The following is a 111,998-nucleotide window of genomic DNA, read 5'->3' as shown; positions in this document are numbered from 1 at the left end:
GCTCGTCGAGGCCGGCGTGGACAACTGGATCGCCGGCCCCACGCTGAACATCTTCAACCCCACGACGCTGCAGCTCATGATCGACTCGGGCGCGACGCGCTGGGCGGTCGCCCCCGAGATGTCGGGCGCGGCGCTCGCCGAGGTGCGCGCCGCGCTCGCCAGGCCGATCGAGACCGAAGTCTTCGCCTACGGTCGCCTGCCACTGGCGCACTCGGCGCGCTGCTTCACCGCCCGTCACTTCAACCTGCAAAAGGACACCTGCGAGTTCCGCTGCCTGTCGATCATGGACGGGATCACGCTGCGCACCCGCGAGGGCGCGCCCTTCCTGACGCTCAACGGCGTGCAGACCCAGTCTGCACGGGTGCACAACCTGCTCGGCGACCTGCCCGCCGTGCGCGCCAGCGCCGAGGTGCTGCGCATCAGCCCGCAGGGCGCGCACACTCGCCAGATCGTCGAACTCTTCCGCGCCGCGCTCGACGAGCAGCGCGGTCCGGCGGACGCGCTCGCCGCCAGCCGCGAGTGGATGGTCGAGGAGCCCTGCAACGGCTTCTGGCACGGCCGCGCCGGCGTCGAACAGTACGTCGCCGCCTGACCCCTTTCCGACCTGCTGCAAACCCGGAGTCCGCACATGCCCGCACTGCCTGCCCTGCCCCGCCCGCCGCTGCCTTCGCACTTGCTGCCCGGCAGCCTGCGCCAGCGCATCGGCGAACGCCTCGCCACCCTGCGCATCCCCGACTTCACCGTGCCCGCCCCGGTGGCGAAGCTGGTGTCGCGCCTGCCCCAGCAGCCGCCGACCCACGTGCTCACGCTCGCGCTCAACCTCGCGCTCGACCGCATCCTGCCGCGCGACACCCTCGAACCGCTGAGCGGCCGCCACCTGCAGATGCGTGTGCTCGACGCCGGGCTGACGCTCGACTTCACCCTCGGCGAGCGCGGCTTCCGCCGTGCCACCCCGGCCGCGGGCGCCAGACCGGACCTGATCCTCTCCGCCACCACGCGCGACTTCATGGCGCTGGCACTGCGCGAGGAAGACCCCGACACCCTTTTCTTCAGCCGCCGCCTGCGCATGGAAGGCGACACCGATCTCGGCCTGCTGGTCAAGAACACGCTCGACGCGGTGGACTGGGACGCCCTCAAGGCGAAGCTGCTCGGCCGCCACGGCTGACCCCCTGCAGGAGCGGCGCAAGCCGCGAACCGGCCCCTCCGGCCACCGCCGCGCATCGACCGCAGCGCGTCCGTCCGCATCCGCGGTAAGCTCGCGGTCCGCTGCCCGACGTTTGCCGCCATGCCCTCCGAATTCGACCTGATCCGGCGCCACTTCACCCGCCCCGCGCGCCACACCGAGCTCGCCGTGGGCGACGACGCCGCCCTGCTAGCGCCGCGCCCCGGCATGCGGCTGGCGGTGTCCACCGACATGCTGGTGGCCGGCACCCACTTCTTCGCCGACACCAACCCGGAAGGGCTAGGCTGGAAGACGCTCGCGGTAAACGTCTCCGACCTCGCCGCCATGGGCGCCGAGCCGCGCTGGGCCTTCCTCGCGCTCGCGCTGCCGCAGGCGGACGAGGCCTGGATCGCTGCGTTCGCGCGCGGCTTCTTCGCCTGCGCCGACGCCTTCGCGATCGACCTCGCCGGCGGCGACACCACGCGCGGACCGCTGACGCTTTCAGTGACCATCGTCGGCGAGGTCCCGGCCGGCGCCGCGATCACCCGTGGCGGAGCGCGCGCGGGCGACGACTTGTGGATCTCGGGCCAGCCCGGCCGCGCCGCGCTCGGGCTCGCGGCGCTGCGCGGCGAAACCGGCCTGGACGCCATCCACCACGCCGAATTCGTCAACGCCCTGCAACGGCCGCAGCCGCGCGTAGCGCTCGGGCTCGCGCTGCGCAGCCTGGCGAGCGCGATGCTGGACGTCTCCGACGGCCTGCTCGGCGATCTGCGACACCTCCTCGAATGCTCGGGCACGGGTGCCATCGTCGAGGTCGGGGCGCTGCCGCTCGCCGCGCTCGCCGCCAGCGGCGCCGATCCCGCGCTGTGCCGGCGCTGCCTGCTCGCGGGCGGAGACGACTACGAGCTGCTGTTCGCGGCCGCGCCCCGACACCGTGCCGAGATCGATGCCTTGTCGGCCCGACTCGACCTCCCCCTGCATCGCATCGGCGAATTCACCCCCGCACGCGAGCGCCTGCTGCTGCGCGAGGCCGACGGCGGCCTGGCGACCCCGGCCGCATGCGGCTACGATCACTTCGCCTGAGGCCCGATCCGGCCCACCTCTCGAAACGACCATGCGCCCCACCGCCCGCCTGCTGATGAGCCACCCCGCCCACTTCATCTCGCTGGGCTTCGGCGCCGGGCTGTCGCCGTGGGCGCCGGGCACGGTCGGCACCCTGCTCGGGTGGGCGATCTACCCACTGATCCGCACCCCGGTGTCGGAGTTCGTCTTCCTCGCACTGCTCGCCAGCTTCTTCCTCGCCGGCGTGCTCGCCGCCGAGCGCACCGGGCAAGCGCTGGGGGTGCCAGACCACGGCGGCATCGTCTGGGACGAGATGGTGGCGATCTGGCTGGTGCTGCTGTTCACCCCCGCCGGGCTGCTGTGGCAGGCGATCGCGGTCGCACTGTTCCGCTTCTTCGACATCGTCAAACCGCCTCCGGTGCGCTGGGCCGACCGCAGCTTCAAGGGCGGCTTCGGGGTCATGTTCGACGACCTCGTCGCCGCCGGCTACACCCTGCTGGCGCTCGCGGTGCTGGTCCACCTGCTGGGGAGCTGAGACCATGACCGATCACGAACTCGACGCCCTCGCGCGCAGGGTGGGCGAAGCCCTCGCCAACCGCAGGCTGTGGCTGGCCACCGCGGAGTCCTGCACCGGCGGCTGGATCGCCGAGGCCGTCACCGCGATCGCCGGCAGCTCGGGCTGGTTCGACCGCGGCTTCGTGACCTACTCGAACGACGCCAAGGCTGACATGCTCGGCGTGCGCGCCGCGACGCTGGAGACGCACGGCGCGGTCAGCGAAGCCACCGTGAGCGAAATGGCCGCGGGCGCGCTCGACCGCAGCCGCGCCGACCTCGCGGTGGCCGTGTCCGGGGTCGCGGGACCGGGTGGAGGCAGCCCCGCCAAGCCGGTCGGCACGGTCTGCCTCGCTTGGGCACGGCGCGACGGCCCCACCGGGGTCGTCACCGTCCATCTCGACGGCGACCGCGCCGCGGTGCGCCGGCAGACGGTGATCCTCGCCCTGCAAGGCGTACTCGAACGCTGCGTCTGAGGGGCGCAGGGCGCACGGGGCCGGGAAATCCGAACCGCCACCCTCGCCACTTCGCCGGACGCAGCCCCGCGCCGGAAATCCGCATGACATGTTTGCTGTAATTGCATACAGGCTCTACACTTACGGCATCAGGCCTGCACCCCGCATGTCTGCAATCTTTGTGCCATAATCAGGCAATCAAACAGGACGCACTTCCATGGACGAAAACAAGGCCAAAGCCCTCTCCGCGGCGCTGTCGCAGATCGAAAAGCAGTTCGGCAAGGGTTCGATCATGCGCATGGGCGACGGCAGCATCGAGCGCGACATCCAGACCGTCTCCACCGGCTCGCTCGGACTCGACATCGCGCTCGGGCTCGGCGGTCTGCCGCGCGGTCGGGTGGTCGAGATCTACGGCCCCGAATCCTCCGGCAAGACCACGCTCACCCTGCAGGTCATCGCCGAGATGCAGAAGCTCGGCGGCACCGCGGCCTTCATCGACGCCGAGCACGCGCTCGACGTCGGCTACGCGGAAAAACTCGGCGTCGACATCGAGGATCTGCTGATCTCGCAGCCCGACACCGGCGAACAGGCGCTCGAGATCGCCGACATGCTGGTGCGCTCGGGCGGCGTGGACATCGTGGTCATCGACTCGGTCGCCGCGCTCACCCCCAAGGCCGAGATCGAGGGCGAGATGGGCGACCAGCTCCCCGGCCTGCAGGCCCGCCTGATGTCGCAGGCACTGCGCAAGCTCACCGCCAACATCAAGCGCACCAATACCCTGGTGATCTTCATCAACCAGATCCGCATGAAGATCGGCGTGATGTTCGGCAGCCCGGAGACCACCACCGGCGGCAACGCGCTCAAGTTCTACGCCTCGGTGCGCATGGACATCCGCCGCACCGGCACGATCAAGAAGGGTGACGAGGTGGTCGGCTCCGAGACCCGCGTCAAGGTGGTCAAGAACAAGGTCTCGCCACCGTTCAAGGAAGCCCACTTCGACATCCTTTACGGCGAGGGCATCTCGCGCGAAGGCGAGATCATCGACCTCGGCGTCGAGCACAAGATCGTCGACAAGTCGGGCGCCTGGTACGCCTACAAGGGCGACAAGATCGGCCAGGGCAAGGACAACTCGCGCGAGTTCCTGCGCGCCAACCCGGTGCTGGCCCGCGAGATCGAGAACAAGGTGCGGGTCGCGGTCGGCCTGCCCGAGCTGCCGCCCGCCGCCGCGTCCGCCCCGGCGCCGGCCGAGGCCTGACCCCGTCGGCACCGACATGGGCGAGCCGAGCCTGCGCGAACGTGCGCTCCGCCATCTCGCCCGGCGCGACCACTCGCGCGCCGAACTTGCGCGCAAGCTCGCACCCCATGGCGAGCCGGCCGAGATCGAAGCGGTGCTCGAGCGCATGCGCGAGCTCGGCCTGCAGTCCGACGAGCGCTACGCCGAGGCCTTCGTGCGCGGCAAGGCGGCGCGCTTCGGCACCGCACGATTGCGCAACGAGCTCGTGCGGCGAGGCATCGACCGTGACCGGATCGACGAGGCGCTCGCCGACGAGTGCGTAGAATCCGAGATCGAGCGGGCGCGCGCGGTGCTGCACGGCCGCTTCGCCACCCCACCCGCCGACGCACGCGAATGGGCGCGCCAGGCGCGCTTCCTGCAAACCCGGGGCTTCGCCCCCGAGCTGATCCGCAAGCTGCTGAAAGAGCCCTACGATGAGTCTGCTTAAGGTCGCCGGCCTGCAAAAGCGCTACAAGGCGCGCACCGTGGTGCATGACGTCGGCTTCGAGGTCGGCTCGGGCGAGGTCGTCGGCCTGCTCGGTCCCAACGGCGCCGGCAAGACCACCTGCTTCTACATGATTGTGGGTCTAGTGCGCGCCGACGGCGGCCAGATCGCCCTCGACGGCACCGACCTCACCCACCTGCCGATCCACGCCCGCGCGCGCTTGGGCCTGTCCTACCTGCCGCAGGAGATGAGCGTGTTCCGCAAGCTCAGCGTGGCCGAGAATATCCGCGCCGTGCTCGAACTCCAGGGGCTTGAACGCCGCCAGATCGAGGAGCGGCTCGAGGAACTGCTGATGGAACTGGGCATCCATCACCTGCGCGACAACACCGCGATCTCGCTCTCGGGCGGGGAGCGCCGGCGCTGCGAGATCGCCCGCGCGCTCGCCACCGACCCGCGCCTGATCCTGCTCGACGAGCCCTTCGCCGGGGTCGATCCGATCGCGGTCATCGACATCCAGAAGATCATCCGCTTCCTCAAGGAGCGCGGCATCGGCGTGCTGATCACCGACCACAACGTGCGCGAGACCTTGGGCATCTGCGACCGCGCCTACATCATCAGCGAAGGTCGCGTGCTGGCGAGCGGAGAACCTACCGAGATCATCGAGAACGAGCGCGTGCGCCAGGTCTACCTCGGCGAGCACTTCCGCCTGTGAGCCCGCCCTCCTGCCGACCGCGATGAAACCCAGCCTCCAGCTCAAGCTCTCCCAGCACCTCACGCTGACGCCCCAGCTGCAGCAGTCGATCAAGCTGCTGCAGCTGTCTACGATCGAGCTGAACCAGGAGATCGAGCGCGTGCTGCTCGAGAATCCCATGCTCGAGCGCGAGGATGGCGACGGCGGCGTCGACTACGCCCCCGCGCCGCCGCCGGGCAACGCGCCCGAGCGCGAAGCCGCGCCGGAACCCGCCGCCGAACCGGCGGGCGAGTCGATCACGCACGAGGGCGGCGAAGGCAGCAGCGAGGACGAGGGCATCGACTGGTCCAACGTGGGTCAGGGCGCGTCCAGCCGCAGCGAGGACGACGAGGACGGCGACTACCAGGACATCCAGGCCGCCGGCGTGTCGCTGCGCGAACACCTCGACCAGCAGGTCGCCCTCTCGCCCCTGTCCGACCGCGACCGCGCGCTGGTGCGCTTCCTGATCGAGGCACTCGACGACGACGGCTACCTGCACCAGCCGCTGGAAGATCTCCTCGAGCTGTTGCCGCAGGACGCCGAGGTCGATCTCGACGAGCTCGCCATCGCCCTGCGCCACGTGCAGAGCCTCGAGCCGGCCGGGATCGGCGCGCGCAGCCCGCAGGAATGTCTGGCCCTGCAGCTCCAGGCCTTGCCCGAGTGCCCGATACGCCCTCTCGCTCTCGAGATCGTGACCAGCCACCTCGAACTGCTCGCGGAGCGCAACTTCGCCCGTATCCGCAAGCTCACCGGCTGTGACGACGAGGGTCTGCGCGAAGCGCAGGCCCTGATCTGCAGCCTCGACCCCCACCCCGGCTCGCGCTACTCCACCGCCGAGACGCGCTACGTGCTGCCCGACGTCGTCGTGCGCAAGCTGCGCGGCCAATGGACCGTGAGCCTGAACCAGGAAGCGATGCCCCGCCTGCGCATCAACCGCCTGTACGCCAGTCTGCTCCAGCAGAACCGCGCACAGGGCGGCGGCCTCGGCGGGCAGCTGCAGGAGGCGCGCTGGCTGATCAAGAACGTCCAGCAGCGCTTCGACACCATCCTGCGCGTGTCCCAGGCCATCGTTGACCAGCAACGGCAGTTCTTCGATCATGGGGACGTGGCGATGCGGCCACTCACCCTAAGGGAGATCGCAGACCAGCTCGAGCTGCACGAATCCACCGTCTCGCGCGTCACCACGCAGAAGTACATGGCGACGCCGCGCGGAGTCTTCGAGCTCAAGTATTTTTTCGGCAGTCATGTCGCGACCGACACCGGCGGTGCGGCTTCCTCCACGGCGATTCGTGCGCTGATTCGCCAGCTGGTGGACGCGGAGGACAGCAAGAAGCCGCTGTCCGACGCCAAGATCGCCGAAATTCTCGGCCAACAGGGAATCGTCGTGGCGAGGCGCACGATCGCCAAGTACCGCGAGTCCCTCAACATCCCGCCGGTCAGCCTGCGCAAATCCCTCTGACAACAACAGGAGTCATCCATGAATCTGAACATCACCGGGCGCCACGTCGAAGTCACCCCCGCCATCCGCGAATACGTGACCTCCAAGCTCGATCGCGTCATCCGCCATTTCGACAACGTCACCAGCGTCACCGTCATCCTGTCGGTCGAAAAGCTCAAGCAGAAAGCCGAGGTGACGCTGCACGTGCGCGGCAAGGACCTCTTCGTCGAAGCGGACGACGCCGACCTCTACGCGGCGATCGACGCGATGACCGACAAGCTCGACCGTCAGGTTCAGAAGTACAAGCAGAAGCAGTCCGACCATAACCACGAGTCGCTCAAGCACCAGGTCCCCGAGGCCTGAGGACCGGCTTGAAGCTCCCCGTCCGGGGTGTGGTTATAATGCGCGCGTTTTCACGAAGCGCGGCCGCACACGCCCCGGACCGGATTCCCGCCCCCCTGGCGGCAGCTGACGGAAGAGTGCGCGAGCCCACCTGCGAATGAGCCTGATATCCCAACTCCTGCCGCTTTCCAACGTGGTGATCGATCTCGACGCGAGCAGCAAGAAGCGCGTCTTCGAACAGGCCGGCCTGCTGTTCGAGAACAACCAGGGCATCGCCCGCAGCACCGTGTTCGACAGCCTGTTCACCCGCGAACGCCTCGGCTCGACCGGACTGGGCCAGGGCATCGCCATCCCGCACGGCCGCATCAAGGGGCTCAAGGACGCCGCCGGCGCTTTTCTGCGCCTGGCCACCCCGGTGCAGTTCGATGCTCCCGACGGCCGTCCGGTGGACATGCTGTTCGTGCTGCTCGTGCCCGAACAGGCCAACGAAACCCATCTGCAGCTGCTGTCCGAGCTCGCGCAGATGTTCAGCGACCGCGAGTTCCGCGAGACCCTGCACGGCGCGACGGATGCCGCACAGATCCACCGCCTGTTCGTGAATTGGGGTGCCGATGCGGCAAACCAGCCTGACCCGGCTGTATGAGGCGCACCGCGAAAGCCTGAGCCTCGTCCACGTCAGCGGACCGATCGGTGCCCGTCTGTCGGTCGCCGAAGAGCGCATCTGGCCGGCCGACCTCGTCGGCCACCTCAACCTGATCCACCCCACCCGGCTACAGGTGCTCGGCGCCGCAGAGCTCGCGTGGGCGCAACGCCAGGCGAACGAGAAGGTCGCCCACCACCTCAACGAGATCCTCTCGGCGCACCCCCCCGCGATCATCGTCGCCGACGGCTGCGAGATCCCCAACATCCTCCACGGCATCTGCGAGGCGCACGACGTCGCGCTGTTCACCGCGCGCCACCCCTCGGCGAGCGTGATCGACCAGCTCCGCCTCTACCTGTCGCGCGAGCTCGCCGAGAAGGTCTCGCTGCACGGCGTGTTCATGGACGTGCTCGGGCTCGGCGTGATGATCACCGGCGATTCCGGCGCGGGCAAATCCGAGCTCGGCCTCGAGCTGATCTCGCGCGGCCACGGCCTCGTCGCCGACGACGTGGTCGAGCTGTCGCGCATCGCGCCCACGGTGCTCGAGGGCCGCTGCCCCGAGATGCTGCAGGATTTCATCGAAGTGCGCGGCCTCGGCCTGATCAACATCCGCACCATCTTCGGCGAGACCGCGTGCCGGCGGAAGATGCGCCTGCGCCTGATCTGCCACCTCGACCGCCGCCAACCCGGTCCCGACGACCCCTGCCGGCTGCCGCTGCAGCAGGAGACGCAGGACATCCTCGGCGTGAAGGTCGCCCGCGTCGTGCTGCCGGTGGCCGCGGGACGCAACCTCGCGGTGCTGCTCGAGGCCGCAGTGCGCTCGACCATCCTCAAGCTGCGCGGCATCGACTCCACCCAGGAATTCATCGACCGCCAGGCGCGCGCGCTGCACGCCGAAGAGGCCTACCGCGCCGACTGAGCCACCCGCACTTGCGGCACGGCGCCGCCGGCTGTTACGCTCGATCGCTTTGCAGCAGCCTACTGGCCGGCCATGAGCTCCACTCCCGATTACCTGGAACGCATCCTCAACGCGCAGGTGTACGACGTCGCCGTCGAGACACCGCTCGACCTCGCCACCAACCTGTCGGCGCGCACGCACAACCGCATCTACTTCAAGCGCGAGGACATGCAGCCGGTGTTCAGCTTCAAGATCCGCGGCGCCTACAACAAGATGGCGAACCTGTCGCCGCAGGCCTTGAAGCGCGGCGTGATCTGCGCCTCGGCGGGCAACCACGCCCAGGGCGTGGCGCTGTCGGCGGCCAGACTGGGCGTGCGCGCGGTGATCGTGATGCCGAGCACCACGCCGCAGATCAAGATCGACGCGGTCAAGGCGCGCGGCGGCGAGGTCGTGCTCGCAGGCGAATCCTATTCCGACGCCTACACGCACGCGCTCGAGCTCGAGAAGAGCGAGAAACTCACCTTCGTCCACCCCTTCGACGACCCCGACGTGATCGCAGGCCAGGGCACGGTGGGCCTGGAGATCCTGCGCGCGCACCCGAAGCCGATCCACGCGGTGTTCTGCTGTGTCGGCGGCGGCGGGCTGATCGCCGGCGTGGCGGCCTACATCAAGCGCCTGCGCCCGGAGACGAAGATCATCGGCGTCGAGGCGGTGGACGCCGACGCGATGACGCGCTCGCTCGCCGCGGGCAAGCGCATCGCGCTCGAGCAGGTCGGCATCTTCGCCGACGGCGCCGCCGTCAAGGAGGTCGGTGCCGAGACCTTCCGCCTGTGCCAGCAGTATGTGGACGAGATGATCGTGGTCGACAACGACGCCATCTGCGCCGCGATCAAGGACGTCTTCGAGGACACCCGCTCCATCCTCGAGCCCGCCGGCGCGCTCGCCGTCGCCGGCGCCAAGGAGTACGCCCGCCGCAACAAGCTGCGCGACAAGAGCCTGGTGGCGGTGGCCTCGGGGGCCAACATGAACTTCGACCGCCTGCGCTTCGTCGCCGAGCGCGCCGAGCTCGGCGAGCAGCGCGAGGCCGTGCTCGCGGTGACCATCCCCGAGAAGCCGGGCTCCTTCCGCAAGTTCATCAGCGTGCTCGGCAACCGCAACATCACCGAGTTCAACTACCGCTACGCCGACGCCGAGCGCGCCCACATCTTCGTCGGCGTCACCGTGCACAACCGCAGCGAGGTCGGACGCCTGGTGGAGATGCTCGAGCGCCACGAGCTGCCTGCGCTCGACCTCACCGACGACGAGATGGCCAAGTCGCACGTGCGCTACATGGTGGGCGGACGCGCGCCACAGGTGGAAAACGAGGTGGTCTACCGCTTCGTCTTCCCCGAGCGCCCGGGCGCGCTGATGAATTTCCTCTCCAACCTGCGCTCGGACTGGAACATCTCGCTGTTCCACTACCGCAACCACGGCTCCGACTTCGGCCGCGTGCTGGTCGGCATGCAGGTGCCGCCGGCCGACAAGGACGCCTTCGACGCCTTCCTGCAGCGGCTCGGCTACGACTACGTGGCCGAGACCGACAACCCCGCCTACCGCATGTTCCTGTCCGGGAGCTGAGCCCCGCAGGCAGGCCGTGCAGGGTTGCAGCCGCCGCTCAGGCGCGCGGCTTCGCCACCCCCGCCTCGGTCACCAGCCAGTCCATCGGGCGATCGAACTCCTGCGGCAGCGTGTCGGGCACGCGCCCGACCTCGAAGCCCACGCCCACCGCCACGGTGCGCAGCACCGCCAGCGTGCGGTCGAAGTAGCCCCCTCCGTAGCCGAGGCGGTAGCCGCGTTCGTCGAAGGCATTGAGGGGGATCAGCACCAGCTCGGGCTCGACCGCCTCGCCGTCCGCCGGGTGGGGGATGCCATGGCGGTCGAGCGGCATCGGCACGCCCGGCGTCCACGCGCGGAACATCATCGGCGCATGGCGCTCGAGCACCACCGGCAAGGCCGCCACCCGCCCGGGCGCGGCCGCACGCCAGGCCTGCACCCACGGGCGCAGGTCGGGCTCGGCGCGGTAGGGCCAGCAGAAGGCGAGCCGGCGTGGCTGCAAGCGTCCGACCAGGTCGTCGAGATGCTCGCCGATTGCCGCGGCGAGGCGCTCGCGACGCTCGGCAGGCAGGCGCTCGCGCAACGCCAGCGCATGTTCGCGCATGCGCTGGCGACGCGCGCCGGGATCATGGGACAAGGGGGCGAAACTCATCTTCGATATGGTATGGTTGGCGGTCAAACGGAGGCATCACCTGGCATGAAGAAGGCACTGGTTGCGGCGCTCACGGCCGCGACGTTCCTCGCCCCCGCCGGCGCGTTCGCGCAGATTGGCGGCGAATCCGGGGACGGGCGTATCGTCGCCGCTCGCGAGGCCCTGCGCAAGGGCGACCGCAGCACGCTCGAACGCCTCGCAGCCGTGCGCGAGGCCCACCCCCTCGACGCCTATCCGCGCTACTGGCTGCTGATCAACCGCCTCGCGCGTGCCGAAGAGCCCGTGCCCATCGCAGCCCTGCAAGCCTTCCTCGCCGAGGAAGCCGGCTCCAACCTCGCCGAACGCCTGCGCGCCGACTGGCTGCGCCGCCTCGCCAGGGACGGCGACTGGAGCGGCTTCCTCGCGGTGTACGCGGACCTGCGCAGCCCCGACGCCGAATTGCGCTGCAACGCCTGGAGCGCGCGCGTGCTGACCGGCGAGCGCAGCGTCTTCGCCGAGCTCGCACGCGAATGGGACACCCTCGCCGACGCCGATCCGACCTGCGACACGCCGCTGCGCGCGGCGGTCGACTCCGGCGCGGTGGACGAAGAACGCGTGTGGTGGCGCATCCGCCGACAGATCGACACCCGCAAGCCCGAGGCTGCGCTCGCCAGCCTGTCGCTGCTGCCCGCCGGCAACGCCCCGGCCCACGCCGACCTGGCGCAGGCGATCCGCTCGCCCGCACCCTGGCTGGATCGGCTGCAGCCCAACTTCGCCGTGAGCCGCGCCGGCCGCGAGCTCGCGCTCGCCGCACTGGTGCGCCTGGCGCGCGAGGACGTCTCCGCCGCGCGCCTGCGCCTGCTGCGCATCCAGGACCGCCTCGGCGCGGCCGAACGCAACTACGCCCATCTGGCGCTCGGCATGCACGCCGCGCTCGACCGCCTGCCCGAGGCGAGCGCGCTCTACGCCGCCGCCGGCGACATCGAGACCACCGCCCAGCAACGTGCGTGGCGGGTGCGTGCGGCGCTGCGCATCGGCGACTGGCACGCGGTGCGCGAGGCGATCGAAGCCATGCCTGCCGACGAACGCGAAGCTGCCGACTGGATCTACTGGCTGGGCCGCGCACACGCCGCGGCCGGGCGCCGCGACGCCGCCGAGTCGCTCTACGTGCGTATCGCCGGCGAGCCGCACTTCTACGGCATGCTCGCGCGCGAGGAGCTCGGCGAGGCCTTCCCGCCGCCCCCCGCCACCGCGCCGCTACCGCGCGCCAAGCTCGAGGAGGCCGAGCGCGACCCCGGCCTGCAGCGCGCACTCGCGCTCTACCGGCTGGAGCTGCGCACCGAGGCGCTGCGCGAATGGGTCTGGGGCGTGCGCGAACGCGACGAGCAGTTCCGCCTCGCCGCCGCCCACCTTGCGCTGCGCAACGAGCTCTACGACCGCGCGATCAATACCGCCGAGCTGGCCAACCCGCGCAGCAACTTCGAGCTGCGCTTCCTGACCCCCTATCGCGACCTCATCGAGCCGCAGGTGCGCGCGCAGGGGCTCGACCTCGGCTGGGTGTACGGCCTCATGCGCCAGGAGAGCCGCTTCGTGGTTCCGGCACGCTCCAGCGTCGGCGCCCAGGGCCTCATGCAGGTGATGCCCGCCACCGGCAAGTGGGTGGCGGATCGGATCGGCCTCGCCGGCTACAACCAGCGCCTGCTCACCGACCCCGAGACCAACGTGCTTCTGGGCACCAGCTACATGCGTCTCATCCTGGAGGGGCTCGACGCCCACCCCGTGCTCGCCAGCGCCGGCTACAACGCCGGCCCCGGCCGGGCGCGGCGCTGGCGCGACGCGGCGGCGCTCGAGGGCGCGATCTATACCGAGACGATCCCGTTCGACGAGACCCGCGACTACGTCAAGAAGGTGCTCGCCAACGCGGTGATCTACGCGGCGATGCTCGAAAAACGGCCGCAATCGCTCAAGGCGCGACTCGGCACGATCGCGCCCGGGGCTGCCAGCGAGTAAGCTTCCGCGTGCGCCATCCCATTCCATCCACAGCAACAGCACGGTCCAGTCGAAACATGAACCCGAAACGCGTCGTCATCGTCGGCGGCTCCGGCTTTATCGGCAGCGCCATCGCCAATCGTCTCTGCAAGGAAGGCGTCAAGGTCCTCATTCCCACCCGCCGCCGCAGCCGCGCCGGCCATGTTCTGCTGCTACCCAACGTCGAGGTGGTGGAGGGCAACGTGCATGACGTCGCCCTGCTTGCGCGCCTGTTCGAGGGCGCCGACGCCGTGGTGAACACCGTCGGCGTCCTGCATTCGCGCCCGGGCAGGCCCTTCGGCCCCGACTTCGCGCGCGCCCACGTCGAGCTGCCGCAGAAGATCGTCGCCGCCTGTCGCACGGCGGGCGTGCCCCGCCTCGTGCACATCAGCGCCCTCGGCGCCTATTCCGACGGCCCGTCGGAATACCAGCGCTCGAAGGCGGCCGGCGAGACCGCGATCCGCACCGGCTCGCCCGAGATCGCGTGGACCATCCTGCAGCCTTCGGTGGTGTTCGGCCGCGGCGACAGCTTCCTCAACCTCTTCGCCGACCTCGCGCGCATGTTCCCGGTGCTGCCGCTCGCCGGCGCCACCGCGCGCTTCCAGCCGGTCTATGTCGAGGACGTCGCCGAGGCGGTGTGGCAGAGCCTGACGCGCGACGATGCAGGCGGGCAGACCTTCCAGCTCGCCGGACCAACCGTCTACACGCTGCGCCAGCTCGTCGAGTACGTCTCCGCGCTCGTGGGCAAGCCGCGCCCGATCTATCCGCTGTCCGAGAAGCTCGCGATGTGGCAGGCGCGCCTCATGGAGCTCGCCCCCCAGCCCCTGATGAGCCGCGACAACGTGCGCTCGATGAAGGTCGACAACGTCGCCAGCGGCACCCCGCAACCCTTCGGCATGGTGCCTACCGCGCTCGAGACCGTGGCCCCGGCCTGGCTCGGCCAGGCGGCGCCGCGAGCCCGTTACTACCCCTTCCGCCGCCACGCGCGGCGCTGAAGAGCAACTCTCTACGGAGTCCGCGATGAAGCTGATCATCGGCAACAAGAACTATTCCTCCTGGTCCCTGCGCGCCTGGCTGGCTGCGCGCGAGGGCGGCTTCACCTTCGAGGAGATTCACATCTCCCTGTTCATCCCCGGCAGCCGCGAGCGCATCCTGTCGCACTCGCCCTCGGGCAAGGTACCCTGCCTGAACGACCACGGCGTGGTGGTGTGGGACTCGCTCGCGATCGGCGAATACCTCGCCGAGAAGCGCCCCGGTCTGCTGCCCGCCGACCCGGTCGCACGCGCGCTGGCGCGCTCGGTCGCCGCCGAGATGCACTCCGGCTTCCAGAACCTGCGCAGCGGCATGCCGATGAACGTGCGCAAGGACTACACCGGTTTCGGCCACAGCCCCGAGGTCGATGCCGACATCGCGCGCATCGTGGCGATCTGGAACGACTGCCGCGCGCGCTTCGGCGCCGTGGGCCCCTACCTCTTCGGCCGCTTCAGCCTCGCCGACGCGGCCTTCGCGCCGGTGGCCTTCCGCTTCCAGACCTACGCGGTGAAGCCCGCGGGCGCGGCCGGCGAGTACCTCGCCACCCTGCTCGCCAACCCGCACATGCAGGAGTGGGCGACGGCGGCACGCGCCGAGACCGAGTCGATCCCGGAAGAGGACCTCTACGGCTGATGCAGGCCTATGTCGTGGGCGGAGCGGTGCGCGACGCCCTGCTCGGCCTGCCGGTGAAGGATCGCGACTGGGTGGTGGTCGGCAGCACGCCCGAGGAGATGCTCGCGCGCGGCTTCCGCCCGGTCGGCCGCGATTTTCCGGTCTTCCTGCATCCGCACACCAACGAGGAATATGCGCTCGCGCGCACCGAGCGCAAGTCGGGCCACGGCTACACCGGCTTCGTCTGCCACGCCTCGCCCGAGGTCACGCTCGAAGAGGACCTGCTGCGCCGCGACCTCACCATCAACGCGATCGCGCGCGCCGAGGACGGCCGCCTGATCGACCCCTGCGGTGGCCGGCGCGACCTCGCCGCGCGCGTCTTCCGCCATGTGTCGCCCGCCTTCGCCGAGGATCCGCTGCGCATCCTGCGCGTGGCGCGCTTCTCCGCGCGCTTCACCGACTTCGAGCTGGCACCCGAGACCCTGGAACTGATGCGCGCGATGGTCGTGGCCGGCGAGGTCGACCATCTGGTCGCCGAGCGCGTCTGGCAGGAACTCGCGCGCGGGCTCATGGAGGCGCGCCCCTCGCGCATGATCCGCGTGCTGCGTGCCTGCGGCGCACTCGCACGCCTGCTGCCCGAGCTCGACCGCCTGTTCGGGATCCCGCAGCCGGAGAAGTACCACCCCGAGATCGACACCGGCGAGCACGTGCTGATGGTGCTCGACCACGCCGCCGCCGCGGACGAGCCGCTCGCGGTGCGCTGGGCCTGCCTGCTGCACGACCTCGGCAAGGGCGACACGCCCGCCCACCTGCTGCCGCACCATTACGGCCACGAGGCCGCGAGCGCGCGCCGCGCGCGCGAGGTGTCGGAACGCCTGAAGGCCCCCGCCGACTGCCGCGACCTCGCCGAGATGGTGGCGCGCGAGCACGGCATCCTGGCGCGCGCGCACGAGCTGCGCGCCGAAACCATCGTCAAGCTGATCGAACGCTGCGACGGCCTGCGCCGTCCGCAGCGCTTCCTCCTGATGCTGCAGGCGGCCGCCTGCGACCACGCCGGCCGCGGCGGCGGCGCGGAAAACGCGTCGGAATGGAGACCCTTGTCACGCTGGCAGGCCGCGCTGCAGGCCGTGCGCGCCGTCGATGCCGGTAGAATCGCAACCGAGTGCAGCGACAAATCGCTGATTCCTCAGGCCTTGCACACCGCCCGCGTGGCGGCCGTGAAGGCCCTGGACAAGGACCCCGCATGAACGCAACCCGCTTCGGCGAACTCGAGGTGCTGTGTCACGCACCCGAGCGCGCCACCCATGAACACCCCCTGCTCTTCATCCACGGCGCCTACGTTTCGGCATGGTGCTGGGACGAGCACTTCCTGCCCTGGTTCGCCCGCCGCGGCTGGCAGGCCTATGCCGTCTCGCTCTCCGGCCATGGCCGCAGCCGCCAGCGCGAGCACCTCGACTCCTACTCGATCGACGACTACGTGCGCGACGTCGCCGAAGTCGCCGCCCGCCTGCCTGCGCCGCCGGTGCTGGTCGGCCACTCGATGGGCGGGATGGTGGTGCAGAAGTATCTCGAGCAACACGACGCGCCCGCCGCGGTGCTGATGTCCGCCGTCCCGCCGCAAGGCCTGATGGGCTCGGCCTTCGGCCTGATCTTCAAGCGCCCGCACCTGCTCTCCGACCTCAACCGCATCATGTCGGGCAACGACGTGGACATCGACAGCCTGCGCGAGGCGCTCTTCCATCAGCCGGTGGCGGCCGACGACCTGCAACGCTACTACCGCCTGAGCCAGCCCGAGTCGCACCGCGCGATCTGGGACATGTCGCTGTTCAACCTGCCGCAGCCGGCGCGCATGCACCGCGTGCCGATGCAGATCCTCGGCGCCGAGCACGACGCCCTGATCCCGCCCGACCAGGTGCACATGACCGCCATGACCTACGGTCGCCAGGCCGAGATCCTCCCCGGCATGGGCCACGGCATGATGCTCGAGCACGACTGGGAGATCGCCGCGATGCGGATCGCCGACTGGCTGGCCGAGCGCGCGCTGTAGCCGACGCCGGGCCGCCTCAGAGCGCGTGCGTGCGATCGCCGCGCGCGAAGCCGAGCAGCGGTCCGTCGATCGCGCGCGACAGCGCGATCACCTTGAAGAGCTCCCCCATCTCCTGCGGCGCGGTCAGGCGCTGCACCGCGCGCGCGGCGCGGATGTAGTCCGCGCTCTCGCGGGCGCCGCGCCGCTCCAGGCATTCCAGCACGCCGCAGTTGAAGAGGAACTGCGCCTGCGTGGTGTAGCCCTGCACGTCCAGCCCGGCCTCGAAGCCGGCCTCGGCCACCGCGGTGAAGTCCACGAAGGCGGTGATGTCGTTGAGCCCCGGCCACAGGAAAGGGTCGCCGTGGGCATGGTGGCGGTAGTAGCACAGCAGGGTGCCGCCCGAACGCGAGGGCAGGTAGTACTCGGCGCGCGGATAGCCGTAGTCGATCAGCAGCAGGGCGCCCGCGTGCAGGCGCTCGGCCCAGGCCGCCACCCAGGCCTTGCCGGCGAGGTTCAGCTCGGTGACGTATTCCCCGCTCTGCGGCACCGGCAGGGCGAGCGCCCGCGCTCCTTCCGCCACCGCGCCCGCCGCCGGCACGTCCGCCCAGCACAGCCGGCGTATCCCCGCGGCATCGGTGGCGATGGCGACGCCGCGCTCGAAGAGCCCCTCGGCGCGCGACACCAGCAGATGCACCGGCATCACGTCGAGCACCTCGTTGGCCACCACTGCACCGGAGAAGCGCTCCGGCAGCGCGTCCAGCCACTGCACGCGCGCCGCCAGGTGAGGAACCTTGGCGGCCAGGGTGTCGAACTGGCGTTCGCGCAATTCGCCCGAGAGCTCGAGGATGCCGTAGCGCTCGGGCAGGCAGCCGCGGCGTTCGAGCTCGAGCAGCAGGTCGGCGGCGAGCAGGCCGGTACCGGCGCCGACCTCGATCAGCGCGGGCGCGCTCGCGCGCATCACCTGCTCGACCTGGGCGGCGAGCGCCTGGCCGAAAAGCGGGGTAAGCTCGGGCGCGGTGATGAAATCGCCGCCGGGGCCGAACTTTCGCGCGCCACCGCTGTAATACCCCAGCCCCGGCGCGTAGAGCGCGAGCTCCATGTAGCGCGCGAACGGGATCCAGCCAGCGGCCGCGGCCAGCTCGGCCTCGATGTGTTCGAGCAGGCGGGCGCTCTGGGCGAGCGCATCGGCGGAAGGCTGGGGCAATGAAGACATGATCGTTCTGCAGGACAGGAGGGCGAGGCCGCGATTGTAGCGGCACGCCCGCCCAGCCGCCCGGCCAGCTCCGGGCCTCACGGTGAATCCGATGCGCACGTCTCCTCCCGAACCCGAATCCACCGCGGCACCGCTGATCCTGGTCACCGGCGCCGCGCGCCGCGTCGGCGCGGCGATCGCACGCCGGCTGCACGCCGGAGGCGCCCGCCTCGCCCTGCACTACCGCCACAGCGCGGGCGAGGCCGAAGCGCTCGCTGCCGAACTGTGCGCCCTGCGCGCCGATTCCGCCTTTACCGTGGGCGGCGACCTCGCGCGCTTCGGCGCCGCCGCGGAGATCGCCGCAGCGGTGCTGGCGCGCGGCAATCGCCTCGACGGCCTGGTGAACAACGCCTCCAGCTTCTTCCCCACTCCGCTCGGCAGCGTGGACCGCGCGGCCTGGGACGAGCTCATGGGCTCCAACCTGATGGGCCCGCTCTTCCTCACCCAGGCGCTCGCGCCCGCCCTGCGCGAGGCGCGCGGCGCGATCGTCAATATTGTCGACATCCACGCCCAGCGCCCGCTCGCCGGCTACCCGGTGTATTGCGCGGCGAAGGCGGGACTGGCGGCGCTGACGCGTTCGTTCGCGATCGAGCTCGCCCCCGCGGTGCGGGTCAACGGCGTCTCGCCCGGCCCGATCGAATGGCCGGAGGACGACCAGTTCCCGCCCGCCGAGCGCGAGCGCATCGTCGCCCACACCTTGCTCGGCCGCGTCGGCAGTCCGGACGACATCGCGCGCACGGTCGCCTTCCTGATGTTCGACGCACCCTACATCACCGGCCAGATCCTCGCAGTCGATGGCGGGCGCAGCGCGCATCTGTAGCCAAGGGTCGTTTCCGCGCCGGTTTCTGGGATAATTCGCACCTGATTTTCCCGACGAGCATCGACCGTGACCGCAGCCTCCGCCCCCGCCGCCGCCCTCCCCACCACCGAGGCCGGCGGAGACGCCCGCTTCTCCAACACCTTCCTGCGCCTGAAGAAGAAGCTCGAGCGTGGCGTCGGCGAGGCCATCGGCGACTACAACATGATCGGCGACGGCGACACCGTGATGGTGTGCGTCTCCGGCGGCAAGGACTCCTACACCCTGCTGTCCTGCCTGCTCGCGCTGCGCGAACGCGCCCCGGTCGACTTCCGCATCGTGGCGATGAACCTCGATCAGAAGCAGCCCGGCTTCCCCGACCACGTGCTGCCGGCCTACTTCGAGTCGATCGGTGTCGAGTATCGCATCGTCACCGAGGACACCTACTCGATCGTCAAGGACAAGATTCCCGAGGGCAAGACCACCTGCTCGCTGTGTTCGCGTCTGCGCCGCGGCATCATCTACCGCACCGCCACGGAGATCGGCGCCACCCGCATCGCGCTCGGCCACCACCGCGACGACATGCTCGAGACCCTGTTCCTCAACATGTTCTTCGGCGGCAAGATCAAGGCCATGCCGCCCAAGCTGGTCAGCGACGACGGCAAGCACGTGGTGATCCGCCCGCTCGCCTACTGCACCGAGGCCGACATCGCACGCTTCGCGCGCACGATGGACTTCCCCATCATCCCGTGCAATCTGTGCGGCTCGCAGGAAAACGCCCAGCGCAAGCTGATCAAGAACATGCTGCAGGGCTGGGCGCGCGACTACCCGGGCCGCATCGAATCGCTCGCCACTTCGCTGAAGAACGTGGTGCCCTCGCACCTGTCCGACGCGCGCCTGTTCGACTTCGTCGGCCTCACGCAGCACACCGTGGTCGAAGAAGGCGACACCGCCTTCGATCCGCCCGAGCTGCCCGACCGTACGCTCGGCGCCAGCGTGAAGCTGTTCCGCGCGGGCGACCAGGAAGAACGCGAATGCGCCTGAGGGAGGCGCGACCGCGCCTGATTCGGATGCCGACGCCGGCGCCTTGCGGATCCGGTGCGACATCCCCATGATCCTGTTCCGGGCCGGCCACGCCAGCCGCCAGATCTGACACGGAAAACCCTGCGATGCCCGAGCGAAAGAACCTCTGCGTGCTGGTCGCGCTCCATCCGGTGGATGCGGTGCTCGCCGAACGCCTCGGTGCGGACGAGGCGCGCCATGCCGCCGAGCGTCACGCGCGGCGGATCGAGCGTGCGATCGTGATGCAGGGCGGCCAGGTCCTGCTCGGCGGCGCGGAGCAGACCATCGCCGGATTCGAACGCAGCGACGCGGCGGTGCACGCGGCGAGCGAGGCACTCGACCGCATACACGGCCTTCCACCCCTGCTCGGCAGCAAGCAGACGGTACGCATCGGCGTGCACTATGGGGTCCTGGACAACGATGGCGAGGAGCCCGCCGGAGAGGGTCCAGCGGTGGCCCGCCAGCTCGCCCATCTGGCCGAGAGCGGGCAGGCGCTGATCTCCGGCACCGCGGTGATGGTGCTCGGCGGTGCCGCACGGCAACAGGTCGGCTCGCAGCCGCTGAGCGGTCCGGTGTGGACGCGGGTCGGCATCCCGGTGCATGCGATCGGACAGCGCAGCGGTCTGGTCACCTCGGTTCCCGGCGCAGCGCGGCTGTCGAGCCGGCTGCGCCTGCGCCACCAGCAGGAAGTCCTGTTCGTGGAGGAGTTGCGCCCGGTGCTGCTGCTCGGCCGCGAGCTGGCCAACGACGTCACGATCATGGATCCGCGCGCCTCGCGTCAGCATGCGCGCATCGAGCGCCGCCCCGAGGGCTTCGTGCTGTTCGATCAGAGCACCAACGGCAGCTTCGTCGCCATCGAGGGCAAGCCGGAGTGCTTCGTGAGACAGGAGCAGATGCTGCTCGACGGTCCCGGCCGGCTCGGCTGCGGCTTCTCGACGACCGAGCTCGAGCGCGACCTGGTGTTCTTCGACATCGTCTGAGCCCCGCGCGCGGGAGAAGGGCGTGCGCGGGGGACACAGGCGCCCGCCCGCGCGGCACGCCCGCATGGAAACGACCGGATCAGCCGCTCATGCATTCGCCGATGAAGGCCTTGCGCTTGGCCCCGCGCAGCGACTGCTCGGTAGCCGCACGATTGCAGGCCTTCTGCCTTGCCATGTCCTCGCTCGAGACCTTCTGTGCGGAGCCCGCTGTCGGCGCGACCGCAAGCGCAGGTGCGGCTGCACCGGCCGCGCTCGCGGCCGTCGCCGCGGCCGCCGGTGCGACGGCCGGGGCCGCTGCCGGCACCATAGCCGGTGCCGCAACGGGCGCTGCAGCCGGGACGCCGGCCACGCTGCCGGAGGCGAGAGCAGGCGCGGCACCCGGAGCACTCGCAGCGGCAGCCTCGTGCTTGCCGCTCAGGCAGGTGCTCATGAAGGCCTTGCGCGCATCGCCCCCGAGCGCCTGCGTCTTCGCTTCGGCATTGCAACGCTTCATGCGTTCGTGCTGGGGATTGGCCCATGCCTGCGCGGGGGTCAGCGCCGCGAGCACGAGAACGACGCCGGTGGCGCCGAGAATTCGCTTCATGATCTTGTCTCCTCGTCCGGTTCTACGCAAAATGCGTAACACGATTTTGCATATGACATACATCGGCGTCAATGCGCATCGCATTGCCACCGAGACGCATGCGGCTCCCCGCCGGCGCCCGCACCGATGCTGAACGAGGACTCCACGCTCCTCGCGGGCCTCGCCGCGTCCGCCTTTCTGGCCGCGACCCTGCTGCCGGGCGGCTCCGAAGCGGTATTCGCCGCGCTGCTGGCGCTGCGCCCGGAACTGACGCCGGCAGCGCTGCTCGTCGCCACCGCGGCCAACACCGCGGGCGGCATGAGCACCTACGCGCTCGGCCGCCTGCTGCCCCGCAAGGAATCCGGCGCGCATGCACGCACGCTGCTGCGCTGGGGCAGCCTCGCCCTGCTGCTGTCCTGGGTGCCGCTGATCGGCGACGCGCTGTGCGCTGCCGCGGGTGCGCTGCGCCTGAACGCCTTCGCCTGCCTGGCGTGGATGGCGCTCGGAAAGGGCCTGCGCTACGCGGCGATCGCCTGGGCATTGCCGTCCGCCGGCGCCTGAGCCCGCCGCGCACGCCGACCCGCGCCGCGCCGCCGCCCTCGCCTATACTCGCCCCCTGCCCTCGCAACGGAGCCCCCCCATGTCCGCCATCGAACGCCACGGCGTCACCGCCCGCTATGCCGACGCCGTCATCCACGCCGGCGTCCTGCACCTGGTCGAGGTCCCCGCGAGCAGCGCCGGATCGATCGAAGCCCAGACACGCGAGGTGCTGGAGTCCGTCGGCCGCCAGCTCGCCAAGCTCGGCAGCGACCCCGCGCGCATCGTGATGGCCACCATCTACCTCGTCGACATGGCCGACTACGCCGGCATGAACGCGGTGTGGGATGCCTGGGTTCCGCCCGGCAGCGCCCCGGCACGCGCCTGCGTCCAGGTCGCCGGGCTCGCCGACCCGGGCTGGCGGATCGAGATCGCGCTCACCGCCGCGCGCTGAAGCTCGCCGCACCAGGCGACGGAGGCCGAATCCCTGCTGGCCTTAAGGTCTTGATTTTTGCTGCATGGTGCACTGCGGTTCGCTAGAATGGACCGCTTCCCTGCAGCCGCTTCCGGGTAGTCCAATGAGCCAACGCCTGCGCGAGATTCCGTACAACTACACCTCGTTTTCCGACCGCGAGATCGTCATCCGGCTGCTCGGGGCCGAGGCCTGGGCGGTGCTCGACCAGCTCCGCACCGAACGCGTCACCGGCCGCTCGGCGCGGATGCTCTACGAGGTCCTCGGCGACATCTGGGTGGTGCGCCGCAACCCCTACCTCGAGGACGACCTCCTCACCTCGCGCGAGCGCCGCGACGCGCTGATCGGCGCGCTCGACCACCGCCTCAACGAGATCGACAAACGCCGCCAGGGCAACGACCACGTCACCCTGCTGGTGGCGCGTGCGCGCGAGGCGGTGTCCAACTTCGAGCGCTGGTTCGACGACACCGCGCGCCGCCGCAAGGCGGTGCTCAAGGCGCTGGCCAGGCACACCCGGCGCGACAACATCTGCTTCGACGGTCACGCCCGCGTCTCCCACGTCACCGACGCCACCGACTGGCGGGTCGAGTATCCCTTCGTGGTGCTCTACCCCGACACGGAGGAGGAGATGGCGCCGCTGGTGCGCGAGTGCATCGCGCTCGGCCTGACCATCATCCCGCGCGGCGGCGGCACGGGCTACACCGGTGGCGCGGTGCCGCTCGATGCCAGCTCGGTCGTCATCAACACCGAGAAGCTGCTCGCCATGAGCGCGGTCGAGCCCACCGTGCTGCCGGGCATCGACGGCGCGATGGCCGAGCCCTACCCCACCATCCGCACCGGCGCCGGCGTGGTCACCGAGCGCGTCTCCGAGGCGGCGGCGCTCGCCGGCCGCGTGTTCGCGGTCGACCCGACCTCGGCGAGCGCCTCCTGCATCGGCGGCAACATCGCCATGAACGCCGGCGGCAAGAAGGCCGTGCTGTGGGGCACCGCGCTCGACAACCTGGCGTGGTGGAAGATGGTCACGCCCGACGGCAACTGGCTCGAGGTCGAGCGCCTCGACCACAACTTCGGCAAGATCCACGAGCAGGAGACCGTCCGCTTCCGCCTGCGCCGCTTCGACGGGCTGACCAACGCCGCGCTTGGCGAGGAGATCCTCGCCATGCCGGGCGCCGCCTGCCGCAAGGTCGGCCTCGGCAAGGACGTCACCGACAAGTTCCTCGGCGGCGTGCCGGGCGTGCAGAAGGAAGGCACCGACGGCCTCATCGTGGCCGCACGCTGGGTGCTGCACAAGATGCCGCCGGTCACCCGCACGGTGTGCCTGGAGTTCTTCGGCCAGGTGCGCGAGGCGGTGCCGGCGATCGTCGAGATCACCGATTTCTTCAAGCCGGGCGGCGCCGGCCACGCCGCGGGCGTGCAGCTCGCCGGCCTCGAGCACCTCGACGAGCGCTACGTCAAGGCGGTCGGCTACGCCACCAAGGCGCGTCGCCACGGCCGCCCCAAGATGGTGCTGATCGGCGACATCGTCGGCCACGACGAGGACGCGGTGATGAAGGCCGCCTCCGAGGTCGTGCGCATGACCAACGCGCGCGGTTCGGAGGGCTTCATCGCGGTCAGCCCCGAGCAGCGCAAGCGCTTCTGGCTGGAGCGCAGTCGCACCGCGGCGATCTCGCGCCACACCAACGCCTTCAAGATCAACGAGGACGTGGTCATCCCGCTGCCGCGCATGGGCGAGTACTGCGACGGCATCGAGCGCATCAACATCGAGCTCTCGCTGCAGAACAAGATCGCGCTCTGCGACCGCCTCGCCGAGTTCCTGCAGGGCGAGCTGCCGCTCGAGATCAAGGACGAGGGCCTCGACCGCGAGGCGCTGGTCTCCGACCACCGCGCCCAGGCCCTCGAGCAGGTCGCCGGCGTGCGCCGGCGCTGGCAGTGGCTGCTGGACAAGCTCGACCTCGCGCTCGCCGAGGCCGAGCCGCAGTTCGCCGCCTATGGCGTCCAGGCCGGCGAGCTCTCCAACCGCGCCGCCAGCCCGACCCTGTTCCATCGCCTGCAGGACTACTCGATCCGCGTGTCGTGGAAGGAGGAGCTGCGCCCGCTGCTCGAGCAGACCTTCGACGGGGCCCTGTTCGCCCCCATCCTCGCCCGCATCGCCGAGATCCACCGCGAGGTGCTGCGCGGCCGCGTCTTCGTCGCCCTGCACATGCACGCCGGCGACGGCAACGTGCACACCAACCTGCCGGTCAACTCCGACCACTACGAGATGCTGCAGACCGCCAACCGCGCGGTCGACCGCATCATGGCGCTGGCACGCAGCCTGGACGGGGTCATCTCCGGCGAGCACGGCATCGGTATCACCAAGCTCGACTATCTCACCGACGACGAGATGGCGAACTTCTGGAGCTACAAGGAAAAGGTCGACCCCGAAGGCCGCTTCAACCGCGGCAAGCTGATGCGCAAGGGGCCGATCCGCGGCAACCTCGACAACGCCTACACCCCCAGCTTCAACCTGATGGGCCACGAGTCGCTGATCATGGAGCAGACCGATGTCGGCGAGATCGCCCACGACATCAAGGACTGCCTGCGCTGCGGCAAGTGCAAGCCGGTGTGTTCCACGCACGTGCCGCGCGCCAACCTGCTGTATTCCCCGCGCAACAAGATCCTCTCCACCTCGCTGCTGATCGAGGCCTTCCTGTACGAGGAACAGACCCGGCGCGGCGTGTCGCTGGCGCACTGGGCCGAGTTCGAGGACGTGGCCGACCACTGCACGATCTGCCACAAGTGCGAGAAGCCCTGTCCGGTGGACATCGACTTCGGCGACGTGTCGATCAAGATGCGCAACCTGCTGCGCAAGCAGGGCAAGAAGTCGTTCAATCCGGGCAAGGCGGCGGCGATGGCCTTCCTGACCATCAAGGACCCGACCACGATCAAGGCCTTCCGCACCGGCATGATCGACTGGGGCTACAAGGCGCAGCGCTTCGCCCACGAGCTGGGCAAGAAGTTCGGCCTCGTCCAGCCGCAGGTGAAGGCGCCCCCGGCCACGCTCGGCAAGGCCCCGATCAAGGCCCAGGTGATCCACTTCATCAACAAGCCGATGCCCGGCAACCTGCCCAAGCGCACCAGCCGCGCGCTGCTCGACATCGAGGACGACAAGGTCATCCCGGTGATCCGCGACCCGCACAAGGCCAACGGCGAGTCCGAGGCGGTGTTCTACTTCCCGGGCTGCGGCTCCGAGCGCCTGTTCAGCCAGGTCGGGCTGGCCACCCAGGCCATGCTCTACCACGTCGGCGCGCACACCGTGCTGCCGCCGGGCTACCTGTGCTGCGGCTACCCGCAGACCGCCGCCGGCGAGGAGGAGAAGGGCCAGAAGATCACCACCGACAACCGCGTGCTCTTCCACCGCGTGGCCAACACGCTCAACTACCTCGACATCAAGACCGTCATCGTGTCCTGCGGCACCTGCATGGACCAGCTGCAGAAGTACGAATTCGAGAAGATCTTCCCCGGCTGCCGCCTGCTCGACATCCACGAGTATCTGATGGAGAAGGGCGTGAAACTCGAGGGCGTGGGCGGCGTGAAGTACATGTACCACGAGCCCTGCCACACGCCGATGAAGCAGTACCAGGGCATCAAGGTGGCCAACGAGCTGATGGGCACGCGCGTCGACCTGTCCGACCGCTGCTGCGGCGAATCCGGCACGCTCGCGGTGGCCCGCCCCGACATCTCCACCCAGGTGCGCTTCCGCAAGCAGGAGGAGATCGAGAAGGGCGCGGCCAAGCTGCGCGAGGGCGACCCGAACGCGAAGATCAAGATGCTGACCTCGTGTCCGAGCTGCCTGCAGGGCATGCACCGCTACGCCGACGACGCCGGCGGCATCGAGCCCGACTACATCGTGGTCGAGCTGGCCAGGCACCTGCTCGGCGAGAACTGGCTGCCGGACTACGTGGCGAAGGCGAACAGCGGAGGGATCGAGCGGGTGTTGCTGTAAGCGGGGAGATCCTCCACGCGGCGCCCCGAACGGAAGCGCGGCGTTGGAGGAGCGTCAGGTCGCGGCTTGCGCCGCGCCTACGCCCCACCCCGGGCGCCGCGATTCTTGTAGGAACGACGCGAGTCGCGATCCTTTCCGAGGCCCGCTCCACCCTCGGTCGGGCCTGCCCCTGGCGGAAACGGCCCCGTTTCCTTCACCAGCCCCTGTCTTCCGCCGGATCCGCCGGATGCATCCGCCACCACAGCTCGGGCAGGGCCTCGGCGGCGCACATGCGCAGGCGGTGGTCGACGAACTGGCTGACCTGGGTGTCGCCGGGGTTGATCTCCACCGTGGGTGTGCCCTCGCGCGCCGCCCACAGCACCGGGCCGGCGATGTAGGGGAAGACGCTGGTGGTGCCGATCGACACCACCGCGTCCATGCCCTGCGACAGCACGCTCTCCAGGCGCTCGATCGCGAGCTCGGGCAGCGCCTCGCCGAACAGCACCACGTCCGGGCGCAGGATGCCGCCGCAACGCGGGCATTCGGGCGGGATGGAGAGGCCGGCGTAGTCCTCCACCCGGCGCCCCTGCCCGCAGGACATGCAGTGCAGGCGATGCACGGTGCCGTGGATCTCGATGACGTTGCGCGAACCGGCGGCGCGGTGCAGGCCGTCGACGTTCTGGGTGAGCACGCACACCAGCGCCTTCTCCTGCTCGAGTGCGGCGATCAGGCGGTGGGCGGCGTTGGGCTTCGCACCGCGGCAGCTGGCCTCGATCTGGGCGATGTAGCGCCAGGCGATCTCGGGCCGGGTCGCCATCATCTCGCCCGACAAGGCCTCCTCGATGGTGAGGCCCTCCTCGGTGAGGCGGTCGTGGTAGAGGCCGCCGATGCCGCGGTAGGTGGGAAGGCCCGAATCGACCGAGATGCCGGCACCGGTGACGAAGAGGATGCGCTGCGCGCGCGCGAGGATGTCCGCCACCGCGTCGAGGGTCGTACTCGGGCTCATGCGGGCTCCACCTCCACCAGGCAGTCGTAGAAGGTCGGCCCGCCGCCCATGTCGGTGGGGCGCGCGGCGATGACCGCGTTGGCGTTGTGGCCGCCTTCGCACAGTTTGGGCCACCACACCGAGGGGCTGCACACCACGCCGGGGCGCACGTCGGTGGTGACCACCGCACGCGCGATGAAGTCACCGCGGTCGTTGTGGATGCGCAGGCGCATGCCCTCCACGACGCCGCGCGCGACGGCGTCCTCGGGGTGGATCTCGAGCTTCGGCCCGCCCTCGTCGGCGAGAAAGCGCGCCTGGTTGGCGAAGGTGGAATTGAGGAAGTTGCGCGCCGGCGGGGTGATCAGCGCGAGCGGATAGCGCGCACCCAGCGCCGGGTTGCTGGGCACCGACTCGGCGGGCGGATGCCAGGCCGGCAAAGGGTCGAGGCCCTCGTGCGCGAGCGCGGCCGAGAAGAACTCGCACTTGCCCGAAGGCGTGCGGAAGCCACCGTCGGCGAAGGGCGCGTGGCCCGCGGGCAGCGCGAGCCGCGCCCAGCCCCGCGCCTGCAGGCCCTCGGCGAGGCCCGCCACCCGCGGGTCGTCGGCGCGGAAGGCCGCCGCCGCGATGGCGTCGTCGCTTTCGTAGAGCGCGGCAGCCGCAAAGCCGAGGCGGCGGGCGAGCGCACGGAAGACCGCGGTGTTGGAGCGCGCCTCGCCGAGCGGCGCGATCGCCGGCCGGTTGTCCACAACGTAGAGATGGCCGTAGGCCTTGTGCAGGTCACGGTGCTCGAGCTGGCTGGTGGCGGGCAGCAGGATGTCGGCGTAGTCGGCGGTGTCGGTCTGAAACTGCTCGTGCACCACACAGAAGAGGTCCTCGCGCGCAAAGCCGGCGCGCACCCGACGGCTGTCGGGCGCGACTGCGACCGGGTTGGCGTTATAGACGTGGATCGCGCGCACCGGCGGGTCGCGGCTGTCGAGCAGCACGTCGCCGATGAAGGACATGTTGAGCGCCCGCGGCGGGAAGCGCCTCGCGTCGGGATAGAGGTCGGGGCGGGCGAGCGCGTGCATATCCACCGGGAAGTTGCCCGAGGTCGACAGCAGCGCGCCGCAGCCGGGATGGCGCCAGGCACCGGTGAGCGCGGGCAGGCAGGCCAGGTTGCGCACCGCCATGCCGCCACCGGCACAGCGGTTGAGGCCGTAGTTGAGCCGGATCAGGCTGCGCGCGCTGCGCCCGTACTCGATCGCCAGGCTGCGGATGGCCTCGGCCGCGAGGCCGGTGAGCGGCGCCGCCCACTCCGGCGTGCAGGCGCGCACGCGTACGGCGAGCGCGTCGAAGCCCAGGGTGTGGCGGGCGATGTACTCGCGGTCGAGCAGGCCCTCGGCGATCAGCACCTGCATCATCGCGAGCGCGAGCGCGCCGTCGGTACCGGGCAGCGGGGCGAGGTGCAGGTCGCACTTCTTCGCGGTATCGGTACGCCGCGGATCGATGCACACCAGGCGGGCGCCGCGCCGCTTCGCCTCCTGCAGGTGGCGCCAGCCGTGCAGGTTGGACACCACCGGGTTGGCGCCCCAGATCAGGATCAGGCCGGCCTCGCTGGCGGCTTCGGGATCGGCGCCGAGCATCGCGCCCACGGTCGCCTTCCAGCCGTGCGCGCCCGCGGTGGCGCAGATCGTGCGCTCGAGCAGGGAGGCGCCGAGGCGATGGAAGAAGCGCCGGTCCAGGCTCTCGCCCTGCACCAGGCCCATGGTGCCGCAGTAGCTGTAGGGCAGGATCGCGCGCGGGTCCTCGGCGGCGATCTCGCGGTATTTCGCCGCGATGGTGTCGAGGGCTTCGTCCCAGGAGATGCGCTCGAAGCGCCCCTCGCCCTTGCGCCCCACCCGCTTCATCGGATGCAGCAGGCGGCGCTCGGAATACACCCGCTCGAGGTAGTGCGCGACCTTGGTGCACAGCGCGCCGTTGGTGAAGGGCATGTCGGCGGCGCCGCGGATCCTCACCGCGCGGCCATCGGCGACCGTGACCTCCATCGCGCAGGTGTCGGGGCAGTCGTGCGGGCAGGCCGCGCGCACGCGGACTTCGGAGGGGGTCGAGGGGGGCATCGCTGCCTCGCGTTGCGGCCGCCCGGCCGGGCGGCACGGCAGAAGACTCAACGACGCGGCATCGGCGGGATGCGCGCGGACTCGGGCGCCGAGGTGAGCTCGACGTATCGGCGACGGTGTTCCTCGAAGCGCTCGACCACCGCATTGCGCTCGCGCAGCTTGGCCGCGACCACCGAGGACTGGGCGGCGATCTCGCTGTCGAGCAGGCGGATGTCGGCCTCGAGGCTAGCGGCGACGTCGCTCTTGTCCGTATGCGTGGCCTCGTCGATCATGACGCGCTGGCGCTCGATCAACTCCGACTCGCGTGCGCGCAGCTCGCGGATGCTGCGGTCGAGTTCGCGCAGCTCGCGATCGCGCCGGCTGTCGAGGTCCTGGACGCTGCGATAGGTCTCGAGCAGCGCCTGGTCGAGGCGCAGCTGGCGCATGCGCTCGGCCTCCTCGGCGCGACGCTTGTGCTCGGCGGCCGCGCGCTGGGCGATCTCGTCGGGCGTCAGCGGCGCCGCGACCGTGCGGCGCACGGTGCCCGAGGGGCTCATCTCGCGGTAGGCGCGGCCGTAGCAGGCGGCGGGCAGGATGTCGCCGCACACCGGCTGACCGCCGACATCGCAGCAGTAGATCGATGCGCCGCCAGACTGCTGCGCCGCCAGCGTGCCGGACGAGGCCACCAGCGCGACGGTGCAGGCGAAGCCGGCGAGGACGCGTTCAGCGCGAGGAAATCCCATACTGTTCCCGATATGCCTGGACTGCGTCGAGGTTGGCCGCAAGCTCGGGACTGTCCGCCAGATAGGCGACGAGGTCTTCGAGCGTGGCCACCGCGACGACCGGAATACCGAAATTCTCCTTGACCTCCTCGACCGCGGACAAGGCACTTTTACCGCGTTCCATGCGATCGAGCGCGATCACCACACCGGCGGGCTCGGCGCCCGCGGCGCGGATCAGCTCGACCGACTCGCGCACCGAGGTGCCGGCCGAGATCACGTCGTCGAGGATCAGCACCTTGCCGCGCAGCGGCGCGCCGATCAGCGTGCCGCCCTCGCCGTGGTCCTTGGCCTCCTTGCGGTTGAACGCGAAGGGCAGGTCCACGCCGTCCTCGGCGAGCCGGATCGCGGTGCCGGCGACGAGCGGGATGCCCTTGTAGGCCGGCCCGAACAGCATGTCGCAGGCGATACCCGCGGCGCGGATGGTGCGCGCGTAGTAGCCGCACAGCTCGCGGAACGAGGCGCCGTCGTCGAACAGACCGGCATTGAAGAAATACGGCGAGTTGCGTCCCGCCTTGGTGACGAATGCGCCGAAGCGCAGCACGCCCTTGCGGCACGCGAGGGTGATGAAATCCCGGCTAAAATCCACGGCTCTTTGGCTGCCTGGCAGCGAAACTGGAAACCGCCGATGTTACGCATCATCACCCTGAACCTCAACGGCATCCGCTCGGCCTGCACCAAGGGCCTGCTCGACTGGCTGCCCGCGCAGCAGGCCGACTTCCTGTGCGTGCAGGAACTCAAGGCGCAGGACGCCGACCTGCGCCCCGAGATGCGCGCGCCCGCGGGCATGCAGGGCTGGTTCCACGCCGCCGAGAAGAAGGGCTACAGCGGCGTCGGCATCTACAGCCGGCACGCGCCGGACCGCGTCGTCGAGGGCCTCGGCATCCCCGCGATCGACGCCGAGGGCCGCTTCCTGCAGCTCGACTTCGGCAAGCTCTCGGTGGTTTCGCTCTACCTGCCCTCGGGCTCGAGCTCGGCGGAGCGCCAGCAGGTCAAGTTCGACTTCATGGACCGCTTCCTGCCGCACATGGACCAGCTCTTCCAGAGCGGACAGGAGGTCGTGGTGTGCGGCGACTGGAACATCGCCCACCGCGAGGCCGACCTGAAGAACTGGAAGTCGAACCAGAAGAACTCCGGCTTCCTGCCCGAAGAGCGCGCGTGGTTGAGCCGCCTGTTCGACGAACAGGGCTGGATCGACGTCTATCGCCGCCTGCACCCGGAGGCCACCGCGGACTGCTACACGTGGTGGTCGAACCGCGGCCAGGCGTGGGCGAAGAACGTGGGATGGCGGCTGGACTACCAGGTCGCCACCCCGGGACTGGCTGCCAGCGCCCAGGCGGCGGAGGTCTACAAGGCGCAGCGCTTCTCGGACCACGCGCCGCTGACGGTGGATTACGACTGGACGCTGTAGCCCCGTGGGGTGCGACACGCGGTCGCACCCCTGCCCTCCTCCGGGGCCATGCGGCCCGGGGGCCACGCGCCGGCGCTATCATCCGGGCATTCGAACCCGGCGTCCGCCTCCAAGGGAGATCCTCGAGCGGTCGGAGATGAGCCCCATGTACAACCCTGACAGACGTCGCTTCATCGCCCGCCTCGGCACCGGCGGCCTGCTGCTGACGCCGCTGGCGGCCTGCTCGGGAGAGGTGTGGCCCGAGGGCATGAAGCCCATCGCCTGGGATCGCGATGCCTGCGTGCGCTGCAACATGCGCATCGCCGACCACCGCTTCGCCGCGCAACTGCGCGGGGGGCCGAGGGACAATACCTTCACGTTCGACGATGTCGGCTGCCTGGTCTTCTGGCTCGAAGAGCAGCGCACGCGCTTTCCGTGGATGGACGACGTGTCCACCCGGATGTGGGTGGCGGCCTGGGAGAGTCCGAGCGTCAAGGCGGTCACCTGGCTGGATCCGCGCCAGGCCCGCTACATCGTCAAGCGCTCGCCGATGCGCTACGACCTCGCTGCCAGCGCAGCGCCCGCAGCCGATGCGCACAGCCTGAGCTACGAGGAAATGCGCCGGAAGACCCTGGCGCGCGGCAAGTAGCGGGGACCTTGGCATGCCCTTGGAGCGCCCCTCCGACCGCGTCCTCGCCGCCACGCTGCTCGCCGGCGTGCTGTTTGCGGCAACCTTCGCCGACGCCGCCAGGCAGCGCAGCGCACGCGAGGCGGCACTGCAGCGCACAACGGAACTCGTCACCGGCTTGCGCCTGTCCGACGTGGTGCTGTTCACCGAGGCACGCTACACCCGCCACCTGAGCCAGGCCGACCTGCACTCCGCCTTCCAGGACCACCCGATGGCGCTGGAGCACTTCCCCTCGGGCTCGCTGCTGCCGCCACCACGCCTGCTGCTGGACCACCATGAAACCCTGGATCGAAAGGCAGCGTCACCTGATTGACTTCACCGCGCAGTCGCTCGCGCGGCGCAAGGGCAAGAGCCTCGGGCTGCTGTTCGTCTATACGCTGCTCGTGTTCGTGCTCGCCTCGGTGGCGCTGTACACCCACGCGCTGCGCAACGAGGCCACGCGGGTGCTGGCCGGCGCGCCGGAGATCGTGCTGCAGCGCCTCATCGCCGGCCGCCACGACCTGGTGCCGCCGGGCTACATCGAGCGGATCGGCCGCATCCGCGGCGTGCAGAAGATCGAGGGCCGGCTGTGGGGCTACTACTACGACAGCGTGCTGAAGGCCAACTACACCTTCATGGTTCCGGCCGATCGCGAGATCGTCCCGGGCGAGATCGTCGTCGGCCCGGCGCTGGAGCGCACGCGCGGGCTGTCGGCGGGCAACGGCATCTCCTTCCGCGCATATTCCGGCGAGTTGCACACCTTCATCGTCGCCGCAGTGCTGGCGCACGAGTCCGAACTGGTCAGCGCCGACCTGGTGCTGATGAACGAGGCCGACTTCCGCCGCTTCTTCGCCTATCCGGACGGCCACTACACCGACATCGCGCTGTGGGTGGCCAACCCGCTCGAGGTGCGCAACGTCGGTGTCAAGCTGCTCGGCACCCTGCCCGACTCGCGCCCGATCCTGCGCGAGGAGGTGCTGCGCACCTATGCGTCGATCTTCGACTGGCGCGAGGGCATGATGCTGGCGCTGCTGTCGGCCGCCATCCTCGCCTTCGGCATCTTCGCCTGGGAGAAGGCTGCCGGCCTGTCGGCGGAAGAAAAACGCGAGATCGGCATCCTCAAGGCGATCGGCTGGGAGACCGGCGACGTGATCGCGATGAAGTTCTGGGAAGGCTTCCTGGTCTCGCTGTTCGCCTTCCTGGTCGGCTACGTCGCCGCCTACGTGCATGTGTTCCACTTCGAGTTCACCCTGTTCGCACCGGTGCTCGAAGGCTGGGCGGTGCTGTACCCGAGCTTCGCGCTCACGCCGCAGATCGACGGCCTGCAGGTGGCCACGCTGTTCGTGTTCACCGTGCTGCCCTACACCGCGGCCACCCTGGTGCCGATCTGGCGCGCGGCGACCACCGACCCCGACACCGTGATGCGGAGCTGACGCGATGCTCGAACTCGCCAACATCCGCAAGGTGTTCAACCAGGGCCAGCACAACGAATACTGGGCGCTCAAGGGCATCGACCTGGAGATCCCGCCGGCGCGGGTGAGCGTGCTCAAGGGCCCCTCGGGCTCGGGCAAGACCACGCTGCTGACCATCCTCGGCTGCCTCGCCCGCCCCACCGAGGGCCGCGTGCGCCTGAACGGCGAGGACATCTCCGGCCTGCCCGAGCGCTTCCTGACCGAGATCCGCCGCCGCACCTTCGGCTTCATCTTCCAGCAGTTCAACCTGATCCGCGGCCTGTCGGCGGTCGAGAACATCATCCTGCCCGGCTACCCCGGCGGCACGCCGCGCGCGCAGTTGCTGGCGCGCGCCGAGGCCCTGCTCGCCGACCTGCAGCTCGCGCACCGCCGCGACGCCAAGGTGGAGTGGCTCTCCGGGGGCGAGCAGCAGCGCGTGGCGATCTGCCGTGCGCTCATCAACGACCCCGAGGTCCTGGTCGCCGACGAACCCACCGCCAACCTCGACAGCACGCTCTCGGCCGAATTCCTCGCCATCCTGCGCCGCCTCGCCGAGGCCGGGCGCACGGTGATCCTCACCAGCCACGACCCGCTGGTGGTCGAGTCCGAGGTCGTCGACCGGGTGTATTCGCTGCGCGACGGCCGGCTCATCGAGGTCGTCGACACGCGCAAGGCCTGGCCATGATCTTCCAGCCCGCCATCATCGCCCTGCTGCTCGCCGCCGGCCTTAGCCTGGCCATGCTGGCGACCGCCTCGCCCTTCGCGGTGCAGCTGATTCGCCACTGGGACCTCGGCAGCGGCAGCGAGCGCCAGTTGCGGCTCGAGCGCCTGACCTACCTGTTCTCGATGATGGTGGCGCTGGTGTGCGGGCTGCAGGTGCTGTCGACGCTGCTGTTCGTGTTCAACGCCGACAGGATGTCGGTGATGTTCGTCGGCGCGATGTGCGCCGTCGGCACGCTCAACGCCAACGCGTACGGCTTTCCGGCGCTATACGCACAGCTCGTGGCGTTCTTCTTCGCGGCGACGTGGCTGGCGATCAACCGCCTCGACAACCAGGCGCGCGACTATCCGCTCACCCGCATCAAGTACCGCCTGCTGCTCGCCTACGCGCCGCTCGCCGCGGCGGTGCTGTACCTGCAGTTCAACTACTTCATCCGCCTCGAGGCGGACGTCATCACCTCGTGCTGCGGCAGCCTGTTCTCGGAAGAGGCCGACACGGTCGCGAGCGAGGTCAGCGCGCTGGCGCCGGCACGGGCGATGAGCGTCTTCTACGCCACGCTGGGCGGCGCGATCCTGCTCGCTGCCTGGCACTGGAAGAGCGGCGGGCACAGGTTGTGGAGCGGGCTCGCGGTCGGCACGGCCTCGGTCGCCGCCTTCTTCGCCGCGCTCGCCGGGGTGGTCGCCTTCGTGTCGCTGTACATCTACGAGCATCCCCATCACCACTGCCCGTTCTGCATCCTGAAACCCGAATACGGCTACCAGGGCTACCTGCTCTACATCCCGCTGTTCGCCGCCGCCGCGGCCGGGCTGGCGGCCGGGGTGCTGAGGATGTTCGGCGGCCGCCCCAGCCTCGCCACCCTCGCCCCGCAGGCCAGCGCACGCCTGGCCGGCATCGCCGCGGCGGGCTTTGTGCTCTTCATGCTGGTGGCGAGCGTGATGGTGCTGCGCTCCAACCTGATCCTGCTCGACTGAGGCCACTGCCGATGAAGAACCTGCTGCTCGTCCTTGCCTGCACCCTGCTCGCCGCCTGCGGCCGGGGCGGATCCGACGCCGGCCCGGCGCGCGGCATCGCTGCCCCCGCCTTCGAGGCAATGGGCCTGGACGGCGGCGTACGCCGGTTCCCGGAAGACTTTGCCGACAAGCCGGTGATCATCGATTTCTGGGCCGACTGGTGCCGCTACTGCGCCAACAGCATGACGCGGATCGACCGTGCCTGGCGCGAACACGCGGCGAGCGGACTGAGCGTGCTGGCGGTCAACGTCGCCCAGGACCGCGCCACCGCCGCCGCCTTCATCGAGCGCCTCGGCGTCGGTTACTCGGCCGTGCTCGACCCCGGCGCGCGCATCACCCGCGATTACGGCGTGAAAGGCCTGCCGATGACCATCTTCGTCGATCGCAACGGGCTGATCAGCGGCAAGGTCATCGGCGAACTCGACGACAGGCTGCTGGCCATCCAGCTCGATCGCATCCTGCCGGAGACGCGATGACCCGGCCCCGGGCCGCAGCGCCTGCCGCAGGCGCAGCCCGATTCGAATCGAACCCTGCCGGCACGCGCCGGCACCACCCCGAAGGAGCAGACCATGGATCGCAGAGAAGCCCTCAAGATGTCCGTCCTCGCCAGCATCGGAATGGCCACCGCCGGCAAGGCCGCCGCGCAGTCCGGCTGCACCGGCGACGGCACCCCGGCGCAGTTCATCCCCAAGACCGCAGCCGATCCGCAGCCGCAGGTCGATGACCTCGCCAAGCATCCCAAATGCCCGTATTGCGGCATGGATCGCAAACAGTTCCACCACTCGCGCATGGTCGTGCACTACGCCGACGACCTCGCTGACGGCACCTGTTCGCTACATTGCGCGGCGATCAGCCTGGCGCTGAACATCGATCGCGACCCCAAGGCGCTGTGGGTGGGCGACAACGCAGCCGAAGGCGATACCAGGCCGCTGGTCGAAGTCGAGAAGGCCAGCTTCCTGGTCGGCAGCAAGTTGGCCGGCGTGATGACCGCGCGCAGCAAGGTCGCCTACGGCAGCGCCGAGGCCGCCAAGGTCTCGCAGGCGGCGAACGGCGGCGAGCTCACCGACTTCGACGGCGCGCTGCTGGCCGCCTACACCGACATGTCGGCCGACGTCACCCGCATCCGCAAGAACCGCGCCGAGCGTCGACAAAAGATGATGGAGCAGCACAACAAAGGATGAAGACCCTGCTCGCTTTCGTTTTCGCAGCCTGGACGGGGTTCGCGCTCGCGCAGGCGCCGGCCGCCGAGCTGCCGAAGCCGGGCACGAAGGATCTGTGCCCGGTGTGCGGCATGCTGGTGTCGAAGTATCCGAACTGGGTGGCGACCATCGTCTACAAGGACGGTCACGCCCACTTCTTCGACGGCGCCAAGGACCTGTTCAAGTTCTGGCACGACCCGGCGAAGTACGCTGCCGGCCACAGCCGCGACCAGATCGAGCGCATTTCGGTGACCGAGTACTACGGGCTGACCGCCATCGACGCGAGGAATGCGTGGTACGTCGTGGGCTCGGACGTACTGGGGCCGATGGGGCACGAGTTCGTGCCCCTGGCCAGTCGAGAGGACGCGGCCGACTTTCTGAAGGAGCACAAGGGCGCGCGCGTCCTGCGTTTCGACGAGGTCGGCGCGGGCCTTCCGTCGATGCTCGACGCCGGGCGCTTCGAGTAGCCCACGGCCCGGGCGCCGATGGCGCCCGGCGCCGCCCGTGTCTGAGAACTGCGGCAACCTGGCCGCGGCAGTGCGGGCATTCACCCGCACGCGCTCACTTCAGCAGCACCTTCGTCGCCGCGGCGAGATCGTCCGCGCGCACGATCCCCAGCTTGCTGCCCACCGCCTTGCCGTCGCGGCCGATATAGACCGTGTAGGGCACGCCGCCCGCCGCGTTGCCGAGCGCCTTCATCAGCGGGATGCCCTGCTTCGCCGCCAGCACCACCGGATAGCGCATGTCGTTGGCGGTGGCGAACACGCGCACGCCCTCGACCTGGCTCTCGAGCGCAACCCCGATCACCTCGATCCCGTCCGCGCCCTGCGCATCGCGCAGGCGGATGAGCTCGGGGATCTCTTCGCGACAGGGCGCGCACCAGCGCGCCCAGAAATTGACGATGAGCGGCCGCCCGCGGAAGCGCTCCATGGCCACCGGCTGAGCGTCGAGCCCGGTCAGCGAGGCCGAGAACAAGGCCGCGGTGTCGATGTCTTCGGCAGCGTGGACGGTCGTCGCCAAAAGGCCGAGGCAAAGGATCGGGGCGAATTTACGGATCATGGTGCAACCTTGTCGGTGAGAAGCTTGTCCTTGGAGCGTCTTCATCCGCAGCCGTTCCGGTCGGCGCCAGGCACGTTCGCGAAAGATGCCCCGATTCTGCCAAGCAACGGCACCCGGCGCACCGCCGAAAACACGCTGCAACAGGACATCGCGCTTCGATTCGGCATACCCCTGCAGCGGCTTCAGCACTCGCTTACGCATCGTTCATTGCGGCCGGACGCCCCGCGGGGTAGGCTTGCTTCAGGCATGGCACGAAGCTCTTCAGGCCACTTTTCCCGGACCACTCACAGGAGAACCACCATGGCAACGACCCTTCAGCCCTCCAAGGACAAGATCGTCGACGACCTCAAGTCCCTGATTTCGGACGCGGAGGAACTCCTCAAGCTCACCGCCGACCAGCAGGGCGGCAAGCTCGATGATCTGCGCGCGCGCATCAACGGTCGCGTCGCGGTCGCCAAGGACCGCCTGGCCGATGCCGAGGCCGCGATCGTCGACTCCGGCAAGAAGGCCGTGCGCGCAACCGACGACTACGTGCACGAAAACCCCTGGCAGTCGGTCGGCGTCGCCGCCGGCGTCGCCTTCCTGCTCGGCCTGCTGGTCAGCCGTCGCTGATTCGATGAGCACCGAGCCCAGGCCGCCCAGACCGCGTCTCGCCGAAAGCCTGCACGGCATCGTCGATGCCGGACTGCAGACGGCGCAGACGCGGCTGGAACTGCTTGCGGTCGAGCTTCAGGAAGAAAAGCTCCGCCTCACCGGGCTTGCGCTCAACACGGTGCTGGCGGGGCTGCTGCTCGGCTTCGGGCTGGTGTTTCTGATGGTGTTCCTGACCGTGCTGTTCTGGGACGAACATCGCCTGCTCGCGCTCGGCATCTCCACCGCGATCTGCCTCGGCGGCGGGCTGCTCGCGGCGAGTAACGCGGCGCGCGCCTTCCGTAGCGGCACGAAGCTGTTCTCGGCCAGCCTGGCCGAGCTCGCCCGCGACCGCGCGGCCTTGAAGAAACCCGACTGAAGGCGTGCCGCGCATGGATCCCCGCCAAGTCGAACTCGCGCTGCGCAAGCAAAAGCTGCAACTGCGCGCCGAGGCCCAGCGCGCCGACATCACGCAGCGCCTCGCCGGCATCGACGGCGCGCTCGACCGCGTGGACTCGCTGCGCGATCAGCTCGCGTGGGCGAAGGACAAGGTCCCGCTGCTGTCGGTCGCGCTGATCGTCGTGCTCGCCGCGAAGCCAAGGCTCACGCTGCGCCTCGCCAAGCGCGCCTGGGTGGGCTGGCTGCTCGTACGCCAGGCGCGCGGCGGGCGACTGTCGGCGCTGCTGCCCACCGCCGTCCCGCTCCTGCGCGGCCTGCTCGCGCTGCTCAGGCGCCGGCTCGAGCGTTCGGCAGGATCAGGTTCAGCACCACCGCAACGACGGCGCACAAGCTGACGCCCTGCAGGGTCAGGCCGTCGAAGTTCAGCGCCAGACCGCCGATGCCCATCACCAGCACCGAAGACACGATCACCAGGTTGCGCGGCTCCTCCAGGTCGACACGCGCCTTGATCAGGGTGTTCAGCCCGACGGCCGCCACCGAGCCGAACATCAGCATCATGATGCCGCCCATCACCGGCACCGGGATCGACGCCAGCAGCGCGTTGAACTTGCCGAAGAAGGCGAGGATCACCGCGAACACCGCGGCCCAGGTCATGATCGCCGGGTTGTAGTTCTTGGTCAGGGTCAGCGCGCCGGTGACCTCGGAATAGGTGGTGATCGGGGGGCCGCCGACCAGGCCGGCGAACAGCACGCCGGCGCCGTCGCCGGCCAGGGTGCGGTGCAGGCCGGGCTTCTCGGTATAGTCTTTGCCGGTCACCCCACCGATCGCGAGCACGTCGCCGACGTGCTCGATCGCCGGCGCCAGGGCCACCGGCAACATGAACAGGATGGCCGCGAGCTCGAAGCTCGGCGTGACGAACTGCGGCAGCACGAACCAGGGCGCCGCACCCACCGCGGCGAAATCCACCAGGCCGAACAGGATCGCCGCGACGTAGCCCGCCGCCACGCCGCACAGGATGGGCACCAGCTTGAGGAAGCCGCGCGCGAACACGGCCACCAGCACGGTGGTGCCGAACGAGATCCCCGCCACCATGAGCGCGGTGGCGTAGGGCACGAGCTCGAGCTTGCCGTCGCCGCTGCGCCCCATCGCCATGTTGACGCCCACCGCGGCAAGCGACAGGCCGATGATCATGATGATCGGCCCCACCACCACCGGCGGCATGTAGCGGTGCACGATCTCGGCGCCGTGCTTCCACACCAGCCCGGCGAAGACGAAGTACATCAGCGACACGCAGGCGAGCGCGCCCATGGTGGCCGGGATGCCCCAGGTCTGGATGCTGAAGATGATCGGCGCGATGAAGGCGAAGCTCGAGCCGAGGAAGATCGGCACCTGGCGCCCGGTGAGGAGCTGGAACAGCAGGGTGCCGACGCCGGCGCCGAGCAGCGCCAGGGAAGGGTTCAGTCCGGTGAGCAGCGGCACCAGCACCAGCGCGCCGAAGGCGACGAAGAGGATCTGGGCGCCGGAGATCGCCTGCCGCCATAGCGGCTCGGCAGACTGGATGGGAATTTCACGCATGAGGGTTCTCCGCCGGGCGCACGCGGTCGGCGTGGCGCGCAGCCGGCATGGTTGTCGTTATCGATGAAGCCGTGATGACGCGGCGACCGCAGCGGACGATCGCACGCCGTCACCGCGGACTCAGTTGTGCCGGGTGCCGAAGATCTTGTCGCCGGCATCTCCCAGCCCGGGGATGATGTAGCCGTGCTCGTTGAGGTGGCTGTCGATGCTCGCGGTGTAGATGTCCACGTCGGGATGCTTCTCGTCCATCAGCGCGATGCCCTCGGGCGCCGCCACCAGCACCAGCGCGCGCACGTGGGTGCAGCCCTTGCGCTTCAGCATGTCCACGGTGGCGACCATGGAGCCGCCGGTGGCGAGCATCGGGTCGATGATCAACGCCATGCGCTCGTCGAGCTGGCCGACGAACTTCTCGAAGTAGGGCACCGGCTGCAGGGTCTCCTCGTCACGCGCGATGCCGACCACGCTGACCTTGGCGCTCGGCACCATGTCGAGCACGCCGTCGAGCATGCCCAGCCCGGCGCGCAGGATGGGCACCACGGTGACCTTCTTGCCCTTGATCTGCTCGATCTCGACCGGACCGGCCCAGCCCCGGATCTCGACCGTCTCGAGCGGGAAGTCCTGGCACGCCTCGTAAGCAAGCAGGCGGGCGATCTCGGCAGTGAGCTCGCGGAACTTCTTGGTGCTGATGTCGCCTTCGCGCATCAGGCCGATCTTGTGGCGCACGAGCGGATGGCGGATTTCATGGATGGGCATGGCGGTTTCCGGGGCGGCAGGACGAAGACCCGCCTCTTTTACCGCGCCGCTGGTCCGCGCACAAGCGCACAAACCACAGCCCGCGGCATCGCGGCAAGCCGCTCATCCGCGCACGCCCTCGAAGGCGGCGCCTTGCGGGGATCGGCGCTAGAATGATGCGTCCGCAAACGCACCGGGCGAGCGCCCGCAGTTCATCGACATGTCCCTGAATCTGGAAGAAATCAAGCGCGCCCGCGAAGAGGCCGACTGCCTCGCCGATGCCGCCACCGTGGAGGCCGCGCTCGACCGCATGGCGGCCGAGATCAGCGCACGCCTCGCCGACGCCAACCCGCTGGTCTATGCGGTGATGAACGGCGGGCTGATCCTCGCCGGCCGCATCCTGCCGCGCCTGCCCTTCCCGCTCGAAGTCGCCTACCTGCACGCCACGCGCTACGGCCATGCCATCCAGGGCACCCTGCTCGACTGGCGCGTGCGTCCGACCCAGGACCTGCGCGGACGCACGGTGCTGGTGCTCGACGACATCCTCGACGAAGGCCACACGCTCGAGGCCATCATCGCGCACCTGAAGGAAGAAGGCGCCGCCGAGGTGCTGTCCGCGGTGCTGGTGCACAAGCTGCACGAGCGCAAGGCGAGGCCCGGCATGCGCGCCGACTTCACAGGGCTCGACATCCCCGACCGCTTCCTGTTCGGCTGCGGGATGGACTACAAGGGCTACTGGCGCAACGCGCCCGGCATCTACGCCGTCAAGGGCCTGTAAGAGAGGAGCGACACCCCATGCTGATCACCTTCAAGTCCCACGCGAGCGCCGACGTGATCATGTTCGGCGATGCCGCGAAGAAGCTCATCGGCATCCTCGGCAAGGACCCCGCCGACGCCAAGGGCATCGTCACCGTGCAACAACTCCCCGAGGCCATTGCCCGCCTCGAGGCCGCGATCGAGGAAGAGCGCGTTCGTCAGGCCGAACTCGAACGCCAGCGCGGCCACGCCGACGAGGAGGCGGAGAAGGAAGCCGGCAACACCGGCATGGCCGCCCCGGTCGGCCTCGCCCAGCGCGCGTGGCCGCTGCTGGCCATGCTGAAAGAGTCGCTGCGCGAGGAGACGCCGGTGGTCTGGGGGGTCTGAGGCACACGCCGCCCCACGAGGCCTTCAGCCGCGACCGACGTAGCGCGCGTCCACCTCGTCCATCCGCGCACAGCCGATCAGCCCGAGCGTGCGCTCCATCTCGCCGCGCAGGATCTCCAACGCGCGCGCCGCGCCCGCGGCACCCGCGGCGGCGAGGCCGTACAGCGTCGCCCGCCCCGACATCGCCGCATCGGCACCGAGCGCGCGCGCCTTGACGAAGTCGCTGCCGCGGCGAAAGCCGCTATCCACGATCACCGTCATCTCCGCCCCCACCGCCTGGCGCACCGCGGCCAGGGTCTCGATCGGCGCCGGCGCGCAGTCGAGCTGACGCCCGCCGTGGTTGCTCACCACCACGCCGTCGGCACCCGCCTCCTGCGCACGCAGCGCATCCTCGGGCAGCAGCACGCCCTTCACCAGCAGCCGGCGCGGCCACAGGTCGCGCAGGCGGCGCAGGTCCTCCCAGGTCAGCGAGGTGTCCATCTGCGCGGCGAGGAAGGCGGCGGCGTTCTTCGCGCTGTCCATGCCCGGCGGCAGGAAGTCGCCGAGATTGCGGAAGCGCGGCATGCCGTGCGGCACCAGCACGTCGAGGACCCAACGCGGATGCAGGCCGACATCGAGCAGCTTGCGCCAGGCCAGCTTCATCGGCGCGCGGTAGTTGCGGCGGTCCCATTCACGGTTGCCGAACACCGAGGCGTCGGTGGTGAGCACGATCGCCTCGCAGCCGGCGTGCTCGGCCCGCTTCACCACCGCGGCGAGGTTGTCGCGGTCCTTGAAGGGATAGATCTGCATCCAGTGGCGCACCCCGGTGGCGGCGATGTCCTCCAGCGCCACGGTCGACACCATGCTCTGGCAGAACGGGATGCCCGCCGCGTGCGCCGCCTCGGCAAGCACGCGGTCGCCCGCGTGGGTGAGCAGGCCGTTGAAGCCGGTGGGCGCGATCACCGCCGGCAGCGCGATGTCGGTGCCGAAGAGCGGCACCGCAAGCTCGCGCTGCGACACGTCCACCAGGGTGCGCGGCAGCAGCAGGATCTCGTCGAGCGCGCGCCGGTTGCGTGCGAGCGCGAGCTCGTCGTCGGCGCCGCCATCGAGGTATTCGAGGCAGAAGTCGGGGAGCCGGCGCGCCGCCATCGCGCGCAGCTCGGCGATGCTGTGGGCGCGCGCCGGGTTGCGGCCGCGGTAATGCTGTCGTCGCGGAGGCACGTCGTGATCGCTCCGTGGGGAGGCGGTGCAGGACCCGGCGAGGTCGTCCGCTGCCCGCTCGGTGATCTGCGGACCGTGGCTGTGACGACCGACTCCCGTGGTCGGCAACGGCTCGTGCTTCAGCGCGCCGGCTGGCGAATCGGTTCGCCCAGATTCAGGTTGCCCACCCCATCCTGCCCCTTGATCAGGAACCTGCCTTCCGGCAGGCCACCGCGACAAGGCGCCAGCCGCCGCCCATCGATCTCCATCCTGGTCACCTCGGCAGCGCCGGCTTGCGACGCGATCGTCATGGTGACCTCCCCCTGGAAGTTGTACTTGAAGTCACCGGCAAACCTCGCCTCGACCGCCGCGTTGCCGCCCTTGGCCTCGCAGCTCGCCTGATAGTAGGTGTAGTGCTCGTCCTTGCTCCAGCGCTCTTCGCGGCAGTTCTGCACGGCGCTGCCGGGGTGGGCGAGCACGTCGTCGCGCGCAGGCGCGCCGATGCAGATGTGGAAGCTGGAGGTCTGCGCCGCGGCCCCGACGGGGGTCGTGTTCATCAGCCACAGACCGGCCATGCGGATCGGCGCCTCGGCAGGCACGGGGCTGGCATGTGCGGTGGCAGCGAGGACGGGCGTCAGCAGCAGGAGCAAGCGGCGCATGATGGGATCCTTGTGGGGGTCTGGGGGAGGTTCGATCGGGAACGAAGGTTAGAGCGGAAGGGCGTCCTTGAACAGAGGGGAACCGGCGCGACCCGCCTGCCGGTCAGGCCCCCGCCGGCGGGCGCGCGAGCTTGCGTTGCAGCGTGCGCCGGTGCATCTGCAGCGCACGCGCGGTTGCCGAGATGTTGCCGTGGTGCTCCGCGAGCACGCGCTGGATGTGTTCCCACTCGAGGCGGTCGACCGAAAGCGGAGCCCCGGGCGCGTGATCCTCGGGTCTCACGCCCTCGGCGCGCAAGGCGCGGATGATGCTGTCGATGTCGGCCGGCTTGGCCAGGTACTGGACGGCCCCCAGCTTCACCGCATCGACCGCCGTGGCGATGCTGGCGTAACCGGTGAGCATGAGGATACGCGCCCCGGGGCTCGCCTCGAGCAGGGGGCGGATGAGCTTCAGGCCCGACTCGCCGCCGATGTTGAGGTCGAGCACGATGAACTCGGGCTCGTGGTCGCGGGCGAGCTCGAGCGCGCCCTCGCTGTCGGTCGCCCCGTAGGTATCGAAGCCACGCTGGCCGAGGGCGCGCACGAGGACGCGATTGAAGGCCGGATCGTCATCGACGACGAGGAGGCAGGGCGTGTTGTCGGGGGTCATCGTACGGACTGTCGCGGAATCAGCATGCGCGCAATCGTGCCACCACCCGGTCTGGAACGGAATTCAAGATGCCCGCCATGATGCTCGACGGCGGCGTGCGCCAGCATCAAGCCGACGCCCATGCCTTGCGCACGCTCCCCGAGCCGCGCCAGACGCGCCGCCTCCACGCGCTCCGGCGGCAACCCGGGCCCGCGATCCAGCACCTCGACAACCACCCGCGCGCCCTCGCGGCGGATCCCGAGCTCCACCGCGCAAGCGCGCGCTCCCGCGCGCTCGTTGGCATTGGCGGCGTTGTCGATGAGGTTGTGCAGGGCATCGCCGAGCGATGCGTCGGCGACGATGACCGCCTGCCCGTCCGCCGCCTCCGCATCGATGTACAAGCCTGCCCCGGGGCGCAGACGCTGCCAGCGCCCGCCCACCTCCGTCACCCAGGCCCGCACCTCGACCGCCCCGCCGCTCTCCGCCCGCTGCTGGCCGGCCTCGCGCGTGAGCCCGTTGAGAATGTCGCGGCAGTAGTCGACCTGCTCGCGCATCAGCTGCACGTCTTCACGCAGCCCGGAGGCGAGCTCGGGTCGGCTCGCCAGATCGTCGGCGAGAATGCGCAGCGTGCCGAGCGGTGTGCCGAGGCGGTGGGCGGCACCGGCGGCGAGCTTGCCCAGTCCGACCGCGTAGGTGTCGCGCGCACGCGCCGCGTTGACCGCCGCGAGTTCGTTGTCGCGCCGCGCCAGCTCCACGTTGAGCCGCACGATGAACCAGACCACGGTGGCGGCGGAGACCGCGAAGCTGATCCACATGCCGGCCAGGTGCCAGTACATCGCCTGATCGGCGTCGGCCAGGCGAACCGGCTGGTGAAACTGCCACAGCACGGAATACAGCGCGACCGCGAGGGCCGCCAGCGCCCAGGCCTGTGCCGCGGGCAGGATCGAAGCGCCCACCGCCACCACCGGCAGCAGCAGCGAGATCGCCGGGTTGGTCACGCCACCGGTGAAATAGAGGAATGCCGCCCATGCCAGCAGATCCACGGCGAGTTGCAGGAAGGCGCCCCAGCGCCCCACCAGCCAACGTGCAGCCCCACCGAGCAGGGCGAGGTTGACCGCGAGCAGGCACAAGGTGACCCCGGCGAGCGGCCCGACCGGCTGCGCGGGCGCGAGCCAGGGGAAGACGACCAAGCTCATCAGTACCATCGCGAGCAGGGAAACCCAGCGCAACTGCAGCAGGCGCCCGCGATCGGTGCGCACGGCGTTGAGCACCCGCGCAGGCATCAGTACCGGATTGGGGTTGTCGAGATCCTCGGCGGGCTCGGTTTCCTGCTCGATCGGCTGCATTCTTCCCTTCGCAAACAAGAACTGAAGGACTCATCTTTGCCTTATATCAAGGTTTACTGATTTCCACCTTCATAGAATTGGGGTGCGACAAAACGTCACAGGACAATTTGTCACAGGCCCCCGACACGCATGAAGAACCGACGCAAGGGGCGCAAGGTCGCGATGCCGGGTCTGTGAGATCGACTACACCTGCCTACGGGAGCAAAGAACCATGAACGACGCAAAGATGAACCCGGTCGAAGCCATGCCCGATCCGAGCCGCCGCAAGTTCCTCAACACCGCAGCGCTCGCCGGCCTCGCCGGTGCCGGCATGTCGGTGGGCCTGTCCGCGTGCAACAAGGAAACCGCTCCCGCTCCGGCCGCTGCACCCGCCGCGGCACCGGCCGCCGCGCCCGCCGCGGCGCATGCTGCCTCCGGCCTCAAGCTGCACATGGCACCGGGTGAGCTCGACACCTACTACGGCATCTGGTCCGGCGGCCACTCCGGCGAATGCCGCGTCCTCGGCCTGCCTTCGGGGCGTGAAATCAAGCGCGTGCCGACCTTCAACATCGACTGCATGAGCGGCTGGGGCATCACCAACGAGTCCAAGAAGGTGATCGGCACGCGTGCGGACGGCCAGTTGAAGTACAAGACCGGCGACACCCACCACATCCACGGCTCCTACACCGACGGCACCTACGACGGCAAGTACTTCTGGGTCAACGACAAGATCCACGGCCGCCTGGGCCGTATCCGTGGCGACGTCTTCGAATGCGACGCGATCACCGAGATCCCGAACATCCAGGGCTTCCACGGCATCTTCTCGGACAAGCGCGACCCGGTCGACAAGGCCATCAACCACACCACCCGCGTGTTCTGCGGCAACGAGTTCCATATCCCGCAGCCGAACGACGGCCGCGACCTCGACGATCCGACCAAGTATTTCTGCCTGTTCACCTGCGTCGACGCCGAGACGATGGAAGTGCGCTGGCAGTGCAAGGTCGACGGCAACATGGACCTGGTCGCGACCTCCTATGACGGCCGCTTCGCCGCCGCCAACCAGTACAACACCGAGGGCGGCGCGCGCTACGAAGACATGATGTCGGCCGAGATGGACGCCTGCGTGTTCTTCGACGTCGCCCGCATCGAAAAGGCGATCAAGGACGGCAAGTCCTTCACCGTCGGCACCTCCAAGGTCCCGGTCGTCGACGGCACCAAGGCCGCCAACCCCGATCCGAAGACCGCGCTGACCGCCTATGTACCGGTCCCCAAGAACCCGCACGGCGTCAACGCCAGCCCGGACGGCAAGTACATGATCTGCTCGGGCAAGCTGTCGCCCACCTGCACGGTCATCGAAGTCGCCAAGGTCGCCGACTTCCTCGACGGCAAGCTCGACGACATCCGCAAGTCGGTGGTCGCTGAAGTCGAAGTCGGCCTCGGCCCCCTGCACACCACCTACGACGGCCGCGGCAACGCCTTCACGACCCTCTTCCTGGACAGCCAGATCGTCAAGTGGAACATCGACGCCGCGATCAAGTTCCATAACGGCGACAAGGCCGCGCAGTACGTGGTCGACCGTATCGATGTGCATTACCAGCCCGGCCACATCAGCGCCGACATGGGCGAAACCAAGGAAGCCAGCGGCCAGTTCTTGGCGGTGGGCTGCAAGTTCTCCAAGGACCGCTTCCTGCCGGTGGGTCCGATGCACCCGGAAAACGAGCAGCTGATCGACATCCGTGGCGAGAAGATGGTGCTGCTGGCCGACCACCCGGTGCATCCGGAGCCGCACGACTTCATCATCGTCAAGCGCGAACTCATCAAGACCCGTCAGGTCGGCGTGCTGGACGCACACCCGCTGGCGATCAAGGATGCGAAGGAATCGGGCGTGTTCCGCGACGGCAACAAGGTCACGGTGAGGATCGCCTCGCAGGCACCGGCCTATAGCCTGCGCGAGTTCGAACTCAAGGTGGGCGACGAGGTCACCCTCATCCTCACCAACCTCGACAAGGTGGAAGACCTGTCGCACGGCTTCGCGATTCCGAAGTACGACATCAACTTCGTGGTGAACCCGCTGGAGACGAAGTCCGTCACCTTCAAGGCCGACAAGCCGGGCGTGTTCTGGTGCTACTGCACGCACTTCTGCCACGCGCTGCACCTGGAGATGCGTACGCGCATGCTCGTGCGTCCGTAATCCCGGAGCGCGCCGCGCCGCTTGACTGCGGTGCCGTCTGAAGATCGAGGGGCGCAAGCCCCTCGATTGTTTTCTGCAGTCCGCTCGCGTTTCGAGGCGTGCCCACCGGCAATTTGACGCTGGACAAATACATGCCGGACCCCACCCCCTAAACTCCATCGTGATTTACTTATGGAGCGCATCATGAAGCCCCTCTCCGCCCTGCGGGGCATTGCGATGGCGGCCCTGCTCGCTGCCACAACCCTCTTGCCTGCGCAGGTCTCGGCGCAGAGCGCCTACGAGGCGAACCTGCCTCCCGAGATCAACACCTCACCCGCTCTGTGCGACTACGTGCCCTGCAAGGAGGTCCTGCCCGGCGCGACCAGCTTCTCGGAGCGCAAGGGTCAGCCGCCCTACGTCGAGGGCTACGCCGAGGAAAACGGCCAACGCAAGCTGGTGGGTTACGTGGTGCTATCGACCGACGTCACCGACACCCCGGCCTACTCCGGCAAGCCCGTGATCACGCTGATCGGGCTTACCCCGCAAGGCAACTTCGCCGGCATCAAGATCCTCAAGCACTCCGAACCGATCCTGCTGCTCGGCATCCCCGAATCCGCGCTGGTCAAGTTCAACAACCAATACCTGGGCAAGTTCGTTGGCGCCAACATCGAGATCGGCCGCTCGCGCCCCGAGGAAGAGATCATCGGCCTCGATGCCATCTCCGGCGCCACCGTCACGGTCATCGCGCAGAACCAGGTGATGATGATGTCGGGCGCTGCAGTCGGGCGCCAGGTCGGGATCCTTGAAAAGACCGTCCGCCCTCAGGCCAGGTTCGTCGACAGCGGCCGCAAGCTCGACTGGGCGACACTGGTCAAGGAAGGCGTGGTGCAACGCCTGACCGTGATGCCCGAGCAGGTCGGCCTCGAGCGTGGCAAGGACCCGTTCATCGACCTCTGGTACGGCTATCTGAACCATCCCGAGGTCGGCCGCGCGATCATGGGAGAAACCGGCTGGCGCGACCTGATGGCACGCATCAAGGAGGGCGAACACGCGCTTTTCGTCATCCGCACCGCAGGCAGGGAGTCGTTCAAGGGCTCGGGCTTCGTGCGCGGGGGCATCTACGACCGTGTCCAGCTTCGCCAGGGGCAGGACGTGTTTACCTTCCGCGACCTCGACTACTACAACCTCTATGGGATTTCCGCACCAGGCGCGCCGTCCTTCACCGAGTCGGCGATCTTCATCGTGCGCTCATCCTCGTTCTCCGGCGCCTTCCCATGGAAGTTCATCTTCCTCGGCAACCGCATCGACCGCGAGACCGGTGCGCGCACCTTCATCAACTTCGACAGGGAATACTGGCTGCCCGACGCCTATATCGAGGGTGGCCGGCCCGAGGTCAAGAAGCCCGATGCGCCCTGGGTCCGCGTGTGGAAGACGCGCGCGCTCGAGATCGTCCTGTTCTCGGCCTTGCTCGTCGCCGTGGCGGTGGTCTATGCCAAGCGCGATGAACTGACCCGCCGCTCGACGCGCAAGAACAAGTGGCCAGTCAACGCCTTCAAGTACAGCGCGTGGATCATCAGCATCGGTTTTGTCGGCTTCGGCCTGCTCGCCCAGCCCTCGATCACGCAGGTGCTGACCTGGTTCCACTCGCTGCTGTTCAAGTGGGAATGGGAGCTGTTCCTCACCGATCCGTTCATCTTCCTGTTCTGGATCTTCATCATCGTCACCGTGTTCGTTTGGGGCCGCGGCCTGTTCTGCGGCTGGCTGTGCCCGTTCGGCTCGCTGTCGGAACTGCTGTACAAGGTGGGCGGCGCGATCGGCCTCAAGCGCTTCCAGTTCGCGCTGCCGATGAAGTGGCACAACCGCCTGAAGTGGGTGAAGTACGCGGTGTTCTTCGGCCTGCTCGCGGTATCGATGTTCTCGATGGGCTTGGCCGAGAAGCTCGCGGAGGTCGAACCCTTCAAGACCACCTTCCTGGTCGGCCTGTTCAACCGCAGCTGGCCCTACACGCTGTTCGCCGCCGGCCTGCTCGGCCTGTCGATCTTCATGGAGCGGCCGTTCTGCAAATACCTGTGCCCGCTCGGCGCCTCGCTGGCCATGCCCTCGACCTTCCGCTGGTTCGGCCTGCGCCGCAAGCAGGAATGCGACAGCTGCAAGGCCTGCGCGGTCGGCTGCGGCTCGCTGGCGATCGACGAGAAAGGTCGCATCGACCATCGCGAATGCATGCTCTGCCTGGACTGCATGGTCCTCTACACCGACGACCACGCCTGCCCGCCGCTGGCACAGGAACGCAAGCGTCGCACCAAGGACGGCCTGCCGCTGACCCCGATCGGCAAGGACGGTTACTACATCCCGATCAAGCCGGTGGCGCCCGCAGCGCCGCGGGCCTGATCAAGACACTGCATTCGAGGAGGATTCGATCATGGTCGATCCGCGCATTCTGACCGAGCAGGTGGAGCCGCCCTATGCCAGCCGCGGCTCCGCCAGCCGCCTGCCTGCCGAGATCTGGGATCACCTGTGGCCGTGGAGCCGCAACGGCTTCCAGCGCCAGCGCGTCGTCCAGGCCGCCGGCCTGGCGCTCGCCGCGGCCGCGAGCGTGGCCTGGATCCTGGCAGCGATGGGCAACATGACGCCCGGTGCCATCATCGGCTGGTGGTTCGGCTGGAGCGTGTTCGAGGTGGCGGTGCGCCTGGGTTCCAAGCCCTACGTGAAGGACGGTCCGTGGTGGGGCAGCCGCTACCGCCGCGCCAGCATCATGGACATGATCTGCTACGTGGGCTTCAAGAACCTGCTGATCGGCGCCGCCCTGTTCATCGTGCTGAAGAGCATGGGCCTGGTGCAGGTCTGACATCCAGGGCCCGCCCGGGTTACATTGCGCGCCGCCCCCGGGGCGGCGCGCCGTTTTCCGCGGGCCCGCCGCCGCCGGGCACTTCACCTAGATCAAGTCTCGCTGCGACATTGCGTCGCATACTCTGCCCCACTGTCAAACGCCCCCCTGCAATGCGCTCCCTCCACCGTCTTCCTCGCCTCCTGGCTGCCGCAGCCCTGCTCGCCGCACTGGCCACGCCGGCTGCAGCCACGCCGTGGCGGGTAACGCCGGGCGAGTCCATCCAGGCAGCGATCGACCGCGCAGCGCCGGGCGACGTGATCGAAATCGAGCGCGGACGCTACGCCGGCCAGTTGCTGGTCGACAAGCCGCTGACCCTGCGCGGCATCGAGCGCCCCACGATCGACGGCGAGCTGAAGGAAAACACCATCAGCATAAAGGCGGAGGGCGTCACCATCGAGGGGCTCATCGTCGCCAACTCGGGCGGCGACACCCTCTACCAGCACGCCGGCGTCTATATCTACCCCGGCTCGCACAAGGCGGTCGTGCGCAATTGCGACTTCTCCTACACCCTGTTCGGGCTGTGGATCGAGAAGGCCAACGACGTCCTGATTGAGAACAACCTCATCACCGGCAAGCGCGATTTCGACTCGCCCAAGCGCGGCAACGGCATCCAGCTCTACAACACCCAGCGCGCGCGCATCATCGGCAACAACATCAGCTTCGTGCGCGACGCGATCTACGTCGACGTCTCCCACGACGCGCTCTTCCGCGGCAACAAGCTGCATCACAGCCGCTACGGCACGCACTACATGACCTCCTACCGCAACGTCTGGGAGGACAACGAGACCTGGTACAACCGCGGCGGTCTCGCGCTGATGGAAGTGCGCGACCAGGTGGTGCGCAACAACCGCGCCTGGGGCAACTCGGACCACGGCATCATGCTGCGCTCGATCCAGGACGCCGTGATCGAGAACAACGTGGTCGCCGGAAACCAGCGCGGCTTCTTCATCTACGATGCCGAGTACAACGAGCTGCGCGGCAACCAGATCATCGACAACGTGGTCGGGATCCACCTGTGGGCGGGGTCCAAGAACAACAAGGTGGAGCGCAACGACTTCATCGGCAACCGCGAGCAGATCCGCTACGTGGCCGCGCACGACATGATCTGGGGCGAGAAGGAAGGCAACCACTGGAGCAACTACCTCGGCTGGGACCGCAACGGCGACGGCCTGGGCGACGTGCGGTACGAGGCCAACGACCTGGTCGACCGCCTGACCTGGCGTCACCCGATGATGAAGCTGCTGCTCGGCAGCCCAGCCATCCAGACCTTGCGCATGGTGGCCCAGCAGTTTCCCCTGCTGCGTGCGCCCAGCATCGTGGACCCCAGGCCGCGCATGGAACCGAACAAACCTGACTGGAGCCAATGGCGTGGCAGACATTTCCCCCGCTCAGAATGATCCCGGCGCACCGGTGATCGTCGCCCGCGGCGTTCGCAAGCACTACGGCCCCATCCACGCGGTGGATGGCGTGGACCTGGAGGTCCGCAGCGGCGAGCTGTTCGGCCTCATCGGCCACAACGGCGCGGGCAAGAGCACCATGTTCAAGATGATGCTGGGACTGATCCCGCTCACCGCCGGCGAGATCCGCATCGACGGCGCGCCGGTGCCGGGCAGCGACTTCCGCACGGTGCGACGCAAGGTCGGCTACCTGCCCGAGAACGTCGTGCTCTACGACAACCTCACCGGCACCGAAACGCTCGACTTCTTCGCCCGTCTCAAGGGCGTCTCGACGGCGAACAACGCCGCAGTGCTCGAGCGTGTCGGCCTGATGCACGCGGCAAAGCGTCGCGTGCGCGAATACTCCAAGGGCATGCGCCAGCGCCTCGGCTTCGCCCAGGCCCTCCTCGGCAAGCCGCGCATCCTGTTCCTCGACGAGCCGACGACCGGTCTGGACCCGGAGGCGATCCGCGGCTTCTACGCCATCCTGCGGCAATTGAAGAGCGAGGGAGTCACCATGGTGATCACCTCGCACATCCTCGCCGAGATCCAGGAACGCGTGGACCGCCTTGCGATCATGGCCGCGGGCAAGGTGCAGGCCACCGGCACGGTGCAGGCCCTGCGCGAGCAGATGGATCTGCCGCTGTGGTTCGACGTGCGCGTCGCGCCCGAGGATTTCGAGGCGGTGCGCAACGCCCTCGGCGGCCTGCCGGTAGGCGCCATCGAAGCCCGCGACGGCCATGTCGCGGTGCAGTGCGCGCGTGATGCCAAGATGGCGGTGATCGCCGCCTTGGCCACCCTGAATGGCAAGGTCCGCGACCTCACGGTGCGCGAGCCTTCGCTCGAAGACGTGTTCTTCGGCTTTTCGGACTGAGAGGCGGACCATGGAGTTTTCACAGATCGCCACCATCGCCGGCAAGGAGTTCTGGGACCGCATCCGCAACCGCTGGGTCCTGGCCGTGGCGCTGGTGTTCACCGTGTTCGCGCTGTCGATCGCCTACTTCGGCTCGGCGCAGCAGGGCGCCGTGGGCTTCCGTTCGATCGAGGTCACCATCGCCAGCCTGGTCAGTCTGGTCATCTACCTGATTCCCCTGATCGCGCTGGTGCTCGGCTTCGACGCCATCGTCGGCGAGCGCGAACGCGGCTCGCTCGACCTGCTGCTGTCGATGCCGATCACCCGCCTCGAACTCCTGCTCGGCAAATACCTCGGCCTCGCGGGCGCGCTCACCTTTTCCACCGTCGCCGGCTTCGGCCTGGTCGGCGTGGTGCTGTCGGCGCAGCTCGACCTCGGCTCGCTGTTCCATTACTTCGGCTTCATGCTCAGCTCGGTTCTGCTCGGCTGCGCCTTCCTGAGCATCGCGGTGATGCTTTCGGTATTCGCCGCCGACCGTACCCGCGCCTCCGGCCTGGCGATCGCCACCTGGTTCTTCTTCGTGCTGATCTTCGACCTCCTGGTGCTCGGCGTGCTGGTCGTCACCGCCGGCCGGTGGGGCGGCGAAGCGCTGCCCTACGCCTTGCTGTTCAACCCGGCCGACGTCTTCCGCATCCTGAACATCTTCTCGATGGAGGACGTCCGCACGCTCTACGGCCTGTCGACCGTCTTCCCGCCCGCGCTGGCGCGGCCCTGGCTGCTCGGGCTGGTCATGGCGGCATGGATCGCGGGTCCGCTGGCGATCGCGACGTGGCGCTTCCGCCGCTGAACACTCCTTCCAAACGAACCGTATCGAGTGATTTCCCCATGTGCACACATCACGCCTGCCCGAGCCGTCGCCGCTTCCTGATCGCCGGCGTTGCCGCCGGGCTGCTCGCGGCCTGCGGCAGCGGCAAGCAGGGAGCCGGCAGCGGCACCGTGACGCCGCTCGAGATCGACCGCGCCACCAGTTGCGCGCTCGACGGCATGCTGCTGGCCGACTACCCCGGCTCCAAGGTCCAGATGCACTACGCCGGCGTGGAGCGCCCCGACTGGTTCTGCGACACCATCGAGATGTTCAACGTATACCTGAACCCGGAGCAGGCCCGCCTGGTCACCGCGATCTTCGTGCAGGACATGGCCAAGGCCTCGTGGAACGCCCCCCAGGGACACTGGATCGATGCGAAGAAGGCCTGGTACGTGTTCGGCTCCCGGCGCATGGGTGCGATGGGCCCCACCGCGGCCTCGTTCGCCAACGAAGCCGACGCCAAGGCCTTCGCCACGGAGAACGGCGGCAAGGTGCTGCGCTTCGACGAGGTCACGCCCGACATGGCGATCCTCGACGGCGGCGCCCTCCACGATCAGTCCATGTAAGCAGGACAGGCACCACGATGAATCCGATCTTCGACGCCATCCCCCCCGAGCAGGCCCTCGAGCTCGAGCAGATCGCCCGGCTCATCTACGAGGCGCGCGAAAACCGCCGCAAGGTCCTCGCCGCCATCGGCGCGAACGACGAAGCCGAGTTGCTCGCCCGCATCGCCGCCGGCGCGGTCGACGAACATCCCGGCTACGAACACTACCTCGCCGCGCGCATCCTGGCCGATACCCACGAGGCCGCACGCCAGGTCGTGGGAGAGCGCCTGCGGGAGATCAACCGCTGATGAGCCTGCACACCGAACTGCTCGACTACGTCGAGCGCGCACACGAAGGTGCACTGCTTGCCCCCGCACGGTTGTCGCAGGATGCATTGAACCTGGTGCTCAGGAATGGAGTGGTCCTCACCGTGCGCTACGCCGCACCCGATGCCTACTCGCTGCGCTGGCGCACGAGCGCGGACATCGACGGAGTCGAACTGGGCATCGACACCGCGCCCGTTCATCCGCAACTCGAGACCACACCCAACCATCTGCATCGGGCCGACGGCAGCGTCGCGGCCGATCCGCTCACCGATCCGCGGCGCAGTCCGCAGGAAAACCTCGCGCGGGTGATCGACGTCCTCGGTCGCGATCCGCAACTCGCGGATTTCGGCACGTGAGCATCGTACGCGGTCGCCGCCGGCTCCTGCTCGCCGGCGCCGCCGTCTCGCTCGCCGCGGGCAGCGCGCTGCTGTGGGACTACACGACGCGCGCCGGCCGCAGCTTCGAGCCGCCCGCGGAAGACATCTGCGTCGTCACCCCGACGCGGGCGGCGCAGGCCCATCCGTACGACCCTGCGAGCGGCCTGGGCAAATACGACGCCAGGCCCATCCCCGCGGACGCACGCTGCCCCGTATGCGGCATGTATCCGGCACGCTTCCCGCGCTGGGCGGCGCAGATCGTCTTCGAGGACGGCGCGGCGCACTTCTTCGACTCGCCGGTCGACCTGTTCATGTTCCTGGACAAACCGGCAAGCTTCGGCAGCACGCGCACCGCCGCCGAGGCCGCGGCGATGTACGTCGCCGACTTCCGCAACGGCACCTGGCTTCCCGCCCGCCAGGCCGTCTTCGTGCGCGACTCGCGCGCGCGCGGGCCGATGCGCGGCCCCGATCTGCCGGCCTTCGCCGACACCGCCGCAGCGCAGGCCTTCATCGCCGAGCAAGGCGGCCGCGCACTGACCTTCGAGCAGGTGGACGCCAGCGTCGTCACCGGCCTGCGCGACGCCAACCACGCCCATCACATGCACTGAGCGCACCGGCGCGCGATGGAAAGCGGGGCCCGCAGGCCCCGCGAAAAACACATCGTCGTCCGCCGCAGCGGACTGCCGCAGTCCGGCTTACTTCAACTTGCCAACCATGAAGTCGACCGCAGCCTTGACTTCATCGTCGGTCAAGGAAGCGCCGCCACCGCGCGGGGGCATCATGCCCTTCGAGCCGGTGAAGCCCTCGATCGCGTGCTTGTAGAGCGTGTCCTTGCCCTGTGCGACGCGCGGCTCCCAGTCGGCCTTGTTGCCCGGGATCGGAGCCCCGGCAACACCGGATGCGTGGCAAAGCGCACAAACCTTCTTGTAGGTGCCCTCGCCCGCGGCACCGGCCGGAGCGGCGGCGGGCGCGGCCGCAACAGGGGCGGCAGCGGGAGCTGCGGCCGGCGCAGCGGGGGCCGCAGCCGCTGCCGGAGCCGCGGGGGCCTTGGCCGGCGCCGCGGGAGTGCCGCTACCGGAGTTGCCACAGGCAGCCAGCAGAACGGACGCCGCAGCGGCGATCAGGAAGGGAAACTTGGTCATGCGTATTCTCCGATTTGTCGTGGTCCGTCGCAGAGCGTCTCCGCGAATGCATTGCACACTAGCGGCAAACCCTCACAAGTTGATTGATAGCGGTCAATTCACCCCGAACACGGTCCACCGGGTGAACTGCCGCAGCATAGTAAACTATTCGTCCCAACATGCCCGCCCGAGGACCCCGCCATGGCCGGCCGCAAGAAGAACCTGCCGCTCGTCTATTCCTGCTCGGGCTGCTCCAGCGCAGCGCAGATGGCCAACCACGTGGCGCTGCGCCTGGATCGCGAGGGCGAGGCCGAGATGTCCTGCATCGCCGGGGTCGGCGGCAACGTCCCCCATCTGGTGAACATCGCCCGCTCCGGGCGACCGATCCTCGCGCTCGACGGCTGCGCGCTCGAATGCACGCGCAGCAGCCTGGCCGAGCGCGGCGTCCGACCCGCCGCCCACCTGCTGCTCAACGAGCAGGGGGTCAAGAAGCGCTACGCCACGGATTTCGATCGCGAAGAGGCCGAGCGCGTTTTCGAGCAGGCCCGCGCAGCGGTGCGCGGCCTGCGTGCGACGCCCGCCACCGCGATGACGGGCGGGACGACGGACTGAAGCCCTCAGGCGCGCAGGCGCCGCGCCGTGTCCACCAACGCCTCCGCAAGCCCCTCCAGCATGCCCTGCCGGGCGGCATCGAGCAGGCGTCCGTCGGCGCCGACCGCCTCGCCGGCCTGGCCCACCGCGACCTGCTGCGGAATGACCTGCATGCCGAGGTAGCCGAGCACGTCGCGCACGTGGAACAGCACCCGCATGCCACCGAGCGCGCCCGGCGAGGTTCCCACCACCGCCGCCGCCCGCCCGGCATACACCTTGCCGCCGGAGCGCTCGGCGTCGGCCGGGTTGGGCCGCGAGCACCAGTCGAGGGTGTTCTTGAGCAAGGGCGTGAGCGAGCCGTTGTACTCGGGATTGACCAGCAGCAGGCCGTCGCTCGCATGCAGCACCCGCTGCAGGCGCACGATGCCCTCGGGCAGGCCGGAGGCGGCTTCGAGGTCGCCGTCGTAGAGCGGCGCGGGGTAATCGTCCAGATCGACGAGCTCGACCTCGGCCCCCGCCCCCCGCACGGCCTGCGCGCACGCCTGCGCCACGCGACGCGACAAGGCCTCGCGCCGGCGGCTACCGGGCATCACCACGATTCGGGGCAGCTTCATCGGCGCTTCTCCTTCACAACGAGATGCCGGCATTATCCGCCGGATCGCGGCCACATGCCGCCCCCACCCCCAGCCGCATCGACGGACACCGGCCCTCTTGAATCCCGCCGCTTCGCCTCGACATCCGGAGAATCCGAAATGCCCGGGAGCCCCGCCATGTCCGACGCCCTGCACCTCGTCTGCCCTCACTGCGACGCCGTCAACCGTGTCCCCGCCACCCGCCTCGCCGAAGCACCGAACTGCGGCAGGTGCCGCAAGCCGCTGTTTACCGCCCACCCGGTGGAGCTCGACGCGGCGAACTTCGACCGCCATGTCGGCCGCAGCGACGTCCCGGTGCTGGTGGACTTCTGGGCGCCGTGGTGCGGCCCCTGTCGCACGATGGCGCCCGCCTTCGCGCAGGCCGCGGGCCTGCTCGAACCGCAGCTACGCCTCGCCAAGCTCGACACCGAAGCCCACCAGGCCTTGGCGGCACGCTTCGGCATCCGCAGCATCCCCACCCTGGCGCTGTTTCGCGGCGGCCGCGAGATCGCCCGCCAGGCCGGCGCGATGAGCGCGGCCGACATCGTGCGCTGGGTGCGCGGCCAGCTCGGCTGAAAGCGGGCTCAGCCCGCCCCGATCGTGCGCTTGGCGCGGAATTCGTCCACCGCGACGTAGGTCAGGCGCGCCTCGGTCACCTTCACCACCACCGGGTTCTCCGGGTGGCGCTGGGCGTAGACCTCGACATCCACGGTGATCGAGGTGTGCCCCACGCGCACCACCTCGGCGTGGAAGCTGACGATGTCGCCCATCGACACCGGCTGCCTGAAGACGAAGGAGTCCACCGCCACGGTGGCGACCTTGGAGCGCGCGACGCGGATCGCCGGCACCGCGCCGGCGATATCCACCATCGACATGATCCAGCCACCGAACACGTCGCCCGAGGGGTTGAGGTCGGCCGGCATGGGCACGACCCGCAGCACGAGCTCCTTGTCCAGGGGCGGACGCTCGCCGCCGGGGGGCAGGGTCGACTCCGGGCCCACCATGCGCTTGCAGCCCGCGCGGTCGACGGCGACGTAAGTCATGCGCGCCTCGGTCACCTTGACCACCACCGGATCCGCCGGATGGCGCTCGGCAAACACGTGCACGTCGACCGTGATCGAGGACTTGCCCACCGCGACCACGTCGGCGTGGAAGCTGACGATGTCGCCGACCGAGATCGGCTGCCTGAAGACGAAGGAATTCACCGCCATCGTGACCACGTGCGAGCGCGCGCGGCGGATCGCGGGCAGGGCGCCGGCGATGTCGACCATCGCCATGACCCAACCGCCGAACACGTCGCCGGCGGAGTTGAGGTCGGCCGGCATCGGCATCAGGCGCAACGCCGGCTCGGTGGCGGGCGGCGTCGTCGGGTGGGAGGGGCTGGAGGCTGCGCTCATGGGTTGCTCCACGGATCGAGGGGAAAAGGGCGCCCCGTGCCGGACAGGCGGGGCGCGGAATCAGCGGCCGGATTTCAGTGCGCGAGGCGCTCGAAGAGCTTGACCAGGGTGTTGGTGTAGCGCAACAGGCGCTCCCCCTCGTCGAGCACCGCGCGCACCCGGCCGATGCGATGAGGCTGGCGGATCGCGGGGTCGAGCGCGGCGATGAAGCGCGCCCACAGGGTGGCCGTGGCGTCGATCTGCGCCACCAGCTCGGGCAGCTCGCCGGCATTCTCGCGCAAGCGCTGCAGGTTGTGCTCGAAGGCCCGGCACGAGGCGGCGATCTGCGCCTGCGGGTCGGGGCAGCCCTCGAAGCCCTCGAAGAGGAAGAACTTCGCCACCCGCTGCGACAACATGCGGTTGCGTCCGGCGACGTTGACCATGTACAGGCTGCCGGAGGCGGCGAAGCCGCCGGCCACGGCGTTGAGAAAATCCGCCGCGGTGATGAAGTCCTCGCTCAGCTGCAGCACCCGCGCCGCGCCCGCCGGCGGGCGCTCGGCCGCACCCAGCGCATCGCGAAAATCCGCCCACACCCGGCCCACGTCCTCCAGCGCCTCGCCGAGCTCGGGGGCGAGGCTGGCGGCCTGCAGGACCGCGAGGCTGCGCTCGAACTCGGCGATGTCCTGGCGCAGGCGCAGCTGCATCTCGACCGGCGCCACGCCATGCCTGATCAGCACCCAGTCGATCGCCAGACGCTGCACCTGCAGGCGCAGGCGGCCGCACAGGTTGATCAGCTCACCGACCGACATCGTCTCGTCGCGGCGCGCACCCTTGTTGCGGCGCGAGAAGCTCAGGCGCTGCGGCTGCTCGCCCGCACCGGTGTCCAGGGTGGCGGCGTTCTGGATGTGGATCAGGCGCTTGTCGACCACGATCACGCCCTTGTCGGCCAGCTCGCGCAGACTGCGCGAGAAGGCCTCGGGGGTGATGCCGATGCGCGCGGCGAGCACCTTCTTGGTCGAGGCCAGCTCCACCGTGGTCTCGCCGGCGAGTGCCAGGCTGCCGCCGGCGAGCTCGACCAGATAATCGAGGATGCGCTGCGCGCTGGTGCGGCTGGCATGGCGCCCGGCGACGTCGAACTCGACCTCGCACAGCCGCGCCGCCACCGCCTGCAGCATGCGCCGGGTCAGCACCAGGCTGCGCTCGGCCACCGCGCGCAGCACGCCGGCGTCGAGCGCGATCAGCGCGCAGGCGCTTGCCGTCTCGCAGCCCGATTCATGACGGCTGGCACCGAAGAACTCGCCGCAGCCGAGCATCTGAGGGGTGTGCACCAGCTCGACCACCTTGCGCGCGTCGCCGTCGAGCTCGCGAAAGCGCACCACCGTCCCGCTGCACAACACGTATGCCTCGTCGAAGGGTTCGCCGCAGCCATGCACCAGGGTGCGCGCCGTCAGCTCGAGCAGGCGCGCCGCGGCGGCGAGCTCGGCCAGCTGCACGGCGGGCAGGCCGGCGAACAGCGGCACCGCGGTGAGGCGGTCACGCAGCGCCCGGCGCTCTGCGGCAGTCGGTGGCGTCATGCCGCGCCGCCCTCTCCCTCGCAGTACTCCCCGAGCGCGTCGAGCCGGGCGAGCCAGGGCGCGCGTTCGGCGGCGGACACAAAGCTCGCCTCCAGGCTGTTGCGCGCGATGCGACGCAACTCGGCACGGCCGAGGCCGAGCGCGCGCGCGGTGTCGACATAATTCTTCGCCACGTAGCCGCCGAAATAGGCCGGGTCGTCGGAATTGATCGTCACCTTGAGCCCCGCGGCGAACAGCTGCCCGAGGTTGTGCCGGGCGAGGTCGGGGAACACGCACAGCTTGACGTTGGAGAGCGGGCACACGGTGAGCGGTACCTGCTCGCGCACGAGGCGTCCGACCAGCGCCGGATCCTCGGTGCAGCGCACGCCGTGGTCAATGCGCTCGGCCTTCAGCAGGTCGAGCGCATCGACGATGTAGGCCGGCGGCCCCTCCTCGCCGGCATGGGCGACCACATGCAGGCCGAGCTCGCGGCAGCGCGCGAACAGGCGGGCGAACTTGGCCGGCGGATGCCCGCGCTCGGACGAGTCGAGGCCGACGCCGTCGATGCGCGACAGGTGCGGCAGAGCCTGCTGCAGCGTGGCGAAGCCCTCCTCCTCGCTGAGATGGCGCAGGAAGCACAGGATCAGGCGCGAGCCGATGCCCCAGCGCGCGCGCGCCTCGACGCAGGCGCGCTCGAGGCCGTCGAGCACGGTCTCGAGCGCCACCCCGCGCGCGGTATGCGTCTGCGGGTCGAAGAAGAGCTCGGCATGGACCACGCCGTCGGCGTGTGCGCGCTCGAAGTAGGCGAACGCGAGCTCGAAGAAGTCCTGCTCGCGGACCAGCACGGCCGCGCCGGCGTAGTAGAGGTCGAGAAAGCTTTGCAGATCGGTGAAGGCGTAGGCGGCGCGCACCGCCTCGACGCTCGCCCAGGGCAGCGCCACGCCGTTGCGGCGCGCGAGCGCGAACATCATTTCGGGCTCGAGCGTGCCCTCGATATGCAGGTGCAGCTCGGCCTTGGGCAAGGCGCGGACGTAAGCTTCGAGCTCCATGGCGGGTCTCCTGGGCGGGACTTCAATGCTAGCGCCAATCGGGCCGCTGTTCCCGCGCCACATTCACCCGAACGCAAGAATGCGGGAACGGCACCGGCCGTTCCCGCATCGATCCGGTGCGCCGACGGTTGCCCATGGCCCGGAATCGCCTCAATCCACCTCGAGCTTGCCGGTCTCACCCACGAAGGCGAGGTTCTTCTCCTCTTCCGGCGCATGCACCGCGCTGCGCCCGACCATGGAGATCGCCAGGCCGGCGACCGCACCCGGGATGGCGAAGGCGAGGAAGTTCATCTCCAGCGGCAGCGAGATCAGCGCACCGCCCAGCATCGGCCCGGAAATCGCCCCCAGGCGCCCCACGCCCGAGGCCCAGCCGATGCCGGTGGAGCGGATCGCCAGCGGATAGTACTGCGCGACGTAGGCGTAGAGCAGGATCTGCGAGCCGATCGTGGTCGCACCGGCGATCGCCACCAGCAGGTAGAGGACGATCATGTCGTTCTTGATCGCGAGCGCGCTGATCGACAGCGCCGCGATCACGAACATGATGGTCAGCACCCGGCGCAGGTGGAAGCGGTCCGCCAGCCAGCCGCCGCCGATCGCGCCGAAGATCGCACCGAAGTTGAGCACCAGCAGGAAGCTCAGGCTGGAGCCGAGCTCGTAGCCGGCCTTGTTCATCAGCTTCGGCAGCCAGGAGCCGAGCGCGTACACCATCAGCAGGCAGCTGAAGAAGGCGACCCAGAACATCAGCGTGCTGACCAGGCGACCGTTCTGGAACAGCGCGACCAGGGCGACGCTCCTGCCCTGGCCGGTGACCAGGTGGAAGTTGTCGCCGGCCGCGGGCGAGTAGGACGGCTCGACGCGGGCGAGCAGGCGGCCGGCCTCTTCCTTGCGACCTTCCTTGAGCAGGAAGCCGACGGCCTCGGGGAGGAAGATCCAGATCAGCGGCAGCAGCAGCAGCGGGATGCCGGCGACGAAGAACACCGACTGCCAGCCGTGGCTGGGCATCAGGTACATGCCGAGGAAGGCCGAGGTCATGCCGCCGACCGAGTAGCCGCTGAACATCACCGCGACCATGGTGCTGCGGATCTTCCTGGGCATGTACTCGGTCATCAGCGCGACCACGTTGGGCATCACGCCGCCGATGCCGAGGCCGGCGATGAAGCGCATCGCGGCGAACTGGGTGGGGGTCTCGGCGAAGCCATTGAGGAAGGTCACGCCGCTGAAGATGATCACCGTGATCATGATCACCTTCTTGCGGCCGATACGGTCGGACAGCGGCCCGAAGATCAGCGCGCCGAACATCATGCCGAACAGCGCGGCGCTGCCGAGCGAGCCCGCCTGCAGCGGCGTGAGGTCCCACTCCTTCATCAGCACCGGCAGCACGACCCCGTAGATCACCAGGTCGTAGCCGTCGAAGATGATGACGAGCGCACACCAGAACAGCACGTTCAGGTGAAATTTGTTGAACTTCGCCTCGTCGATTGTTTGATGCACATCTACTTTTCTCACGATGGATTCCTGGCGCTTGCGTTGGGGTTGTGGGAGTTGCTGCGGGCATTGCGACCGAAGATCGCGCAGACGCTCACGATCACGGCGCGCGACCCGCATCCCGCCCCATCACGGAGCGAAGAGAGCGATGTTCGTGCGCCGCAATGGCGCAGGCACCTGTGACCCAGGCGCCAAAACTGCACTATATCGCACATCTTTGCGCATGAACACATTTCGAATGCACAATATCTCATAAACCTATTGCCCACCCCGGGTGCGAGGCGCGGTTGCGCCGCGCACAAAAAAGCCCGCCCCGACCGTAGCGGTCGGGGCGGGCTTCGTGGTGCGGCAGCGTCTTACTGCGTCGAGCGCGCGATCAGCACCGCCATCTTCGGGTTCTGTCCGGCCACCTCCTGCGCGAGCTCGGCCTTGGCACGCTGGCCGCCCTCCTCGGTGTTGAGGATGATCAGGTCGCAGCGCAGCTGCTCGGCCAGGTCGACCACCGCCCTGCCGCGACCGAACAGCGTGGAGGTCAGGATCTGGCCCTCCGCCGGGACACCCTGCGCGTTCACCTCGTTCACATACTCCTGCAGGTTCGCCACGTGCGCCGGGTCGATGGCCTTGTCGGTCTGATCGACCTCGGCGGACAGGACGTGCTCCGGCGCGAGATACACCAGGTGCACCTTCGAGCCCGTCAGGGAGACGAACTCGGAGACACGCTCGCGCGTCAGCCTGTTTCCGGTGTGATCGACCACGGCCATGATGGTGCCGTAGAGACGGGACTTGCCGGCGGGCACGGCCGCCGCAGCCGCCGTGGTCGGCGCCACCGCCTGTGCAACCGCCGCCGCCTTGCTCTTCGGAATGATCAGGGTGAGGGCCAGGCCGACGAGGCTGATGCCGCCGAGCACGTAGAAGATGCTGTGCAGCTCGCCGGCGAACGTGACCGCCAGGAAGGCGCCGAAGATCGGCCCGAAGATGCCGCCGATACGACCGAAGGCCGCCGTCCAGGCGACACCGGCGCCACGGACGTTGGTGCGGTAGTAGTTGGCGGCCAGACCGTAGATCAGCGTCTGCGTCCCCGAGGTCCCCAGGCCGGTGATCGCGATCGTAAGCAGCAGCAGGGCCACGACGATGCCGCTGACGTCGGCGAGTTGCTGGATCTCGCCTGCTTTGGCGACCATCGGGACGTCGATCGTGGAGGCGATCATGCCGATGGCGCCCATGGCGAGCGCGCCGACCAGGAAGCCCAGCGCCACGATGCGCTGCGGGCTGTGCTTGTCGGCCAGGGTGGAGCCGTACAGGGTACCGACCATGGCGCCGGCGTTGAGGACCAGCAGCAATGCGAGCGATCCGTTCTGGCCCATGATCGGCAGCATGATCTTCGGCAGCCAGGTGTTCAGCGAATAGACCAGCAGCAGGCAGAACGCCGAGACGAAGCCGATGACGATGGCCGGGACGAGATAGACGGTGAACAGACCCGCCCAGCCCGCACGCGCGTCCGAGGCATTGGCGGCCGCGCTCTGCTGCGGCTTGATCTCCGCCTCGGGGATGGGCACGCCGGTGCGCTCGGAGACCTTGCGGGCCTCGTCCAGGCGGCCGCGCGAGGCCAGCCAGGCCACCGACTCGGGAAGCTTCCAGATCGCCAGCGGCAGCAGGGTGACCAGGGGCAGCGCGCCGATCAGGAACATGCCGCGCCAGCCGATGATCGGCAGCAGGAAGATCGCCAGCAGCGCAGACAGCAGCGAACCCAGCGGGATGCCGGCATAGGTGAAGGCGGTGGCGAGGTTCTTCTTCCCCGGCGGGGCGAACTCGGCCGCCATCGCGCCCGTGGTGCCCGCCAGCGCGCCCACGCCCAGGCCGGTGATGAAGCGCCAGACGCCGAAGGCGGCGAGCGTCTCGGTCATCGCCGACACCGCCATGCCGATCGAGAACCAGGCGATGGCGCCGATCATGACCTTGCGGCGGCCGATCAGATCGCCCAGGGTGCCGGCGACGAGGGCGCCGAGCATCATGCCGATCATCGCGTACGAGCCGAGCATGCCGGCGTCTTTCGGCGTGAGTGCGTGGTCGCCGATCCACTTGGCGGAGTCCGGCCCCATGAAGCCGGGCAGGACTGCGCCATAGACGACGAGGTCGTAGCCATCGAAGACCAGGCCGACGAAGGCCAGGGCGATCACCCAGATGATGGTGCTGCGCCGCTTGCGCGCCATCTCCGGGTTTTCCATCGGAACGTTCGTTTTCAAAATCGTGCCTCTTTGGGGGAATTGCTGCAGGGGAGATCGGACGGGCGAGCAGTGACGAACTTGACGTGCGTCAAGCTTCCTTGATTGCAAGGCCGTCAGGTTATGGCGCGATCACACCGATCAATATCCAGCTTGTGCACGATCGATATCCGCTTCGTGCACACCCCGATCCAAGGCGCGAAAATCCGCTCGACCGGCTCAGCTGCTGGCCACCGTGCGGTTGGTGATGATGCGCGCGTCGACCACCGCATAGCCGTCCGGGTAGGCGATCACCGGGTTGAGGTCGAGCTCGGAGAGCTGCGGGTAGGCACTGACGATGCTCGACACCCGCAGCAGCAGCTCGACCAGCGCGACCTTATCCACCGCCGCCTCGCCACGCACGCCGGCGAGGACCTTGCGCGCGCCGAGCTGATCGACCATGGTCTCGGCGTCGCGCCGGGACAGGGGAATCGCGCGGAAGGCGACGTCCTCGAGGATCTCGACGAAGATGCCGCCCAGGCCGAACATCAGCACCGGGCCGAAAATCGGGTCGCGCACCACGCCGACGATGACCTCCACCCCCTTCCTCGCCATCGGTGTCAGCAGCACACCGCGAATGTCGGCGTCGGCATCGTATGCCCGACAGCCCGCCAGAATCTGTGCCCAGGCCTCGCGCAGCGCCGCCTCGCCGACCAGGTTCAGCTTCACCCCGCCGGCGTCGGACTTGTGCAGGATGTCCTTCGACACCACCTTCATCGCCAGCGGCTGGTCGCGGAAGCGCTCGATCGCCACCGCAAGCTCGTCCGCCGTGTGGGCGACGATTTCCTCCGCCACCGCGACACCGTGCGTGCGCAGCAGCGCCCTGGCCTCGTGCTCGTAGAGGTCGCGGCCCTCGTTCTGGGCGCGCGCGAACATCGCCTGCATCGCCTCGTCGGGCGCCGCGCCGGCCTGCAGGGGCTGGCCGTGGCGGTCCTGCAGGTAGAGCCCGCGCTCGGCGAGCGCCTCCAGCACCTTCACCGCCTGCTCGATGGAGGCGTACACCGGCAGCCCGGCCTCGTGCAGGCGGCGTAGCGCAGGCGGCTTGACCGGGGCGTAGAGGCTGTAGACCACCAGCGGCTTTGCGCTGGCGCGCGCGAGCTCGATCATGGCCTCGGCCGCGCGCATCTCGCCGCCGAGCAGGGACTCGGCGAAGCGGATGTGGTAGCCGCCGAACATGCCGACGAGGAAGACCGCGTCCACGTTGTCGTCGTCGGCGACGATCTCCACGCAGCGCGCCAGCACCTCGGGGTCGGCGTCCGAGCTGCCGGCCACGTCCACCGGATTCGCCAACGCGGCCTGCGGGAACAGGATCGCCGCCAGGCGCTTGCGGGTCGCCGCGGACAGCTCGGCCAGTTCCAGGCCGGACTCCGACAGGCGGTCGGAGGTGATCGTCGCCTGGCCGCCACCGTCGGCGATCACCGCAATCCGCCGCCCACGCGCCTGCTGCATCAGCGCCAGGCCCTCGGCCACCGGCAGGATCTCGTCGGAGTGATGCACCACGCTCACCCCCACCTGGCGCAGCAGGTCCACCGTCATCGCGTAGCTGCCGGCGAGCGCGCCGGTGTGCGAGCTCGCCGCCTTCTTGCCGAGCTCGGTGGCGCCCGACTTGTACACCACCACCGGCTTCACCGGGGTGATCTCGCGCGCCACCTCGAGAAAGCGCTGGCCGTCGCGGAAGCCCTCCACATACAGCGTCGCCACCCGGGTGTGCACGTCCTCGCCGAGGTAGCGCAGGTAGTCGTTGAAGCCGACGTCGGTCTGGTTACCCGGGCCGACGTAGGTCGAGAAACCCACGTGGCCGTTGTGCTCGGCCTCCAGCACCAGCGCCAGCAGCATGTTGCCCGACTGCGAGATGAAGCCGATGTCGCCGGGCCTGGCGTTGCGCAGGTCGAGCAGGTTCACCTTGTGATGCAGGTTGAACATGCCCGAGGTGTTCGGGCCGATGATGCGCACGCCGCCCGCACGCGCCGCGTCCAGCACCTGCTGCTCGAGCCTGGCGCCCTCCGGCCCGCTCTCGCGAAAGCCGCTGGCGAGGATCACCGCGCCCTTCACGCCCTTGCGCCCGCACGCCTCGAGCAGCCCGGGCAGGGTCTTCGCCGGGGTGCAGATCAGCGCCAGGTCGATCGGCCCGGGCACGTCGTCGAGCGTGGCGCAGGTCGGCACGCCGAGGATCTCGGGCACCTTGGGGTTGATCGGGTAGATGCGGCCGCGGTAGTCGCCCTTGACGAGGCCGACCATGGCCTTGTAGCCGCGCTTGGTGGGATCGGCCGAGGCGCCGACGATCGCGATCGAGGCGGGGGCGAGGAAATCGTGCAGCGGGCTGCGGCGCGCCGGACTGCAGGGCACAGGGCTCGAGTTCTCGTTCATGTCATTCCCCCCTGAACACCGGCGCGCGCTTCTCGGCGAAGGCATCCACGCCCTCCTGCCAGTCGCGCGTGGTGCCGACGAACATCATGCCCTCGAGCTCGGCGACGAGGCAGGCGTCGAGCGTGCGCTCGGCCGAAAGATTGAGCTGGCGCTTGGCGAGCTCCATCGAGAACGGCGCCTTGGCGGCGATCCTGCGCGCGAAGGCGCGCGCCTCGTCGAGGAAGCCCGCGTCGGCGAACACCCGGTTCGCCAGCCCGATGCGCACCGCCTCCTCGCCACCGATGCGCTCGCCGAGGAAGACCAGCTCGCGCGCCTTCGCCAGCCCGACCAGGCGTGGCAGCAGCCAGGTCACGCCGCCGCCGAGGAAGTTGCCGATCGAGATCTCGGGCAGGCCGAGCTGCGCGCCCTCGGCCATCAGCAGGAAGTCGGACGCGAGCGCGATCTCGGCACCGGCGCCGAGTGCGTAGCCGTTGACCGCGGCGACCACCGGCTTCTTCAGGTCGATCAGGCGGCGGCACACGTCCTGCTCGCCCTGGAGGTATTGGCGGCGGTCGAAGGCGCTGCGTCCAGCCTTGTGTTCCTTGAGATCGGCGCCGACGCAGAAGGCGCGGCCCGCGCCGGTGAGCAGCACCACGCGCACCTCGCGCGCAACCTCGGCGCGGCCGAGCGCGTCGTTCAACTCGTCGTAGAGCCGCTGCGTCACCGCGTTGAGGCGCTGCGGGCGGTTCAGGCGGATCTCGGCGATGCCGTCGGAGAGGTCGTAGAGGAGGGTTTCGTAGCGCATGGAGACTCCCGGTCGGGGTTGGGGGGAGAAAGGCACGGCGCGGCGGCCGCCGGCGGCGCGGGCTTGTGCAGCAGCACCACGTCCTTGGCCGGCAGCTCGCAGCGCCAGCCGAAGCGGGCGGCAATCACCCGGAAGGTGGCCGCGCGATAGAACACCACGTGGGTGGGATCGCGCCGGTAGTGCCAGGCGGCGAAGCGCGCATCCTCGGTCTGCAGGCAGGTGGTGATGCCGAGCCAGCCCCCGGGGCGCAGCAGACCGTCCAGGCGGGCGAACTCGGCCGCGGGCGCGTGGAAGTGCTCGACCACCTCGGTGCAGGTAACGAAGTCGTAGCGGCGCGCGAGCGCGTCGGGGTCGGGGGCGAAGAAGGGGTCCCACACCCGCATCGGGTGGCCGGCCTCGCGCAGCATCGCGGCCAGCGCCGGCCCCGGACCGCAGCCGTAGTCCAGCCCCTGCGCCGCGGGCGCGAGGCGGATGCGCAGCGGATCGACCAGGCGCGCGAGGAAGCGGCGGTAGCCGGGATCCTCGGGGTCGTTGCGGTGCAGGCGGTATTCGGCGCACTCCGCATCCGCCGCCGGCCGCTGGGCCGGGTGCAGGAAGGTCGCCTCGCAGGCTTCGCAGCGCAGGTAGTCGCGCCCGCCCACGTGCAGAAAGGGGCGCACGGATGCGCCAAGACAGACCGGGCAGCAAGTCGCCGTCCCGGGAGCCGGCTGATTCATGCGGGCGATTGTATCGAGCCCCGCCGGCCCTGCCCATGGCGGAGATCCCGAACCCGGGGGCAGGCGGAGCACGGGGCTGCATCTGACGCTCGTGCGGATCCGCGCGCGGCACATCGGAGCCACTGGGTCGCGACTCGCGTCGCTCCCACGACAAGGCCCGCGGGGTGAGTACCGTTCTCGTAGGAGCGACGCAAGTCGCGATTTTCGGAGCCGCGGAACCGCTGGATCGCGACTCGCGTCGCTCCCACGACAAGGCTCGCAACACGACGGTCTCTGCAGGAGCGACGCAAGTCGCGATCTCCCCGGCGGTTCACGCGGCCTCCACAATCGCCGACAATGCGCGCCGGACCCGCGTGCCGATCCTTCGCATCGGCCTTCCGCGCCGCGGACACACCCCGCACACGGCCGCCGGCAACGGCCAACCATCAAGCCCCGGCGGCATCCCGCACCGGGGCGGCTTCGCTCATCGGGAGAACACATGAACCGCCGCAACTTCCTGCGCGCCGGCACGCTCGCGGCCGGCCTCGCGCTGCCCGCGCTCGCGCGCGCCCAACAATCCGCCGCGACCACGGCGACCACGCCGCTCGCCACCCCCGCCCCGCTCGCCGAGCCCCCCGCCTTCGCGCCCACGCCGGACGCCGGCTGGCGCCGCTTCGAGTTGACGAGCCGCGTCGAACCCCTGCCCGGCGACGGTCCGCTGCGCGTGTGGGTGCCGCTGCCGGCGATGCACGAGACCGCCTGGCAGCGCCCGATGGGCAGCCTGTGGCAGGGCAACGCCGACCTCATGGAACGTGTGCGCGACCGCTCCGGCGCCGAGATGGTCTACGCCGAGTGGGCGCCGGGCATCGCCCAGCCCCGGCTCGAGATCCTCAGCCGCTTCGCCACCCGCGACCGCGCCATCGACTTCAGCCAGCCCAGCGCCGCGCCCCAGGTACTGCCGCGCGCCGAACGCATGCACTACCTGCGCGCCACCGCGCTGCTGCCCACCGACGGCATCGTGCGCGATACCGCACGCGACATCGTCCACGGCGCGAAGACCGACGAGGACAAGGCGCGCGCCATCTACGAATGGATCGTGGACAACACCTTCCGCGAGCCCAAGGTGCGCGGCTGCGGCATCGGCGACATCCGCACGATGCTGGAGACCGGCAACCTCGCGGGCAAGTGCGCCGACCTCAACGCCCTCTTCGTCGGCCTGGCGCGCGCAGCCGGGCTGCCGGCACGCGACGTCTACGGCCTGCGCGTCGCCGACTCGCGCTTCGGCTACAAGAGCCTGGGCAAGAGCGGCAACGTCTCCAAGGCCCAGCACTGCCGCGCCGAGGTCTTCCTGGAGCGCTTCGGCTGGGTGCCGGTGGACCCCGCGGACGTGCGCAAGGTCGTCCTGGAGGAACCGCCGGGCAAGCTCTCCATGGTCGATCCCAAGGTCGCCGCGGTGCGCAAGCAGCTCTTCGGCGCCTGGGAGATGAACTGGCTGGCCTACAACGACGCCCACGACCTGCGCCTGCCCGGCAGCACCGGCAGCGAGATCCCCTTCCTGATGTACCCCCAGGGCGAACTCGCCGGCCAGCGCTTCGACAGCCTGGACCCCGACGCCTTCAGCTACACGCTGAGCGCACGGGAAATTGCCTGAGGCGGGAACACAGGCGTGCGAGCGCGAAACCTCGCGCGATCCCGAGCCCTCGGCCGGGCGCCGCAGCCTGCGGCATCGAAGCCCCCGCACCTGCGCGAGCGCTGCAGGCCACGCGGCCCCCCGTGCCTGCAAGCCACCGCAAACGGTCCCGGCCGCGGCATCGGGTGCCGCGCGGGAAGATCAGGAGCGCCGAGGTGGAGGACGTCGCGGGGGAAACAAGGCGACGCAGGTCCGAGGCACGCAGCGACGCGTTTGCGTCGCCGCCCCCGCGGCGTCCTCCACCGAGGGCCGCCCTGAGCGCCAGCGAAGGGTCGCGAGTGTGCGCCCCGCGCGGCGCCCGACACCGCGGCCCCGGACGGGGCCCGACCCGGCGCGCCCATGCGCGCTTCCGTCATCCGCCACCCGCTAGAATGCCCTGTCCCACATTCCCACGAGAGGAAGCCCCCATGACCTACCCCCATACCCGCCTGCTCATCGACGGCCAATGGTGCGACGCCCTCGACGGCCGCACGCTGGCCGTGCACAACCCGGCCACCGGCGAGGAGATCGGCCGCGTCGCGCATGCCGCGATCGCCGACCTCGACCTCGCCGTCGCCGCCGCCGTGAAGGGCTTCCAGACCTGGCGCCGCACCCCGGCGATCGAGCGCGCCAAGACCCTGCGCCGCGCCGCAGCGCTGATGCGCGAGCGCGCCGGCGACATCGCCCGCGTGCTCACCCAGGAACAAGGCAAGCCGCTGCCCGAGGCGAAAATGGAAACACTCGCCGCCGCCGACATCATCGAGTGGTTTGCCGACGAAGGCCTGCGCGTGTATGGCCGCATCGTGCCGGGACGCAACCTCGCCGCCACGCAGATGGTGATCAAGGACCCGGTCGGCCCGGTCGCCGCCTTCACGCCGTGGAACTTCCCCATCAACCAGGTCGTGCGCAAGGCCGCGGCGGCGCTCGCCACCGGCTGCTCCATCCTGGTCAAGGCCGCCGAGGAGACGCCCGCGGCGCCGGCCGAGCTGGTGCGCGCCTTCGTCGATGCCGGCGTGCCGGCGGGCGTGATCGGGCTGGTGTATGGCAACCCGGCGGAGATCTCCAGCTACCTGATCGCCCACCCGGCGATCCGCAAGATCACCTTCACCGGCTCGACTCCGGTGGGCAAGCAGCTCGCGGCGCTCGCCGGCCAGCACATGAAGCGGGTGACGATGGAGCTCGGCGGCCATGCGCCGGTGATCGTGTGCGAGGACGCCGACCTCGAGCTGGCGATCAAGGTGTCGGCGGCGTCGAAGTTCCGCAACGCCGGCCAGGTATGCATCTCGCCCACGCGTTTCCTCGTGCACGAGGCGGTGCGCGAGACCTTCGCCGCCGCGCTGGCCCGGCATGCGAGCACGCTGAAGGTCGGCGACGGCCTGGCCGAGGGCACGCAGATGGGTCCGCTGGCCAATCCCCGCCGCGTGGCGGCGATGGCGGACTTCGTGCAGGACGCGCTGGCGCGCGGCGCGACCGTGGCGGCGGGCGGAGAGCGCATCGGCGCCGCGGGCAACTTCTTCGCGCCCACGGTGCTGACCGGCGTGCCGCTGGACGCGAAGGTGTTCAATGAGGAACCCTTCGGGCCGGTCGCGGCGATCCGCGGCTTCACCACGCTGGACGAGGCGATCGCGGAGGCGAACCGCCTGTCCTTCGGGCTGGCGGGCTACGCGTTCACGCGCTCGCTGAAGAACGCGCACCGCCTGGCGCACGAACTCGAGGTCGGCATGCTGTACGTGAACCAACCCGCGACGCCGAGCGCGGAGATGCCCTTCGGCGGCATCAAGGATTCGGGCTACGGCACCGAGGGCGGGCCGGAGGCGCTCGACGCCTACCTGAACACGCGCGCGGTGACGGTGATGAACGTGTAAGTCGCTGCCGCGATGCGGTGACGGCGCAGGGCTCGCCGCATCGCGGCAGCCCGCCACCTCGGATTCGGGTTGCGTGCGGCGCCTTGCGCGCCGCGGTGGCTGTCACGCGGCACCCTGCCCGACCGTCGATCGCGACTCGCGTCGCTCCCACCGCGCGGCGCGGGAAATCGATCACGACGCGCGTCGCTCCCACCGCGCGGCACCGGAAGCGCGGCGCGGGAGGCGCGGCGGTTTTGTAGGAGCGACGCGAGTCGCGATCGATGCGCTCAGAAATGCCACTCCATCTGGAAGGTCGGCGCGTCGGTGTCGATGCCGGGCTTTTCTGCGCCGTTCGCGAAAGCGTGGTTGCCGAACTTGTTGCGCCAGTATTCGTAGCCGACGCCCATCAGGAAGGTGTTCTTCTTGCCCCAGGCCATCTGGCCGACGTCGACCATCAGCGAGGTGCGCATCAGGGTCTCGGTGTGGGTCTTGATGCCGGCGTAGTCCTTGCCCTTCTCGCCGTTGATGTTGATGAAGCCCTGGAACTTCAGCGGCACGGCGCCGGCGCTGAAGGGAATGCCCCAGGCCGCGCTCACGATCCATTGCGGGTCGAAGCTCACCTCGGTCTGCGGGCAGGGATCGAAGGACGACGGCGCGACGGGGTCGAGACCGCAGCGGTTCCACTCCTTGCCCAGGAGCAGGCTGACGTCGAGGAAACCCGGCACATCGAACTTCAGCGTGGGCCCCAGCACCACGAGGCGCTTGCGCGGCGAGAACGCGGTGTTCTTGGTGTTGAGATCGAAGCCTGCGGTGACCGCGACCTCCTTGACCGGGCCGAAGGCGAAGCTGCGGTCGAACGCCTTGCCGAGATGCACCTGGTGGCGGTAAGTGAGGTAGAACTCGGTCGCCCCGCTGCCGCCGCCGTTGGCCGGATCGGCCTTGTCCGACTGGAAGATGTCCAGGTTGAGGAAGTTCTGCCCGACCGAATAGCCACTGGCGTGGGTGAACTGCAGCACGTGCTTCTCGACGTCCTTCGTGTTGGTGGGCTCGCGGAAGTCGCTGCCGTAGCGGTAGCCGACGAAGGTGTCGCTCCAGGTCGCGGCCTGGCTCGCCGCGGGGGCGGCGAGGAGGGCGCAGGCGAGGGCGAGTGGGGCGATGCGGCGGGTCGTTGTCATTTTGTGTCTCCGTTCCTGTCCACTGATTGGCTTCTGCGGCGCAGCGTCGTGCGCACGGCCGCCAAACTAGCAGGCCCCGCACCGGGACCGGATCCACCCATCGTGATACGACACATCAGGAAAAGCGGATATTCGCGAGGCCGGGCGTGCAATCCGCCCTTGCGGGCGACGGGCGGAGCAGCTTCAATTGGCCATCGGGGCAATCCCGGAACGGCCGGGCGGGACGATGAGCGAAGACACGGGCAACGAGGATTTGCAGCGCGACGAGCTTGCGGAGGAACACGAAGAGGACGGGGCGCAACGCGGCTACACCTTCGAGGACATGCGGCTGGCGGTCGGCGACCGCCTGCAGATCGAATGCGCCGCGAGCACCGGCGTGCGGCGCGCATTCGTGCGTGTGGTCGGCTATGTGGACGGGATCAGCCTGCTGGTGACCACGCCGGTGGCGGGCGGGCGGCGCGTGGAACTGATCGAGAACGATCCGGTGATCGTGCGGGTGTTCTCGCGCCAGAGTGCCTTCGCCTTCCGCGCCTCGGTGCTGCGCGCATGCAGGTTGCCTCTCGACTATGTACACCTGAGCTTTCCGAGCGTGATCCAGGGCAGCGTGATCCGCAAGTCGACGCGGGTGCGCACGCAGTTTCCGGTACAGGTGAACACCCAGGCCGGCAGCGCGGCGGGCGAGGGCACGATGCTGAACCTGAGCGCGACCGGCGCGTTGATCCAAACCCATGCCTCCCTCGGCGAACCGGGCGCGATCGTCCGTCTGCGCTTCGACGTGGACCTTCACGGCCTGCAGACCGAGCTCGACATCGAGGCCGAGATCCGCAACGTGCAGCAGGCAGCCGACGCCGAGGCCGAAGGCATCGAGTACCACTACGGAGTGGACTTCCACGAACTCGGCGCGGAAGACCGCATGAAGATCAAGAGCCTGGTCTATCAGACCATCATCGAGCAGCCGCGCCGCATCATCTAGGGCCGCGGCGGCCCGCGGCCCTACAGCATCTTGCCCGGGTTGAGGATGCCGCGGGGGTCGAGTGCCGCCTTGAGCGTGCGCATCGGCGCGATCTCCGCCGGGGTGCGCGAATACGTCAGCCAGCCGCGCTCCAGCTTGGCGCGCATGCGCGCCACGCACTCGCCGAGCCGGCCCACCGGCACCTAGACGTCGAAGTTCAGCGTCGACGCCTGCTCGCGCAGCACCTCGGCGATGCCGTCGCGGATCACGCGGTTGCCGCCGGCGTTGCCCGGGAGTTGTGGCGCCCGTGGTTCAGATGAAGACCGGCTCGGGCTCCAGGCGCACGCCGAAGCGCGCCTCGACGTCGGCGATGATCGCCTGCGCGATGCGGCGCACGTCGGCACCGGTGGCACCGCCGCGGTTGACCAGCACCAGGGCCTGGCGCTCGTAACAGCCCACCGGGCCGAGGTCGCGCCCCTTCCAGCCGGCCTGCTCGATCAGCCAGCCGGCGGCGAGCTTCTCGCTGCCGTCGGCCTGCGGATAGTGCGGCAGCGCGGGGTGCGCGGCGAGCAAGCGTGCGCAGCGCGCGGCGTCGACGACGGGATTCTTGAAGAAGCTGCCGGCGTTGCCGAGTACCGCCGGGTCGGGCAGCTTGCGGCGGCGGATCGCGATCACCGCATCCGAGACCTCGAGCGCGGAGGGCTGCGCGAGCGCGCGTGCCTCGAGCTCGCGCGCGACATCGGCATAGCGCGTGAGCGCGCGCCACGGCCGTGGCAGGCGGAAGCGCACCGCGACGACCAGCCACCTTCCGGGAGTGCGCTTGAACACGCTGTCGCGGTAGCCGAAGGCGCACGCCGCGGCATCGAAGCGGCGCAGCTCGCCCGTGTCGAGCTCGACCGCGTCGAGCGACTCGAAGCGCTCGACCAGTTCCACCCCGTAGGCGCCGATGTTCTGGATCGGCGCGGCACCGACCGTGCCGGGAATAAGCGACAGGTTCTCGAGCCCGGGCCAGCCCTGCGCCAGCGTCCAGCGCACGAAATCGTGCCAGCTCTCGCCGCCGCCGCCCTCGACGATCCAGGCATCGGCCTCGGCGCGCAACAGGCGGCGGCCCGGAATCTCCACCCGCAGCACCGTGCCGGCGAAATCGCCGCCGAGCACCAGGTTGCTGCCGCCACCGAGCACCAGGCGCGCCGTGTCGCTCCAGCCCGGCGCGGCGATCGCCGCCCGAAGCGCCGCAACCGAACGCACGCGCAGCAGGCGGGCCGCGTGCGCACGCAGGCCGAAGGTGTTTAGCGCGGAGAGGTCGGCGTCGAAGACGACCGCCGCCTCCGCCACATCACCCGCGCTGTCGCCGGTCGCCATCTCAGCGCTCCGCCGCCAGCCCGGCCGCGTCCGCCTCGCCGCCGGCGGGCGCGATCGGGAACAGGCGGTCGTAGCCCAGGTTGAACAGGAAGGCGTAGATCGTGTAGGTGATCGCCAGGCCGATGTCGGCGATCAGGGCCTCGACCCAGCCCATGCCGGTCCACCACACGATCACCGGCAGCGTCATCACCAGCAGGCCGGACTCGAAGCCGAGCGCATGCACGGCACGCAGCCGGAACGGGCGACGGTCGGCGGTGCGCCCGGTAAGGCGGCCCTCGATCCAGTCGAAGGCGGTGTTGTAGGCGCCGTTCCAGATCGCCGCCATCAGCGCCAGCAGCGCGAGCAGGCCGATGGAGTCGCGGATCGGCACCCCGCTCGCCCAGGCGAAGGGCGGGGTGATCAGGACCAGGCCGCCGATCTCGAACATCGCGATCTGGCGCAGGCGGTCGGGGAAGCTACGAAGCTTGGGTTTTGTGGACACGGAAGGGAACTCGGGCAGCGGCGGGCGGGTCGGGCCCACGCCTCGTCCTGCGGGTCGTCCCGCGGGAAACCGACGGTCGCAGCGCAAGGCGCGCAGGGCGGGCGGGGTCGTCCCCGCGTCGGACCGGATCGGGTGTCGAAGACACCCGAGCGGACTTTTAGCAAGTCGCACGCGGATTGGCAAGCCGGACGAGGCGGGCGCGTCCGCCCGAACGCCGCCGGCCTCGGCGCGCGATGGCCGCCGCGGCCGGCGACCTCGAAGCTGCGGACCCCGAGGCGGAAGGCCGTACGGCCTCCCGCAGCGAAGCGGAGTCCGTGTCCGTGACGGAGGCCGCCTTGCCGCCGCCTCCCCACCCCGGCGCCCTCTTCAGGCCCCGGCCATCGCCTGCGCCCACCACAGGTACAGCGGGATCCCGAGCAGCAGGTTGAACGGGAAGGTCACCGCCAACGCCGCCGCCACCCCCAGCGCCGGGTTGGCCTCGGGCACCGCGATCCGCATCGCGGTCGGCGCGGCGATGTAGGAGGCGCTGCCCGCCAGCGTCATCATCAGCACCGTGCCGCCCACGCCCAGGCCCATCGCCTGCGCCACGCCCCAGCCGGCCAGCGCCAGCAGCGGCGGCAGGGCGAGCGCGCAGCCGACGAGGAACAGCCCCGCCTTCTTCAGGTCGGGCAGGCGGTCGGCGGCGATCAGCCCCATCTCGAGCAGGAACAGGCACAGCGCGCCCTTGAACAGATCGACGAAGAGCGGCGACAGCGGCTCCAGGCCCTGCGGCCCGGCGATCCAGCCGATCAGGATGCCGCCGCCGAGCAGCACCACGCTCTTGTTGGCGAAGACCTCGTGCACCAGCGCGCCGGCGGTCGAGCTGCCATCGGCCGACTTCACCCCCCAGCGCGCGATCAGCGTGGCGACGATCAGCGCCGGCGCCTCCATCAGGGCGGCGAGCAGGGCCAGGTGGCCTTCCACCTCGATGCCGCGTCCGGCCAGCACCGCCGCGCCCACCGCGAAGGTCACGATGCTGACCGAGCCGTAGTGCGCCGACAGCGAAGCTGCGTCCGGGCGCGAGAAGCGCAGGCGGAAGAGCGGGAAGACCAGCAGCGGGATCAGCGCGCCGAGGCCGATCGCCAGCAACGCATCGACCCACAGCGTGGCGCTCTCCGAGCGCGCGATCTCCACCCCGCCCTTGAGACCGATCGCCAGCAGCAGGTAGATCGACAGGGTCTCGAAGACGGCGGCGGGCAGGCGCAGGCCGGAGCGGGCGAGCGAGGCCACCGCGCCGAGGGCGAAGAAGAAGGGAACGGCATCGACCATGTGTTGTTTTCCTCGATGAACGGAGCGCGCGGGCGCGGAACCGGGGGAGCACCGCGCCGGTTCTCCGGGGGCGCGGCTGCGTCAGTGCGAGGCGAATTTTGCCGCGGCGCACACATCGAGAAAAATGATTTATTCTTCAACTTACCATAGATTTTTCTCTATCACTCGAATGACGCTCGTCCATCGCCGATGCGCCTGACCTTCCACCAGCTCCGCCTGCTGCTCGCGGTGTCGCGCGAGGGCAGCGTGTCGCGCGCCGCCCAGCGCCTGCACCTGACCCAGCCCACGCTGTCGGCGCAGCTGCGCCAGCTCGCCGAGCAGGTCGGCCTGCCACTGTTCGAGCGCGTCGGCCGCCGCCTGCACCTGACCGCGGCCGGGCGCGTGGTGCTCGACACCGCGAACCGGGTCGAGCAGGAGCTGGAGCGCCTCGACGAGACCCTCGCCGAGCTGCGCGGCGATGTGGTGGGGCGGCTGCGGCTGGCGGTGGTCAGCACCGCGGAGACCTTCATCCCGCGCCTGCTCGGCGATTTCCGCCGCGAGCGCCCGGCGGTGGAGGTGTCGCTGGCGGTGCTCAACCGCGACGCGGTGATCCGACGCCTGGCCGACAACCTCGACGACCTCTACATCATGAGCCGGCCGCCGCAGGCGCCGCCGGTGGTGGCCACGCCCTTCCTGTCGAATCCGCTCGTGGTGGTGGCCTCCACCGCGCATCCGCTCGCGGGATGCCGCAGAAAGCTGGAGATCGAGGCGATCGCCGCCGAGGAGTTCGTGCTGCGCGAGCCCGGCTCCGGCACCCGCCAGGCGGCCGAGCAGTTCTTCGCCGCCCACGGCCTCGCCCTGCGCCCGCGCCTGGAACTCGGCAGCAACGAAGCGGTGAAGCAGGCGGTGGCGGGCGGGCTGGGGCTGTCGCTGCTGTCCGCCCACGCGCTCGCACATGCGGTGGACGAAGGCATCGCGGTGCTGCGCGTGGAAGGCACCCCGCTCCCGACCCAGTGGCAGGTGGTGTATCCGGCCGGCAAGCGCCTCACTCCGCTCGCCGGCGCCTTCCTCGAGTTCCTGCGCGAACGTGCCGCCGAGCTCGAGCACAGCGCACAGGCGCGCCTGGACGCGGCGCGGCGCTAGGCTGGCGCAAGGCGCGCCCCTTGGACCGCCACGCGCCGACCACTAGCGCTCGGCCGCCGTCGCCTTCTGCAGGCGCCGCGCGGCCTCGTACACCGCCTCGAAGGCGAGCGGGGAGACATGGAAGGTCTTGTCGTTGCTGGCCGTGGCCAGCAGCGTCCCGTCCGGGCTGAAGGCGACGCCGCGGACCTCGTTCTTGTGCACCGTGATGGTCTTGACGAGCGTTCCCGCGGGCATCTCGAACAGGCGCACGCCGGCGTCGCTGCAGCCCACCGCCAGCCAGCGGCCGTCCGGGCTGTAGGCGAGCGCCGCGCAGTGGCGCGCGCCCTCGATGAGCGGCAGGCGCACGGGCGGGTGGACCTCCGGCTCCTTGAAGGCAGCGACCGGCCAGACCCGCACACGTCGCTGCACCACCGCAGCGACGTATTCTCCATCCGGACTGAAGGCGAGGCCGGCGATGCGGATACCGAGCTTGCGCTCGTCATCCGGCAAGCCGACCGTGCCGAGATCGGTCCCGGACAGATCCCACAGCTTCAGCTTGCCGTCGAAGCCGCTGGTCGCCCAGCGCTCGCCCCCGGGATGAAAGGCCACGCCCGACACCTGGATCGTCGCCCCGCCATGCAGCACGGAGACCGGGCTTCCCTCCCCCGCAAGCGGATAGAGCCGTGCATGGCCGTCGGCCCCGGCACTCGCCAGCAGGCGGCCGTCCGGACTGAAGGCCACCCCCCTGAGCTGATCCTTGTGCCGATGCTCGGGAGGCACGCTCGGCAGCGTGACCGCCTCGCCGCTCGCGACGTCCCAGAGGCGCAGCTGGTTGTCCAGCCCGGCGGTCGCGAGCCGCGCCCCGGAAGGGTCGAAGGCCACGCGATGCACCTGATCGGCATGACCGCGCAGGGTATGGCGCAGTCGCGGGGTACCGTCCGCGAAGTCCCAGATGCGGGCGGTGCGGTCGCTGCTGCCGGTGGCCAGGGTACGACCATCCGGGCTGAAGGCGATGCTGGTGACCGTGTTGGCGTGCCCCTCGATGTTCCAGAACTTGACCGTGCCGTCACGGCTCGCCGTCGCCACGTGACGCCCGTCGGGGCTGAAGCGGGCCGCCTCCACGTAGGAGAGGTGCCCCGTCAGCGTAAGCAGGTTCTCGCCCGTATGCCGGCTCCAGACCCTTGCCGTCCCGTCGCCGCCCGCGCTGGCGATCAGGGCCCCGTCCGCACTCACCTCCACATTGCGGATGCGGTCGCCGTGACCGGCCAGCGTCCGCCCATTCCACGCGAGCACCTCACCCCGGTGCGTGCCGCCCGCCGCTTCGCGCAGCAGCACCTCGAACCCTTTCCCCGCGGGCTCCCACACCCGCAGCCAGCCATCACGGCTGGCGGTGACCAGCGCGCTGCCATCGGGCGCGAACGCGATCGCGTCACTCGGCTCCTCGAGCGGCAGGGAGAGGATCTCGCGCCGGCGCTCGAGCCCCCACAGGGCGATCGCGCTTCGCTCGGCCTTGCCGCGCTCGACCGCAGCGGTGGCGACGCAGCAGCCATCCGGGCTGAACGCCAGCCCCATGATCCAGGCCCCCTCCGCATCCAGGGTGAGCAGCGGCTCCGGCACGTCCGCGTCGACGTCCCAGATGCGGATCACGCGCGCCTTCTGCGCGCCATCCCCGGCGGTCGCGAGGCGCCGGCCGTCGGCGCTGGTATCGAAGGCAGAGTAGATGTTCCCGCCATGCTCGAAACTGCGCAGCGGAGCCGTCGGCTGCGCGAGGGACCACAGGTAGGCCAGGCCCCCGGACACCGTGATGACGCGCTCGCCATCGGGCAGGAAGCGGCCCCGCCGCACCCAGGCGTCGTGCGCGAAGGTGACGACGGGCTCGGCGGGACGGCCGCTGCGGATATCCCACACCCGCGCGGTCTGATCCTGGCCGGCAGTGAGCAGCCGGCCGCCATCGGGACTGAAAGCCACATCGGAGAGCGCCCTGCCGCTCACCGGCAGGGTCCACACCAGGCGCGAGGCCTGGATCGCCTGGCGCAAGGCGTCTTCGGCGGCAGCGGTCGGGGTCAGGTGCAGGCGGGCCGCGCGAGCGACCGACATCCAGGACGGGACCGTCGCCTCCACCGCCTCCAGCGCCAGGCTCAGCGCACTTCCGGGATCGATAGGCGCGTTCGAGATCGACTGCGCCGCCTTCTCGTTGGCCGCCGAACGCATTCCCTCCCAGGACGCATAGAGCCATCCCGCACCGGCGACGCAACTCATCATGCCCAGGCCCACGAGCCACCTGTGCAAGGCGCGCCGGGCCGCGCGTTCGCGCGCGATCTGCGCCTCCTCCTCGCGCCGTGCGGCCTTCTCGCGAGCCACCCGGAGCGCTTCCTCGCGCTGCCGATCGGCCTCGAAGCGCTGGCGCCAGTCGAGGATGGCGGGCGCGAGGACGTCGTGGTAGATCTCGTAGCGCATCACCTCCGGGTTGTCGGGGACGGACACGGTGCGCAGGATGCGGTTGCGCGCGTCGCTCAAGGACTGCAGCACCGCCGGGACGTGGGGCGCGAGATCCCCCGCCCAGCTGATCAGGTCCGCGGCGCCGCAGGCGATCTTGCTGCCGCTCGGGGTGACCAGCCGATCGAAGAAGCTGGCGCACACTGCCTGGCTCGTCGCGTCGAGGCGGGCCATCGCGACGTCGAGGTGGGTGCGGACGATCTCGTCGGCACCCTTCAGCCGGTCGAGCGTCGCCCGCCGCAACCGGTCCGAGCCTTGCGCGCGCTCCTCCTCCCACAGTCGCACCATGACCAGCTGCAGGAAGGGCGCCTCGATGCAGCCCTCGTCGTGGCGCAGCCCCCCGCTGCCCCCGGGGCGTCCGGCCGAGACCTGGCCGATACGGACCTGGCGGAGCAGCTCGTCGACCAGTTCATCGTCGATGCCGACCGGCGGCACGCCCACCGCCTGCAGCGCGTTCCACACCTCCAACGGCTTGCGGATCGCGTCGCCGGCCGCCTCCGGCTCCAGATGGTTGAGCCGCAGGCGGTTGCTCAGCAGGTTGTGGATGCGCTCCTGGAAGCGGTCCAGCCGCGACAGGCTGTCGTCGCGCAGCGCGACCAGGAAACCGACATCCACGTCCTCACGGTTGACCGCGCGCGCGAACTGGGCCTCGAACGCGCCGGCCGCCTCGCTGTCCTTGGCGTGATAGAGGAAGTATTCCTCGAACTGGTCGAAGATCACCAGGATCGTGCCATGCGCAGCTTCAGCGCAGGCGCGCAGCACCTCGTCGAGGGGCAGGGTCTCCGCCGGCCTGGGCTGGTCCACCTGCATGGCCCAGACGGTTTCGATGCAGGCGCGCGTCAGCGCGAGCTGGAAGTCGCGATCCACCCAGTTGCGGAACACCACCACCGGGGTCCGCGGCCGCTCGCGATGCAGCTGCGGCACGACGCCGGCCATCAGGACCGAGCTCTTGCCCACCCCGCTCGATCCATAAAGGATCGTCAGCGGGGACGAGAGCAGGTTGGCGATGATCACCCGCTGGTCGCGCTCGCGCCCGAAGAAGAAGGCCCGGTCGGCCTCCTCGAAGGGCTGCAGGCCGACGTAGGGGCAACGCTGCTCGATGCGGACCTCGGCGTTCATGGCGACATCCTCGCGCGCAGCAAACGGACGAACTCGTCCAGGTTCACCTCGTAGGGATACACCCCGCGCCGCTGCCAGAACTTGAGCTCGAGCTCGGAGAAGCGATCGTCGATCGCCCACGACTGGATCTCGTCGTCGCCGGCGACGAGGCGCTTGGCGAAGAAGCGGTTGAGGCTCTGCAGGATCGTGCGGAAGCTCCAGTCGCGCAGACTGTAGCCGAGGAACAGCAGATTGCGGTCCTGACAGTGCGACGCGAACAGGGCCGGAATCGCCGACCTGCTGGCGATGCGCGCAAGCAGTTCGACATAGTCCGACTCGGTGATCACGAAGGTGTCGAGGTCGGACGTCTGGGGAACGATGGAGCCGTGCATCTTGAAGATCACCGTCTTCTTCTCGAGCTCGATGGAAAGTTCGTTCGGCGCCACCGTCTCCGGCTTCAGGGCGCCGTGCGGCCACCACAGGACGGCGTTGCCGAGCTCCTTGAGTTCGGAGTACACGACCAGGTCGTAGGGTTTCTGCGCGTTGCGGAAGACCTGCTCGATCAGGGTGTCGTAGTTGGTCGTGATGATCAGCAGCGGCTTCTCGAGACTGGCGAGCAACGAGTAGAGCGGCGGCACGGCGAGCTTGTCCGGCGCGGCCGGCGCGAGCAGCGAACGCAGTCGCTCGCGCAGGGCATCGCGGGTCTTGAAGGCCTCGTAGTAGGACGCCACCTCCGCCAGCTGGTCGCGTTCGGCCTGCGACGGGAACCCCGCCTCGTCGGCCAGGCACGCCGACAGCTCGTTGCCGCTGGGGAGAAAGCGCGGTGCATCGGGGTCCCAGGGCTCGTCGCCGGGGCGCCCCGAGCGGCAGATGCCGGGACCGATGATCGGCACCGCAGAACCGCTGGCGAGCGCCTTCGCAATCCGTCCATACGGCGGCGGCGCGTTGACGCGTACGGTCTGCCCGTTGGCCTGCTCGCTGTCGAGTCGGCGCTGGATGAAGGCGCGCAGATCCACGCGCAGGCGGTCGCGGAACTCCTGCGGGGTGTCGTACTCGGCGAAGCCGCCGGCAAGCGAACCATCCGCGTTGCGGAAGCGCTTGAAGAAGTCGTTCGCCCTGCGGTACTGGGCGAGGCGCTCGTCGTAGTCCGCATCGAGCGGGTCGCCGAGCTCGGGCGGGCTGCGCCGGCGATACACGAGGATGTGGGGCTGCGGCCTCGCGGCGATGGCATCCTCGTACTCCCATTCGGTGCCCGAGAGATAGCGGCTGCCGTCGGGGCGTGTGCAGCTCGCCGGCAGCGGCGTCCCCAGCCGCGACCACAACACGACGATCACGCAGTCGCACGCCGAAGGCCGCGGCAGCCCGCGATTGACCGCTTCCTGCGGCGTCAGTGTCGCCGGCATCGCCACCGGTGCCGCAGGGTCGTCCCAGCGCACCGCCTCGCAACCGACCCGGCCGCGCATGAAGGGATCCTTTGGCAGCTCCTGCTCGATGACCTGCTGGGCGAATGTGCGCTCGTCGGCGACATCGCCCGGGGACGACAGGAAGAAACGGAGACGCATGACTTTCCCCTCCTAGGCGGCTTCGCGGGACCCGCATGACAAATATAGGCCGACAACGGCGAGATCGAACCCCCTGCGCCACTGCAGGCACCCGCTGCCGGGCTGCGGCGCCGAGGTGGATCGCCGCGCACCGCCCGACTTCAGCCACCGCTCGAATGAACCGAGAGGAATAAGCTATGGAATATCAAGTCTTTTGAATGCATAAACGCGGCAGCTAAGCTCCATTCCCCCGCCCATTCGTGCCGCCATGCCGCTACCCGAGCTCCACGCCCCCCTCTTCGTCGGCCTCGTCCTCGTCGTCCTCTTCGTCGCCTTCGTGCGCGAGTGGGTGAAGCCCGACGTGGCGGTCATGGTCGCCGTGGGCGTGCTGCTCGTGGCGGGCATGCTGAACACCAAGGAGGTGCTCGGTGTGTTCGGCAACAGCGCCCCGATCACCATCGCCTGCCTGTTCATCATCAGCGCGGCGCTGTCGCGCACCGGCTGCGTGGACCAGCTCGGCGAGTGGCTCGCCGCCGCGGCCGGCGCGGGCGAGCGCCGCCTGCTGCTGGCGCTGATCGCCGCCTGCCTGCTGGTGTCGCCCTTCATCAACAACACCCCGGTGGTGATGGTGATGATCCCGGCGGTGATCGCGGTGGCGGCCCGCCAGGGCCTCGCCCCCTCGCGCCTGCTCATCCCGCTCTCCTACGCCACCATCCTCGGCGGGCTGATCACCATGGTCGGCACCTCGACCAACATCCTGGTCGACGGCGTCGCGCGCGAGCAGGGCCTGGCGCCCTTCTCGATGTTCGAGATCAGCCTGCCGGCGATCCTCATGGCGCTGGTGGGCAGCGCCTTCATGCTGGTGTTCGCGCCGCGCCTGCTGCCGGTGCGCGAGACGCTGAGCCAGCAGTTCGGCGCCGGCGAGCGCTGGTTCATGACCGAGCTCTTCGTGCCCGAGGGCTCGCACCTGGCCGGCAGGACGCTGCGCGAGGCGCGTCTGTCGAACGGCATCATCCAGGTGCTCAACCTGGTGCGCGGCGACATCGAGCTCGCCGACCCGGCCCCGGACACCCGGCTGGAGGTCGGCGACCGCGTGGTCGTGCACAGCCGCAGCGACGCGATGATGGCGCTGCGCAGCAGCGACGGCGTCGGCCTGCAGGCGCCGGCGGGCGCCGAGGCCCACGACATCGAGACCCTGCGCCGGCGCGACCTGGTGATGGTGGAGGCGATCGTCGGCCAGACCTCGCGCTACATCCTGCGCCCGATCCGCGATCTCGACCTGCTCGCGCGCTACGGCATCCACCTCGTCGCGGTGCATCGGCGCGACGCCTCATTCGCGCAGATCGGCGAGGACTTCCAACTGCTGGGCGGCGACGTGCTGCTGGTGGAGGGCACGCCGGCGCAGATCCAGCGCTTCTGCGACAACGGCGACCTGTTCGCGATCACCGAGGGCCGCCAGATGGCCAGCCGCCGCCACAAGGCGCCGGTCGCGCTCGCCACCATCGTCGGCGTGATGCTGCTCGCCGCGCTGAACGTGATGCCGATCGAGGGCCTGGCGCTGATCGGCGCGGCGATCGTGATCGCCACCGGCTGCATCACCAGCGACGAGGCCTACAAGTCGATCGAGTGGCCGATCCTGGTGCTGATCTTCGGCATGCTCGCGATCAGCATCGCGATGCGCAACTCCGGCCTCGACCAGCTGCTCGCCGCCCAGCTCGCCGCGCTCGGCGAGGGCATGTCGCCGTGGCTGATGTTGTCGCTGGTGATCCTGATCACCTCGGTGGCCACCGAGGTGCTGAGCAACAACGCGATCGCGGTGCTGTTCACCCCGGTCGTGATCGGGCTCGCCCAGCAGATGGGGGTGGATCCGCGCCCCTTCGTGGTCGGCGTGATGTTCGCCGCAAGCTGCAGCTTCGCCACCCCGATCGGCTACCAGACCAACACCTTGGTCTATAGCGCGGGCAACTACCGCTTCGCCGACTTCGCCCGCCTCGGCGTGCCCATGAACGTCCTCACCTGGCTGCTGTGCAGCGCGCTGATCCCGCTGTTCTGGCCCTTCCAGCCCTGAGCCCGCGGGCCGACATCCACGCTATCCGGCCGTCACCGGCTGCGGCGCGGCTTCGGACAAGGGCGGCGGCAGGCAGGCATGCGCGCCCGCCGGCTCCAGGTGCGGGATCAGCAAGGGCCCCATCGACTTCAGGATCTGTACCGGCAAGCCCGAGGTGAAGCGGTAGCTCGCCGCCTCGGGGCCGATCACGTAGGCGGTCAGCGTGCCGAAGTGGCGCGGGCCGAGGTAGAACACGAAGGTGGCGGTGCGGTTGAGCGCAAGACCGGCGCGTCCGCGCACCACGATGCGGTTGTCGCCGGTGCCGGTCTTGCCACCGAGCGCCAGTTCGCTGCCGTCGGCCAGCTTGAAAGCGCCCGCCAGACGGCGCGCGGTGCCGCCCTCGACCACGTCCGACAGCGCCCCGCGCAGCGCGCGCGCGACCTCCGGCGCCATCACCGGGTCGCCTTCCACCGGGCGGATGGCGAAGGCGGACTCGTAGGGCGTGGCGCGCGCGAAGCGCACCGTGTCGATGCGCTGCACGGGCAGGCGCTGGCCGTCGTTGACGATGATGCCCATCAGCTCGGCGAGCGCCGCCGGACGATCGCCCGAGCTGCCGAGCGCGGTGGCGAGCGAAGGCACGAGGTGGCCGAAGGGATAGCCCAGGCGCGCCCAGCGGCGGTGGATCTCGAGGAAGGCCTCGACCTCGAGCAGGGTGAAGATGCGCGAGTCCTGCGCGCCCTTGGCGCGGGTGCGGAACAGCCAGCGATACACCTGCTGGCGCTCGTCCGCGCTCGCCGCCACCGCATCGGCCAGCGTGGCCTCGGGGTGCTGCAGGCGGAAGGCGACCAGCCACAGCTCGAGCGGATGCACGCGTGCCACGTAGCCACGGTCGGGCAGGTCGAAGGCTTCCGGGGCGTTGCGCGCATAGAGCTGGGCGAGGCGTGCGGCGGCGGGGGGCTCGCCGAGGCGGCGGGCGAGGAAATCGGCGAGCGCGTGCGGCGGGGCCTCGGGCTCCAGGTAGCGGAACACCGCGGCGAGGCGGTCCGCGCCCGGGCGCAGGCCGTCGAGCAGGGTGGAACGGATCTCCTCCGCCGTGCTGTCCTGGTACTTGCGCCAGAAGCGGCGCAGGAAGAGCTGGCCCTCGCGGTCGGCGAAGCGGACCAGATACTCGACGCGGCGCGGGTCCTCGTTGTCCTCGAGCAGGCGCGCGGTGCTGCCCGGCACCTGGTACATGGTGTGACGCACGAGCTCGCGCATCAGGCGCACGAAGGGCAGGTTGATCGAGGCCTGCAGGGCCTCGCGCAGGGTGGGATTGCGCGCGTTGTCGCTGGCGTTGAAGTTGCCGAAGGTGTGGCGGCCTCCGCCGGTGAAGAAGCCTTCGCCCGGGCTGGCCGAGAAGCGGCGTTCGAGCGCGGCCTCGAGCATCGCCGGCAGGCTGCGGTCCGGCGCGCTGGCGAGGTGGTCGATCGCCCAGCGCGTCAGACGGTCCTGCGCGTCGACCTCGACGCGGCGCAGCGCCGGAGGATCCAGCGCCGCGAGCCGGCCGTGGAGTTCGGCGACCAGCTCGAGATAGGTCGCCAGCACGCGCAGCTTGGCGGTGGAGCCGAGCTCGAGCTTGCTGCCCTCGTTGATGTCGAGCGGCTGGTCGGTGGTGTCGGTCTGCACGCGCACGCGGTTGCCGCCCGCGGTGCGCTCGACCAGCGTGAAGCTGTAGCGTACCGCGCCGAGGGTGGCAGGCTGCAGCATGCGCTCGCCGATCAGGCCCTGGCTACGCGCGAAAGCCGGGTCGGAGAGCTGCCCGAGGTAGTCGCCTACCGCCTGCTGCAGGCCGCCGTGCAGGGTCGTGCCGAGCTCGGCGTCGAGGCGGTCGAGGCTGTACAGCGCGGTGTCGAGCAGGCCGGCGAGCCGGGTGCGCACCGCGGTCGTGCCCTTTCCGGGCGTGGCGGGAACCCAGGCCGGATCGGCGACGAGGTCGCGGAAGGCGAGCGGCCGGGCGAGCGCGGCGTCGCGCAGCACGGCGCCGATCAGCCCGGCCTCGGCGAACAGGCGCAGGTAGGCGTCGGTGGTGCGCGCCAGCTCCTCGCGCCCGCCGGCGAGATACCACGAGGGCCGACGGTGCGCGATCATCAGCGCGACCACCTGGCGCAGCGCTCGACCCTGGGCGATGCGCTCCTCCCCCTCGCCCACCGGCGCCGCCAGCAAGGCATTCACGCGCGCGAACTCGGCGCCGAACCACACCCACAGCCCGTCGCCCAGTCCGTTGACCTCGCCGTGACCGGGCGCGGCCGAGAGCGGCACGGTGTTCAGGTAGTCGAGCACCAGCCGCCGGCGTAGCGGCAGCGTCTGCTCGCCCTCGCGATAGGCACGGACCGAGGCGGACACCATCTGGCGCAGCTTCTCGCGCGCATCCTGGGTGATGCCGCCAGGCGAGTGGCGGTACTTCTCGATCTGGGTGGCGAGCGTGCTGCCGCCGGGCGCGTCGAGGTCGGCATCGACCATGCGTCCGAGCTGGCCGAGCGCCGCGCGCGCGAAGCGTGCCCAGTCCACCGCGGGATTGAGCGTCGGCCGCGATTCGTCGAGGAGGTCGCGGTTCTCGATGAAGAGCAGGGCCTGGGCGACGATCGCCGGCACGTCCTCGAAGCGCTCGTATCCGCGCCAGGGATAGCGGAAGCCGTACAGCGGCTCGCCGCGACAGTCGAAGACGTCCAGGCCCGCGCGCGTCTTCTCGGCGTAGGGCGGGAACAGGCCGCGCTCGACGTGGGCGAGCAGCGCATCGTCGAAGCGCACCTGCTCGACGAGTGCGAAGCCGCGCGCCTGCAGGCGCTCGGAAAAGCGCGCCAGCTCGGTGTAGCCGAGGCGCTGGTCGAAGGGGCCGTGGGCAGGAAAGCGGATCGCCGCGCTCGGCCCCGCCAGCAGGGCGTAGTCGAGGCGCGCGGCGTAACGCGCGAGCGCGCGCGCCTGCAGGCGCGAGGTACCGGCCTCGTGCCACAGCAGCAGGCCGCCCGCCACGCTCGCCACCAGCAGCGCCACGCAGATGGCAACGCCCAGCACGCGCCAGGGGCGCGGGCGGCGCCCGACGGAAGGCACTGCGGGCTCCGGAGCGGAAGGCGGAAGATCTGGAGTCACGGTCGGGCGGATCGATGATGCATTGCGGAAATTATGCGCATCCTGCTGCAAGAAAATGACACTGTTACAAACTCGCCACAGGCACGGAGTCGTCCGCAGGCCGCCCGCCTCGCCCCCCCGGGCAGGCGCATGCGGCCATCGTCGCAAGCGAACCCGACGTGGCGCCAGCGCGAGGGAGCGGCGACGGCGCCCTGCCCGCTCCGCTGCGGATGTGGTCGCACGCCGGCCAGGGCTCAGCCGCGATGCACCGACAAGCCGGCGAAGGACTGCGCCACCGGCATCAGCTCGATGGTGTTGATATTGACGTGCGCCGGCCGGGTGGCGATCCAGTACACCGAGTCGGCGATGTCCTCGGCGGTCAGCGGCTGCACGTCGGCATACACCTTGGCCGCCTTGTCGTCGTCGCCGTGGAAGCGCACGTTGGAGAACTCGGTACCGCCGCACAGCCCGGGCTCGATGTCGGTGACGCGCAGCGCGGTGCCGAGCAGGTCGGCGCGCAGGTTGAGGCTGAACTGGCGCACGAAGGCCTTGGTGGCGCCATAGACGTTGCCGCCAGCATAGGGCCAGCGTCCGGCCACCGAGCCGAGGTTGAAGATGTGGCCGCGGTTGCGCGCCACCATGCCGGGCAGGAAGGCGCGGGTGACCTGCACCAGGCCGGTGCAGTTGGTGTCGATCATGGTGTGCCAGTCTTCCAGCGAGGCTTTGTGCGCAGGTTCGAGGCCGAGCGCGAGGCCGGCGTTGTTGACCAGCACGTCCACCTCGGCGAAGCCGTCGGGCAGCACGCCCGGCACCGCGGCGACCGCATCGGCGTCGCGCACGTCGAGCTCGAGCGCCAGCAGCGCGTCGCCGAGTTCGGCGGCGAGCGCATCCAGGCGGTCCTTGCGGCGTGCGGTGGCGACGACGCGGTGGCCGCCCTTGACGAAGCTGCGCGCGATGGCGGCGCCGAAGCCGGCGGAGGCGCCGGTGACGAAGACGATCATTTGTGGAATTCCCCATGCGAAGGCGTGACAGGCCGCGCCGCGGTCGCGGGGCGGGCGAAAGAACGCGAGATGTTAGCGAACCCGGTCGTGGATTCCAAAGACGGGCCGCGCGCACAGGGTGCTCGTCGTGCGCGGGGTCGTCGCCTCCCGGCCGCCGAGCGAATAAGCAATCCGTTTTTTCTTGGTTCGGGTGAAGGCGCACGAAGGCTAAATTTTCGCCATCGCACTCACCCATCCGGAGAAAGAAATGAAGCTCGGCCCCCTTCGCAGCACCCTGCTCACCCTGGCGCTCGCCACCGGCCTCGCCGGCGTCGCCCACGCGCAGACCACCCTGCTCAACGTCTCCTACGACCCCACACGCGAGCTCTACCAGGACTTCAACCCCGAGTTCGCCAAGCACTGGAAAGCCCGCACCGGCGAGACCGTCACCATCAAGCAGTCCCACGGCGGCGCCGGGAAGCAGGCGCGCGCGGTGATCGACGGCCTCGAAGCCGACGTTGTCACGCTGGCCCTGGCCTACGACATCGACGCCATCGCCGAGCAGACGGGCAAGATCCCCGCCGACTGGCAGAAACGCCTGGCCAACAACAGCTCGCCCTACACATCGACCATCGTCTTCCTGGTACGCAAGGGCAACCCCAAGGGCATCAAGGACTGGGGCGACCTGGTCAAGCCGGGCGTCGAGGTCGTCACCCCCAACCCCAAGACCTCCGGCGGCGCGCGCTGGAACTACCTCGCCGCCTGGGCCTACGCGCTCAAGCAGCCGGGCGGCAACGAACAGACCGCGCAGGTCTTCGTCACCGAACTGATCAAGCACGTGCCGGTGCTGGATTCGGGCGCCCGCGGCGCCACCAACACCTTCGTCCAGCGCGGCATCGGCGACGTGCTGCTGGCGTGGGAGAACGAGGCCTTCCTGTCGATCAACGAACTCGGTCCGGACAAGTTCGAGATCGTCGTGCCCTCGATCTCGATCCGCGCCGAACCGCCGGTCACCGTCGTCGATGGCGTGGCGAAAAAACGCGGCACCGAGAAGCTCGCCCAGGCCTACCTCGAGTACCTGTACTCGCCGGTCGGGCAGAAGCTCGCCGCCAAGCACTATTACCGCCCGGTCAGGCCCGAACACGCCGACCCGGCCGACGTCGCCCGCTTCCCGAAAGTCGAGCTGATCACCATCGAGGACCTCGGCGGCTGGCAGGCGGCGCAGAAGAAGCACTTTGCCGACGGCGGGGTGTTCGACCAGATCTACGCCAAGTAAGCGAGGAGCACTGCGATGGCAATCCAGGCAATCAACGTCCGCAACCAGTTTCGCGGCCGGGTGAAGGAAATCATCCGTGGCGAGGTGGTCAGCGAAGTCGATGTGGAAACTTCCTCGGGCATCGTCACCTCGGTGATCACCACGCGCTCGGTCGACGAGCTCGGGCTCAAGCCCGGCTCCGAGGTCGTCGCGCTGGTGAAGTCCACCGAAGTGTCGATCGCCACGCTGTGAGGCCGTCATGCGCCAGACGGTGCTGATCGTCCCCGGCTACCGCGGCAGCGGCCCCGGGCACTGGCAGAGCTGGCTCGAGGGCGAACTGCCCGAGGCCCGGCGCGTCGGCGGCATCGACTGGGACACCCCGCTGCTCGCGCGCTGGGCAGGCGAGGTACGGCGCGAGATCGACGCCTCGGCCGGTGCGGTGTGGATCGTTGCGCACAGCTTCGGCTGCCTCGCCAGCGTGGTGGCCGCGGTGGATCGGCCGCAGAAGGTTGCAGGCCTGCTGCTGGTGGCGCCCGCCGATCCGGAGCGCTTCGAACTCCTCGGCGTGCGCGAGGACCCACAGCGCAGCGCCGGGGTCGGCCGCTTCCTGCCGCAATCCGGCCTCCCCTGTCCCAGCTTCATGGTCGTCAGCCGCAGCGACCCGTGGCTGAGCCAGGACGTGGCGCATGAATGGGCCGAGCGCTGGGGAAGCAGGCTGATCGATGCGGGCGATGCAGGACACATCAATGTCGAGTCCGGTCACGGGCCCTGGCCGCTCGCTCCGAGCCTGTTGCAGCAACTCCGCGACAGCGCGGGCGACCTCCCGCTCGGGATGATCACGCCGGACCAGCGAGCGCCGTTGCGCGGCCGCAGCAGCGCCTTGGCCCGGCTGCGGCACCAGACGCGACGCTTCCTGAGCCTGCGCAGAACGACCATGCCGAGCACGCCCTGACCGCTGCGCTTTCCCCACTGCAACACGAGCGCCGCTCTTGATCCGCTGCCAGGAGTGCCGCGGCGTCGCCCCCGCACAGGAGTGCAACATGCCCGAATCGAACACCGCCAAGCTGCTGACCTTGCCCAACGCCGGGCAAGGCGCGCTCTCCATCCGCGCCAAGGCGTTGATCTTCCATGACGCCAAATCGCTGCGCCTGCTGCGCCAGGTGGAGCTCATCGCGCCGACCGAAGCCAACGTGCTGATCATCGGCGAGACCGGCACCGGCAAGGAGCTGGTGGCGCGCCACATTCACGCGCAGAGCGGACGCAGCGGCCCCTTCGTGGCGGTCAATTGCGGCGCGTTCAGCGACAACCTGGTCGAGGCCGAGCTGTTCGGCCACGAGGCCGGCGCCTTCACCGGCGCCCAGCAGGCGCGCGCCGGCTGGTTCGAGGCGGCCAACGGCGGCACGCTGTTCCTCGACGAGGTCGGCGACCTGCCGCTGGCGATGCAGGTCAAGCTGCTGCGCGTGCTGCAGGAGCGCCAGGTGGTGCGGCTGGGCTCGCGCAAGCCGATCCCGGTGGATGTACGCCTGGTGGCGGCGACCAACGTCAATCTGGAGAAGGCGGTGCAGGCCGGGCATTTCCGCCTCGACCTCTACTACCGGCTCAACGTCGCGCCGGTGGAGCTGCCACCGCTGCGCGAGCGCCCGGGCGACATCCTGCCGCTGGTCGAGTACTTCATCGACTTCTACCGCCAGCGCCTCGACATCCCGACACCGCGCCTGAGCCAGGAAGCTGCCGCGGAACTGGTGGCCTACCACTGGCCGGGCAACATCCGCGAACTGGAGAACGTCGTCCACTTCGCGCTGATCGTGTGCCAGAACGGCGTCGTCAATCCCGGCGACCTGCGCCTGCCCGGCTTCGCGCTGTCGCCTCCCGGTGCGACGCCCGATCCCGGCGGCAGCCACGCAGACGGCTTCGCCACCGTGCGCGCGGGCCTGCGCCGGCTGCTGGATGAAGACACGCCCGAGGTCTACAAGCGCATCGAGCAACTGCTATTCACGACCGCCTTCGAGTACTGCCGCGAGAACCAGGTCCGCACCGCAAAGCAGCTCGGCATCTCGCGCAACATCCTGCGCACCCAGCTCAAGCGCTTCGGCCTCATCGGCGACACCGCCGCCGACGCCCTGGCCGCGGCCGACGCCTGAATGTCGTCACCCATGTCCGCCCCGCTTTCCGCCCCCGTTCCAGTCCCCTCCCCGCTCGAACCGACCTGTCCGCTGGCAAAGGAACCATCCCCCATGAGTCTGAGCGACGCCCATACCCTCGAACCGAATACCGTAAGCGCGGAATCCCCCGCCGCCATCGCCGCACGCCTGGCCGCACGCTTCGCCGAAACCGCCGCCGCGCGCGACCTCGCCGGGGGCACGCCGAAGGCCGAGCGCGACCTGCTGCGCGCGAGCGGTCTCCTGAAGCTGAGCATTCCGAGCGCATACGGCGGCCTAGGCGCGAGCTGGGCCGAGACGCTGTCCGTCGTACGCCAGCTGGCGCGAGCCGACAGCTCGGTCGCGCATGTGTTCGCCTTCCACCACCTGCAACTGGCCTCGGTACGCCTGTTCGGCAGCCCGGAGCAGTGGCAGCCCTGGCTGCTCGACACGGTGACGCAGGGCTGGTTCTGGGGCAACGCGCTCAACCCGCTCGACAAGCGCACCGTCGCCACCCGCGTGGCCGGCGGGCGCGAGTTTTCGGGGCGCAAGAGCTTCTGCTCCGGCGCGCTCGACTCAGACATGCTGCTGGCCTCGGCGGTCGAGGACAGCGCCGAGGGCAAGCTGATCATCGCCGCGCTCCCCACCCGCCGCGCCGGCATCACCCTGCTGGAGGACTGGGACAACATGGGCCAGCGCCAGACCGACAGCGGCAGTGCGCTGTTCGAGCGCGTGGCGGTGGCCGAGGACGAGATCCTGTCCCGGCCCGGGCCGCTGTCCTCGCCCCACGCCTGCCTGCGCCCGCTGCTCGCGCAGCTCATCTTCGTGAACATCTTCCTCGGCATTGCCGAAGGCGCACTCGCCGAAGCGCGCCACTACACCCGCAACGAGGCACGCCTGTGGTCGGCCTCGCCCGCCGCCCACGTCAGCGAAGACCCCTATGTGCTCGCCCACTACGGCGAGTTCTGGGTCGCGCTCGAATCGACCCGCGCGCTCGCCGACCGCGCCGCTGCGCGTTTCGACGCCGCCTGGGACACACGGCTCGCGCTCAGCGCGGAAGGCCGCGGCGAGGTCGCGCTCGCCGTCGCCACCGCCAAGGTCGCCGCCACCCGTGGCGGGCTGGATCTCACCAGCCGCATCTTCGAGGTCACCGGCGCGCGCTCCACCACCGCCGCGCTGCGCCTCGACCGCTTCTGGCGCAACCTGCGCGTGCACACCCTGCACGACCCGGTGGATTACAAGGTGCGCGAACTCGGCGACTGGGCGCTCAACGGCCACTACCCGAAGCCTTCCTTCTATTCCTGAGCAGCCGCGGAGCAAAGCCCATGCCCATCGAAGATCCGACCCTGCGCAACGCGCGCGACGCCGAACTCGTCACCTACGCCAATGACATTGCTGCCGCGATCCGGCCGACGGCAGCGCGCTACGACCGGACGGGCGAATTCCCGTTCGAGCACTTCGAGATCCTGAGGCACAAGGGCGCGCTCGGCCTCACCGTCCCCGAGGAATACGGCGGCCGGGGGCTGTCGCTGTACGAGACGCTGCTGGTGCAGGAGCGCATCGCCGGCGCCAGCGGCGCGACCGCGCTCGCGCTCGGCTGGCACCTGATGACCTTCTTCGGCCTCAGCACCACGCGCGCCTGGGACGAGGCCGTGTTCGAGCGTGTGTGCCGCGATGCGGTCGAGCGCGGCGAGCTGATCAATGTCTTCGCCACCGAACGCGATGCCGGCAACGTCGTGCGCGGCTTCAAGCCCACCACCGTCGCCCGCCGCCACGGCGACGGCTACCTCATCTCGGGGCGCAAGGCCTTCTCCACGCTGGCGCCCGCAGTGAACCACTTCACCGTGCTAGCCCATATCGAGGACGACGACCAGACGGCCGAGTTCCTGGTGCGCAAGTCCGCACGCGTGCGCATCGTCGAAACCTGGGATTCGCTGGGCATGCGCAGCACCGGCAGTCACGACGTCGAGCTCGACGACGTGGAAGTGCCCGCGGACGCCCTGCTGGTCCGCCTCGAGAAGGGCAAGCCGAGCCGCTTCATGGCCTGCAGCGGCGCCTACTCGCTGCAGTTGCCGGCGATCTATCTCGGTATCGCCATCGCCGCGCGCGACTTCATCCTCGACTTCGCCGACAGCCGCTTCGCGCCCAGCCTCGGCAGCGTGATCCTGGACGCGCCGCAGGTGCAGCACAAGATCGGCGAGATCGAGATCCTGATCGGCGTGTCGAAATCGCTGCTGTACGGCCTGGCCGAGCGCTGGGACCGCCACGACGACCTCAAGGACAAGCTCGGCAGCGAGGTCGCGATCACCAAGTACGCGGTGACCAACAACGCCATCCGCATCGTCGAACTCGCGATGCAGATCGCCGGCGGCCACGCGCTGTCGCGCGACCTGCCGCTGGAGCGCCACTTCCGCGACGTGCAATGCGGCCTCTACAACCCGCCGCACAACGACATGGTCATCGATCGCGTCGCCAAGGAGGCGATCGCGCGTCAGCGCGCAGACCGCACCCCGAGCGCCGTCATCCCGATCACGCCCACCCCGCAAGGCCCAGACCGGACCGCCCACACAGCCACGACACGCAGCAGCGAAGCCATCGCTTGAACGACGCCCGCCCGTTGCCACCTCTCCGCCCTCCATCCCTCGGAACAGGACACCCCATGCCCGCCCTCGCCTTCAACGCCTTCGTCATGAACACCGCCTCCCACATCCAGCACGGACAGTGGCGGCACCCCGATGCCCGACAGGTCGATTTCAACGATGTGAACCTTTGGGTCGACCTCGCCCGCACGCTCGAGCGCGGCCTGTTCGACGCCATCTTCTTCGCCGACGTGGTCGGCCTCTACGGCCCGCTCGGCGGCGACTACGAGGTCAATGCCCGGGAGGGACTGCAGATCCCGAGCAACGACCCGTCGGTGCTGCTGTCGGCCCTGGCGGTCAACACCGAGCACCTCGGGCTCGCCTTCACCAGTTCGGTGCTGCAGGCCCACCCCTTCGACTTCGCGCGCAAGGTATCGACGCTGGATCACATCTCGCGCGGACGGGTGGCGTGGAACATCGTCACCACGCATCTTGAGAACGCCGCGCGCAACTTCGGCCAGGACCAGCTCACCCCGCACGACGAGCGCTACGCCTGGGCGGCGGAATACGTCGATGTCGTCTACAAGCTGTGGGAAGGCTCGTGGGACGAGGGCGCGCTGCTGATCGACCGCGCGCGCGGCGTGTTCGCAGACCACAACAAGATCCACAAGATCCACCACGTCGGCCCACGTTACCGGGTGGAAGGGCCGCACCTGAGCGCGCCCTCGCCGCAGCGCACGCCGCTGCTGTTCCAGGCCGGCTCATCGGGCGCCGGACGCCAGTTTGCCGCGGCCAATGCCGAAGGCCAGTTCATCGTCACCCCCAATCCCACGGTGGCTGCGGAGCTGATCCGCGACACCCGCCGCCTCGCGGTGGCCACCGGCCGCCGCGCCGAAGACATCAAGTTCTTCCAGGGCCTGAGCTTCATCATCGGCAGCACCGAGGCCGAAGTGCGGCACAAGGAAGCGGAATACGACGAGTACGCCAGCCTCGACGGCTTCCTCGCCCACCACAACTACGCGGTCGACCGCTACGGCAAGCCCTACCCGGCCGACACCCCGCTGGCGGCGATCCAGTCCGAGGCCAGCCAGAGCATCCTCGACTGGTACGCGAAGAGCTCGCCGGGCACCGAACCGACCGTGGCCGACCTCGGCCGCCTGGCCTCGCGCCGCGGCCGTGTCGCCGGCACGCCGGAGCAGATCGCCGACCAGCTCGAGCTGTGGCAGCAGGCCGGCGTCGACGGCATCAACGTCATCAACTGGCACCTGCCCGGCTCCTACGAGGAGTTCAACGAACACCTGCTGCCGGTGCTGCAGCAGCGCGGCCTCGCCAAGCGCGAGTACCGCCCCGGCACCCTGCGCCAGAAGCTGTTCGGCAGCGACCGCATCAACGAGCGCCATCCGGCCGCCCGCTATCGCGGCGCCTTCACCCCCAAGACCGAAACCCGCAATGTGGAGTTCGCATGAACGCACGACAGTCCGGCCTGCCCCATCCCTTCATCAGAACGAAGCCCGGCGCTGAAGCGGTGGCCTCTGCGACATCCGCCGCAACCGCACCCGCCGCCCCCGCACCGGCGTTCGAGACCCTGGCCGCGCGCTTCCGCCCCATCTTCGCCCGCATCGCCGAGCGCGCCGCCGAACGCGAGCACGACCGCGAGCTGCCCTTCGACGCCGTCGGCTGGCTGCGCGAGGCCCGCTTCGGCGCCCTGCGCGTACCGGTGGAACACGGCGGTTTCGGCGCCTCGGTCGAGCAGTTCTTCGCACTGCTCATCGAGCTCGCCGAAGCCGACTCGAACCTGCCCAACATCCTCCGCGCCCATTTCGGCCAGATCGAGCGCCTGTACGCCGAGATCGACCCCGCCCTCCATGCCCCCTGGCTGGAGCGCGCCGCCGCGGGCGAGATTTTCGGCAACGCCACCACCGAGATCGGTGACGGCGCGCTCGGCCAGCCGGCGACGCGGATCACCCGCCAGCACGGCGCGCTGCGCCTGAACGGCACCAAGTACTACAGCAGCGGCTCGCTGTACGCCGACTGGATCGCGGTGAGCGCGCAACTGCAGGAGGAGGGCGTGGCGGGCGGCGCCGAGCAGCCCGTCATCGCTCTGGTGCGGGCGGACGCCCCCGGCGTGGAGCGCATCGACGACTGGAAGGGCTTTGGCCAGCGCCTGACCGGCTCGGGCACCACCCGCCTCACCGACGTCGAGGTCGACCCCGCCTCGATCTGGCCTTGCGCGCGCAGCGGGCCGACGTCGATGACCGCCTTCTTCCAGCTCGTCCATCTGGCCACGCTGACCGGCATCGCCCGTGCCATCGAGCGCGACGCCTGCGCCTACGTACGCCCGCGCAAGCGCGTGTTCAGCCACGGCGGCGGCACCACCCCGCGCGAAGACCCGCTCATCCAGCAGGTCGTCGGCCAGCTCGCCAGTACCGCCTACCTGGCCGGCGCCACCGTCGGCGCAGTGGCCGCCAGGCTCGGGGACATCGACCGCCTGCGCCGGCGCGGCGAAGCCGTCCCCGAAAGCCTGCTGGTGGACGTCGAGCTGAGCGCGGCAAAGGCCCAGGTCGGCCTGGTCGACGCCGTGCTGACCTCGACCACGCGACTGTTCGACGTCGGCGGCGCCTCGGCGGTGCAGGAAGACCGGCGGCTAGACCGCCACTGGCGCAACGCGCGCACGCTGGCCTCGCACAACCCGGTGATCTTCAAGGCGCGGGTGGTGGGCGACCACGCGATCAACGGCACCGCGCCCGGGTTCTACTGGACGGTGGGGGCGGCGACGGGGTGAGGCGAAGGCCCGAGATGTCGTCGTGGGTTTGTTGCGCAATCCGGGCGGCGTCAGCTGACCCGCCTTCTTGCCGCAGACAGCCGATCGTAGACCTGGCCTCCCAGCCATTTCGACACCAGCGCCTGCATCTCCGGCTTGGCCATGTAATCTGTGAACAGCTCCTCGTTCAACTCCATGCGCTCGATGAACAGCGACTCCAGCACCTGCCTGAACACGAGCTGGAACTTGTCGAGGGAATTGACCTCGGCCGCCCTCTGCAACGACTCGTTCAAGCTCGCCGCCTCAGCGATCTGGTCGAAGAATAACTGGTCCGCTTCGTTGAGCTCGCCGCCGAAGCGCTGGTTGATGATGTCGATCAGGCGGGAGAGCGAAACATGCTCCTCGCGCACCATGCCCGAGCCCACCTCGCGCGGGCCGTCCAGCGGTTTGGCATAACCCTCGTCGAGGCTGATCGAGCCTTCGCTGATCTTCTGCAGGCGGTAGTAGTCGAGCTCGACCTCTTCGTCGAACTGGTAGCCGGGCCCGCTCTTGCGCTTGGGCAGCTTCAGCGCGAGGTGGCGCAGGTAGGTGAACAGCTTTTCCAGATCGCTGTCCTGATACGGAATCACCTGGCTCAGAAAGCCGTACAGATTGCGGAAGGCCTGCAGCTTGCCGCGCCACAGTTCGGCTTCCTCCTCCTCCGTGTTCTGCAACTGCACGAAGCGCGCGACCGCCTGGTCGAGGATCGCGTTCATCGCCTTGTGGTCGCCGGGGCTCTGGCGGCGCTTGGGCGCGAAGAACACCCGCGAAAAATCGCTCACTTCGGTCTGACGGTAGATGCCCGAGGCATCGAGCTCGGCCTTGACCGCGTAGAGCTTGTCGGGATCGACCTCCTCGCCCATCACCGCGCCTTCGTAGTACTGGCGGAAGGCCTCCTGGATCTCGCCCGGCTCATTGACGAAGTCGAGCACGAAGGTGTCGTCCTTGAGGGGATGGGTGCGGTTCAGGCGCGACAGCGTCTGCACCGCCTGAATGCCCGCCAGGCGCTTGTCCACATACATCGTGTGCAGCAGCGGCTGATCGAAGCCGGTCTGGTATTTCTCGGCCACCAGCAACACGCGGAAATCCGGCTTGGCGAAGGTTTCCGGCAAGGCCTTTTCCTTGAGGCCGCCGTTCATCTCCACCTCGGTATAGGTCTTCTCGGCAATCCTGTCGTCCTCAACGCTGCCCGAGAACGCGACCAGGCTCTTGATCGGGTAGCCCTTTTCCTGGATGTAGCGATCGAATTCCTGCTTGTAGCGCACCGCCTCCAGCCGCGAGCCGGTCACCACCATCGCCTTCGCGTGGCCGCCGATCTTGTGCCGAGTGAAGTGCTGGAAGTGTTCGACCATCACCTCGGTCTTTTGGCCGATGTTGTGCGGGTGCAGGCGCATGAAGCGGGCCAGCGCCTTGGCCGCCTTCTTGCGTTCGACGTTGGGGTCGTCCTCGGCCTTCTTGATCAGCTTGTAATAGGTCTTGTAGGTGACGTAGCTCTTCAGCACGTCCTCGATGAAGCCTTCCTCGATGGCCTGGCGCATGGTGTAGCGGTGGAAGGGCTCGCCCTTGCGGCCGAAGATCGCCAGCGTCTTATGCTTGGGCGTGGCGGTGAAGGCGAAGAAGCTCATGTTCGGCTGCTGACCGCGCTTGGCCATGGAACGGAACAGGCGCTCGAGCTCAAGCTCGCCTTCGTCCTCCGCCATCTCCTGCGCCTTGCGGCGCAACTCGGCGCCACCCAGCACGCCCTTCAACTCCGTCGCCGTCTCACCCGACTGCGAGCTGTGCGCCTCGTCGATGATTACCGCGTACCTGCGCGTGGGCAGATGGCTCTTGCTGCCCTCGCCACGTTCCTCGGCAAGCTTCATCAACTGCCCGGATACGAAGGGAAACTTCTGCAGCGTGGTGATGATGATCGACACGCCCGCTTCCAGCGCCTCGGCGAGCTGGCGCGAATCCTCGTCGATCTTCTGCACCACGCCCTGGCGGTGGTCGAACTGGTAGATGGTGTTCTGCAACTGGCGGTCCAGCACCACGCGGTCGGTGATGACCACTACGCTGTCGAACAGCCGTTCGTCGCGTTCGTTGTGCAGACTGGACAGCCGATGCGCCAGCCAGGCAATGGTGTTGCTCTTGCCGCTGCCGGCCGAATGCTCGACCAGATAGTTATGGCCCACGCCCTCGCTGGCGGCCGCCGCCACCATCTGGCGCACCGCCTGCAACTGGTGGTAGCGCGGAAAGATCAGGCTTTCCTTGCGCAGCTTCTTGCCGTCGTCGGTGGTCTTCTCTTCGACATCGAGATGCAGGAAGCGCGCGAGCAGGTCGAGCAGGCTATCGCGCTGCAGCACCTCTTCCCACACGTAGGCCGTCTTGTAGTTGCGCCCCTCAGGGTGGGGCGGGTTGCCGGCGCCGCCGTCCGCGCCGCGGTTGAAGGGCAGAAAGTAGGTCGATGAACCGGCCAGGCGCGTGGCCATGTGCGCCTCCTCGGTATCCACCGCGAAATGCACCAGCGCACGCCTGGAGAACACGAAGATCGGCTCGCGCGGGTCGCGATCGTGGCGGTACTGGTGGATGGCGTTGGCGGCGGTCTGGCCGCTGAGCGGGTTCTTCAGTTCCAGCGTCACCAGCGGGATGCCGTTCACCGACAGCACCACATCCAGCGACTTTTCCGACTTCGGGCTGAAGTGCAGTTGGCGGGTGAGCCCCAGCCGGTTGGCCCGATAGCGCGCCTCGAGTTCCGGGTTCAGGCCGTGTGCCGGGCGGAAGAAGGCGATGCGCAAGGTCTTGCCGAAACACTTGAAGCCGTGGCGCAGCGTGGCCAGCGCGCCATGGGTGTCGAGCCACTTGCACAGCGACTCGAGCACTCGCAGGCCGGTCTGCTCGCCGTGCAGCGCCTCCAGCTTGTCCCACACCTTGCCCTGGGTGGCGCGGATGAAGGCCAGCGCCTCGTCGGGGAAGATCGCGCGCTCGCGGTCGAAGGCGTTGCTGTCCACCCGCGCGTAGCCCCCGGCGAGCAAGACCGACTCGATGGCGGTCTCGAAAGCGGCTTCGCTGGTGGTCTTCATCGCTCGTTTCCTTTAGCAGCGCGAGGTATTGGTTAAATATTCAGCGCTAACTTTAACTTGTGAACAGCTTAAGGTAACGGTCAAAGGCATACACCCTGCCTCGCTGCTGGCCGGTGATCTCCACCAGCACGTGGCGCTCGATCAGCGCCTTGATCAGCGTATTGGCCGTGGGTGTGGACACGCCCAGCTCCCGCTCCAGGTCGGCCGCGGCCACGATGGGGCGCCGGTACAGCAGGTTCAGCGCATCGCGGGCCATGCCCGCGCGGCGGCCCATGTCCAGCGCCGCGTGCTCCACTTCGGTGCGCAGCGACAGGATCTGCCGAAAGGTGTCGCGCCCCTTGACCGCGGTCTGCGTCACTCCATTCAGGAAAAACCGCACCCAGTGAATCAGGTCGTTGCTGGTGCGCACCCGCATCAGCGCGTCGTAATAGCTGGCCCGGTTGCGCTCGAAAAAATCCGAAAGGTACAGCGAGGGCTTGGCCAGCAGCCCGTGGCTGATGAGGTAGAGCGGAATCATCAGCCGCCCGATTCGGCCATTGCCGTCCAGAAAGGGGTGAATGGTCTCGAACTGGTAGTGGCTGATGGCGACGCGCACCAGGTGCGGTACCACCACCGCTTCGTTGTGCCAGAACTTCTCCAGGTCGCCCATCAGCTCGGGCACGCCCTCATGGTGCGGCGGCACGAAGGCCGCATCGGCCAGACTGGAGCCGCCGATCCAGTTCTGGCTGGCGCGGAATTCGCCCGGCAGCTTGTGCTCGCCCCGCACCCCGCGCATCAGCGTGGCGTGGGTCTGCTTCAGCAACCGGTTGGACAAGGGCAGGCGCTGCAACTCGTCAATGGCCAGGTTGACCGCATCGATGTAGTTGCGCACCTCACGCCAGTCGTCGCGCTTCTCGGGCCGGATCTGGTCTTCGGACATCAAGGCCTCGTCAATGGCCGTTTGCGTGCCCTCGATCTTGCTGGAGGTCTGCGCCTCCTTGACCACGTGCATTTCGATGAACAGATCGATGTCGGGAACGATCAGCGAAAACGCGTTCAGCTCCCCCAGCGCCTGGGTGGCCTGCTCCAGCAAGGCGTTGATCGTGGCGTCTTCCCAGGTCCACTCGTGGTTGACCGGCACCGGCTCGAAGCTCTTGTACTGGTAGCGCGGCTGCCAGCGGCCTGCCTGGAAGGTTTCGAATTTCATCGCGTCATGGCCTCCAGCGAGAGCTGGCCGGTGACGGCGGCGGTGATGAGGGCTGCGCGGCGTTCCTTGGCTAGCGCGATCGACAACTGCAAGCTATCGCGCAGAGCACTCACCCTGTATTGATCCGTTTCGATCGAGCGGACAATCTCGAGTTGCTCATCGTGCGGCGGGACGGGTAGCCGCATCTCAAAGAAGTTCTCCGGATACAAGCGCAAGCGAGACGACCAGACGCCCTTTGACCAGCGGTTCACCTCGGCCACGAAGGGCCGCGAGCGGCACAGCAGATCGACATACTCGGGCAGCAATTCGCCTTTCGAGGTGTAGACGTGGTAGTCGGGGCTGACGATACCTTCCAAAGGGCTGATGCCCATGGCACCCATCCACGCCCATAGGGTGTTGATCGCAAGATCGCCCCGCATACACCGCTTGTAACCTGCCTTGTCATCGGCCTCGAACATATAGACGTCCTTCTCGGAGCGCGAGGTAACGCCGGTTATGTGCGAAACGGTGAGCAGTTCCTCTGTTCCATCGTCGGAACGTTCATCCCGAACGGTAAAAAGGTTCTTGGCGCGCTCCACATGCCAATGCGCCGGAATCTCGCCCAGCCATTCCTGGCCGGAGGGTTTGAGCGGGGCGTCAGGGTCGAGGCCGCGGGTGACGACGCGGCTGATGAGGGCAGCGCGCTTTTCTTCGAGCAGCGCCAGCATGCGCTCCTTGGCGGCAATCAGCCGGTCGATGCGGGCGGTTTCGCGGTCGAGGTAGGCGGCGATGACTTCCTGCTCGAACTCTGGGGGAACAGGAATTGGAAGGTTCTCGATGACCTCGACGCTGATCCCGGGCTGTGCGGCCGACTGCGAGTACTGGTTCAAATCCATCGACCGCAATACTTCACCAAGCCAGCGCACCACATGACCCTCGCGCACATGCACAACCACAGCATGCTCCGACGCCCAGAACTTTCCAGACGCATAGTTGATGTTCCCGCAGAGCGCGCCTTGGCGGCCGATGAGTGGGTACTCACCTTCATGGGTGTGGCTCGAGGTGTAACCACGCACCCCATTCCCACCGTAAACTGGGTACTCGCCCGAGTCGGAAATGTCGTTGGAGGTAATACTTTCCCCGCTTCTCAGTGAGGCCACGTGTTTCAGTTTCTGGCACGTCCAGTGAGCGGGATAGCGGATGGAAGTCACTCTACCTCCTCCGGCGGTTCCTCATCGCCATCGTGCGAAGGCGACAAACGCGCAGCCATGGCCTTGGTGGTCGCTGCGGATTGTGGGGGCACCGTCCCCACAATCTGGGAGACGTCTCCCGAATCCGCCTGCGCCGTCACTCCGTCACCTCCCGCAGCAAGTCCAGGATCTCCTTCTCGACCTCCGCCAGCTCGGCGTCGATCTCGTGCAGCGGGCGCGGTGGCTGGTACTGGAAGAACACGCGGTTGAAGTTGATCTCGTAGCCGACCTTGCCGATGCCGCCGTCCTGCTCGTCCAGCGTCTCGCGGTCGATCCAGGCGTCGGTCACGTAGGGGCGCACCTCGCGCAGCACGTAGCCGACGATGTCCTCCTTCACCGGGATGTTCTCCGCGTCCTTCAGCGCCGGATCGGGTTCGTAATCGATGTGCTTACCCTTGCCATCGGCGTACAGACCCAAAAGCGCGTACAGCTCGGCCTTCGTGACGTCAGCGGATAAGGCCTGGCCGGGGAACAGCGCGGCGAGGTCGAGCGGCTCGACCTTGTGGTGCCTGGCGATGACCGGCGCGGCCTCGGGGTCCACGGTGGTGAAGCAGTCGCGGAAGATCTTCTTCTGCGCCGTGCCCTTCGCGCCCTTGGCCCAGCCCTCGACCTCATCGGGCAAGTCCATGAACACCTGCTGTACGGCGTCCCAGGCCTGGTTCCAGTCCAGCAGCGGCTCGTCGCCGAGCGCGTCGCGCACCGCCTGCAGGGCGTCGAACAGTTCGGGGCAGGCATTCAGAAAGCGCTCGCGCGCATCCTGGGTGATCTGGAAGCGCAGGCGCAGCGGGCGCAGCACGGTGATGCGGCGGTAGCCGAAGTCGGTGTTGTCGAACACGCGGCTGGTCTCGCCGTCAGCCATGCCGCCGTGCTCGCGGGTGACGGCATCGAGGGCAGCCTGATCGAGGTAGCGGCGCTTGTCGCCCAGGCTGCGCTTCATCGGCGTGTAGCGCGCGCGGGCGTCGATGAGCTGGATCCTGCCCTTGCGTTGGGCGGCCTTGCGGTTGCTGACCACCCAGATGAAGGTGCCGATCCCAGTGTTGTAGAACATCTGCTCGGGCAGGGCGACGATGGCTTCGAGCATGTCGCGCTCGATGATCCAGCGCCGGATGTCGCTCTCGCCGCTGCCGGCCCCGCCGGTAAAAAGCGGCGAGCCGTTGAAGACGACGGCCGCACGCGAACCCGGCAGGTCCTTGTTGCCGGGCGCGTAGTCGGCGAACTTGCTGATCATGTGCAGCAGGAAGAGCAAGGCGCCATCGTTGATCCGGGGCAGCTTGCCGCTGTAGCCGCGGAAGTCGGTCCAGCGGTCGATCACCTTCTTTTCGGCCTTCCAGTCCACACCAAAGGGCGGATTGGCGAGCAGGTAGTCGAACGAGCGCATGTCCGCAAAGCGATCGTCGATCAGGGTGTTGCCGAGCTCGACGCGGCTGTCGCGCTGGCCCTTGATCAGCAGGTCGGAGGCGGCGACCGCATACGAGCGCGGGTTGTAGTCCTGCCCATACACCTTGACCGTGGCCTGCTCGTTGTGGGCGCGAATCCAGTTCTGCGCCTCGGCCAGCATGCCGCCGGTGCCGCAGGCCGGATCGCAGATGGTGACGATGACGCCGGCCTGGGTGAGCACGCTGGTGTCGGGCTCCAGCAGCAGGTTGACCATGAGCTGGATGACTTCGCGCGGGGTGAAGTGGTCGCCGGCGGTTTCATTGGCGGCTTCGTTGAAGCGCCGGATCAGGTCCTCGAACACCAGGCCCATGGTGATGTTGTCGACCGTGCGCGGATGCAGGTCGATTTCGGCGAACCGGGCGACCACCTGGTAGAGACGGTTGGACTCCTCGAGCTTCTCGATCTCCTTGTCGAACTCGAAGCGTTCGAAGATCCGGCGGACGTTCTCGGAGAACCCGTCGATGTAGTCGGCCAGATGGCGGCCGATGTTCTCCGGGTCGCCCTTGAGCTTGTGGAAATCGAGCTGGCTGTGGTTGTGAAAGCCCAGCGGGTTGCCCTGCTCATCCTTGGCCAGGTTGTTGAGGATGGCGTCGATGTTGGCGATCTTCTTCGCGCTCAGTTCGGCGTGGCGCTTGAGCACAGCGTCCTTGCTGGGCGCCAGCACGGCGTCGAAGCGGCGCAGCACGGTCAGCGGCAGCATCACGCGCTCGTACTGCGGCGGGCGGTAGGGGCCACGCAGCAGATCGGCGACGGACCAGATGAAGTTGGCGAGTTGTTGAAAGCTGGCGCTCATGCATGCGTCCTGGAATGCGAGTGGTTCGGGTGCGCGGCGATGGCCGCACGGGCGCACCGAATCGTCGGGAGTCTACCCGGACCGCTCCCAAACGGTCATCGCATCGGCGACTTCGATCGGGCATGTAGCCAATCCGCGAATCGGCGGGTCACCTGGATCGGGTGAAACCACGCGCTGGCCCGCCCCCGTCCTGCTGCTGCCGATGGTGCACTGCAACCACAAACGCGCTGAAATCCGGACAGCCGCCACACCTCTGCAAAAACTCAAGCGCCTGTTTTAAAGCACCTTTTCTTCTGGCATCGCTCTTGCTCCATGGGCTTCAGGTTGATCTGCACGCAGTCAGTCCTTTTACCGATCCCCATCCAGGAGCCCACCATGAGCAAGAACAACGCATTCCCCCGCACCGCCGCCAAGTGGCTGAAGACCTTCGCCGTCGCCGCCCTTGCGACCTCCACGATCGGCCTCGCCCAGGCCGCCACCGACAAGCCGCTCAAGCTCGGCACCACCGCGGCCTTCGTGCCGGCGCTAGCAGCGTGATGCAAAAGCCAGCGGTACCGCGCCAGCACTGAGGTTCAGGTCGAATTTCATCGTGACATTGTTTTCCGGAATCACCTTCGCATCGCGTTCGAATTGTCTTCGTGGCTGCAACGGCGACCACGAAGGCCCGTTTGCGCACCTGCGCTCATGCCTTCACCTCCGAAACGCTCAATTTCGCGATTCGAAGCAGGTTGTATGCGGCACCGGAAAGGAAGGCCGCCATCTGGGTCTTCGCCTGGCCGCTGAAACGGGTCTTTCGCAATCCGCCGACCTTTTTGGATGCTCGACACGGTCATTGCGCTCCAGCGTGCCCTCAATGCGAGCGCCGCTCTCGATCTCGACCGTCTGGTACTTGACGTTGCCTGCAATTCTTGCAGGTTTATTTTCTTATGAAAAACAATGGCTTATTCGATGTTCTCGATATGAGCCTGCAATCTTGTCAGGTTTTTCCCTGTGGCCGAAGTCCAGATGAGTAAAGAAAGTCCCGTAAAAACAGATTGATAGCTCTTGGGGCCGTTCTGGCCCAGGAGTTGCTGAGTGCTGATCACCTGCATCCTCGGATGCCAGGCAACAAGCAAGCATTCAATCAACGTTGATATGGGTATCGCCATGAAAAAACTGATCGTTGTTGCCGCGAGCGCGCTGACCCTTGCCATGGCCGGCTCCGTCTTCGCCCAGCAGCAGGGCATGGGTGGCATGTCGGGCATGGGTGGCATGGGTGGCATGTCGGGTATGGGTGGCATGGGTGGCATGTCGGGTATGGGTGGCATGGGCGGCATGTCGGGCATGGGTGGCATGGGCGGCATGTCGGGCATGGGCGGCATGGCCGGTATGGGTGGCATGGGCGGCATGTCCGGCATGGGTGGCATGTCCGGCATGGGCGGCACGACCGTAATCATCAACATCCCCGCCGGTATGGCTGGCATGGGCGGCATGTCGGGCATGTCCGGTATGGGCGGCATGTCGGGCATGGGCGGCATGTCGGGGATGGGTGGCATGTCGGGGATGGGTGGCATGTCCGGTATGGGTGGCATGTCGGGCATGGGTGGCATGTCGGGCATGGCGGCCGACGCACCCAAGAAGTAAGCGGGACTGTTTGCCCTAGCTGGGCACGGGAAGGGGGCCGCCCCCCTTCCTCCCTTATTGGAGAGTGCCGGAGATGCGTCTTCCTGTTTTGATCCTTCTTCTTGCTGGCATCAACGCCGCGATGGCGGACGCGCCGGCTTATCCCGTTGCAGGCCTGCAACCTGATGCCAGGCCAGCAGGCGCACCAGTGATCCACCAGCACACGACCAGCGAGGCGGCAAAGACCCGTCTGCAGCGCGGAATCGTGCTGCCTGCACCGGCCACTCTGGCCGTCATGCGCGATCAGGAGGCCTGGTACACGCCCTTCGACCAACCGGGAATGCTCGGCTATTACGATCTGCGCGGCTGGCATGCCGCTGCACCAAAGAAGACCGCGGCGAAGAAGTCCGCCAAGCCCGGCGGCTCCGCCGAGCGGCCTGGCGAACACATGCGCGCAACGTACAGCCCGCTGCACTTCAAGCCGGCGATCGAGACGGCCACCGATGCACAGTGCCTCGCCTGCCATGCTGACGTCCTCGAGGACAAGCCGCTGGCGCGGAGTCCGGCCGGTGTCGCGGCCAAGGGCAGCCTAGCGTGGTACCAACAGGTTTCCACCTACCAGGGCGAACAGGACAGTTTCCACCGTCGTCACCTGGTCACGCCGCTGGCCAAGCAGCTGATGGATCTGAAATGTACGACCTGCCATCAGGGTCATGACCCGCGTGACGAGGCCCCGGGCACGTCGGCGAACACCGCAGCGCAGGGAAGCGGCGACTTCACCCTGCGCAAGGCCGTCAATACCGAGGCAATCTGCCTGAAGTGTCATGGCCAGCCCACCGACTACACGATCATGGGGCTGCCCGGGCCTTGGCACGAGGTGCGCATCGACATGCAGAACGACTGCCTCGCCTGTCACGTGGCCTTCCGTACCAATCGGCACCAGGTCAATTACCTCAAGCCCGCCGCGATCGAGGCCGCAGCCGAGGCCGGACGCGAGCACATGGCCGGCGGTGATGTGTGCTTTGGCTGTCACGGCGGCAGGCCCTGGTACCGCATCGCCTATCCGTTTGCACGTAACGCCTGGCCCGGCATGGCGGACGAGGTGCCCGAATGGGCCAAGGATCGCCCGACGCGGTCGGAAGCACGCTTCCTGATCGACAAACCAGCGGCCAAATGACAGCACGGGAACTCGCCATGAACAAGGACACACTCGCCGCGCCGATCAACCCGGCGCGCCGCGACTTCCTCAAGACCACCGCGGCGGGCGCCGCCGCGGCCGCCGCCAGCAGCTTCGTGGAACTGGCAAGCACGGGCAAGGAGGCTTCGGCCTTCGCTTACGAGCCCTACTACACCGACGACCAGCTCACCACCATGGTGACCAGCTGCGCGCACAACTGCGGCTCCCGCCACATGCTGGTCGCGCACAAGAAAGGAGACGTGATCGTTCGCCTGTCGTCCGATGACGGCCGCTACCAGGCAGGCGGCGCCTTTGGTTTCGAGACCGAGGCGGTGCCGCAGCTGCGCGCCTGCTTGCGCGGACGCTCCTACCGCGCGCGGCTCTACTCCGCCGAGCGCCTGCTCTACCCGATGGTGCGCGTGGGCGAACGCGGGGAGGGCCGCTTCAAGCGCGTGTCGTGGGACGAAGCGCTCGACCGCATCGCCAAGAAGATGATCGAGCTGAAGGACACCTACGGACCGACGGCCATCCTCGACCAGTCCTATGCCGGAGCCTCCTACGGTGTCCTGCACAAATCGGATCAGATCGAGGGCTTGCTGGCACGTTTCCTCGGGATGTTCGGTTGCCGAACCAGCTCCTGGTCCGTGCCAAGCTACCAGGGCACAACCTTCTCCAGCCGCACCACGTTCGGCACCATCGAGGACGGCAACGAGGACGACGCCTTCGCGCACTCGAAGCTCATCATCATGTGGGGCTGGAACCCGGCCTACACCTTCCACGGCGGCAACACGTTCCACTACATGCGGCTGGCCAAGCAGCGCGGCTGCAAGTTCGTCGTGGTCGACCCCCAGTACACGGATTCGGCGTCGGCCTATGACGCCTGGTGGATTCCCATCCGCCCCAATACCGACGCGGCGATGCTGGCCGCGATGGCGCACTACACCTTTGTCAATGAGCTGCAGGACCAGGCCTTCATCAACCGTTTCTGCCTGGGCGTGGACGCGGGCACGATGCCGGACTGGGCGCGCGGGCACGAGAACTTCAAGGACTACATCCTCGGCACCTACGACGGGCAGCCGAAGACGCCGGAGTGGGCTGCCGAGATCTGCGGCGTGGCGGCAGACGACATCCGCAAGCTTGCCGACATGTACGCCCGCACCAAGCCGGCGGCGCTGAAGGCCTCGTGGTCACCCGGGCGCAACGCCTACGGCGAGCAGTACAACCGCATGGCGGCGGCCCTGCAGGCAATGACCGGCAACATCGGCATCCTCGGCGGCTGTGCGGAAGGCGTCGGCAAGGGCTGGCACGCGGAAGCGGTGGCCTACCCCTATGACGAGTACGCCAACGTGTGGTCGGCTTCCATCAAGTCCGACCGCTGGGCGCATTGCGTACTCAACTACCCCGACGTGCGGCGCGAGGAGATCGGCCTGTGGCCGCGCGCTGACCAGTTCGACGGCGTCATCCCGAACATCAAGGCGATCTGGTGGCATGGCTCGGACTGGTTCAATCAGCTGACCAACATCAACAAGGAAATCGAAGCCATCCGCAAGCTCGAGCTGGTGGTATGCGCCGACTCCACGATCACGCCCTCGGGGCTGTGGGCCGACATCCTGCTGCCGGTGGCCACGCACTTCGAACGCCACGATGTCGCCTTGCCTTGGTACAAGGGGCACTACTACATCCATCGGCCCAAGGTCATCGCCCCGCTCGGCGAGTCCAAGAGCGACTTCCAGATCTTCACCGAGCTCGCCTATCGCCTCGAGGCCCTCGACCCGGCCCGACTGTCAGGTTTCGGCAAGCGCTACAACCCCAAGGCCGACCGCAGCTACTTCGAGAACGACGATCCGGTAGACGAGGCCTATCTGGTGGACTGGTGGCACCGGGTGCAATCGCACCAAGGGGTCACGATGAGCTGGGAAGAATTCAAGCAGCGCGGGGTATACAAGTTCGAATTCGCGCAACCGCACGTAGCGTTCCGCGACCAGATCGAAAAAGGGGTGCCGTTCAACACCCCGTCGGGGCGGATCGAGATCTTCTCCACCACGCTGGCCCAGGTCAGCGACT

106 protein-coding genes and 2 pseudogenes (1 of these 108 running past the window's edge) are annotated in these 111,998 nt (G+C 69.0%); 68 read left to right on the top strand and 40 right to left on the bottom strand.

Annotated elements, in window-relative coordinates:
* The 13 genes from PO78_RS12360 to ilvA form a co-directional block, all read left to right on the top strand.
* Window positions 1–592, top strand: partial view of a U32 family peptidase gene (locus PO78_RS12360; protein ID WP_004306781.1) — the 3' portion only. 305 nt of this gene lie to the left of the window's left edge; 592 of the gene's 897 nt are visible here — the last part of the coding sequence; its start codon lies off the left edge, out of view; it ends in the stop codon at window positions 590–592.
* Window positions 593–628: 36 nt separating this feature from the next.
* Window positions 629–1,165, top strand: a complete 537-nt coding sequence (gene ubiT / locus PO78_RS12355; RefSeq protein ID WP_004306779.1) for a ubiquinone anaerobic biosynthesis accessory factor UbiT — start codon at window positions 629–631, stop codon at window positions 1,163–1,165.
* 120 nt (window positions 1,166–1,285) lie between these two features.
* On the top strand, window positions 1,286–2,245 hold the full coding sequence (thiL, locus tag PO78_RS12350) for a thiamine-phosphate kinase (RefSeq protein ID WP_043744085.1): 960 nt from the start codon (window positions 1,286–1,288) through the stop codon (window positions 2,243–2,245).
* 31 nt (window positions 2,246–2,276) lie between these two features.
* The gene (locus tag PO78_RS12345; RefSeq protein WP_004306772.1) at window positions 2,277–2,759 is read left to right on the top strand and encodes a phosphatidylglycerophosphatase A family protein; all 483 of its coding nucleotides are present in this window, start codon (window positions 2,277–2,279) and stop codon (window positions 2,757–2,759) included.
* Between the two features lie 4 nt (window positions 2,760–2,763).
* On the top strand, window positions 2,764–3,252 hold the full coding sequence (gene pncC, locus PO78_RS12340) for a nicotinamide-nucleotide amidase (RefSeq protein ID WP_012584595.1): 489 nt from the start codon (window positions 2,764–2,766) through the stop codon (window positions 3,250–3,252).
* 196 nt (window positions 3,253–3,448) lie between these two features.
* Complete coding sequence (gene recA, locus PO78_RS12335) at window positions 3,449–4,486, top strand: recombinase RecA (RefSeq protein ID WP_004306766.1); 1,038 nt, start codon at window positions 3,449–3,451, stop codon at window positions 4,484–4,486.
* Window positions 4,487–4,502: 16 nt separating this feature from the next.
* Window positions 4,503–4,952, top strand: coding sequence for a recombination regulator RecX (gene recX, locus PO78_RS12330; protein WP_004306763.1), 450 nt, complete (start codon window positions 4,503–4,505; stop codon window positions 4,950–4,952).
* Window positions 4,939–5,661 (top strand): LPS export ABC transporter ATP-binding protein, encoded by a 723-nt coding sequence (gene lptB / locus PO78_RS12325; RefSeq protein ID WP_004306760.1) that lies wholly within the window; start codon window positions 4,939–4,941, stop codon window positions 5,659–5,661. The genes recX and lptB overlap by 14 nt, the downstream gene beginning before the upstream one ends.
* A 22-nt stretch (window positions 5,662–5,683) precedes the next feature.
* A complete protein-coding gene (locus tag PO78_RS12320) occupies window positions 5,684–7,138 on the top strand; it encodes an RNA polymerase factor sigma-54 (protein WP_004306755.1) in 1,455 nt (484 codons plus the stop codon).
* An 18-nt stretch (window positions 7,139–7,156) separates the two neighbouring features.
* Entirely contained in the window at window positions 7,157–7,480 is a 324-nt protein-coding gene (gene hpf / locus PO78_RS12315) for a ribosome hibernation-promoting factor, HPF/YfiA family (protein ID WP_004306751.1), read from the top strand.
* Window positions 7,481–7,616: 136 nt separating this feature from the next.
* The gene (gene ptsN, locus PO78_RS12310; RefSeq protein ID WP_012584594.1) at window positions 7,617–8,102 is read left to right on the top strand and encodes a PTS IIA-like nitrogen regulatory protein PtsN; all 486 of its coding nucleotides are present in this window, start codon (window positions 7,617–7,619) and stop codon (window positions 8,100–8,102) included.
* Window positions 8,071–9,018 carry an HPr(Ser) kinase/phosphatase gene (hprK, locus tag PO78_RS12305; RefSeq protein ID WP_004306747.1) on the top strand — a complete coding sequence of 316 codons (948 nt, stop codon included), beginning with the start codon at window positions 8,071–8,073 and terminating at the stop codon, window positions 9,016–9,018. Before ptsN ends, hprK begins: the two co-directional genes overlap by 32 nt.
* A 72-nt stretch (window positions 9,019–9,090) precedes the next feature.
* Complete coding sequence (gene ilvA, locus PO78_RS12300) at window positions 9,091–10,614, top strand: threonine ammonia-lyase, biosynthetic (protein WP_004306745.1); 1,524 nt, start codon at window positions 9,091–9,093, stop codon at window positions 10,612–10,614.
* 37 nt (window positions 10,615–10,651) lie between these two features.
* Here ilvA and PO78_RS12295 read toward each other — a convergent pair whose 3' ends face one another.
* Window positions 10,652–11,242, bottom strand: coding sequence for a 5-formyltetrahydrofolate cyclo-ligase (locus PO78_RS12295; RefSeq protein WP_012584593.1), 591 nt, complete (start codon window positions 11,240–11,242; stop codon window positions 10,652–10,654).
* A gap of 45 nt (window positions 11,243–11,287) precedes the next feature.
* On the opposite strand from PO78_RS12295, the gene PO78_RS12290 reads away from it, so the two are divergent.
* The 5 genes from PO78_RS12290 to PO78_RS12270 are packed head-to-tail and all read left to right on the top strand — an operon-like array spanning window position 11,288 to window position 16,940.
* Window positions 11,288–13,231, top strand: a complete 1,944-nt coding sequence (locus tag PO78_RS12290) for a lytic transglycosylase domain-containing protein (RefSeq protein WP_043744082.1) — start codon at window positions 11,288–11,290, stop codon at window positions 13,229–13,231.
* Between the two features lie 56 nt (window positions 13,232–13,287).
* Window positions 13,288–14,244 (top strand): complex I NDUFA9 subunit family protein, encoded by a 957-nt coding sequence (locus PO78_RS12285; protein WP_004306736.1) that lies wholly within the window; start codon window positions 13,288–13,290, stop codon window positions 14,242–14,244.
* Window positions 14,245–14,269: 25 nt separating this feature from the next.
* Window positions 14,270–14,914 (top strand): glutathione S-transferase family protein, encoded by a 645-nt coding sequence (locus PO78_RS12280; RefSeq protein WP_043744080.1) that lies wholly within the window; start codon window positions 14,270–14,272, stop codon window positions 14,912–14,914.
* Window positions 14,914–16,140 carry a multifunctional CCA addition/repair protein gene (locus tag PO78_RS12275; protein ID WP_043744078.1) on the top strand — a complete coding sequence of 409 codons (1,227 nt, stop codon included), beginning with the start codon at window positions 14,914–14,916 and terminating at the stop codon, window positions 16,138–16,140. The genes PO78_RS12280 and PO78_RS12275 overlap by 1 nt, the downstream gene beginning before the upstream one ends.
* Window positions 16,137–16,940 (top strand): alpha/beta hydrolase, encoded by an 804-nt coding sequence (locus PO78_RS12270; protein WP_004306727.1) that lies wholly within the window; start codon window positions 16,137–16,139, stop codon window positions 16,938–16,940. Before PO78_RS12275 ends, PO78_RS12270 begins: the two co-directional genes overlap by 4 nt.
* Window positions 16,941–16,956: 16 nt before the next feature.
* On the opposite strand, the gene PO78_RS12265 is transcribed toward PO78_RS12270, so the two are convergent.
* On the bottom strand, window positions 16,957–18,132 hold the full coding sequence (locus PO78_RS12265) for a class I SAM-dependent methyltransferase (RefSeq protein ID WP_040828907.1): 1,176 nt from the start codon (window positions 18,130–18,132) through the stop codon (window positions 16,957–16,959).
* Window positions 18,133–18,223: 91 nt separating this feature from the next.
* On the opposite strand from PO78_RS12265, the gene PO78_RS12260 reads away from it, so the two are divergent.
* The 3 genes from PO78_RS12260 to PO78_RS12250 all read left to right on the top strand — a co-directional run bounded on the left by PO78_RS12260 (window position 18,224) and on the right by PO78_RS12250 (window position 21,009).
* On the top strand, window positions 18,224–18,991 hold the full coding sequence (locus tag PO78_RS12260; protein WP_012584590.1) for a pteridine reductase: 768 nt from the start codon (window positions 18,224–18,226) through the stop codon (window positions 18,989–18,991).
* A 66-nt stretch (window positions 18,992–19,057) separates the two neighbouring features.
* A complete protein-coding gene (ttcA, locus tag PO78_RS12255; RefSeq protein ID WP_004327333.1) occupies window positions 19,058–20,011 on the top strand; it encodes a tRNA 2-thiocytidine(32) synthetase TtcA in 954 nt (317 codons plus the stop codon).
* A 125-nt stretch (window positions 20,012–20,136) separates the two neighbouring features.
* Window positions 20,137–21,009: an FHA domain-containing protein gene (locus PO78_RS12250; RefSeq protein ID WP_004327335.1), complete on the top strand. Its 873-nt coding sequence runs from the start codon at window positions 20,137–20,139 to the stop codon at window positions 21,007–21,009.
* 79 nt (window positions 21,010–21,088) lie between these two features.
* Here the strand turns inward: PO78_RS12250 and PO78_RS12245 are convergent, their stop codons facing one another.
* Complete coding sequence (locus PO78_RS12245; RefSeq protein WP_043744075.1) at window positions 21,089–21,592, bottom strand: PsiF family protein; 504 nt, start codon at window positions 21,590–21,592, stop codon at window positions 21,089–21,091.
* A gap of 126 nt (window positions 21,593–21,718) precedes the next feature.
* Here PO78_RS12245 and PO78_RS12240 point away from each other — a divergent pair, with 126 nt between their 5' ends.
* The 3 genes from PO78_RS12240 to PO78_RS12230 all read left to right on the top strand — a co-directional run bounded on the left by PO78_RS12240 (window position 21,719) and on the right by PO78_RS12230 (window position 26,565).
* Window positions 21,719–22,132, top strand: coding sequence for a YqaA family protein (locus PO78_RS12240; RefSeq protein WP_012584588.1), 414 nt, complete (start codon window positions 21,719–21,721; stop codon window positions 22,130–22,132).
* Window positions 22,133–22,211: 79 nt separating this feature from the next.
* A complete protein-coding gene (locus tag PO78_RS12235; protein ID WP_004324579.1) occupies window positions 22,212–22,562 on the top strand; it encodes a RidA family protein in 351 nt (116 codons plus the stop codon).
* A gap of 124 nt (window positions 22,563–22,686) precedes the next feature.
* Entirely contained in the window at window positions 22,687–26,565 is a 3,879-nt protein-coding gene (locus PO78_RS12230) for a DUF3683 domain-containing protein (RefSeq protein ID WP_043744073.1), read from the top strand.
* A 193-nt stretch (window positions 26,566–26,758) separates the two neighbouring features.
* Here the strand turns inward: PO78_RS12230 and PO78_RS12225 are convergent, their stop codons facing one another.
* Genes PO78_RS12225 through pyrE form a run of 4 tightly spaced genes read right to left on the bottom strand, consistent with a single transcriptional unit; the run spans window position 26,759 to window position 30,972 of the window.
* Window positions 26,759–27,550 carry an NAD-dependent deacylase gene (locus tag PO78_RS12225; protein WP_004324575.1) on the bottom strand — a complete coding sequence of 264 codons (792 nt, stop codon included), beginning with the start codon at window positions 27,548–27,550 and terminating at the stop codon, window positions 26,759–26,761.
* Complete coding sequence (locus PO78_RS12220; protein ID WP_082047754.1) at window positions 27,547–29,625, bottom strand: molybdopterin-containing oxidoreductase family protein; 2,079 nt, start codon at window positions 29,623–29,625, stop codon at window positions 27,547–27,549. Before PO78_RS12220 ends, PO78_RS12225 begins: the two co-directional genes overlap by 4 nt.
* A 47-nt stretch (window positions 29,626–29,672) precedes the next feature.
* On the bottom strand, window positions 29,673–30,347 hold the full coding sequence (locus PO78_RS12215; RefSeq protein WP_004305149.1) for a hypothetical protein: 675 nt from the start codon (window positions 30,345–30,347) through the stop codon (window positions 29,673–29,675).
* Window positions 30,328–30,972 (bottom strand): orotate phosphoribosyltransferase, encoded by a 645-nt coding sequence (pyrE, locus tag PO78_RS12210; protein WP_043744070.1) that lies wholly within the window; start codon window positions 30,970–30,972, stop codon window positions 30,328–30,330. The genes PO78_RS12215 and pyrE overlap by 20 nt, the downstream gene beginning before the upstream one ends.
* A 39-nt stretch (window positions 30,973–31,011) precedes the next feature.
* On the opposite strand from pyrE, the gene PO78_RS12205 reads away from it, so the two are divergent.
* The 9 genes from PO78_RS12205 to PO78_RS12165 all read left to right on the top strand — a co-directional run bounded on the left by PO78_RS12205 (window position 31,012) and on the right by PO78_RS12165 (window position 37,288).
* On the top strand, window positions 31,012–31,794 hold the full coding sequence (locus PO78_RS12205; protein WP_043744067.1) for an exodeoxyribonuclease III: 783 nt from the start codon (window positions 31,012–31,014) through the stop codon (window positions 31,792–31,794).
* Window positions 31,795–31,939: 145 nt separating this feature from the next.
* Window positions 31,940–32,422, top strand: coding sequence for a hypothetical protein (locus PO78_RS12200; RefSeq protein ID WP_012584583.1), 483 nt, complete (start codon window positions 31,940–31,942; stop codon window positions 32,420–32,422).
* 13 nt (window positions 32,423–32,435) lie between these two features.
* Entirely contained in the window at window positions 32,436–32,774 is a 339-nt protein-coding gene (locus PO78_RS12195; RefSeq protein ID WP_004305157.1) for a hypothetical protein, read from the top strand.
* A complete protein-coding gene (locus tag PO78_RS12190; protein ID WP_043744064.1) occupies window positions 32,737–33,873 on the top strand; it encodes an ABC transporter permease in 1,137 nt (378 codons plus the stop codon). Before PO78_RS12195 ends, PO78_RS12190 begins: the two co-directional genes overlap by 38 nt.
* A gap of 4 nt (window positions 33,874–33,877) precedes the next feature.
* Window positions 33,878–34,576 carry an ABC transporter ATP-binding protein gene (locus tag PO78_RS12185; RefSeq protein ID WP_043744061.1) on the top strand — a complete coding sequence of 233 codons (699 nt, stop codon included), beginning with the start codon at window positions 33,878–33,880 and terminating at the stop codon, window positions 34,574–34,576.
* Window positions 34,573–35,583, top strand: coding sequence for a hypothetical protein (locus PO78_RS12180; protein WP_043744058.1), 1,011 nt, complete (start codon window positions 34,573–34,575; stop codon window positions 35,581–35,583). Before PO78_RS12185 ends, PO78_RS12180 begins: the two co-directional genes overlap by 4 nt.
* Window positions 35,584–35,594: 11 nt before the next feature.
* Window positions 35,595–36,098, top strand: coding sequence for a TlpA family protein disulfide reductase (locus PO78_RS12175; protein ID WP_004305165.1), 504 nt, complete (start codon window positions 35,595–35,597; stop codon window positions 36,096–36,098).
* Window positions 36,099–36,191: 93 nt separating this feature from the next.
* Complete coding sequence (locus PO78_RS12170; protein ID WP_043744055.1) at window positions 36,192–36,803, top strand: nitrous oxide reductase accessory protein NosL; 612 nt, start codon at window positions 36,192–36,194, stop codon at window positions 36,801–36,803.
* A complete protein-coding gene (locus PO78_RS12165; RefSeq protein ID WP_004305169.1) occupies window positions 36,800–37,288 on the top strand; it encodes a nitrous oxide reductase accessory protein NosL in 489 nt (162 codons plus the stop codon). The genes PO78_RS12170 and PO78_RS12165 overlap by 4 nt, the downstream gene beginning before the upstream one ends.
* Before the next feature lie 94 nt (window positions 37,289–37,382).
* On the opposite strand, the gene PO78_RS12160 is transcribed toward PO78_RS12165, so the two are convergent.
* On the bottom strand, window positions 37,383–38,069 hold the full coding sequence (locus PO78_RS12160) for a TlpA family protein disulfide reductase (protein WP_231570705.1): 687 nt from the start codon (window positions 38,067–38,069) through the stop codon (window positions 37,383–37,385).
* A gap of 111 nt (window positions 38,070–38,180) precedes the next feature.
* Between PO78_RS12160 and PO78_RS12155 the strand changes: the two genes are divergently transcribed.
* From PO78_RS12155 to PO78_RS12145, 3 genes are read left to right on the top strand one after another with little or no spacing between them, the layout of a single operon-like run.
* On the top strand, window positions 38,181–38,492 hold the full coding sequence (locus PO78_RS12155) for a DUF883 family protein (RefSeq protein WP_004305172.1): 312 nt from the start codon (window positions 38,181–38,183) through the stop codon (window positions 38,490–38,492).
* A gap of 4 nt (window positions 38,493–38,496) precedes the next feature.
* The gene (locus PO78_RS12150) at window positions 38,497–38,889 is read left to right on the top strand and encodes a phage holin family protein (RefSeq protein WP_004305174.1); all 393 of its coding nucleotides are present in this window, start codon (window positions 38,497–38,499) and stop codon (window positions 38,887–38,889) included.
* Between the two features lie 13 nt (window positions 38,890–38,902).
* Complete coding sequence (locus tag PO78_RS12145) at window positions 38,903–39,304, top strand: YqjK-like family protein (protein WP_043744052.1); 402 nt, start codon at window positions 38,903–38,905, stop codon at window positions 39,302–39,304.
* Here PO78_RS12145 and PO78_RS12140 read toward each other — a convergent pair.
* Together PO78_RS12140 and upp are read right to left on the bottom strand one after the other, a co-directional pair.
* Window positions 39,237–40,484, bottom strand: coding sequence for a uracil-xanthine permease family protein (locus tag PO78_RS12140; RefSeq protein ID WP_004305179.1), 1,248 nt, complete (start codon window positions 40,482–40,484; stop codon window positions 39,237–39,239). The genes PO78_RS12145 and PO78_RS12140 overlap by 68 nt on opposite strands.
* A gap of 120 nt (window positions 40,485–40,604) precedes the next feature.
* Complete coding sequence (gene upp / locus PO78_RS12135) at window positions 40,605–41,237, bottom strand: uracil phosphoribosyltransferase (RefSeq protein WP_004305181.1); 633 nt, start codon at window positions 41,235–41,237, stop codon at window positions 40,605–40,607.
* A gap of 199 nt (window positions 41,238–41,436) precedes the next feature.
* Between upp and PO78_RS12130 the strand changes: the two genes are divergently transcribed.
* Complete coding sequence (locus PO78_RS12130) at window positions 41,437–41,994, top strand: hypoxanthine-guanine phosphoribosyltransferase (protein ID WP_012584580.1); 558 nt, start codon at window positions 41,437–41,439, stop codon at window positions 41,992–41,994.
* A 17-nt stretch (window positions 41,995–42,011) separates the two neighbouring features.
* On the top strand, window positions 42,012–42,359 hold the full coding sequence (locus tag PO78_RS12125; RefSeq protein WP_043744049.1) for a DUF1840 domain-containing protein: 348 nt from the start codon (window positions 42,012–42,014) through the stop codon (window positions 42,357–42,359).
* Between the two features lie 24 nt (window positions 42,360–42,383).
* Here the strand turns inward: PO78_RS12125 and PO78_RS12120 are convergent, their stop codons facing one another.
* The 4 genes from PO78_RS12120 to PO78_RS12105 all read right to left on the bottom strand — a co-directional run bounded on the left by PO78_RS12120 (window position 42,384) and on the right by PO78_RS12105 (window position 46,168).
* Window positions 42,384–43,559 carry an alpha-hydroxy acid oxidase gene (locus PO78_RS12120; RefSeq protein ID WP_082047752.1) on the bottom strand — a complete coding sequence of 392 codons (1,176 nt, stop codon included), beginning with the start codon at window positions 43,557–43,559 and terminating at the stop codon, window positions 42,384–42,386.
* Window positions 43,560–43,678: 119 nt separating this feature from the next.
* Window positions 43,679–44,197, bottom strand: coding sequence for a DUF3617 domain-containing protein (locus tag PO78_RS12115; protein ID WP_043744046.1), 519 nt, complete (start codon window positions 44,195–44,197; stop codon window positions 43,679–43,681).
* Window positions 44,198–44,300: 103 nt separating this feature from the next.
* Entirely contained in the window at window positions 44,301–44,843 is a 543-nt protein-coding gene (locus PO78_RS12110; protein ID WP_043744042.1) for a response regulator transcription factor, read from the bottom strand.
* Window positions 44,840–46,168: an ATP-binding protein gene (locus PO78_RS12105; protein WP_012584575.1), complete on the bottom strand. Its 1,329-nt coding sequence runs from the start codon at window positions 46,166–46,168 to the stop codon at window positions 44,840–44,842. The genes PO78_RS12110 and PO78_RS12105 overlap by 4 nt, the downstream gene beginning before the upstream one ends.
* 211 nt (window positions 46,169–46,379) lie before the next feature.
* Between PO78_RS12105 and nosZ the strand changes: the two genes are divergently transcribed.
* From nosZ to PO78_RS12055, 10 genes are all read left to right on the top strand, one after another.
* Complete coding sequence (nosZ, locus tag PO78_RS12100; protein WP_004305194.1) at window positions 46,380–48,338, top strand: TAT-dependent nitrous-oxide reductase; 1,959 nt, start codon at window positions 46,380–46,382, stop codon at window positions 48,336–48,338.
* A gap of 183 nt (window positions 48,339–48,521) precedes the next feature.
* The gene (locus PO78_RS12095) at window positions 48,522–50,705 is read left to right on the top strand and encodes a NosR/NirI family protein (RefSeq protein ID WP_043744040.1); all 2,184 of its coding nucleotides are present in this window, start codon (window positions 48,522–48,524) and stop codon (window positions 50,703–50,705) included.
* A gap of 31 nt (window positions 50,706–50,736) precedes the next feature.
* The gene (locus tag PO78_RS12090) at window positions 50,737–51,162 is read left to right on the top strand and encodes a hypothetical protein (protein ID WP_004305198.1); all 426 of its coding nucleotides are present in this window, start codon (window positions 50,737–50,739) and stop codon (window positions 51,160–51,162) included.
* A 152-nt stretch (window positions 51,163–51,314) separates the two neighbouring features.
* On the top strand, window positions 51,315–52,601 hold the full coding sequence (locus PO78_RS12085; RefSeq protein WP_043744035.1) for a nitrous oxide reductase family maturation protein NosD: 1,287 nt from the start codon (window positions 51,315–51,317) through the stop codon (window positions 52,599–52,601).
* Complete coding sequence (locus tag PO78_RS12080) at window positions 52,573–53,514, top strand: ABC transporter ATP-binding protein (protein ID WP_012584572.1); 942 nt, start codon at window positions 52,573–52,575, stop codon at window positions 53,512–53,514. Before PO78_RS12085 ends, PO78_RS12080 begins: the two co-directional genes overlap by 29 nt.
* Window positions 53,515–53,524: 10 nt before the next feature.
* The gene (locus PO78_RS12075) at window positions 53,525–54,340 is read left to right on the top strand and encodes an ABC transporter permease (RefSeq protein WP_004305205.1); all 816 of its coding nucleotides are present in this window, start codon (window positions 53,525–53,527) and stop codon (window positions 54,338–54,340) included.
* Between the two features lie 38 nt (window positions 54,341–54,378).
* On the top strand, window positions 54,379–54,924 hold the full coding sequence (locus PO78_RS12070; RefSeq protein ID WP_004305207.1) for a nitrous oxide reductase accessory protein NosL: 546 nt from the start codon (window positions 54,379–54,381) through the stop codon (window positions 54,922–54,924).
* Between the two features lie 17 nt (window positions 54,925–54,941).
* Window positions 54,942–55,211, top strand: coding sequence for a hypothetical protein (locus PO78_RS12065; protein WP_004305209.1), 270 nt, complete (start codon window positions 54,942–54,944; stop codon window positions 55,209–55,211).
* Window positions 55,211–55,585, top strand: coding sequence for a hypothetical protein (locus tag PO78_RS12060; RefSeq protein WP_004305210.1), 375 nt, complete (start codon window positions 55,211–55,213; stop codon window positions 55,583–55,585). Before PO78_RS12065 ends, PO78_RS12060 begins: the two co-directional genes overlap by 1 nt.
* Window positions 55,582–56,214: a nitrous oxide reductase accessory protein NosL gene (locus PO78_RS12055; RefSeq protein ID WP_043744032.1), complete on the top strand. Its 633-nt coding sequence runs from the start codon at window positions 55,582–55,584 to the stop codon at window positions 56,212–56,214. The genes PO78_RS12060 and PO78_RS12055 overlap by 4 nt, the downstream gene beginning before the upstream one ends.
* Before the next feature lie 87 nt (window positions 56,215–56,301).
* Here the strand turns inward: PO78_RS12055 and PO78_RS12050 are convergent, their stop codons facing one another.
* On the bottom strand, window positions 56,302–56,748 hold the full coding sequence (locus tag PO78_RS12050; RefSeq protein WP_012584570.1) for a c-type cytochrome: 447 nt from the start codon (window positions 56,746–56,748) through the stop codon (window positions 56,302–56,304).
* Window positions 56,749–56,928: 180 nt separating this feature from the next.
* Between PO78_RS12050 and PO78_RS12045 the strand changes: the two genes are divergently transcribed.
* On the top strand, window positions 56,929–57,339 hold the full coding sequence (locus PO78_RS12045; RefSeq protein ID WP_004310556.1) for a putative zinc-binding protein: 411 nt from the start codon (window positions 56,929–56,931) through the stop codon (window positions 57,337–57,339).
* Between the two features lie 5 nt (window positions 57,340–57,344).
* Here the strand turns inward: PO78_RS12045 and PO78_RS12040 are convergent, their stop codons facing one another.
* Window positions 57,345–57,932, bottom strand: coding sequence for an NADPH-dependent FMN reductase (locus PO78_RS12040; RefSeq protein ID WP_043744030.1), 588 nt, complete (start codon window positions 57,930–57,932; stop codon window positions 57,345–57,347).
* Window positions 57,933–58,088: 156 nt separating this feature from the next.
* On the opposite strand from PO78_RS12040, the gene trxC reads away from it, so the two are divergent.
* Entirely contained in the window at window positions 58,089–58,526 is a 438-nt protein-coding gene (trxC, locus tag PO78_RS12035; RefSeq protein WP_043744026.1) for a thioredoxin TrxC, read from the top strand.
* A gap of 8 nt (window positions 58,527–58,534) precedes the next feature.
* On the opposite strand, the gene PO78_RS23415 is transcribed toward trxC, so the two are convergent.
* The 5 genes and pseudogenes from PO78_RS23415 to PO78_RS12015 all read right to left on the bottom strand — a co-directional run bounded on the left by PO78_RS23415 (window position 58,535) and on the right by PO78_RS12015 (window position 63,419).
* Complete coding sequence (locus tag PO78_RS23415; protein ID WP_052484424.1) at window positions 58,535–58,954, bottom strand: acyl-CoA thioesterase; 420 nt, start codon at window positions 58,952–58,954, stop codon at window positions 58,535–58,537.
* Window positions 58,955–59,047: 93 nt separating this feature from the next.
* Window positions 59,048–59,275: pseudogene (locus PO78_RS23545) on the bottom strand (acyl-CoA thioesterase); the annotation flags it as partial.
* A 146-nt stretch (window positions 59,276–59,421) separates the two neighbouring features.
* Window positions 59,422–60,900: a type IV pili methyl-accepting chemotaxis transducer N-terminal domain-containing protein gene (locus tag PO78_RS12025; protein ID WP_043744023.1), complete on the bottom strand. Its 1,479-nt coding sequence runs from the start codon at window positions 60,898–60,900 to the stop codon at window positions 59,422–59,424.
* A complete protein-coding gene (locus tag PO78_RS12020; protein ID WP_043744020.1) occupies window positions 60,897–61,928 on the bottom strand; it encodes an adenosine deaminase in 1,032 nt (343 codons plus the stop codon). The genes PO78_RS12025 and PO78_RS12020 overlap by 4 nt, the downstream gene beginning before the upstream one ends.
* A gap of 150 nt (window positions 61,929–62,078) precedes the next feature.
* Window positions 62,079–63,419, bottom strand: coding sequence for an MFS transporter (locus PO78_RS12015; RefSeq protein WP_004310550.1), 1,341 nt, complete (start codon window positions 63,417–63,419; stop codon window positions 62,079–62,081).
* On the opposite strand from PO78_RS12015, the gene PO78_RS22895 reads away from it, so the two are divergent.
* Entirely contained in the window at window positions 63,414–63,596 is a 183-nt protein-coding gene (locus PO78_RS22895) for a hypothetical protein (RefSeq protein WP_144312143.1), read from the top strand. The two genes, PO78_RS12015 and PO78_RS22895, sit on opposite strands and share 6 nt — an antisense overlap.
* A gap of 173 nt (window positions 63,597–63,769) precedes the next feature.
* Here PO78_RS22895 and PO78_RS12010 read toward each other — a convergent pair whose 3' ends face one another.
* The 4 genes from PO78_RS12010 to PO78_RS11995 form a co-directional block, all read right to left on the bottom strand.
* A complete protein-coding gene (locus PO78_RS12010) occupies window positions 63,770–65,638 on the bottom strand; it encodes an MFS transporter (protein WP_004310542.1) in 1,869 nt (622 codons plus the stop codon).
* Between the two features lie 216 nt (window positions 65,639–65,854).
* Complete coding sequence (locus PO78_RS12005; RefSeq protein WP_043744017.1) at window positions 65,855–68,041, bottom strand: acetate--CoA ligase family protein; 2,187 nt, start codon at window positions 68,039–68,041, stop codon at window positions 65,855–65,857.
* Between the two features lies 1 nt (window position 68,042).
* Window positions 68,043–68,825 (bottom strand): enoyl-CoA hydratase/isomerase family protein, encoded by a 783-nt coding sequence (locus tag PO78_RS12000; protein ID WP_012584561.1) that lies wholly within the window; start codon window positions 68,823–68,825, stop codon window positions 68,043–68,045.
* Window positions 68,768–69,484 carry a class I SAM-dependent methyltransferase gene (locus PO78_RS11995; protein WP_004310535.1) on the bottom strand — a complete coding sequence of 239 codons (717 nt, stop codon included), beginning with the start codon at window positions 69,482–69,484 and terminating at the stop codon, window positions 68,768–68,770. The genes PO78_RS12000 and PO78_RS11995 overlap by 58 nt, the downstream gene beginning before the upstream one ends.
* 535 nt (window positions 69,485–70,019) lie before the next feature.
* Here PO78_RS11995 and PO78_RS11990 point away from each other — a divergent pair.
* Together PO78_RS11990 and PO78_RS11985 are read left to right on the top strand one after the other, a co-directional pair.
* Window positions 70,020–71,171 carry a transglutaminase-like domain-containing protein gene (locus tag PO78_RS11990; protein ID WP_004310533.1) on the top strand — a complete coding sequence of 384 codons (1,152 nt, stop codon included), beginning with the start codon at window positions 70,020–70,022 and terminating at the stop codon, window positions 71,169–71,171.
* A 446-nt stretch (window positions 71,172–71,617) separates the two neighbouring features.
* Entirely contained in the window at window positions 71,618–73,054 is a 1,437-nt protein-coding gene (locus PO78_RS11985) for an NAD-dependent succinate-semialdehyde dehydrogenase (protein WP_004310529.1), read from the top strand.
* 266 nt (window positions 73,055–73,320) lie between these two features.
* Here PO78_RS11985 and PO78_RS11980 read toward each other — a convergent pair whose 3' ends face one another.
* A complete protein-coding gene (locus PO78_RS11980; protein WP_043744014.1) occupies window positions 73,321–74,208 on the bottom strand; it encodes a hypothetical protein in 888 nt (295 codons plus the stop codon).
* Window positions 74,209–74,434: 226 nt separating this feature from the next.
* Here PO78_RS11980 and PO78_RS11975 point away from each other — a divergent pair, with 226 nt between their 5' ends.
* Window positions 74,435–75,181 (top strand): flagellar brake protein, encoded by a 747-nt coding sequence (locus PO78_RS11975; RefSeq protein ID WP_043744011.1) that lies wholly within the window; start codon window positions 74,435–74,437, stop codon window positions 75,179–75,181.
* 20 nt (window positions 75,182–75,201) lie between these two features.
* On the opposite strand, the gene PO78_RS23405 is transcribed toward PO78_RS11975, so the two are convergent.
* From PO78_RS23405 to PO78_RS11960, 4 genes are all read right to left on the bottom strand, one after another.
* Window positions 75,202–75,327 carry an FAD-linked oxidase C-terminal domain-containing protein gene (locus PO78_RS23405; protein WP_231570704.1) on the bottom strand — a complete coding sequence of 42 codons (126 nt, stop codon included), beginning with the start codon at window positions 75,325–75,327 and terminating at the stop codon, window positions 75,202–75,204.
* Between the two features lie 145 nt (window positions 75,328–75,472).
* The gene (murB, locus tag PO78_RS11970; RefSeq protein ID WP_004310525.1) at window positions 75,473–76,522 is read right to left on the bottom strand and encodes a UDP-N-acetylmuramate dehydrogenase; all 1,050 of its coding nucleotides are present in this window, start codon (window positions 76,520–76,522) and stop codon (window positions 75,473–75,475) included.
* A 1-nt stretch (window position 76,523) separates the two neighbouring features.
* On the bottom strand, window positions 76,524–77,003 hold the full coding sequence (locus PO78_RS11965) for a PACE efflux transporter (RefSeq protein WP_144312142.1): 480 nt from the start codon (window positions 77,001–77,003) through the stop codon (window positions 76,524–76,526).
* A 366-nt stretch (window positions 77,004–77,369) separates the two neighbouring features.
* Window positions 77,370–78,311 carry a sodium-dependent bicarbonate transport family permease gene (locus PO78_RS11960; RefSeq protein ID WP_004302362.1) on the bottom strand — a complete coding sequence of 314 codons (942 nt, stop codon included), beginning with the start codon at window positions 78,309–78,311 and terminating at the stop codon, window positions 77,370–77,372.
* Between the two features lie 189 nt (window positions 78,312–78,500).
* On the opposite strand from PO78_RS11960, the gene PO78_RS11955 reads away from it, so the two are divergent.
* Window positions 78,501–79,433 carry a LysR family transcriptional regulator gene (locus PO78_RS11955; RefSeq protein WP_004302361.1) on the top strand — a complete coding sequence of 311 codons (933 nt, stop codon included), beginning with the start codon at window positions 78,501–78,503 and terminating at the stop codon, window positions 79,431–79,433.
* Window positions 79,434–79,475: 42 nt separating this feature from the next.
* Here the strand turns inward: PO78_RS11955 and PO78_RS11950 are convergent, their stop codons facing one another.
* Window positions 79,476–83,027: a WD40 repeat domain-containing protein gene (locus tag PO78_RS11950; protein WP_043744008.1), complete on the bottom strand. Its 3,552-nt coding sequence runs from the start codon at window positions 83,025–83,027 to the stop codon at window positions 79,476–79,478.
* Entirely contained in the window at window positions 83,024–84,568 is a 1,545-nt protein-coding gene (locus tag PO78_RS11945; RefSeq protein ID WP_043744006.1) for an SIR2 family NAD-dependent protein deacylase, read from the bottom strand. The genes PO78_RS11950 and PO78_RS11945 overlap by 4 nt, the downstream gene beginning before the upstream one ends.
* Window positions 84,569–84,815: 247 nt before the next feature.
* Between PO78_RS11945 and PO78_RS11940 the strand changes: the two genes are divergently transcribed.
* The gene (locus PO78_RS11940; RefSeq protein WP_012584556.1) at window positions 84,816–86,615 is read left to right on the top strand and encodes an SLC13 family permease; all 1,800 of its coding nucleotides are present in this window, start codon (window positions 84,816–84,818) and stop codon (window positions 86,613–86,615) included.
* A gap of 21 nt (window positions 86,616–86,636) precedes the next feature.
* Here the strand turns inward: PO78_RS11940 and PO78_RS11935 are convergent, their stop codons facing one another.
* Together PO78_RS11935 and ydfG are read right to left on the bottom strand one after the other, a co-directional pair.
* Window positions 86,637–89,681 carry a transglycosylase domain-containing protein gene (locus PO78_RS11935; RefSeq protein ID WP_043744005.1) on the bottom strand — a complete coding sequence of 1,015 codons (3,045 nt, stop codon included), beginning with the start codon at window positions 89,679–89,681 and terminating at the stop codon, window positions 86,637–86,639.
* A 272-nt stretch (window positions 89,682–89,953) separates the two neighbouring features.
* Window positions 89,954–90,700, bottom strand: a complete 747-nt coding sequence (gene ydfG, locus PO78_RS11930) for a bifunctional NADP-dependent 3-hydroxy acid dehydrogenase/3-hydroxypropionate dehydrogenase YdfG (RefSeq protein WP_004302354.1) — start codon at window positions 90,698–90,700, stop codon at window positions 89,954–89,956.
* Window positions 90,701–90,947: 247 nt separating this feature from the next.
* Between ydfG and PO78_RS11925 the strand changes: the two genes are divergently transcribed.
* The 8 genes from PO78_RS11925 to PO78_RS11890 all read left to right on the top strand — a co-directional run bounded on the left by PO78_RS11925 (window position 90,948) and on the right by PO78_RS11890 (window position 99,433).
* Window positions 90,948–91,955 (top strand): sulfate ABC transporter substrate-binding protein, encoded by a 1,008-nt coding sequence (locus PO78_RS11925; RefSeq protein WP_004302351.1) that lies wholly within the window; start codon window positions 90,948–90,950, stop codon window positions 91,953–91,955.
* Between the two features lie 15 nt (window positions 91,956–91,970).
* A complete protein-coding gene (locus PO78_RS11920; protein WP_004302349.1) occupies window positions 91,971–92,186 on the top strand; it encodes a TOBE domain-containing protein in 216 nt (71 codons plus the stop codon).
* Window positions 92,187–92,193: 7 nt separating this feature from the next.
* Window positions 92,194–92,886, top strand: coding sequence for an RBBP9/YdeN family alpha/beta hydrolase (locus PO78_RS11915; protein WP_043744003.1), 693 nt, complete (start codon window positions 92,194–92,196; stop codon window positions 92,884–92,886).
* A gap of 88 nt (window positions 92,887–92,974) precedes the next feature.
* Window positions 92,975–94,075, top strand: coding sequence for a sigma-54 interaction domain-containing protein (locus tag PO78_RS11910; protein WP_043744000.1), 1,101 nt, complete (start codon window positions 92,975–92,977; stop codon window positions 94,073–94,075).
* 93 nt (window positions 94,076–94,168) lie between these two features.
* Window positions 94,169–95,377, top strand: coding sequence for an acyl-CoA dehydrogenase family protein (locus PO78_RS11905; RefSeq protein WP_043743997.1), 1,209 nt, complete (start codon window positions 94,169–94,171; stop codon window positions 95,375–95,377).
* A gap of 20 nt (window positions 95,378–95,397) precedes the next feature.
* Window positions 95,398–96,675 (top strand): acyl-CoA dehydrogenase family protein, encoded by a 1,278-nt coding sequence (locus PO78_RS11900; protein WP_043743994.1) that lies wholly within the window; start codon window positions 95,398–95,400, stop codon window positions 96,673–96,675.
* Between the two features lie 56 nt (window positions 96,676–96,731).
* The gene (locus PO78_RS11895; RefSeq protein WP_043743990.1) at window positions 96,732–98,117 is read left to right on the top strand and encodes an LLM class flavin-dependent oxidoreductase; all 1,386 of its coding nucleotides are present in this window, start codon (window positions 96,732–96,734) and stop codon (window positions 98,115–98,117) included.
* Window positions 98,114–99,433, top strand: coding sequence for an acyl-CoA dehydrogenase family protein (locus PO78_RS11890; protein WP_043743988.1), 1,320 nt, complete (start codon window positions 98,114–98,116; stop codon window positions 99,431–99,433). Before PO78_RS11895 ends, PO78_RS11890 begins: the two co-directional genes overlap by 4 nt.
* Before the next feature lie 50 nt (window positions 99,434–99,483).
* Here the strand turns inward: PO78_RS11890 and PO78_RS11885 are convergent, their stop codons facing one another.
* The 4 genes from PO78_RS11885 to PO78_RS11870 form a co-directional block, all read right to left on the bottom strand.
* Window positions 99,484–102,510: a type I restriction endonuclease subunit R gene (locus PO78_RS11885; protein WP_043743986.1), complete on the bottom strand. Its 3,027-nt coding sequence runs from the start codon at window positions 102,508–102,510 to the stop codon at window positions 99,484–99,486.
* A 52-nt stretch (window positions 102,511–102,562) separates the two neighbouring features.
* On the bottom strand, window positions 102,563–103,696 hold the full coding sequence (locus PO78_RS11880; RefSeq protein WP_043743984.1) for a Fic family protein: 1,134 nt from the start codon (window positions 103,694–103,696) through the stop codon (window positions 102,563–102,565).
* Window positions 103,693–104,886, bottom strand: a complete 1,194-nt coding sequence (locus PO78_RS11875; RefSeq protein ID WP_082047746.1) for a restriction endonuclease subunit S — start codon at window positions 104,884–104,886, stop codon at window positions 103,693–103,695. Before PO78_RS11875 ends, PO78_RS11880 begins: the two co-directional genes overlap by 4 nt.
* Before the next feature lie 136 nt (window positions 104,887–105,022).
* Entirely contained in the window at window positions 105,023–107,155 is a 2,133-nt protein-coding gene (locus tag PO78_RS11870; RefSeq protein WP_043743980.1) for a type I restriction-modification system subunit M, read from the bottom strand.
* A gap of 375 nt (window positions 107,156–107,530) precedes the next feature.
* Here PO78_RS11870 and PO78_RS22300 point away from each other — a divergent pair, with 375 nt between their 5' ends.
* Window positions 107,531–107,692, top strand: a complete 162-nt coding sequence (locus tag PO78_RS22300; protein WP_231570703.1) for a hypothetical protein — start codon at window positions 107,531–107,533, stop codon at window positions 107,690–107,692.
* Window positions 107,693–107,837: 145 nt separating this feature from the next.
* Here PO78_RS22300 and PO78_RS22890 read toward each other — a convergent pair.
* Both PO78_RS22890 and PO78_RS22885 read right to left on the bottom strand, forming a co-directional pair.
* A pseudogene (locus PO78_RS22890) lies at window positions 107,838–107,969 on the bottom strand (IS5/IS1182 family transposase); the annotation flags it as partial.
* 127 nt (window positions 107,970–108,096) lie between these two features.
* A complete protein-coding gene (locus tag PO78_RS22885; RefSeq protein WP_156147809.1) occupies window positions 108,097–108,348 on the bottom strand; it encodes a hypothetical protein in 252 nt (83 codons plus the stop codon).
* On the opposite strand from PO78_RS22885, the gene PO78_RS11865 reads away from it, so the two are divergent.
* The 3 genes from PO78_RS11865 to PO78_RS11850 form a co-directional block, all read left to right on the top strand.
* Window positions 108,347–108,778 (top strand): hypothetical protein, encoded by a 432-nt coding sequence (locus tag PO78_RS11865; protein WP_197068771.1) that lies wholly within the window; start codon window positions 108,347–108,349, stop codon window positions 108,776–108,778. The two genes, PO78_RS22885 and PO78_RS11865, sit on opposite strands and share 2 nt — an antisense overlap.
* Window positions 108,779–108,842: 64 nt before the next feature.
* A complete protein-coding gene (locus PO78_RS11855) occupies window positions 108,843–109,934 on the top strand; it encodes a hypothetical protein (protein WP_156147781.1) in 1,092 nt (363 codons plus the stop codon).
* A gap of 17 nt (window positions 109,935–109,951) precedes the next feature.
* The coding region (locus PO78_RS11850) for a molybdopterin-dependent oxidoreductase (protein ID WP_156147808.1) at window positions 109,952–111,998 on the top strand (2,047 nt) is incomplete at its 3' end.

It is taken from the genome of Thauera sp. SWB20 (assembly GCF_000831325.1).
Lineage (GTDB): Bacteria > Pseudomonadota > Gammaproteobacteria > Burkholderiales > Rhodocyclaceae > Thauera > Thauera aminoaromatica.
This window is presented reverse-complemented; position numbering and strand designations above follow the sequence as displayed.

Bases quoted from the DNA above. Each gene is read 5' to 3' on its own strand.
- ubiT (WP_004306779.1), top strand. From the start codon at position 629: ATGCCCGCACTGCCTGCCCTGCCCCGCCCGCCGCTGCCTTCGCACTTG.
- thiL (WP_043744085.1), top strand. From the start codon at position 1,286: ATGCCCTCCGAATTCGACCTGATCCGGCGCCACTTCACCCGCCCCGCG.
- PO78_RS12345 (WP_004306772.1), top strand. From the start codon at position 2,277: ATGCGCCCCACCGCCCGCCTGCTGATGAGCCACCCCGCCCACTTCATC.
- pncC (WP_012584595.1), top strand. From the start codon at position 2,764: ATGACCGATCACGAACTCGACGCCCTCGCGCGCAGGGTGGGCGAAGCC.
- recA (WP_004306766.1), top strand. From the start codon at position 3,449: ATGGACGAAAACAAGGCCAAAGCCCTCTCCGCGGCGCTGTCGCAGATC.
- recX (WP_004306763.1), top strand. From the start codon at position 4,503: ATGGGCGAGCCGAGCCTGCGCGAACGTGCGCTCCGCCATCTCGCCCGG.
- lptB (WP_004306760.1), top strand. From the start codon at position 4,939: ATGAGTCTGCTTAAGGTCGCCGGCCTGCAAAAGCGCTACAAGGCGCGC.
- PO78_RS12320 (WP_004306755.1), top strand. From the start codon at position 5,684: ATGAAACCCAGCCTCCAGCTCAAGCTCTCCCAGCACCTCACGCTGACG.
- hpf (WP_004306751.1), top strand. From the start codon at position 7,157: ATGAATCTGAACATCACCGGGCGCCACGTCGAAGTCACCCCCGCCATC.
- ptsN (WP_012584594.1), top strand. From the start codon at position 7,617: ATGAGCCTGATATCCCAACTCCTGCCGCTTTCCAACGTGGTGATCGAT.
- hprK (WP_004306747.1), top strand. From the start codon at position 8,071: ATGCGGCAAACCAGCCTGACCCGGCTGTATGAGGCGCACCGCGAAAGC.
- ilvA (WP_004306745.1), top strand. From the start codon at position 9,091: ATGAGCTCCACTCCCGATTACCTGGAACGCATCCTCAACGCGCAGGTG.
- PO78_RS12295 (WP_012584593.1), bottom strand. From the start codon at position 11,242: ATGAGTTTCGCCCCCTTGTCCCATGATCCCGGCGCGCGTCGCCAGCGC.
- PO78_RS12290 (WP_043744082.1), top strand. From the start codon at position 11,288: ATGAAGAAGGCACTGGTTGCGGCGCTCACGGCCGCGACGTTCCTCGCC.
- PO78_RS12285 (WP_004306736.1), top strand. From the start codon at position 13,288: ATGAACCCGAAACGCGTCGTCATCGTCGGCGGCTCCGGCTTTATCGGC.
- PO78_RS12280 (WP_043744080.1), top strand. From the start codon at position 14,270: ATGAAGCTGATCATCGGCAACAAGAACTATTCCTCCTGGTCCCTGCGC.
- PO78_RS12275 (WP_043744078.1), top strand. From the start codon at position 14,914: ATGCAGGCCTATGTCGTGGGCGGAGCGGTGCGCGACGCCCTGCTCGGC.
- PO78_RS12270 (WP_004306727.1), top strand. From the start codon at position 16,137: ATGAACGCAACCCGCTTCGGCGAACTCGAGGTGCTGTGTCACGCACCC.
- PO78_RS12265 (WP_040828907.1), bottom strand. From the start codon at position 18,132: ATGTCTTCATTGCCCCAGCCTTCCGCCGATGCGCTCGCCCAGAGCGCC.
- PO78_RS12260 (WP_012584590.1), top strand. From the start codon at position 18,224: ATGCGCACGTCTCCTCCCGAACCCGAATCCACCGCGGCACCGCTGATC.
- PO78_RS12250 (WP_004327335.1), top strand. From the start codon at position 20,137: ATGCCCGAGCGAAAGAACCTCTGCGTGCTGGTCGCGCTCCATCCGGTG.
- PO78_RS12245 (WP_043744075.1), bottom strand. From the start codon at position 21,592: ATGAAGCGAATTCTCGGCGCCACCGGCGTCGTTCTCGTGCTCGCGGCG.
- PO78_RS12240 (WP_012584588.1), top strand. From the start codon at position 21,719: ATGCTGAACGAGGACTCCACGCTCCTCGCGGGCCTCGCCGCGTCCGCC.
- PO78_RS12235 (WP_004324579.1), top strand. From the start codon at position 22,212: ATGTCCGCCATCGAACGCCACGGCGTCACCGCCCGCTATGCCGACGCC.
- PO78_RS12230 (WP_043744073.1), top strand. From the start codon at position 22,687: ATGAGCCAACGCCTGCGCGAGATTCCGTACAACTACACCTCGTTTTCC.
- PO78_RS12225 (WP_004324575.1), bottom strand. From the start codon at position 27,550: ATGAGCCCGAGTACGACCCTCGACGCGGTGGCGGACATCCTCGCGCGC.
- PO78_RS12220 (WP_082047754.1), bottom strand. From the start codon at position 29,625: ATGCCCCCCTCGACCCCCTCCGAAGTCCGCGTGCGCGCGGCCTGCCCG.
- PO78_RS12215 (WP_004305149.1), bottom strand. From the start codon at position 30,347: ATGGGATTTCCTCGCGCTGAACGCGTCCTCGCCGGCTTCGCCTGCACC.
- PO78_RS12205 (WP_043744067.1), top strand. From the start codon at position 31,012: ATGTTACGCATCATCACCCTGAACCTCAACGGCATCCGCTCGGCCTGC.
- PO78_RS12200 (WP_012584583.1), top strand. From the start codon at position 31,940: ATGTACAACCCTGACAGACGTCGCTTCATCGCCCGCCTCGGCACCGGC.
- PO78_RS12195 (WP_004305157.1), top strand. From the start codon at position 32,436: ATGCCCTTGGAGCGCCCCTCCGACCGCGTCCTCGCCGCCACGCTGCTC.
- PO78_RS12190 (WP_043744064.1), top strand. From the start codon at position 32,737: ATGAAACCCTGGATCGAAAGGCAGCGTCACCTGATTGACTTCACCGCG.
- PO78_RS12185 (WP_043744061.1), top strand. From the start codon at position 33,878: ATGCTCGAACTCGCCAACATCCGCAAGGTGTTCAACCAGGGCCAGCAC.
- PO78_RS12180 (WP_043744058.1), top strand. From the start codon at position 34,573: ATGATCTTCCAGCCCGCCATCATCGCCCTGCTGCTCGCCGCCGGCCTT.
- PO78_RS12175 (WP_004305165.1), top strand. From the start codon at position 35,595: ATGAAGAACCTGCTGCTCGTCCTTGCCTGCACCCTGCTCGCCGCCTGC.
- PO78_RS12170 (WP_043744055.1), top strand. From the start codon at position 36,192: ATGGATCGCAGAGAAGCCCTCAAGATGTCCGTCCTCGCCAGCATCGGA.
- PO78_RS12165 (WP_004305169.1), top strand. From the start codon at position 36,800: ATGAAGACCCTGCTCGCTTTCGTTTTCGCAGCCTGGACGGGGTTCGCG.
- PO78_RS12155 (WP_004305172.1), top strand. From the start codon at position 38,181: ATGGCAACGACCCTTCAGCCCTCCAAGGACAAGATCGTCGACGACCTC.
- PO78_RS12150 (WP_004305174.1), top strand. From the start codon at position 38,497: ATGAGCACCGAGCCCAGGCCGCCCAGACCGCGTCTCGCCGAAAGCCTG.
- PO78_RS12145 (WP_043744052.1), top strand. From the start codon at position 38,903: ATGGATCCCCGCCAAGTCGAACTCGCGCTGCGCAAGCAAAAGCTGCAA.
- PO78_RS12140 (WP_004305179.1), bottom strand. From the start codon at position 40,484: ATGCGTGAAATTCCCATCCAGTCTGCCGAGCCGCTATGGCGGCAGGCG.
- upp (WP_004305181.1), bottom strand. From the start codon at position 41,237: ATGCCCATCCATGAAATCCGCCATCCGCTCGTGCGCCACAAGATCGGC.
- PO78_RS12130 (WP_012584580.1), top strand. From the start codon at position 41,437: ATGTCCCTGAATCTGGAAGAAATCAAGCGCGCCCGCGAAGAGGCCGAC.
- PO78_RS12125 (WP_043744049.1), top strand. From the start codon at position 42,012: ATGCTGATCACCTTCAAGTCCCACGCGAGCGCCGACGTGATCATGTTC.
- PO78_RS12115 (WP_043744046.1), bottom strand. From the start codon at position 44,197: ATGCGCCGCTTGCTCCTGCTGCTGACGCCCGTCCTCGCTGCCACCGCA.
- PO78_RS12110 (WP_043744042.1), bottom strand. From the start codon at position 44,843: ATGACCCCCGACAACACGCCCTGCCTCCTCGTCGTCGATGACGATCCG.
- PO78_RS12105 (WP_012584575.1), bottom strand. From the start codon at position 46,168: ATGCAGCCGATCGAGCAGGAAACCGAGCCCGCCGAGGATCTCGACAAC.
- nosZ (WP_004305194.1), top strand. From the start codon at position 46,380: ATGAACGACGCAAAGATGAACCCGGTCGAAGCCATGCCCGATCCGAGC.
- PO78_RS12095 (WP_043744040.1), top strand. From the start codon at position 48,522: ATGAAGCCCCTCTCCGCCCTGCGGGGCATTGCGATGGCGGCCCTGCTC.
- PO78_RS12090 (WP_004305198.1), top strand. From the start codon at position 50,737: ATGGTCGATCCGCGCATTCTGACCGAGCAGGTGGAGCCGCCCTATGCC.
- PO78_RS12085 (WP_043744035.1), top strand. From the start codon at position 51,315: ATGCGCTCCCTCCACCGTCTTCCTCGCCTCCTGGCTGCCGCAGCCCTG.
- PO78_RS12075 (WP_004305205.1), top strand. From the start codon at position 53,525: ATGGAGTTTTCACAGATCGCCACCATCGCCGGCAAGGAGTTCTGGGAC.
- PO78_RS12070 (WP_004305207.1), top strand. From the start codon at position 54,379: ATGTGCACACATCACGCCTGCCCGAGCCGTCGCCGCTTCCTGATCGCC.
- PO78_RS12065 (WP_004305209.1), top strand. From the start codon at position 54,942: ATGAATCCGATCTTCGACGCCATCCCCCCCGAGCAGGCCCTCGAGCTC.
- PO78_RS12060 (WP_004305210.1), top strand. From the start codon at position 55,211: ATGAGCCTGCACACCGAACTGCTCGACTACGTCGAGCGCGCACACGAA.
- PO78_RS12050 (WP_012584570.1), bottom strand. From the start codon at position 56,748: ATGACCAAGTTTCCCTTCCTGATCGCCGCTGCGGCGTCCGTTCTGCTG.
- PO78_RS12045 (WP_004310556.1), top strand. From the start codon at position 56,929: ATGGCCGGCCGCAAGAAGAACCTGCCGCTCGTCTATTCCTGCTCGGGC.
- PO78_RS12040 (WP_043744030.1), bottom strand. From the start codon at position 57,932: ATGAAGCTGCCCCGAATCGTGGTGATGCCCGGTAGCCGCCGGCGCGAG.
- trxC (WP_043744026.1), top strand. From the start codon at position 58,089: ATGTCCGACGCCCTGCACCTCGTCTGCCCTCACTGCGACGCCGTCAAC.
- PO78_RS23415 (WP_052484424.1), bottom strand. From the start codon at position 58,954: ATGGTGGGCCCGGAGTCGACCCTGCCCCCCGGCGGCGAGCGTCCGCCC.
- PO78_RS12025 (WP_043744023.1), bottom strand. From the start codon at position 60,900: ATGACGCCACCGACTGCCGCAGAGCGCCGGGCGCTGCGTGACCGCCTC.
- PO78_RS12020 (WP_043744020.1), bottom strand. From the start codon at position 61,928: ATGGAGCTCGAAGCTTACGTCCGCGCCTTGCCCAAGGCCGAGCTGCAC.
- PO78_RS22895 (WP_144312143.1), top strand. From the start codon at position 63,414: ATGCACATCTACTTTTCTCACGATGGATTCCTGGCGCTTGCGTTGGGG.
- PO78_RS12010 (WP_004310542.1), bottom strand. From the start codon at position 65,638: ATGGAAAACCCGGAGATGGCGCGCAAGCGGCGCAGCACCATCATCTGG.
- PO78_RS12005 (WP_043744017.1), bottom strand. From the start codon at position 68,041: ATGAACGAGAACTCGAGCCCTGTGCCCTGCAGTCCGGCGCGCCGCAGC.
- PO78_RS12000 (WP_012584561.1), bottom strand. From the start codon at position 68,825: ATGCGCTACGAAACCCTCCTCTACGACCTCTCCGACGGCATCGCCGAG.
- PO78_RS11990 (WP_004310533.1), top strand. From the start codon at position 70,020: ATGAACCGCCGCAACTTCCTGCGCGCCGGCACGCTCGCGGCCGGCCTC.
- PO78_RS11985 (WP_004310529.1), top strand. From the start codon at position 71,618: ATGACCTACCCCCATACCCGCCTGCTCATCGACGGCCAATGGTGCGAC.
- PO78_RS11980 (WP_043744014.1), bottom strand. From the start codon at position 74,208: ATGACAACGACCCGCCGCATCGCCCCACTCGCCCTCGCCTGCGCCCTC.
- PO78_RS11975 (WP_043744011.1), top strand. From the start codon at position 74,435: ATGAGCGAAGACACGGGCAACGAGGATTTGCAGCGCGACGAGCTTGCG.
- PO78_RS23405 (WP_231570704.1), bottom strand. From the start codon at position 75,327: ATGCGCGCCAAGCTGGAGCGCGGCTGGCTGACGTATTCGCGCACCCCG.
- murB (WP_004310525.1), bottom strand. From the start codon at position 76,522: ATGGCGACCGGCGACAGCGCGGGTGATGTGGCGGAGGCGGCGGTCGTC.
- PO78_RS11960 (WP_004302362.1), bottom strand. From the start codon at position 78,311: ATGGTCGATGCCGTTCCCTTCTTCTTCGCCCTCGGCGCGGTGGCCTCG.
- PO78_RS11955 (WP_004302361.1), top strand. From the start codon at position 78,501: ATGCGCCTGACCTTCCACCAGCTCCGCCTGCTGCTCGCGGTGTCGCGC.
- PO78_RS11950 (WP_043744008.1), bottom strand. From the start codon at position 83,027: ATGAACGCCGAGGTCCGCATCGAGCAGCGTTGCCCCTACGTCGGCCTG.
- PO78_RS11945 (WP_043744006.1), bottom strand. From the start codon at position 84,568: ATGCGTCTCCGTTTCTTCCTGTCGTCCCCGGGCGATGTCGCCGACGAG.
- PO78_RS11940 (WP_012584556.1), top strand. From the start codon at position 84,816: ATGCCGCTACCCGAGCTCCACGCCCCCCTCTTCGTCGGCCTCGTCCTC.
- ydfG (WP_004302354.1), bottom strand. From the start codon at position 90,700: ATGATCGTCTTCGTCACCGGCGCCTCCGCCGGCTTCGGCGCCGCCATC.
- PO78_RS11925 (WP_004302351.1), top strand. From the start codon at position 90,948: ATGAAGCTCGGCCCCCTTCGCAGCACCCTGCTCACCCTGGCGCTCGCC.
- PO78_RS11920 (WP_004302349.1), top strand. From the start codon at position 91,971: ATGGCAATCCAGGCAATCAACGTCCGCAACCAGTTTCGCGGCCGGGTG.
- PO78_RS11915 (WP_043744003.1), top strand. From the start codon at position 92,194: ATGCGCCAGACGGTGCTGATCGTCCCCGGCTACCGCGGCAGCGGCCCC.
- PO78_RS11910 (WP_043744000.1), top strand. From the start codon at position 92,975: ATGCCCGAATCGAACACCGCCAAGCTGCTGACCTTGCCCAACGCCGGG.
- PO78_RS11905 (WP_043743997.1), top strand. From the start codon at position 94,169: ATGAGTCTGAGCGACGCCCATACCCTCGAACCGAATACCGTAAGCGCG.
- PO78_RS11900 (WP_043743994.1), top strand. From the start codon at position 95,398: ATGCCCATCGAAGATCCGACCCTGCGCAACGCGCGCGACGCCGAACTC.
- PO78_RS11895 (WP_043743990.1), top strand. From the start codon at position 96,732: ATGCCCGCCCTCGCCTTCAACGCCTTCGTCATGAACACCGCCTCCCAC.
- PO78_RS11890 (WP_043743988.1), top strand. From the start codon at position 98,114: ATGAACGCACGACAGTCCGGCCTGCCCCATCCCTTCATCAGAACGAAG.
- PO78_RS11885 (WP_043743986.1), bottom strand. From the start codon at position 102,510: ATGAAGACCACCAGCGAAGCCGCTTTCGAGACCGCCATCGAGTCGGTC.
- PO78_RS11880 (WP_043743984.1), bottom strand. From the start codon at position 103,696: ATGAAATTCGAAACCTTCCAGGCAGGCCGCTGGCAGCCGCGCTACCAG.
- PO78_RS11870 (WP_043743980.1), bottom strand. From the start codon at position 107,155: ATGAGCGCCAGCTTTCAACAACTCGCCAACTTCATCTGGTCCGTCGCC.
- PO78_RS22300 (WP_231570703.1), top strand. From the start codon at position 107,531: ATGAGCAAGAACAACGCATTCCCCCGCACCGCCGCCAAGTGGCTGAAG.
- PO78_RS11865 (WP_197068771.1), top strand. From the start codon at position 108,347: ATGGCCGGCTCCGTCTTCGCCCAGCAGCAGGGCATGGGTGGCATGTCG.
- PO78_RS22885 (WP_156147809.1), bottom strand. From the start codon at position 108,348: ATGGCAAGGGTCAGCGCGCTCGCGGCAACAACGATCAGTTTTTTCATG.